The organism is Rhizobium sp. AC27/96 (assembly GCF_001692325.1).
Lineage (GTDB): Bacteria > Pseudomonadota > Alphaproteobacteria > Rhizobiales > Rhizobiaceae > Rhizobium.
Window position 1 is genome coordinate 460,236 of sequence record NZ_LXKN01000018.1, and the last position, 115,009, is coordinate 575,244.

The following is a 115,009-nucleotide window of genomic DNA, read 5'->3' on the forward strand; positions in this document are numbered from 1 at the left end:
CTTCCACCAGAACTTCTGGATGGGAGCGTCCTCGGTGGTGAGGGGCACGTTCTCATCCTGGCCCTGGAATCTGGCGACAGCCGGAAGCGCCCGCTCGTTGCCTTCGTCATCGATCTGAAAGACCGCAAACCCAAGGCATCCATCGAGATTCTTGTCGTACGTCCAAGCCACAAGTGCGATGTCGTTGTTGGAAAATGCGATTGCAGGCATGCGTCCCTCCTTTGACAACCTATAGAAGCACACGAAACAGATACATTGCGGATGACGGCATTTTTAAATTTCACCAGAGATGGTGAGATGTATTTGGATTGTTGAGAGTAAATGCCAAATAATTCAGCGATATGAAGGCATTGAAATTTTTCTTCAGGTTCCGGAAGCAATATCCTGGAATTCTATTCCACCCCTTGACAGTATATATTTACAATTTATTCTTGCATCTGTCATTCGGCTTTTATCGCAATTCCGTATTCGGTTCTCGATTTTTGTGAGAGCTCGTCAGACTGTAAATGCAGCTCCTGAACTTGGTGTCCTATGCCAAAACGACTGAGTGTCTTCTTGCTTGCTATCCTGATGTCGAGCTGCATCACGGTCGTTTCGGATATCTCCTCAGCCGCAATCACGGATGATTTCTCGGACAAGACTCCCGGGAAGCAGTGGTTCGTCTGCAAGCGCCCCGAAAACAGATTTTCCTTCGGCGACACGAGCGGCGGTCGTACGGCAATGACTTCGGTCGTAAGCCCCTTGCCGAGGATCGAGGCCCTTCACGAGAAGCACACCGGCTGCATCGATGAGGATACGAAGGACTACAAGGCGGACGGTGATGAACGCTCCGAATTGTGGGAAGCCAGCGACACCTGGATGAAGCTCGGCAGCGATGTCTGGTATCGCTTCGACATGTTCGTCGACAACAGCATCACGCCGACAACTGGCCGCTTTGTGATCGGGCAGTGGAAGGAAGAAGGATCCGCGCGGAACTCGCCCTTGTTGGCACAACGGTTCAACGGCCGGAATTTTTCAGTGACGGTCGAACAGGACAACTTGGCGTCGGGTCATAGCGAGGAAGACAATCTCTGCCGGGTGCTCATCGCGGATCAAGGCTCCCTCGCCTCGAAGCCGGCGGGCTGGCCCCATGGCGACAAGGACCCACCACCCCCCAAGAACATCGCAACACTGATGTCGCATGCTGTCACTGACGGGCCGGTAGTCGCCACCGACAAAGGGTGCGCGGTCGGAATTGTACCTGAGCAATACGGCCGCCTTCCAGATCCCTTCGGCAAGTGGACCACAATGGTCTACCACCTAAAACTCACGCCTGATGGCTCGGCACTCATCGAAATTTGGGCAGACGGCGTCCGCATTGGAAGGACGAGCGGCCGAATGGGTTTCAAGAAGAATGCCCCGCACATGCGCCAATATTTCAAATTCGGATCATATCGGGATCCCGCTCCATTCGACACCACGACAAAGCTGGCGAATTTCTACCGAGGCAGTAAACGAAGCGAAGTTGATCCCGACGGCAAGCTCACGCCCGACTAGCCGTCACAAAGCAGATACTCGTTCGATTGCTCCGTGGGATCTTTGACGTTCTTGACAGGCCTCCCAATCAGCTCATAGCGGCTCTTCGGACAAAGCAAGTGAATGCCTTACCGAACTAGCTCTATCTTATCCCCCGAGCTTGCTGGCAAACAGCTTCACGCGGAGGACGGCTGCTGACGATCAATGAGAAGACCTGCAAGCGAGGTTGCGTATCGCTTGTTTTCGGCCGCCATGCTTTGGTGCGTCACGGCCCTCGCCGAGCTCGACGAAGGTACATGAAGGTGGTCCTGCCTATCGCATCTTACCGTCAAACCGCGCCCATGAGACGAGCCGCGTCCGAGCCCGGCGGTGCTCCAAACATCCGCTTATAGTCACGGCTGAACTGGGACTGGCTGTCATATCCGACCATGACGCCGGCAATCCCGGCCGTAAGCCGCTCCGAAAGCAGGATGCGCCTCGCCTCCTGCAACCGCACCTGCGTGCGATACTGGAGCGGCGACATCAGTGTAATCGCCTTGAAATGGCGGTGGAACGACGTGACGCTCATGCCCGCAAGATCCGCCAGGTCCTCGATGCTCATCGGCTCCTTGTAATTGGCCTTGATCCAGCTCGTTGCCTTGCTGATTTGCCAAAGATGAGAGCCGGCGAAGGCGAACTGCGCAAGGACTTCGCCAAGTCCGCTTCGAGCGAGACGATAATGGATTTCCTGGGCAATCAACGGTCTGAGAAAATCGATTTCGTCTGGGTGATCGAGCAGGGACAGAAGCCTTGCAAACGGCTCGAGCAATGCGCTCTCCAGCGGTGCGGCGATGACACCCGCCAATGGGCTGGCTGACACCTGACGCGTCGGGAGGCACTGCAGGACCTCGGCCAGCAGCGCGCGATCGAGATCCATTGTGAGCGCCAGATGGGAGCGCCCGTCGTCGGCACTGAACACGCGTGAAGCGACCGGCAGATCGGCAGTGACGAGAAGAAAAGTCGACGGATCGGCGTAGAAGGGCTCCTCGCCGAGGCTGACCGTCTTGCCACCCCGCAGGATGATGCAAACACGCGGATTGTACAGCGCATGGATGGGATGAACGCTCGTGCTCATTTGATAGAGCGTCAGGCCGGGAACGACGGTCGGGTAGCGTGGCACATGGGCGTGGCGCTCGACGACGTCGCACATAGTGTCCAGAAGTTGTTTCATGATGCGCATCCTTTGAAACGAACCTGGCACGACGCCGAAGTCCTGAAAAGTCCCTCCCCACCAACCTTGGCAGGATCGTGCAAAATATTGGCACGATCGCCGTAGTTTAAAGGAGCCAAATGGACCAAATTCTGCGTGTACTGATCAACGGGTTGGCAGGTCAAGAGGTCCGCAGGTGGATGTCTGCATCACCTAACCTTGCATCGACGATCGGCAACATGTTTGAAATAAGAAAGGTATTGCACGATGTCCGAAAAGATTTGGTTCATCACCGGCTGCTCCACAGGACTCGGCCACGAATTGGCCAAGCAGGTCCTCGAGCGTGGCGACCGTGCTGTGCTAACCGCACGGCGGCCCGAAAGCCTTGACGAGCTTGCGAGCAAGCATCCAGGCAGGGCCATCACGCTTCCGCTCGATGTTACGAGCGGGACGGCAATCGAGAAGGCGGTCTCCGACGCCGAAGCTCACTTCGGGCGCATCGACGTGCTCGTCAACAATGCCGGCTATGGCTACTTCTCTGCCATTGAAGAGGGCGAGGATGCCGAAATCCGACGCCAGTTCGAGACAAACGTCTTCGGCCTATATGCGGTCACTAGGCGCGCGTTGGCGGGCATGCGGGCCAGGCGCGCCGGTCACATCATCAATGTGTCGTCTATCGGCGGCCTGATGGCCTTCCCGGCCACTGGCTACTACCATGCCAGCAAGTTTGCCGTTGAGGGCTTCTCGGAATCGCTGTCGCAAGAGGTCGGGCCTCTTGGGATCAAGGTGACCATCGTCGAGCCCGGCGGGTTCCGGACGGATTGGGCCGGCCGGTCAATGATCGAATCCAAGACGATTATCGACGATTATGCCGAAACCGCAGGCGCACGCCGAAAGGCCGCCCATGAATATTCCGGCAAGCAGCGTGGCGACCCCACCCGCGGCGTTGCCGCCATTATCAAGGCCGTCGATTCGGCCGAACCGCCTCTGCGGCTGCTGCTTGGCTCCGACGCCTACCGGCTTGCCGAGTCGCGCCTGGCAGCCCTTCAGAAGAACTTCGAGGCCTGGAAGGACGTCACCCTCAGCACCGACTTTCCCCAGGACTAGGCCAACACTGGGATTGCAAACCATCACGGAGCGACCGGCTTTCGAGGGAGCCGGCCACCCCTGTCACCCCTCGATTTCTACAGGCTCGCGCGGCGCCATTTTTGCTTCCGGAAAGATGCCAACGCTGCAGCCTTGGCCATTTTAGACAAACAATTCCGCTTATAGTCTATAAAAATAGTTTGTTATTTCTATCGCTCTTGCACCCTTCTTCTCTAGGTTCAGACCATAGAACTCAGGAAGCCGCCGGACAACATGATCCGGCCAAAGGGAGAAACATGAACCTCAAGACTCTGATCGCTGCGGCCATCGTCGGTCTCGCCAGCATTTCGACGGCAGCCTCTGCCGCCGACAAGAAAGTCGTCGTCGGCTATCAGACGGACGCGCTGCCATCCTCCGTCGGCATCGCCAACGGCGATTTCGCCAAGGCAACCGGATACGAGATCGATTTCCGCAAGTTCAACTCCGGCGCGGAGATCTTTGCAGCCATCGCCTCTGGCGACGTCCAGATCGGTTATGTCGGCTCAAGTCCGTTTGCGGCCGCCGCATCGCGAGGCCTCGAGGTCAAGGCCTTCTACCTGTCGTCGATCTCGGGCATCGATGAAGCGCTTGTGGTGCGCAACGGCTCGGGCATCAACACGCTTGCTGATCTCAAGGGCAAGAAGCTTGCGGCAGCACCGGTCTCCACCGACCATTACCAGCTACTCGCGCTCATCAAGTCTCTCGGCCTGACGGAAAAGGACGTGCAGGTCTTCGCCATCCCGCAGCCTGAAATCGTCGCCAGCTACAATCGCGGCGATATCGACGGCGGCTTCGTTTGGGATCCGGCGCTGACCGAACTCAAGAAGGGCGGCAAGGTGCTGGTGACTTCCAAGGATGTCGCCGACAAGGGCGCGCCGACCTTTTCCGCCTGGGTCGCGACCTCGAAATTCGCCGCAAGCGACCCGCAGTTCCTGAAGGCTTTCGCTTCGGTGATCAACAAGTACTACGCCTCCTTCGCAGCCGACAAGGCGGCATGGGGACCGGATAGCGACAACACCAAGGCCCTTGCCAAGCTTCTCGGCGGCACCGCGGATCAGCAGGCCGCAGCGCTCAAGAACCTCACCCTCCTGACACCCGACGTTCAGGCCTCGGCTGCCTGGCTCGGCGGTGGTGAGCAGTCCGGCGCCGCGAAGATCCTGAAGGACACCGCGACCTTCCTAAAGGATCAGGGCAAAGTCTCCGAAGTCCTGCCGAGCTATAGCGCCTTCGTCACGCCCGACGCGCTCGTCAGCGCCAGCAACTGATCCCCCAACACCGGGGCAGCCGCCGCTGCTCCGGTGTCGAATTTCCGAGAGACGTCATGCTTCAAGTCGACCATGCCAGTGTATTTTTTGCAGCGCGCGACGGCAGCACCGTTCACGCGCTCGATCGCGTTTCGTTCAACATTCCCGAGCGCGGTATCGTCGTGGCGCTGGGAGCATCGGGCTGCGGCAAGTCCACGCTTCTGAACGCGATCGCCGGCTTCCTGCCGCTTTCCGAGGGAACGATCACGCTCGATGGCCGACCTGTTTCCGGCCCCGGCGCTGACCGCGGTGTCGTCTTCCAGAAGGATTCATTGCTGCCGTGGAAATCCGTCGTCGACAACGTTGCCCTCGGTCTGCAGTTCGCTGGGCTGGGTCGCCGGGAACGGCGGGACCGCGCCCTCGAACTATTGCGGCTGGTGGGCCTGGCCGACTTTGCCGGTTCGATGACCTATGAACTGTCCGGCGGCATGCGCCAGCGCGTCGGCATTGCCCGCGCTCTTGCCACCGATCCCGACATACTGCTGATGGACGAGCCTTTCGGCGCGCTCGACAGCCTGACGCGCGAGCAGATGCAGGAGCTGCTGATCTCAGTCTGGGCGCGAACCAACAAACGCATTTTCTTCATAACCCACTCGATTGAGGAGGCGCTGTTTCTCGGCACCGAGGTGCTGGTCATGTCGCCGCGACCGGGCCGCGTCGTCGCCCGTTTCGAGCTTGATTTCGTGCATCGCTTTGCCGCCAGCGGCGATAGCAAGGCGATCGTCGCCTCTCCCGAATTCACCAATCTGCGGGAAGAAATCCGCACGATCCTCCATAAGGCTGATGATTTCAGGAGCGCGGCATGAGCGACATTACCCAGGCGCGCCCAATCGTCGTCTCCCGCGAGGCCGGACCGAAGCTCGTCGGCATGCCGAGCTTCGGCGTCAGCGGCAAGCCCACCGTTGCCATCAGCGTCGTCACCGCAATCCTCTGTCTTGCGCTGTGGTGGCTGGTCGCCAAGCTCGGTCTGGTATCCCACCTGTTCCTGCCACGGCCTGACGAAGTATTGACGCAGATCGGTGTGGTCTATCGCGATGGCTATGCCGGCGCGTCGCTGTCCGAACACATTCTGGCAAGCGTGCTTCGCATCATCACCGCTGCGACAATCGCGATTGTCATCGGCATTCCCGTCGGGTTGCTGATGGGCCTCAATCGCTGGGCAAAGGGAATTCTCGACACGCCGATCGAATTCTACTGGCCTTTGCCTCCCTTGTCCTACCTGCCATTGATGATCATCTGGCTCGGCATTGGCGAGACCTCGAAAATCACCCTCCTGGTGTTGGCCATGTTCGCGCCGATCTGCCTATCGGCCCAGGCCGGCGTCCGCTCGCTTCCGCTCGAGCGCGTTAACGCCGCCCGTTCGCTCGGAGCGAGCCGCTTGCAGCTCTTCTTCTCCATCGTGCTGCCCTCGGCCTTGCCGGAGATCCTGACCGGCGTCCGCATCGCCTTCGGCATCGGCTGGGGTACGCTGGTCGCTGCCGAACTCATCGCCTCGACACGCGGTATCGGCTTCATGATCATGTCGGCATCGCAGTTCCTCGCAACCGACGTCGTCTTCGTCGGCATTGGAATCATCGCGATCTGCGCCTTCGCCTTTACGGCGGCAATCCGCATTCTCGAGGCCGTTCTCGTGCCATGGAAGGGCAAGCTCTGAACTTGCGATAATCAACGTATCGATCACGCCCGCATTCGGCGGGAATTTCCCATCCAATGCAATACAGGCCCTAGGACATGAGCAGCAGCGAGTTTCTTTGGTATATTCCCAACGACGTCAAATCCGGTCACCGTGGTGATTCCGCCGTCGAAAACCACAACAGCCTGGAGACGCTGACCAGCCACGCCAAGGCCTTGGAGGATCACGGCTGGAAGGGAGCCCTGATCGGCACCGGCTGGGGCCGGCCCGATACATTAACCGTCGCGGCCGCTCTTACCGTCCGCACGACCAGCTTCGAACCACTGATCGCCATTCGTCCCGGCTATTGGCGCCCTGCCCATTTCGCCTCCGCCGCCGCCACTTTGGATCACCTGAGCGGCGGCCGCGTGCGCGTCAATATCGTATCCGGCAAGGACAATCTCTCCGCCTATGGCGACAGCGAGGGCGACCAGGCGCATCGCTACGCCCGCACCAAGGAATTCATGCGTCTTGTCCGCCGGCTTTGGACCGAGGAAAATGTGACCTATGAGGGCGAGCATTTCGGCGTTACCGAATCCACCGTGGCGCCACGGATCAGGCAGAACGGCGAACGCCGGCATCCGAAACTCTATTTCGGTGGCGCCTCGGAGGCAGCCGAGCGCGTTTCCGCCACTGAGGCGGATGTCCAGCTTTTCTGGGGCGAGCCGCTTGACGGCGTAAGGCAGCGGATCGAGCACCTGAAGTCATTGAGCAAGACGCTCGATCGCGATCTTCCGCCGCTGGAATTCGGATTGCGCATTACCACGCTGGTGCGCGATACCACCGAACAGGCATGGGCCGACGCCGAGGCGAAGGTCGCAGAAATGGCGAAGATCAAAGGCGCCGGCTGGAACGACCATCTGCAGTCCATCGCCGTCGGCCAGCGCCGGTTGCTGGATCTGAACGCACGCGGAGACGTGCTTGATGACAATCTCTACACCGCTCCCGGCAAATTCGGTGGCGGCGGTGCCGGTACGACCTGGCTGGTGGGCTCCGCCGAAGATGTCGCCCGCTCGCTCCGTAAATACCGGGATCTGGGCATCACGCATTTCGTCCTTTCGGATACTCCCTACCTCCCCGAGATCAAACGCCAAGGGGACCAACTCCTGCCCCTTCTGCGCGACTGATCGTTTAAGCCGACGATAGCTATACCCACAGAACAACGACACCTCGCGGCTTTCCAAGCCGGGCCTCGTCAATTATGACAGTTTCATGACAATGAATGCATGGAGCTTTGATGCTGGGCTGGTTTCGTAAACTCATGCCGCGCGAGGATCGTTTTTTCGATCTCTTCGCGCAGCACTCGCGCACGATCGTCAGCGCGGCTGAAGCATTGAATGAGCTGCTGGGCGGCAGGGACATCGATGCCAAATGCCGAGAGATCGTCGAACTTGAAAATCAGGCAGATGATATCACCCGCGACGTGCTGCTTGCGGTGCGGCGAAGCTTCATCACGCCATTCGACCGGGGCGATATCAAAGACCTGATCATGTCCATGGATGACGCCATCGACATGATGCATAAGACAGTGAAGACCATACGGCTCTTCGAGCAGAAGGGCTTCGATCCGGGCATGCAGCAGATGGGCGCCGTCATCGTCAAGGCGGCTCATCTGGTCGCCGAGGCAGTGCCGCTACTGGATCGCATTGGCGCCAATGTCACGAAGCTCGGCACTCTCACGGAAGAGATCGTCAAGGTGGAAGGCCAGGCAGACGCCTTGCACGAACAGGGTCTGAAGGACCTGTTTCGCAATTACGGTGCCTCCAATGCCATGGCCTATATCATCGGCAGCGAGATATATGGCGAGTTGGAGAAAGTCGTCGACCGCTTCGAGGACGTCGCCAACGAGATCAACGGCATCGTGCTCGAGAGCGTCTGATGGAGGCCTCGCTCGCCTTTCCGCTGCTGGTGGGGATCATCGCCACCGCCTTGTTTTTCGATTTTCTGAACGGCCTTCACGATGCGGCGAATTCCATCGCCACCATCGTATCGACCCGTGTCCTGAGGCCACAATATGCGGTGCTATGGGCCGCATTCTTCAACTTCATCGCCTTCCTGTTCTTCGGGCTGCATGTGGCGGAGACGCTTGGCACGGGCATCATCGATCCGAGTATCGTCGACCCCTCCGTCATCTTCGCAGCGCTCCTCGGAGCGATTGTCTGGAACATCGTCACTTGGATATTTGGCATACCCTCCAGCTCGTCGCATGCGCTGGTCGGCGGGCTGATTGGCGCTGGTCTCGCCAAGGTTGGCGTCAGCTCTATCGTCTGGCTCGGCGTCTTCAAGACCGCCGGCGCGATCGTCATGTCGCCATTGATCGGATTTGTGCTGGCGCTGTTTCTGGTCCTCATCGTGACATGGCTGTTCGTCCGCCAGACACCCTTCGCCGTCGATAGAACATTCCGCATATTGCAGTTCTTTTCGGCGTCGCTCTATTCGTTGGGGCATGGCGGCAACGACGCGCAGAAGACTATGGGTATTATCGCAATTCTCTTGTATTCACAGGGATATAGCGGCGGCTCCTTCCATGTTCCGTTATGGGTGGTGCTTTCCTGTCAGACAGCCATGGCCCTCGGCACGCTGTTTGGCGGCTGGCGCATTGTTCACACGATGGGCTCGAAAATCACCCGCCTCAATCCGATGCAGGGCTTTTGCGCCGAGACGGGCGGCGCGCTGACGCTGTTTGCGGCCACATGGCTCGGCATTCCGGTTTCCACCACGCATACGATCACCGGCGCCATCATCGGTGTCGGCGCGGCGCGGCGCGTATCGGCTGTGCGCTGGGGTCTCGCCGGCAATATCGTCATTGCCTGGGTCATCACCCTGCCGGCCGCCGCCATTATCTCGGCGCTCTCCTACTGGGGCATGCAGATTTTCAGGTAATCAGCGAGCATGGCTTTCTAAACATCTGTAATAAAATAAGAAAGATCGCGGCCAACATGGCCGCGATCTCCCGACTTTAAGCCTGCCGATTGTTCAGCGAGCGCATTGCCCGAGCGAGATCAAAACTCTTCCCATGAGGATGCGGCGGCAGCCGATGCGCCGGAGCCTCCAAAGGCACCGGCAATCCTCGCCCGCAACGAACGGGCGGGCGAAGCGGCAGGGCTTGATTGCTGCGTGGCAGCCGCCGGCCGGGCCTGGCTGCTTCGGCCAGCCTGCAGGGTGAATTGCCCGAGGAGGTCGTTCAAGGCCGATACCTCCTTGGCCAGACTATAGCTTGCAGCTGTGGACTCCTCGACCATAGCAGCATTCTGCTGGGTTCCCTGATCGATGGTGTTGACGGCCATGTTGATCTCCTGCAGTCCGGTCGCCTGTTCGCGGGCGGCTTCGACGATCGCGCGGACGTTGCCGTCGATTTCCTCGACCTCCTTGACGATCTGCTGGAGCGACTGCCCGGTTCTGGTGACGAGATCGACACCGCTGTTGACCTGCTGACCCGATGTCGAGATGAGCGCCTTGATCTCCTTGGCCGCCTTGGCGGAGCGCTGCGCCAGTTCCCGCACTTCCTGGGCGACCACGGCAAAGCCCTTGCCGGCCTCTCCCGCGCGCGCCGCCTCTACCCCTGCATTGAGCGCAAGGAGGTTCGTCTGGAAGGCAATATCGTCGATGACACCGATGATGTTGCTGATCTCGCTCGACGACTTTGAAATGGCCTCCATGGCGGCAACCGCCTCGCGCATGACCTCGCCGGATTTCTCGGCGCCGACGCGAGCGCGGCCGACCAGCGAACTCGCTTCTTCCGCGCGCCGGGTCGAATCCTTGACGGTCGTGGTAATCTCCTCAAGTGCTGCCGCAGTTTCCTCGACGGAGGCTGCCTGTTGCTCGGTGCGCTTGGAAAGATCATCGGCAGCAGAGCGGATCTGGTTGGAGCCGGCGGCGATCGCCTGACCGCCCTGACCAACGGCGCGCAACGTTTCCTCAAGCTTCTCCATCGATGCGTTGAATGTTGCCCTCAACTGATCGAGGTGAGCAACGAAGGGCTTCTCGATGCGATAGACCATATTGCCGTTCGAAAGCTCGGCCAGGCCGCCGGCCAAACCATCGACGGCAAATTGCGTATCCGCCGCATCCTTGGCCTTTTGTGCCTCACGCTCCAGCCGTTCCTTTTCCGAAAGGCTACGACCGGCAACGGCATCCTGCTCCAACCGGATGCGCTCGATCGCGTTGTCCCTGAAAATCGCAACGGCTGCGGCCATCTGGCCGACCTCATCCCGACGGCTGATCCCGGCGATCTCCTCGTCGGTATCCCCGTTGGCAAGTGACGCCATGCGGGCACGCAGCAGCTCGATGGGCGAAGCAATGCCGCGTGTCGATACAAGAACCGCGATCAGGATGGCACTGCCCAACAGAATACCCAGAGCAATAAGCGTGTTCCTGATGGTATCGGCAGCCTCTTCTTCCAGCAGATTGCTCTTTGCATCGATGTTCTTGTTGAAGGTATCCAGCCAGGCGCGGACGGCGAGAACCTCGTCATTGATCAGCGGATCCGCCTGCTTCAACAGCTTGAGGGAGCCCTCATTATCGTCCACCTGCCCCGCCTTGACGGCTTGATCGGTCACCGCGATGAGCTCATTCGCCTTCGCTGCCAGCTTGTCCACCGCATCCGCTTCGGCCGGCATCAACTCCCTGACAGCGGCAAAGCGCTCAAGAAGCACTTTCTTGTTCTCCTCATAATCCCTGGAGAACTTGGCCATTTCCTGGTCTTTCGAGCTGTAGGCCAGGATCTGGTAGGCATTGTAGCTCAGCGCCGTCACCCGTTGGCTGGCTCTCGACATCTCTACGGCCGCCGCCTCGTCTTTCGAAATGAAGTCGGAATAGGTGGTGACGCTGTGGCGATATTGGTTCGACACGAAAAGGACGCCTGCAATCCCGATCAGGCAAATCGGAATCATGATGGAAAGGACCTTCGTCCTGATTTTGGCGTTCTGGAGAAATGACATGATGTGACCTGCTCTTCGTAAAGAGCGGCAATCGCCTGCATGCGACAATATGTGCAGTACCGATGATTGCCAGCTTCGGGATGGGGAGCACTGCAGATAAGGAGCTTCCTGCTCACCACCAAAGGCGCTGCAACCCTCAAAAAACACAGCAGCCTGACAAAACTATTAACATGGAAAATATTACATAAATTTAATCAAGACTATAGCGCAATATATCTAGACCTGAGGGAAATGTAATTTCCAATTGCATCTGGAATCTGCTCTTTCAATCCAGAATTTTTATGGATATTCCAATAATATAAAATCTATACTTGAATATCTTGGGTGTAATCGCACAGATTTCATCCCGACAACACGCCATGCCCACCATTCGGCCAGATTTCTTCTACCCTTTCCTTGAAGAAACGAAACCGCCCCGCGTGGCCGAATCTCCATCTGTCGTATCTCGCCACCTCGCTGAATATTAGCACCAACTTCCAATAATGGCGCCTTGACATAAATTTAGCCAAGGCTATGTTTTAAATAACGAGCTGGAGAAAGCCCCCATGACAGACTCGATAGTCCGGCAGACATTGTCGGAACGCACAGATATGCAAATTCGCGAAGTACTGGCCGGCAGGCGCCGCGGCTTCGGATCTATCCTACTCTTCGCCGGCCCCGCGGTCGTCGCCTCCATTGCCTATATGGATCCCGGAAACTTCGCGACGAACATCCAGGCTGGCTCCGGCTATGGCTATTCCCTGCTATGGGTTGTGTTGGTGGCGAACCTCATTGCCATGCTCTTCCAGGCGCTCTCGGCAAAGCTCGGCATCGTCACCGGCCGCAATCTCGCCGAGCTCTGTCGTGATCAGTTTTCGGCGCCTGTTCGGCTTGCAATGTGGGTCGTCAGCGAAATCGCGGCGATGGCCACCGATCTGGCCGAATTCCTCGGCGGCGCAATTGGCCTCTCTCTGCTCTTCGGCATGCCGCTTCTCGCCGGAATGGTCGTCACGGCTGTTGTGACATATGGCGTCCTGCTGATGGAAAGACACGGCTTCCGGCCAATGGAGCTGATCATCGGCGGGCTGGTCGCAATCATCAGTCTTTGCTACGTCTTGGAAATGTTCATCGCCCCCGTCGCCTGGGGCCAGGCAGGCCTCGGGACGATCCTGCCATCGATCCCCGACTCCACCGCACTGACAATCTCAGTCGGCATCATCGGCGCGACTGTCATGCCCCACGCTCTTTACCTGCATTCCGGCCTGACCCAACACCGCGCACCGGGGCGCAACAACAATGAGCGGCGGAAACTGGTGCTCTTTTCCAATTGGGAGTGCGTCATCGCCCTCGCCGTCGCCGGCGCTGTGAACATGGCGATGGTGATCATGGCCGCGGCCGCCTTCCATGCCGGCCATCCCGACGTCGCCGAGATCGAAACCGCCTATCATACGCTTACCCCTCTCCTCGGCGGCGCGGCGGCCAGCATCTTCCTGATCTCGCTGATGGCCTCAGGCATCTCTTCATCTGCAGTCGGCACCATGGCCGGGCAGATGATCATGCAGGGCTTCGTCGGCTTTCGCATTCCGGTCTGGCTGCGCCGGCTGGTCACCATGCTCCCGGCTTTCGCGGTGGTTCTGATGGGTGTCAATACCACCGAAGCACTGGTCTACAGCCAGGTCGTGCTTTCTTTTGCGCTGCCGATTCCGATGATCGCGCTGGTCCTGTTCACTCGTAACCGCGCCATCATGGGCAATTTCGCCAATGGCCGGTTGACCGATATCACCGCGATCGTCGGCACGATCGTCATTCTGGGCCTGAATGCAATCCTGCTCCTGCAGACCTTCGGCATCCCGATACCCGGGCTCAGCAACGGTTGATCCGGATCAGGCGCTGGGCTTTCATAACGGAGTTGAATTATTTATAGTCGAGGCTAAACATCATCACACAACTCGTGATCTTATGAAGGTAAGCCGCCTTGACGAAACCACCTGCCGCCCCGGAAAGCCGTCTTGCTTCGACAGAAGTCGAGACGCATGTCGAGGCCTTTCAGAAAAGCCGCGATGATCGGCGCACGGAGCTGATGGAAGACTACGTGGAGCTGATCGCCGATCTGATAGAACATGCCGGAGAGGCCCGCCAGACCGATATCGCACAGCGGCTGGGAGTAACCCAGCCCACGGTCGCCAAGATGCTCAAGCGTCTGGCCGAAGAAAACCTGATCACCCAGCGCCCCTATCGCGGCGTCTTCCTGACCGAGGAAGGCCATCGCTTGGCCGTTGCGACACGCCGGCGCCATGAGGTCGTGGAAGCTGTCCTTTGCCGTCTTGGTGTCGATCCCGATACCGCGCGAAACGACGCGGAGGGCATCGAACACCATGTCAGTGAAAAGACGCTCGAAGCCTTCGAGCGCTTTCTGAGGACGTGATGACTGAGCGACAGAATTAAAGAGCCATTTTTGGCACAGTTTTGGCGAGAATGATTTGAAAATTAGCCGGCAATAACTGTCCGCCTTGACCAATCAACCGGTATCAACGCAAGCTTTACAAATCTTCGCTAAGCAGCATTTAGCGAACCGCTGGTCTTTGTCGCGAACAGACTGATTTTTATTACCGGCGCAGGGAATCATGATGAACGCCCAGGATCTGAGCACCACCGTATTCGACATCGCCCCAGTCGCCATGTGGCTGGAAGACTTCAGCGGCGTTAGGGAACAGTTCGAACTGTGGCGGAGCGAAGGGGTGACGGATCTGCGCTCCTTCCTGCTTGAGGATGAGCAGCGCGTTGCGGCATGCTCGCAAAAGATTCGGGTCCTCTCGGTCAATGCCAAGACTTTGGAACTGTTCGAGGCGCAATCCTTCGAGGCGCTGGTGGAAGGGCTTTCCAATGTCTTCCGTGGCGAAATGCTGCAAAGCCATGTGAATGAACTGGTCGCGCTCTGGGAGGGCAAGACCGAATTTTCCGGCACCGCGATCAACTATACGCTTGGCGGCCGCAGGCTGGACATCCAGCTTCGCGGCATCGTGCTGCCGGGCCATGAAACGTCCTGGAGCCAGTTGCTGCTGACCACGGAAGACGTGACGGCACGCGAGGAAGCAAGGCGACAGGAAGAGCGCCAGCGCCGCTATGCCGAAGGCATGTTCGAACATTCGCCCGTATCGCTATGGGTCGAGGATTTCAGCCGCATCAAGATCCTGCTCGATGAAATCCGCAACCGCGGCATCGTCGATTTCCAGGTGTTTCTCGACGTCCATCCCGAGTTCGTTCAGCAATGCATGAGCGAGATCAGCGTGCTCGACGTCAATCAGGCGACACTCGACCTGTTCTGTGCGCCCGATCGGCAAACCCTGCATCAGCGGATCGGTGAAATCTTTCGCGATGACATGGAAAAGCATTTTCGCGGGCAGCTGGTGGAATTGTGGAACGAGCGACTATTCCATCAACGCGAGGTGCTGAACTACGCCCTCGACGGCTCCGAGCGCCATGTCCTTCTGCAGTTTTCCGTCTTCCCCGGCTACGAGCACGATTGGTCGCTGGTTCAGGTGGCGCTGACCGACATTACCGCCCGCAAGAAGGCCGAGGCCTATCTCGAATATCTCGGCAAGCACGATGTGCTGACACGGCTCTATAACCGCGCCTTCTACATGGATGAACTCAACAGGCTGGGACGCAAATCGCTGCGGCCGGTCTCGGCCATTATTATCGATCTCAATGGCCTCAAGGCGGCCAATGACGAGAGCGGGCACGACGCCGGCGATTCCTTGCTGCGACGCATGGGAGAAGTGTTGAACAGTGTCGTCTCCCAGCCAAATCATGCAGCACGGATCGGCGGCGATGAATTTGCCGTTCTCATGCCGGGCGCCGATGAGATTGCGGCCGCAGCCATGGTTGAGACCATCAACGAGCTGCTGAAGATCAACAACCAGTTCTATTCCAGCTCCCCGCTCAGTACCGCCGTCGGCGTTGCGACAAGCCAGCCGGGAGAAACCATGGAAGCCATGGTCAAGCGCGCGGATCTGGGCATGTATGAACACAAGAAAGCCCATTATGCCGCGACCGCCGGCCTTGGCCCGCACCAGGCAAAGCACGGCGCCTGATAACGGTGCCGCATTTCCTTCCCTTCGGCTGACCAAACAGCGCATCCCGGAATACCCCGTGGCCAGGAACAAAAGCCGGGACTCAACATTTGGCTTTCTGGAAAAAGATGGAGTTTTAAATGGAAGATCAAACGACCAACGTCGTCGTCGCCACTCGAAGCGCTCTCGACCAGGCATCCGCACTCGCAGTCCAATATGGCTTCTCTATCCTCGGTGCAGTCATTCTACTGGTAGTCGGCTGGATTTTGGCCGGCGTCATCAGCCGCGCGGCCTATCGTGTCATCTCGCGCATCCGCGGCATTGACGAGACACTGGCAAGCTTCTTCCAGAATGTCCTGCATTATGGCCTGCTCGTCCTCGTGTTTATCACCGTTCTCGGACAGTTCGGTGTCCAGACGGCCTCCATCATCGCCACATTGGGCGCCGCCGGCCTCGCAGTAGGCCTGGCGCTGCAAGGGACGCTTCAGAATATTGCCGCAGGCATCATGCTGCTGGTGCTCAGGCCATTTCGGGTCGGCGAATATATAGAGACGACGAATGTCAAAGGCTTCATCCGGGACATTGGGCTCTTTGCAACGGAAATGAAGACCGAAGACGGTCTCTACCTCATGGCACCGAACTCCACACTCTGGAACACGCCCATCATCAACCACAGCCGCGAGCCCGATCGCCGGCAGGAACTGTCGATCGCCGTCGGCAATGATGTCGACATCAATGTCGCCCGCAAGACCATTCTCGACGTCGTGACGTCGGACCAGCGCGTGAAGAGCAAGCCCGCGCCTTTGGCCTATCTGGATGACCTGACGGCAGACCAGACTGTCGTGAAGATCCAATATTGGACGATTACCTCGGCCTGGACGGAAGCCCGGCACGAGATCATCTCGAAGCTGAAATCGAAGCTTGCCGAAGCCGATATTCCGATCAAATAGCAGGTGAGGCCGCAACCAGGGACGTTGGAACCTGCCGCCAGTCGGGAGCAGGCTGACGGCAGGTTTTTACGAGGTTTTAATGCCTCGTGCGCGATCCAACGATCCCGCTATCTTCCAAACTGAAGCGCGAGACATTTGTTCCGCACCCGAGCGAAATCAGCAGGCGCGATCGGGACCATCGTGCGAGTTACTACGCTACCATTTTACCCGGTAGTCGAGGCGCAGATTGCCGGCTGGCGTCAACGTCTGCGGATCGAAGAAGGAAGCAGAAAAATTCAGGTTCTGCGCAAGAGGCTGCTGAAACGAGAGCGTGCTGGAAAAGGCATTGCCGACATCTTTCAAATTGCCGCTTGCCGATATGGATGTTCCTGTCCAGGGAACCGCAAGTGTCACGTCCTGTGTCGCGATGATGGTATTCGCAGCGCTTCGCGCCCCCACATAATTGACATTCAATGATCTGGAGGTGCGCATATCGAGGTTGTCGGACACGATCCAGCTGCGCGAGCGGGCAAAACAAAGGCTTCCGGCACCGTTCAGCGTGTCCACGCGCAGTGCCACTTCGCGCCGCCAGCTGGTCGAGAAACGGCCCTGGCTGTCGACTGCCCTCCCCCAGATTGTCGCAAGACTGCTGCTGCGCAGGATCGTTCCATTCAAGGAACCTCCCAGGCCGAGATCCACGCCCGCACTCGTTTCCCAAGCCATCGGCAATCGAAAACCCAGCGTCGTCTTATATGTTCGCGGCGCAACCTTGACCGGCGACCAGATCATCAGATCACTGGCATTGGCGGCCTGCGGCAACAACATCACGCTTGCAAGAACGCCGAAAATGGCGCGCTGTGCAATGAAAGCCATCTATTAAACCCACTCATCTCTGCCCAAAACTTTGGGCGCACCAAGACAACGGCCGAACACGTGGCAAATGCCGCATTCAGGCCTCGGATTGATTTGTTCGGTTGAGCGCCCGAAATCGGAAGCGCTTCGGAGCCCAAAACAGGCATCCGCTAGAAGGATAAATCGCCACTACGAAAACGGGCGCCACCTTCGCCTAAAGACTCCCATCCACCGCCGGGCTTGTAAACCCCTTGAGACCAAGTTTTTTGCTGCGGTGCACATTTGCCGCATATGGTGGTGATAACGCCGGCCTTGCCGCCAGCCATCAAGACCGGCTGCGCAACATCACTCCACGCGAAGCCCGGCCTTCTTCAGAAGCGGGAGCACCCGATCGCAAAAATAGGGAAGTTCCTGGGTGTAATTGACGAATGACAAGGCGATGCCCGCATAGCCTTGCTCGGAAATGGCAATCATCTCGTCAGCGATGCGTTCCGGCGTTCCGATCAGCGGATAGCTGCCCGCTCCGCCCGCAAAGCGCTGGCGATAACGATCATAGGCATCGCGATCATGAGATTGCGAAAACTCCTTCTTGCCGGCCATGTGCTGGTCGACGGCGGCGTGGTCGGCCATGGTGACAGCGTAGCGGGTATAGTATTCCTCGGCCTCTGCCTGCGTTTCGCGGCAGACGACATGGCAGACCGTGTAGACGCCCACCTGCCGGCCCTTCTTTTCCGCACGTTCGCTGATGTCGATCACATGCTTTCCAGCGTCAGCAATCTCGGTGAAAGTGGTGAAGAGATAGTCGCAATGGCCGGCTGCGAAATCTCGGCCGGGGCCGCCGAATGCGGCATTCATGGTCACCGGGCGCGGCGTCTGCAGGCTTGCCGGCCGGCTGACGGCCTCTTTCAGGCTGTAGTAGGCTCCGGCATAATCCAGCGGCTCGTCGGAGGCGTAGAGCTTTTCAACGATCTCGAGCCATTCCGTCGCCTGGTCGTAGCCCTTCTCGACAAGTGGCACGCCGAACATGCCGAACTCCTTCGGGTTCCAGCCGCAGACGATGTTGAGCCCTGCCCGCCCCTGACTGATATGATCGACTGTCGCAAGCGACTTTGCCGCATAGAGCGGATGGACGAGCGGGACATGCACCGTCATGAACAGACCGATGCGATCCGTCGCAGCAGAAAGAGCCGCGGCCCAGGTGAAGGTCTCGAACGACCATTCTCGCACCCGGTTCTTGCCGCCGAAGCCACGCCAGCGGGCGATCGGCAGGAAGAATTCAAGACCGGCGCGATCGGCGATCTGTGCGGCGGTCAAATTGTCCTGCCAACCGGCCGTCCACCGCTCCGGCACATCGGTAATGGCAAGCCCGCCATCGGCATTGGTCGAGAACACGCCAAGCTTCAGCCGGTTCGGCCCCTTCAGCGGATGCATCTTCATGGCGCCTTCTCCTCCGACTCCATCCTGCAGCGTTCCGGCAACCGGCAACGATGCGACACGCAAATGTGTGACGCTCACGGAAAAGAATTTCAACCCTAAAATTTATTTGGCTGTTGTCGCTTGGGACGGCGGCGTTACCTGGCTCACAAGCCAATCCTGAAAGAGCATGGCGATCTCGTTGGTCTGCTTCTTTTCCGGCATGACGACATAGTAGCTGTTCTCGGTCGGCATCGGCAGTTCGAACAGAGGCAGCAGCGCGCCTGTCTGCAATTCCTCTTCGATGAGATAGGTGGGCAGCAGCGCGACGCCGAGCCCGGAGATGGCAGCGGCGATGATCATTGAGAACTGATCGAAGCGGGCGCCGGGATAGGCATGTTCCGTCGGCAATTTCTGCAGATCGAACCATTGCGCCCAGAGCTTCGGACGTGTTGTCAGGTGCAGCAGCGGAGCGAGCGATAGATCCTCCGGACCGCTGAGCTTCAATCGGCCGGCCAGTTGCCGACTGGCTACCGGCAGAACCGTCTCATTGCAGAGAAACGTGGCAACGGCGCCTGCCCAGGCCGGCAGGCCGTAATGAATGGCAAGGTCGAAATTATCCTCATCAAAACTGAAGGGCTTGGAGCGCGACTCCACCGTAACCGCGACGTCCCGATGCTCGTCAAGAAAATGGCCGAGCCGCGGCACGAGCCATCGCGTGCCGAAGGTCGGCAGGGTTGCCACCTTCAGCGACAGCTTCATCTGACCCGCGGCGACGGCGCCGATCATCAGGCGCTCCGAGCGCAGCAGCAGATCCTTGACCTCCGGCAAAAGCCGAAGCCCGGCTTCCGACAGGACGACACGTTGTCGCACGCGCTCAAAGAGCTTCAGCCCGGTCTGCTGCTCCAGCTCGCTGATCTGACGGCTGACGGCGCTCTGGGTCAGGTTCAGTTCTTCGGCCGCCCGCGAAAAGTTCTGATGCCGGGCGGCACATTCGAACGCCTGCAGATTGACGATGTCGGGGATGAGGCGTCTGCGCATGATCATTCCATTTCCGCATCAAGTTAGAATTTTCTCTCACAAGACTGGCGGTGGGACAAGAGATATCCTGCAATATAGGAATGATATAGCCTTTTCAGGAACCGACCGCCCATGAAGTCTGATCACGTCTCCACAAGCGATATTCGAAGCGCCTTTTCGGCCGCCATGTCCGCCATGTATCGCGAAGAAGTCCCCGCTTACGGCACGCTCATGGAGCTGGTGGGCCGCGTCAACGATGCAACGCTCGCCGCCCAGCCGAAATTGAAGGAACGCCTGCAGGCAACCGACTATCTCGATCGCATTTCCGAGGAGCGGCACGGCGCGATCCGGCTCGGGACGCCGGCGGAGCTGGCAATGATGGCGCGCGTGTTCGCCGTCATGGGCATGTATCCCGTCGGTTATTACGATCTTTCAACGGCAGGTGTGCCCGTGCATTCAACGGCATTCCGGCCCGTCGGAGACGCCCAGCTGAAGCGCAACCCGTTCCGTGTGTTCACCTCGCTGCTGCGCCTCGATCTGATTGCAGATCAAGACCTGCGCGCGGCATCGGCTGAAATTCTTTCGAAGCGCCGGATCTTCACCGAAGACGCCATTTCGCTCACAGAAAAAGCCGAACGCGACGGCGGCTTGAATATGGCCGACGCCAGCCGTTTCGTCGACGAAGTGCTTGAGACTTTCCGCTGGCACGACGAAGCCAACGTCGATGCCGCAATGTACCATCGCCTCCATGATGCCCATCGCCTGATTGCAGATGTCGTTTCGTTCAAGGGCCCGCACATCAACCATCTGACGCCGCGCACGCTGGATATCGACCAGGTGCAGGCGCTGATGCCCGATTATGACATTGCGCCGAAGGCCATCGTCGAAGGCCCGCCGACACGCGCCTGCCCGATCCTCTTGCGCCAGACCTCCTTCAAGGCGCTGGAAGAGCCCGTATCCTTCCGCAATGCAGACGGCGTCTGGGAAACCGGGTCGCATACCGCCCGCTTCGGCGAGATCGAGCAGCGAGGCATTGCGCTCACCCCTAAAGGCCGCGCCCTTTACGACCGCTTGCTAGACCAGTCCCGCAAGATCGTGCGGCCCGCCGCCGACGGCTCGAATGCGCGCGAGTATGAGGCCGCGCTCGCGCAGAGCTTCGCCGAATTCCCCGATGATTGGGCAATGATCCGCGCCGAAGAGCTTGGCTATTTCGCCTATTCTCTGACGGCCAAGGGCAAGGCTGCGACCGTAAGGGGCGATGGCTCCCTAGAAACCCTGATCGAAGCAGGTTTTATCCAGTTCGATCCGATCGTCTATGAAGACTTCCTGCCCGTCAGTGCCGCAGGCATCTTCCAATCCAACCTCGGCGACAGCGCCCAGCAGGAATTCATCGCCAGCCCGAACCAGAAGCGGTTCGAAGCCGACCTTGGAATGAAGGTCGTGAACGAATTCGACCATTATGCCGGCATCGAGCAGGCATCGATCGATGCGTGCCTGCGGGCACTATCCCAACAAGACGCGGCCGAGTGAGATCGCGCGACCATAGAGGTCGCGCCGCAGGCCCGGATCAGAGACAAGTGGAGTTATGAGATGAATATCGCAGCAAAGAATCTTTCCGTCGCGGCCGAAACCGCCGCAATCCTCGAAAAGCTCGGTGTCGACAAGGCGCTCTATACGCAGGGCGACATGCCCTCCTACTCGCCTGTAACCGGCGAGAAAATCGGCGATTTGAGGACCGTTTCGGCCGATGAAGCAGCCCGGCGGATCGAGAAGGCTCACGCCGCATTCCGCGCCTGGCGTCTGGTGCCGGCGCCCAAGCGTGGCGAGCTCGTCCGCCTGCTCGGCGAAGAGCTGCGCGCCGCCAAGGACGACCTTGGTCGCCTGGTCTCGATCGAAGCCGGCAAGATCCGCTCCGAAGGCCTCGGCGAAGTGCAGGAAATGATCGACATCTGCGACTTTGCAGTCGGCCTCTCCCGCCAGCTCTACGGCCTGACGATCGCCACCGAGCGCCCGGGCCATCGTATGATGGAAACTTGGCATCCGCTTGGCGTCGTCGGTATCATCTCGGCCTTCAACTTCCCGGTCGCGGTGTGGTCGTGGAACGCGGCGCTCGCGCTGATCTGCGGCAATCCGGTCATCTGGAAACCCTCGGAAAAGACGCCGCTGACGGCACTGGCCTCGCAAGCCATCCTCGACCGTGCGCTTGCCCGCTTCGGCGATGCGCCAGAAGGCTTGTCGCAGATCCTCATCGGTGACCGCGCCATCGGCGAAGTGCTCGTCGATCATCCCAAGGTGCCGCTCGTCTCGGCGACGGGCTCGACCCGCATGGGCCGCGATGTCGGGCCACGGCTCGCCAAGCGATTTGCCCGCGCCATTCTCGAACTCGGTGGTAACAATGCCGGTATTGTCTGCCCGTCTGCAGATCTCGACATGGCGCTGCGCGCCATCGCCTTCGGCGCCATGGGCACCGCCGGTCAGCGCTGCACCACGCTGCGCCGCCTCTTCGTACATACGAGCGTTTACGACCAGCTCATGCCGCGTCTGAAGAAAGCCTATCAGAGCGTCTCGGTCGGCGATCCCCTGCACTCCTCGGCTCTCGTCGGCCCGCTGATCGACAAGGCCGCGTTCGACGGCATGCAGAAGGCGATTTCAGCCGCGAAGTCGTATGGCGGCACGGTCACCGGTGGCGAGCGCATCGATGTCGGCCATGCCGATGGCTATTATGCCAAGCCGGCGCTTGTGGAGATGCCGAAGCAAGCCGGGCCCGTTTTCGAAGAAACCTTCGCGCCGATCCTCTATGTCATGCCTTATGACGACTTCGATGCCGTGATCGAAGAACACAATGCCGTCTCGGCCGGCCTTTCCTCGTCGATCTTCACGCGCGACATGCAGGAATCCGAGCGCTTCCTTGCCGCTGACGGCTCGGATTGTGGCATTGCCAACGTCAATATCGGCACATCGGGCGCCGAAATCGGCGGCGCATTCGGCGGCGAGAAGGAAACCGGCGGCGGTCGCGAATCCGGATCGGATGCCTGGAGAGCCTACATGCGTCGGGCGACCAACACCGTGAACTATTCCAAGGCCCTGCCGCTGGCTCAGGGCGTTTCCTTCGACATCGAGTAAGCCTCATGACGATCGCCACCACCATCGAGGAAGCGGGTTTTCGACCCGCTTCGCGCATCGCCTCCATCGGCGTATCGACAATCCTGCAGATCGGTGCGCGCGCCAATGCGATGAAGCGCGACGGCCTGCCCGTCATCATCCTCGGCGCGGGCGAACCGGATTTCGATACGCCTGACAACGTCAAGGAGGCCGCAAAAGCCGCCATCAATCGTGGCGAAACGAAATACACCGCGCTCGACGGCACACCGGAGCTGAAGAAGGCGATTGCCGGCAAGTTCCTGCGCGAGAATGGCGTCGACTATGCTCTCGACGAAATCACCGTGGCGACGGGCGCAAAGCAGATCCTGTTCAATGCCTTCATGGCATCCATCGATCCGGGCGATGAGGTGATCATCCCGACGCCCTATTGGACTTCCTATTCCGATATCGTCGAGATCAGCGGCGGCGTGCCGGTGCTGATCCCCTGCGATGCCGAGGCCGGTTTCCGCCTGAAGGCGGATCAGCTCGAAAAGGCGATCACGCCGAAGACGCGCTGGCTGCTCCTCAATTCGCCGTCCAATCCATCGGGTGCGGCCTATTCGGAAGCGGATTACCGCCCGCTCATAGACGTTCTGCTACGCCATCCGCATGTCTGGCTGATGGTCGACGACATGTATGAGCACATCGTCTATGACGACTTCCGTTTCACGACGCCTGTCGCCATCGAGCCCAGCCTCAAGAGCCGGACGCTGACCGTCAACGGCGTTTCCAAGGCCTATGCGATGACCGGCTGGCGCATCGGTTACGCCGGTGGCCCGAAGGCACTGATCAAGGCCATGGCCGTCATCCAGAGCCAGGCGACCTCCTGCCCGTCCTCCGTCAGCCAGGCAGCCGCCGTTGCCGCACTGAATGGCCCGCAAGATTTTCTCAAGGATCGCACCGCCAGCTTCCAGCGCCGGCGTGATCTCGTCGTCGGCAGGCTCAATACTATCGAAGGCCTGAATTGCCGTGTGCCCGAAGGCGCCTTCTACACATTCTCGAGCTGCGCTGGTGTGCTCGGCAAAACGACATCCTCGGGCAAGACCATCCTAACGGATGCGGATTTCTGCGCCTATCTGCTCGACGAAGCCCATGTCGCCGTCGTGCCAGGTTCGGCATTCGGGCTGTCGCCCTATTTCCGCATTTCCTATGCGACATCCGAGGCAGATCTTGTCGAAGCGCTTGATCGCATCGAACGGGCCTGCGCAGCGCTACAGTCATGACCCAAGGAGAGTGTGGCACCCTCACGGGCAGCCACTAACTCAACCATGGAACCGCTTTCGCGCGAGATAGCTATGGGGTGACCATTTCCTGTGCCGGATGCCTAAGGCTGGAGCACGATTTTTCCGTGCGCATGTCCGCTCAGGCTAAGATCCATCGCCTCCTTCCAGCTTGCCAGCGGTAGTGCCAGAGCAAGCGGGATTGAGAATTCGCCGACAGCCGCGAGCTTGGCAAACTCCCCGATCACGTCATATCGTTGCGGTGTGTTTTCTGAAAACGTGTGGCGAATGCCCATTTTATCCGCCGCCGAGAAATCGCTAATGGTCAGAATACGCCTGGGATCACCACCAGCAATTTCCAGCAGGTCAGGAAGCCCGCCGTTGGCGGGGGCCGTATCAAGTATCAAATCGGGCGAGCCCTGTGCAATATCGCGAACTCGCTGGATCATCCCCTCCCCATAGCGCGTCACCTTTGCACCGAAGCCGCGGAGACGCTCGCCGAATGTCTCTCCCGCAGTTGTGATGACCTTCGCGCCACGGATCAGGGCTATCTGTACCGCTGCAAAGCCGACCATCGTTCCGCCGCCATGCACCAGCACGGTGTGCCCCTTTTCGACCCGAAGGCTTTCAATGCTTCGGAATGCGGTTTCAACGACGAGCGTTAGTGACGCGGCATGGATCATGTCGAGCCCCTCCGGAACCGGAGCCCAGTGATTGAGCACGGCGAAATCCGATGCGCCGGCGCTCGCACAACCTGCGAAATCGGCAGAGCCAAGCACAGCATCGCCTATCCTGACACCTGTAACGCCCTCGCCGACTGAATCGACAACCCCGGCGACATCCAGGCCAATGCCGCGAGGCATTTTTCCGGGAAACAGGCCACGACACAGCGCCCAGTCTGCCGGGTTGAGGCCGCAGGCGTGTACCTTTACCAGGATGCGGTCCTGGCCCGGCTCGGGAATAGTCACCCTCTCCAGAACCAGAACATCCTCAGGTTCCCCATAGTCATGAAACCGGATGCTGCGCATGTCTGAGGGCTTGGTATCGGTCATATCTGTTCTCGCTTTCATTCTTCTCAAGCAAAGATGATCGCAGTTCCTTGGTTGCAAACTTGCACGGCGCTGCGTAGTATTGTCAGTGACTGACGATAAGCGTAAAGTCAGCCACTGACAATAGGGAAAGTTGATGCCGCGAAATCGTGAAGAGGTGCGTCGCCGTCTCATGGAAGCGGCTCTGGAACTATACCAGGAGCGCGGGTACGAGCAGACAACGGCTGCCGAAATTGCACAAAAGGCTGGCGTGACGGAGCGAACTTTTTTCCGGCACTTTCCGGACAAGCGGGAGATGTTCTTTCACGGGGAGACGGCGCTGGGCGAGATGCTAACCGCGGCGGTGCGTAACGCTCCGCGTGAACTCGGCCCCTGGGAAACCCTATTCAAAGCCTTTCGTTCGGCGGAAAAGCTCTTCATTGAAAACCGCCACATCTCCGAGCCGGGACGCCGGATTGTCGCTGCCAGCCCCGCTCTTCAGGAAAGACAGGCGGCGAAGGTCAATTCTCTGACGGAAGCGTTGGCTGCAGAATTACGCGAGCGCGGCGTGGCTGCCCGGCGCGCTTCACTGATTGCGAAAATCGGCATGGCAGTTCTTGCTCACGCCGTAGCCTCATGGCTCGATGGCGGCTCTCAAGAATTGGACGATCACCTGATCCAGGCCTTTGAGGATGTAAGTGATCTCTCTGCCTTCAACGTGACGAGGTTCGCTGAAACTGCCGAACCGCAACTACGGGCTGATAGCTGACGGCGCATTGGACCGCCGGAGTGATGTGTCAAAATGTGAAATCGCGGCTTTGAGCGATTCCACATTCGGATCAATGGCGGGCCTGTCAGCCCACCATAATTTTAGCAAGTAAAAGCTTATACTTATACGGCTTCTCTCATGCGAAGCTTCTCAAGGCTGTAGACCTGCCCGAAGCGATTGTTGAGGAAGTCGCCAAGGTCGATTTCTTCCTGGCAGACGAAGCCCTTGGTGGGAAGCTTGCCGTGGGAGAGCAGATCGAGAACTGTCGTGATGCCGGCAGCCGTGGTGATCTGGATGGCGCTCATCTTCTTGCCGGCAACGATGCCCGCATAGACCTTGTTGGCATAGGTTTCCTGCATGTAACGGCCTTCGCGCCAGCCGCAGACGGTGACGAAGACAACGACCACATCCTGCATTGTCGCAGGCAGGGCGTTTTCGAAGAGGTCCTTCAGCACATCGCGGCGGTTCTTGAGGTTCAGGTCGTTCAGGAGCGCCTTGATGATGGCCTGGTGACCGGGATAGCGGATGGTGCGGTAATTCATCGTGCGCACACGGCCGGCAAGCGTCTTGGCAAGCGTGCCGAGGCCGCCGGAGGTGTTGAACGCCTCATAGGTGACGCCATCGAGGGAGAATTCCTCGCGCTCTTCCATGGCTGGCACTGTCACGAGCTTGCCTTCGACGATCGCTTCGCACGGCTCGATATATTCGTTGATCAGGCCGTCCGTGCTCCAGGTCAGGTTATAGTTCAAGGCATTGGACGGATATTGCGGCAACGCGCCGACGCGCATGCGGACGCTGTCGAGGCTGTCGAAACGCTTGGCGAGATCGTTGGCGACAATCGAGATAAAGCCCGGCGCCAAGCCGCATTGCGGGATGAAAGAAGTTTTGGCCCCCTGGGCCAGTTCTTCGACCTTCTTCGTCGTGGCGACATCCTCGGTGAGGTCGAGATAGTGAACGCCCGCTTCGAGCGCGGCTTCGGCGACAAAGCCGGTGAGATGGAAAGGAGCGGCCGACAGAACAGCGAACTTTCCGGTGAGAACAGCGACGAGCCCGGCGCGGTCGGCGATATCGACGGCTGCCGTGGAAATAGCAGGGTGGCGATCGATCTTGGCAAGCTGCTCGGGGCTGCGGTCGGCGACGACAACCCTGTAATCGCCCGTATCAGCCAGAATCAGCGCGATCGCTCCGCCGATCTTGCCTGCACCGATGACCACTATCTCTTTCATATAAATCCCCTGCATTTCATTGATAAGATTTTTATAAGTGTAGGCAGGGATTGGACGATTCATAGCGACATAAAGCGCTTTTCGTCGTATAAAAATAAGCAAAATGACACTATATTTTTGCAAAATGCAGGAATGACGATGCAGGTAACGGAAAAAGATCGGGAATTGCTGGCATTGCTCGGCCAAAATGCCCGCATGCCGGTGGCGACACTCGCCAAAAGGCTGTCGCTATCGCGCACAACGGTGCAGGCCCGGCTCGAACGGCTTGAGAGAGAAGGCGTGATCGCCGGCTATGGGGTGCGGCTGTCGGAAACCTATCTCTCCGGCCTCATCCGCGCCCATGTTCTGATTACCATCGCGCCGAAAGCACTCTCGGCCGTGACGGCGTCGCTGGATGCGATCCATGAGGTAACGACGCTGCATTCCGTCAGCGGTTCCTTCGACCTGATCGCCATCGTAGCCGCACCGTCGATTTCCGAGCTGGATCAGTTGATCGACGAAATCGGCAAGATCGACGGTGTCGAACGCACGCTATCGTCCATCGTCCTTTCGACGCGGATCTCGCGCTGAACTCACGGCGCCCGGGGGCTTAGGATACAGGCTCTATATCCGGGCTGGCGGAAAGGACGGCCTCCTTCAAGGCGCGCGAATAGGGATGCTGCGGATTGTCGAGCACAGCACGCGCACCGCCTTCCTCGACGATCTCGCCCTTCTTCATGATGATGATGCGATCGCTGATGTAATAGGCGGTCGCCAGATCATGGGTGATGTAGATGATGGACAAGCCGAGGTCCCTCTTCAGCTGGCTGAAGAGATTGACGATGGCCATCCTCAGCGAGGCATCGACCATGGAGACGGGCTCGTCGGCGACCAGCAGCCTCGGTTGCGGGATCAGCGCGCGTGCAATGGCGGTGCGCTGCAGCTGACCGCCCGACAATTCATGCGGAAACCGGCCTTTCACTTCGGCAAGCGTCAGGCCGATATGGACAAGCGCCTTATCGGCCATGCGTTCGATATCGGCCTGGCTTGGCCTGACACCGTCAGGTGAAAAATTTCGCGCTGTTTCAAAAAGATAGCGATCGACCTTCTTGAGCGGATTGAACGCCTCGAACGGGTTTTGAAGGACTGGTTGCACCTCACGCATGAAGGCGCGCCGCTCAGCCTTCCCATGAACGGCAACGGGCCGGCCGCGAAAATTCAGGCTACCCGATGTCGGCGGCGTCTGGCCGAGGATCATCGCAGCAATGGTCGATTTGCCCGAACCGGATTCGCCGACGATGGAGAGGATTTCCGGCTCCTCCCCGAGCCTCAGGCTGACATCCCGGACAGCCGTGACATGTCGGCGGCTCAGCATACCGCCCTGGCGGTAGAGCTTGGTAACATGCGAAAGGGAAAGCAGGTCGCTCAAATCTGTGCTCCTGTCACGGCAAAACAGGCGACGCGACGATCCTGCTCGACCGTCACCATCGGCGGCGCTTCGCGGCTGCAGATATCCATGCGCTTCGGACAGCGCGGGTGAAACCGGCACCCTTCCGGCGGCATGGCGAGATTGGGCGGCCTGCCCTCAAGCGAAGGCCGGGTGGAGAGATCGCCTATGCGCGGCAGGCTCGCCACCAGATGCTGCGTATAGGGGTGCAACGGCATGTGAAAAAGCTTGCGCGTTGGCGCCTCCTCGACCAAACGCCCGGCATAGACGATGCCGATGCGATCGGAGACGGCGGCGTGCACGCCCATGTCATGGGTGACGAACAGAAAGGAGGAACCCATCTCGCGCTGGATCTCGCGGATCATCTGCAGGACATCGCGCTGAACGATGACATCGAGCGCGGTCGTCGGCTCATCGGCGATGATGAATTCCGGCGTCAGGATAGTGGCGAGCGCAATCGTCATGCGCTGCCGCATGCCGCCGGACAATTCATGCGGATAGGCGTCGAGGAGGCCGGCGTCGAGTTTCAGGCGCTGCAGATGGGCTGCAACCCGATCGAAGAAAGCCCCGCGATCGACCTTCATGTGGCGAAAGGCAAAATCCGTGAACGAGTGGCGAATGCGCCGGACAGGATTGAGCACGTTCATCGAGCCCTGCATGATATAGGAGAGATGCCGCCACCGAAGCGCCGCCCGCTGTTCCGGTGTCATGGCGTAGATATCCTGCGTGGCGCCGTTGAATTGAAATTTGACCGAGCCCGAAACCACCCGAAGCGGCGGCCGGATGGCGCCGGCAATGGTCTTGATCAATGTCGTCTTGCCGCTGCTCGATTCGCCGGCGACGCCGTAGATCTCGCCGCGACCGATCCTCAGACTGACATCGTCCACGGCGCGCACCTCGCGATCGACGCCATAAAGGAAGGCCCGGTAATATGCCTTGAGGTTGTTGACCTCGACCACAGCCTCCATTCCTAGCCCCCCATTCGGTTCAAACGACTGCGCGGATCATTGTATTCGTTCATGGACATCGACAGCAGGAAGAGCGCCATGAACAGCACGACGATGGCGGCGACCGGTGCGGCCACCCACCACCAGGTGCCGGCGATCAGCGCCGAATGCGCATTCGCCCAATAGATCATCATGCCCATGGTCGGCGTCTCGATATCGGTGAAGCCGAGCACCGAGAGCGTGATCTCCATGCCGATCGACCAGATCATGTTGTTCATGGTCGTCGCAAAGACGATCGGCAGGACATAGGGCAGATGCTCCTGGACGAGGATCTTGGACATGCTCATGCCGGAATAGACGCTCTGTGTGGTAAAGGGCCGCGTCTTCAGGCTGATCGCCACCGAGCGGATCAGACGCGCATCATAGGACCAGCCAAGCGAGGCCATGACGATGATGAGCACCGTCCAGGTCATCCCGTCCTTCAGCACGAAATAGAATAGGATCAGCAGCGGAAACTGCGGGATGACCATGATGCTGTCATTGATCGCCATCAGCACCCGATCGACGACGCCGCCGGCATAGCCCGCAACCAGTCCCACCACCAGCGAGATGATGCGTGAGAGGAAGGCGACACCGATACCGAAGTAGAGTGTATTTCGGAGCGCCGTCGTGAGCTGCCAGAAAACGTCCTGGCCACGAGAGGTCGTGCCCAGCCAATATTGCCCATCTGGCGGCATGTCCGGGGGCAGCAGATAGATATCCGATGGGCCATAGGGCGAGAAGTAGGACAGGACCACCAGCCCGACGATCACGGCGAGCAGCAGGAGACCGAAGAGGAATTCGGTATTCTGGCGGGCAAGGTCGCGAACGATCGTCAACATGGCCCTACTCCACCTTGATGCGCGGGTCGATCAGCGGACCCAATATGTCGATGATGAAAACGGCGGCGGCGACGCCGGCAATCGACAAAGCGCTGAGCCCGAGCACGAGACTGTAGTCGCCGGCATGCACGGCCGAGATCAGCAGATTGCCGATGCCCGGATACCCGAAGACGATTTCGGTGAAGACGGCGCCGAGCGACATGGCAAGGCCGGTGAACTGTGGCACCATGGCATTGCGGGCGATATAGGAGCGCAGGATCCTGCGCTTCGGCACGCCCCCGAGCTCGGCGAAGACGACATAGTCCTCGGTGATGATATTGGAGACGAGCGCGCGCATCCCGATGAGCCAACCGCCTGTCCCGACAAGGATCAGCGACAGCGCCGGCAGGATGGAGTGGCGGAGAATATCAAGTACCAGGGAAAAGGACAGCCGCAGATCGGTGTTCATCTCATAGCCGCCATTGATCGGCAGGATTGGCCAGAGATAGCCGAACAGGATGATGAGCACGAAGGCCAGGATGTAATAGGGGATCGGCTGCATGGCGATGAAGACGAGGCTGACGGCCTTCAGCACCATGCTCTTGCGGTAATAGCCTGCAAGCGCACCGATCATGTTGCCGAGCACGAATGTGATGATCACCGAGACGCTCATCAGGCCGATCGTCCAGGGCAGTGCCCTTGCGATGATAGCCGATACCGGCGTCGGAAATGCCGAGAGCGACGGCCCGAGATCGCCTGTCGCGAGACGCCCCCAGAAATGCAGATATTGCTGCCAGACCGAGCCTTCGAGCCCATAGAGCTCACGAAGAGACTGGCGCATCAATTCGACGGCGCGAGGGTCGGACTGTCCCATCTGCTGTATCGCGCCGATGCTTTCCTCGACGGGATCGATCGGCGTCATATGGGTGATGAAGAACGTCGCGGAAATGCCAAGGAAGACAACGAGCAGGAACTGACCAAATCGCTTCAATACGAACACTGGATAGGACGTCATGCTGCCGTCTTCCTTGCTGCTTGCGCTTTATCTGTCACTGAAAAGATTCGCCGGACGTGCCTAATGTCCGGCGAAAGGTGCCTGACGCGGCAGCTGCCGCATCAAGGTGGGAGATCTACGGCTGCGCCGGCTTCAGCTTGACCATCATCAATCGGGAATTCGCCCAATTGGGAACGGGGTCGGTGTAGGGGTCCGATATGGTCGGATAGCCCTTCCAGTAGGTCGTATCCATCGAGGTGAAGACATTATAGGACATCAGCGGGATGGTCGGCATTTCCCTGGCGACCAGCTTCAGATAGTCCTTGCCGAGCTCGATACCTTTCGGATCATCGGCACTCACGCGGCGAATATTCTCGATGATCTTGTCGAGTTCCGGATTGGACCAACGCTGCCAGTTGCGTGCCGCCTGGTTTTCACCCTTCTTGGCGACGAAATCCGAGTGCCAGCTGTCGAGGAAGAAGGACAGGTCTGGATCGCCACCCCAGGTCTCCACGCTCCAGGCGATGGCGCATTGGAAATCGCCGGTCGCCAGCCCCTGCCATACGGCTGAGGACGGAACGGCCTTGGCATCGATGCCGAAAGCTGCCCATTGTTGCGCGATCAGCGTGCCGGCGCGGGTGAAGACGGAACGTGTATCGCCCTCGACGGTCATGCGGATCTTGAAGGGCTGGCCATCCGGTGTCATCCATTTGCCGCCAACCTTCTTGAAGCCGGCCTTTTCCAGCAGTTCGGCAGCCGCCTGCGGATCGGGCTTCCACCAGCCATAGCCAAAGGCGGCGCTGATGGCGGCCGGATCGGTCGGGATCTGATCCTTGTATTTCGGCTGCTTACGCAGCATATCGGCAATCTGCTGGCCGATGGTCGGATCATAGGGCTTGATCTTGCGTTTGCCGGTGTCGACCTCGAAATTCTTCAGCCAATCCTGCATGGGCGCCTGATAATCCGTCATGGCAATCGCCGTTGGCGGGACGCCGAGCGCGGACAGCGTCGCAGCGCCGCGATAGCTCGCCATGTCCACGGCCCTTATGTCGATAAGCAAGGCGAGTGCCCAGCGCACATCGGCATTCTGGAACAGCGGATCCTGATTGTTGAAGATCACCGCCGGCAGGGTCGGATCGGGATGGGCGAAGGGGAAGCCGGGGAACCAGCTTTCAACAGTCTTCGACTTTTCCTTCAGCGTGAACATGCCCTCTGGCGTGTTGTCGTGAATGATATCGAGGTTGTGCTCCAGCTGGGCGATGGTGCGCTTATCCGGCGGGCCGGGATCGACATAGGTGACGTATTTCGGAGCGGGCTCACCGAAGCGGCCAAGCGAGGTGCGCTGCCAGTCGTCACGCTTTTCCCAGGTGTACCATTTGCCCTGCGGGTCAAAGGTCTTCAGCTTGTAAGCACCGAGCGAGACCGGATTGGCGAAATCATAGCGAACGGGATCGGCGACCTTTTCGAAGACATGCTTCGGCATGATCCAGGCGCCATTCCAGCGCACCGTGAAAATGGCATGGAAGCGCGAGTTCGGCTTCTTCAGCTTGAAGACGACTGTATAGGGGTCCGGAGCTTCGACGCTTGCGACCTGCACCGAGAAAGCAGCGCTCCAGTTCATGCCCGGATGGTCCATCTGCGTCTTGACGGTGTAGACGACATCGTCTGCGGTGAATTCGACGCCATCGCTCCAGTACAGGCCTTTGCGCAGCTTCACCGTCATCTGGGTGAAGTCGTCATTATATTGCGGCTTGTCGGCGGCGAGCGAATTGTCCCAGGCCGAGCCGCCCAACCCTTTCTCGGGGTCGATGTACCACAGCGTGTCCATGGTCAGCTGCTGCAGGCCGGTCGAAACGCCGCCGCCGCCATTGACCCAGACGTTGAACCAGCCGGGATTCTTGATCGTTCCCTCAGGATTTTCGACGATCAGCGTCTCCTTGCGGGGCAAGGCGGTATAATCTTGAGCCTGGGCTGCCGCGATGAGGCCGAACGTGGCCAGTGCGACGCCGAAAGCAAGCTTCTTCCACTGCTGCATGATCTCCTCCCATTGTTATCGATTGTGCGCTGCGCCTGAGCCGTGTCGGGCGGACCGCGATTTTTCCCCTTATGCTTTCCAGGCCAACCGGGACCGCCTCCTCGCGATCCCGTAGCCGCCGACCGTCATACCGACAGCCGGATCACCGTGTATGAGAGCGGCTTCAGCGTGGCGCGGAGCCGGCCATCTTCCACTTTCGCATCACCCGTGCTGGTCGGGACGACAGCATTCGGATGGGATGCCGTATTGGTCGCCTGCAGGTCCGGATGAACCATCTCGTGCTGCTCGACGACACGCGCGCCGGCAAAGCCTTCCAGCCGGGTGTCGAGATCGAGCGAACTGTCGGGATGGCGGTTGACGGCAAACAGCGTGACCATCTTGCCCACCTCGTCGTGAACCGCCGATACATCGAGATAGGGCACGTCATCGGCCTCGTCGCTGTCATAGGTCGGACCGTCGGTGACCAAACGCAGCGCGTAGCCACGGCCATATTTCGAGGCAAAATAAAGGGGATAGTAGATGGTCTGCCGCCAGGCCGGGCCGCCATCCTCCGTCATGATCGGCGCGATGACGTTGACGAGCTGCGCAATGCAGGCGATGCGCACACGGTCGGCGCGGCGAATGAAGGTATTGAGGATACCGCCGACCTGCAGCACATCCTCGAAATTATAGACATCCTCGAGCAGATGCGGCGCATCCGGCCATTCGTTCCGCGCCAGTATGTCCTTGTCCTGCTGGTTGGAATGATACCAGACGTTCCATTCGTCGAAGGAGATGCCGATCGTCTTCTTCGAGCGCTTCTTCGCCTTGATATAGTCGATGACGCCGCCGATGGTGACGATGTAGCGATCGAGCTTTTCCGCCTTGGCGAGATAGTTCAGCGTGTTCTTCTCGCGGTTGGCGAAATACATGTGCAGTGAGATGTGATCGGCGCTGTCGTAGCACTGCTCCAGAACCTGAGCCTCCCAATCGGGGTAGGTCTTCATATCGGAATTCGACGAGCCGCAGACGACCAGTTCCAGCGATTTGTCGAAACCGCGCATGGCCTTGGCCGTTTCATCGGCGAGACGGCCATATTCATAAGCGGACTTGTGGCCAACCTGCCATGGGCCATCCATCTCATTGCCGAGGCACCAAAGCTTCACATCATGAGGATCGGCCCAGCCGTGCTTGCGCCGCAGATCCGACCAGTAGGTGCCGCTGGGATGGTTGCAATATTCAAGGAAGTTTCGGGCCGCATCCAGCCCGCGTGAGCCGAGATTGACGGCCAGCATGGGCTTTGTATTGGCCTTCTTGCACCAATCGACGAATTCGTTGACGCCGATCTGGTTGCTTTCACGCGTCCGCCAGGCAAGATCGAGCCGAACCGGTCGCTCGGACCGGGGGCCGACACCATCTTCCCAATTGTAGGCCGAAACGAAATTGCCGCCCGGATAGCGGCAATAGGGCGAGTTGAGCTCGCGCACGAGCTCGATCACATCCTTGCGAAATCCATTCTCATCGGCGGTCGGATGACCCGGCTCGTAGATGCCGCCATAAATCGCCCGGCCCAGATGCTCCAGAAAAGAGCTGTAGAGCCGATCATCAATGTCGGCAATTCGGAAATCGCGATGGATCACCACGTTCGCCTTCACGGCTATCCTCCCATATATATCATATATCTCGTTCTTATACGTCGATCTTGATATACTTTTGGAAGGTCGTCAACGCGGCCGGAATGCGAAATAGTCCAAAAACAGCTGCAAAAGCAGTCTTAAATCGGCGAAATTGCACGCAAAAACAAGCGATTATAAAAAATATGACTTATCGGGAAATTCCACCAGCTATCGGCTATATATCACAATTCAGGATATAATTACGCCAGATCGATGCGCATCAGGATATCTCGGCCATAATTGCCGAAGCCACGGCCGAAGATGTTGACGCCGCCGGTGTGGCGAGCATCCTCGGCTATGCCGATTTTCAGACGAATCGAAGAATGCTGGCTGATGGCCAGGTCGTCTATGGTCACATCAGATACCGCGACGCCGTCGATGAAGGTACCTTTCTTCGAGATGCGCCAGGTCTTCAGCTTGCCGTATTGCGACCCCTCAAGCTTCCACCAGCCCGGCGTGAACGCCCCGCGCTTGTCGCCATAGTCCCCCGGCGAGGTCCACGTACCGACCGCAACGCCATTGACCCAGATTGTGATGTCTGACGGCCAGTCAGGATTGGTGCCGGGCACCTCCGACGACAGCTCCATCGAGAACTCAATGCCATTGACAGCCTTGTTCAAGATCTTGGCGTTGTTCGGAAATTTGTATTCCACATGCCCGCGACCGAACCACAACAGACCAGCCTGCATACGCTGCGGATCAAGGAAATAATCGGGGACGTCGAGAAGCCCGATCACGCCTTCCGTCGAACACAGGCCGCAGGGCGCATGGGTCTCGCAGCTTGTGTAAAGGCCGATCGGCATAGCGACCTCGATCACGTCCTCGACGCGCTTGAAGGCCGGCTCATCGAAACTCAGGAGAATCTCATCGTAAAGCGCCGTGCAGATCTTCTGGTAACCCTTGCGGGCCTTCGCTGCCTTGGTTTCGACAAGGCCAGCCTCTTCCAGGATCATAATGGCAGTGGCGACGGTCGATTGCGGCAGGTCCAGTTCCCGGGCGATTTCATTGACGTTCATGGCGCCCCTGGCGCAAAGCAGCTTCAACATGTCGATACGCGCCGGCGCCGAAAGCGCCCGTAAAACCGCCGTGTTTTCACCCGCATAAATTGTCAGAAAGCCGCGCTTCATCGAATCCTGAATGCCTCATCAATGAGTTTCATTTATATCAGGATTTTTGATTTCACAAGAGGTAGCCGGAGCAACTACCCGTTCGGCGCCCCGGCACGTGGCCGGGGCGCCCAATAGCTATCCATGCACGATCAAAGACGATCGCCTGGAACGGACAGGTGTAAACGCTAGTATTGGGCGAAATGCCTCATTTGCAGGTTTCAATTCGCTTCAATGCTGCCGTGATGCCAGAAAGCGAATAGGAGTAGCTTGTGGCCGTGCCTCGCTTCGACGTCGCCTGCAGTTCCAGCTGTGCCCCACCCTTCATGGCGTTGACCATAGAAGGCTCCTGCGTCTCGTCCGTAACCCAGCCATGCCGATACTTGGTGAACATTGGAAATGTCTTGTCACCGACCGACGCAACCATTGCCGCGCCATCTTTCAGATCATAACCCATTGCAGCTTCTGGAACCAATTTATTGCCCGGAGACGAGCGTGAGACGATAAAGAAATTACCGCCATGATCGACGCTGGAAGGTTTCTGCGCGATCGGTCGCGATACGACATAGCAACTAACGCTGTCGCCGGATTTAAGGGAATATGCGCCCCAATTATCGAACTGATCGATACGAACGGGCACGTCGGCATGCGCCATCCCGGCGCTGATTGCCACGAAGACCAGAGCGGGGGCGAAATTTCTTACAAACATAGTTTCCTGCCATTTCTTGTTTCAAGGACATTGAAAGCGAGAGATGTACTCACACACGCAACAGTTTCGGTGCGGTGCGTTATCTGATTGTTAACGTGTCGGTTAAAATTTGTTCATGTTACAGGTCTGGCGGGTATCTGGTTCCAGGGGAGACTAAAGGTGGCAAGCGCGTCTATTGTAGTATTGGACAATCCGTCGGACGCGGATCGCCGTGCGATTCTCACGCCCCTGGATGCCTTCAACAAAACCAAGGCCGGTGACGAAAACTACGAACCGATCGCGATCGTCCTTCGGGATGAGGCCGAAAAAATCGTCGGCGGGCTCTGGGCGCAGCTCTATTTCGACTGGGTCTTCATCGAGCTGCTCTTCATTCCTGAAAATCTGCGCGGCGAAAATCTCGGAGCAAGACTGCTTTCCCAGCTGGAAGAGATCGCAAAGGCAAAAAACTGTGTCGGCGTCTGGCTAGACACATTCAGCTTTCAGGCACCGGGTTTCTATGAGCGGCAGGGCTACGAACGCTTCGCAACCATGGATGACTATCCGAAAGGGATGGCACGTTTCTTCTTTCGCAAGGTCTTTTGAGCTTCCTTCGCCAAAGGTCCGACACAGGCTCCTGACCGATACCTAACCCGCCATGCTTGCGCCCAAAAATGGGCCTGACGCCACGCGCAATTTATATGGCTCCCGGGCGTCCAAAGTTTTAAAACAATAACGTGGCGTTTTTGGACTAAAGGATTAATTCGATGACGAAATTTCGCTTCGCCCTCGCGGCGTCGGCAGCATTCTTTTGCCTCGCAGGCGTTGCGAGCGCGGAAGACCTGACCTTCACCCTCAAGAACGGTACCAAGTCCGTTCTCACCAACTTCTACACCTCGCCGGTCGGCGTCAACAATTGGGAAGACGATGTCTTCGGCAAGCAGGTGCTGAACCCCGGCGAGAGCATGGACATCACCATCGGCGACGGGCGGACCGTCTGCAAATACGACATGAAATTTGAATTCGAGGAAGGCTCCAACCTCGATACGACGACCGACACTCAGAACCTCTGCGAGCTCGGCACCTACACGATCCACGAATAAGACGAGCCGGGAAGCGTCGACACCAACCAAGCCGATTGATGCAACTCGCGCGCGGTTGGGAACGAAACAATGAAAACCATGCCGGCCTTACCGGTTTCCGGCGCTTCCCGGTATGAAATAATATCAAGCTGATTGGAGAATGCGATGCGGCAAGTGCTTCTATTGATATTTGCGATATCGTTTGCCGCCGTCGCCCATGCCGATCCATTGGCAGATCTGGCGGTGGCGCAAAAGGCAGTGATCGAGGCCTGGAGCAAGGTGCCGTTCTCGCAGCAGAACGTCACCTTTGTCTCGGAGCCGTCGACCGGTTACGGGGTTTACAAGAAGCGGGACTCGAACGTTTTCAAACCCGGCGAACCGATCCTCACCTATGCCGAACCGATCGGCTACGGCTGGAAACCGCTTGCGGACAACCGCTACGAACTTCACCTCGTTGCCGACCTCGCCATTGTCGACGCCAGCGGGGATGTCGTGTGGAGCAAGAAGGGCTTCCTGGACAGCACCCTTCAAAGCTACAAGCAGAACATGGAGTTCAAGCTCGACATGACCCTGAACGTCGACGGTGCTCCGGCTGGCAAATACAAGCTGCGCTATACGCTTTATGACATGACCTCGGGAAAGACGAGCTCCTTCGATCAGGATTTCGAGATCGCTTCGGCCGGCTGATTGATCGGCCGTGCTCCTTGAGCGGCCGTTTCTAGACTGCCGAAACGCTACCAATCTCGCGCATCGGCCGAGGTTGAACAATGACCAACAATACAAAGACAGAATGGAAGCCCCATGAAAAAGATACTGCTCATCGCGGCCGCGCTCGCGGCCTTTCCAATGCTCGCAAATGCCAAGACGCTCGCCTTCCCGAGCGAAGCGCCGATTGCCAGCGTCACCATCCCCGACAACTGGAAGCCGCAGGAAACCGAGACCGGCATCGACGCCAATTCGCCTGATGCCGCCATCTACTTCGCGCTCGATGTCGCCAGCGGCGACAATGTCGAAAAGGTGATCGGCGATGCCGTCGATTTCCTCGACAAGAACGGTGTGAAGATCGACGCCAGCACCCGCAAGGACGACGACAGCAACGAAGTCAACGGCATGAAGATGTCGATCCTGAACTGGCAAGGCACCGATGCGGACGGCCCCGTCAACATCAATCTCGGCGTTCTCTCTCCGGCACCGAACAAGATCCTCGTGCTCACCTATTGGGGCTCCAAGGACGATCAGGCCAAGCACGAGAAGGAAGTGCTCGACATCATCGGCTCCATCAAGCCCGCGAAGTAATGATCTCTAAACGGCCACCGCGGCGCAGCGGCGGTCGATTGCAACGATCTTCCTGGGTTCGCCGTATCGGCGGACCCTTTTCTGTTTGATACCGGGGGCACTCCCGGCATTGGCAAGATACCTTCACACCGCTTGTATCGGCGGCCAAAATCATGTCATGACACAAAGCTGAGCGAACCAGAGCAGCGGAGCGGGACCATGAAGAAGATCGGATTCCTTTCATTCGGCCACTGGACGCCCTCGCCCCAATCGCAAACGCGATCCGCAGCTGACACGCTTCTTCAATCGATCGATCTCGCTGTCGCCGCCGAGCAGCTGGGCGCTGATGGCGCTTATTTTCGCGTGCATCACTTTGCCCGCCAGCTTGCCTCGCCGTTTCCGCTATTGGCCGCCGTCGGCGCCAGGACCAGCCGCATCGAAATCGGCACCGCCGTCATCGACATGCGTTACGAGAACCCGCTTTACATGGCGGAGGATGCCGGCTCGGCCGACCTGATCGCCGGCGGCCGGTTGCAGCTTGGCATCAGCCGCGGCTCGCCGGAACAGGTGATCGACGGGTGGCGCCATTTCGGCTATGCGCCGGCAGAGGGCGAAAGCGATGCAGATATGGGGCGCCGGCACGCCGAAGTCCTGCTCGACATCCTGCGCGGCGAAGGATTTGCCAAGCCCAATCCTCGCCCGATGTTTCCCAATCCCCCCGGCCTTCTGCGCCTGGAGCCGCATTCGGAAGGCCTGCGCGAGCGGATCTGGTGGGGCGCAAGCTCCAATGCGACCGCCAAGTGGGCCGCCAAGCTCGGCATGAACCTGCAGAGCTCGACGCTCAAGGACGACGAGACCGGCGAGCCGTTCCATGTCCAGCAGGCAGATCAGATCAGGATCTACCGCGAAGCATGGAAGGAAGCCGGCCACAAGCGCGAGCCACGGGTCTCGGTGAGCCGCAGCATCTTCGCGCTGGTCAACGATCTCGACCGCGCCTATTTCGGCAGCAGCGGCAAGGAGGCGGACCAGATCGGCTTCATCGACGAAAAGACGCGGGCCATCTTCGGCCGCAGCTACGCTGCGGAGCCCGACAAGCTGATCGAGGAACTGGCCAAGGATGAGGCGATTGCGGCGGCCGACACCCTGCTTCTGACGGTGCCCAACCAGCTCGGCGTCGAATACAACGCTCATGTGATCGAGGCGATCCTGACCCACGTCGCACCGGCTCTCGGCTGGCGCTGATCGCTCGGCCATTGATCCGGTTTGAGTGCAAAACGGAGTGGAGCTCGATGAAGCGCTTGGGTATCGTCTTGGCACTGCTGGCGGCAAGCGGGATCGCACAGGCGAAACCGATGATCTGGCAGGCCCCGGAAGGGCTTACACAAATCACGCTATGGCCCGGGGCAGTCCCGGACGCACCGCCTGTACGGGGACCGGAGGATGTCTCCGTCAGCACGGAGCTTATAGCGGGAAAAACCGTGACCAACGTCACCAATGTGACCAACCCAACGATCACGGTCTACCCACCCAAGGGAAAGAATACCGGAGCGGCGTTGGTCGTGGTTCCAGGAGGAGGGTTCCAGGTCCTTGCGATTGATCTTGAAGGCACCGAGGTCTGCGATTGGGCTACCTCCATCGGCATGACATGCGTGCTGTTGAAGTATAGGGTTCCGAGCGCACCATATGTCTGGCAGTGCGATTGCCGCCCCCATAATCTAAAGGTATCGCAGCCTTCGTTGCAGGATCTGCAGCGAACAATGGGGCTGGTGCGCGATCACGCGGATCAATGGCACGTCGACCCCCATAAGGTTGGCGTTCTGGGGTTCTCGGCTGGCGGTTTCCTTGTGGCGGAGATCAGCTCGCTATTCGAGCACCGTCTGTATCCCCAGGTAGACAAGGCTGATAACGAAAGCGCTCGGCCGGATTTCGCCATAGCCATCTATCCCGGGCATCTTGCGAACCGGGACGACACGTTCAACACTAACATTCCGGTATCCAGTCTTACATCGCCGACATTCCTGGTTCAGGCAGAAGACGATTATGAGGATGGCATCCATCAGTCGCTGGCTTACTACGCCGCGCTGTCGAAAGCGCATGTGCCGGCTGAAATGCACCTTTACGCAAATGGAGGCCATGCATTCGGGCTGCGGCGGAATGAGCTACCCATCACGGACTGGCCAGCGCAGGCCGCACTATGGTTGCACACGATCGGCATCATGCGGAACTGAGCGACGCCAATGCATCGTCCCCAATGTAAGATGGGCGCCACTCGGCCGTGGCCTTTCCTGAGCATGGAGTCGTTGATCGAGGTGACACGCCAGGGAGCTCTTGCAGTCAATGCCACCTGATCTTGCGCGGCACTCCTCACCCCGAAAATGGCCAGCAAATCTAATGAATTATTAACCATGGCCGTGCCCTAACCTCTTGTAATTTCTTTACTGGAGCAGACCATGGTGCATGCATCGAAAATGAACGAGCTGAACGATCGGCTCGACTTTGTCGGACTGGGGCAGGACGCCCGTCAGGCCCTTGCGGAGTTGCAGCCGATCATCGAGCTTGCCGTCAAAGATTCCCTTGACGTCTTCTATGAGAAGATCGCCAAGCACCCGGCAATGTCGAAATTTTTCTCGTCGCAGCAGCATGTAGCCCATGCCAAATCCAAGCAGCGGGAACACTGGAAGACGATCGCATTGGGCCAATATGGCCCCGATTATGTCGAAGCAGTCTCGGCTGTCGGCAGGACCCATGCACGCCTGGGGCTGGAGCCGCGCTGGTATATTGGCGGCTATGCCGTGATCCTCGAGGGCATCGTGCGCTCGGTCGTCGCACAGCAGCTGAAGGGCGTGCTGTTGCGCAAGCACGAACAGGCTCTCGCGCGCCGCCTGTCCGCCATCATCAAGGCAGCGCTCGTCGACATGGACTACGGCATTTCGGTCTACCTGCAGGTGCTGGCCGATGAGCGTGACAAGGCCGAAGCCGAGCGCGCAGCGGCGCAGCAGGAACAGGAGCGTGCCCTCAACGCACTCGGCCTCGCCTTGACCGGCCTGGCAAACGGCGATCTGACGGCAGAGATCACGGAAACCCTCTCGGCCGAATTCGAGGTCCTGAAGAGCAATTACAACGAATCTCTCGCCTCTCTTGGAACGGCAATGCGGCACATAGACGATTCCGTGACCCGCGTTCGCGACGAGGCCGGCTCGATTTCATCGGCTGCGGACAATATGGCGAGACGCACCGAGCAACAGGCTTCTGCGCTGGAGGAAAGTGCGGCGGCCATCGAGCAGATCACCACGATCTCCGAACAGACGGCCGAACGGACGCGCGAAGTCCAGGCAATCGTCAAGGAATCAGCCTCGGAGGCCGAGCGGTCCCGGGATGTCGTCCAGCAGGCCGTATCGGCCATGGACGATATAGAGACTTCGTCGCGCAAGATGACTGATATCATCTCCGTCATCGACGAGATTGCCTTCCAGACCAATCTGCTGGCACTAAACGCCGGTGTCGAGGCTGCACGGGCCGGCGAACAGGGCAAGGGCTTTGCCGTCGTCGCACAGGAGGTCCGCGAACTGGCACAGCGCTCTGCTGCTGCCGCAAAGCAAATCAAGGATCTGATCGACCGCTCCTCCAACGACGTTCGCCGCGGCGTGGAACTGGTCAACCGTACCGGCGAAGCGCTGGAGCTCATCGGTAACCAGGTGGCCTCCATCGACAAGAATGTCGGCGCTATTGCCCGCTCGACACAGGAGCAGGCCGTCGGCATCAGCGAAATCAACTCGGCGGTCCGCAACATGGATCAGATGACGCAGCAGAACGTGGCGCTGATGGAGGAAACGAATGCCTCGACCCGGCACCTCGCCGATATCAGCAACGAGCTTGCCGGTCTGGTCGGCCGTTTCAAGACGGTGCGCTCAGGCACGCGGACCGGTGCCGTGAGACTGAAGCTCGCAAGCTAGGCGTAGCGGCTCAGAGGATTCGCCAGCCCCAAGCAGTGCCCTGGGTTGGCAAGGATCTACGCCACCTATGATGGCAACTCGTCGATTTCGGCAATCAGCCATTGCCGGAACGCTTTCATCGATGCCGTTTCCCCACGCGATTTCAGGCGCGTGAGCCAATAGCTGCCGGTGACGGCCGTGATCTGGAACGGCTGGACGATCCGGCCCGCTTCGATCTCGTGCGAAAACATCGCAACAGGAACGAGCGCGACGCCGACGCCACGCGCGGCGGCCTCCACCAGCGTCAACGACGAATCGAACATCCAGCCGCGAAGATGGGGCGTCGGGAGGCCTGCCGCCCTGAACCAAAGAGACCATTCGTCGAGCCTGTAGGAGCGCAGCAGCTCAGCCTCCGCAAGATCGGCCGGCCCACGCAGATGCTCGGCGATCGCCGGCGTGCAAACCGCGGACAGAGGCGCGTCCATCAGATGGATCGCCTCGGTTCCATGCCAAGCGCCATCGCCGAAGCGCAGAAAGAAATCCAGGCCGTCCAACACCATGTCGGCGCGGTTGTTGTTGGTTTTCAGCCTGAGATCGACATGCGGATAGTGCGCTTTGAAGCCGCTCAATCGCGGCAATAGCCAGCCGATCGCGAAGGTGCCGACCACGCCGACTGTCAGTATCTCATCGAAATTGCCTTCCTCCAGCTGGCTCAAGGTGGCGCTCATACGGCGAAACGCGTCGGTCAGCACCGGGAGCAGAGCATGCCCCTCATCGGTAAGCGCCAGGCCTCGTGGGAGACGTTTGAACAGGGTCACTCCCAGCACGTCTTCCAGCGCCTTCACCTGATGGCTGACGGCCGTCTGCGTCACGCGAAGCTCCAGCCCTGCCCGCGTAAAACTGCAATGCCGCGCCGAGGCTTCGAAAACCCGCAGAGCGTTCAGCGGCAGTTGTGAAATGTCCATTGTGTCCTAAGCCCAAGTTTTTCTCATGACTAAGCCCAAAATTGATCGTTTGTCTAGGGCACGAAGCGGCGCCATAGTCTGCGTCGTGAGGTGATTGCAGGATCCCAATGACGTCCACGGGCTCCATCGCGCACGCCTCCACCCAATGAACATCGAAGTGGAAACAGGAATGACGATCCTATTGTCACGCCGGCAGACCCTTGCCGGCAGCTTGCTTGCGATTCCCGTTCTGGCAGGAGCAACGACGAATGGCCGCGCCGAGGAGAGCAGCAGTCAGCAAAAGCGGCTCGCCGCACTCGAGAGCAAATACCCCGGCCGCATCTGCGTGAGCATTCTCGACTTGGCAAGCGGCCGACGTGTCGATCATCGCGCCGGTGAGCGCATGCTCATATGCAGCACCTTTAAAACGTTGATAGCAGCCTTGGTGCTTACCCGCGTCGACAAAGGCGAAGAGAAGTTCGACCGGCGCATTGCCTATTCGAAGAGTGATCTTGTCGAAAGCTCTCCGGCAACCGGGGCTCAGCTCGAAACCGGCAGCATGACTATCGCGGAACTCTGTGCGGCAGCCATGACGCTCAGTGACAACACGGCGGCTAATCTTCTGCTCGCTAGCTTTGGCGGCCCCAAGGCTCTGACCGCCTTCTGCCGTAGCCTTGGCGATGATATCACCCGGCTCGATCGCACGGAGCCCACCCTGAATTATCACGATAAGCCGGACGACCAGCGCGACACCACGACAGCCGCCGCAATGCTGGAAAATCTCCGGCGGCTTCTGTTCAGCGATCTGCTGTCTGCGGCTTCGAGATCTCAACTTGCCGCCTGGCTGATGACCAACAAGACCGGCGACACCCGCTTGCGTGCCGGCGTTCCGAAGGGTTGGCTGGCGGGTGACAAGACCGGGACGAATGGCGACAAGGATGGCAATGCCAACGACATAGCCGTTCTATGGCCGACAAATCGCGCACCGATCATCGTAACTGCCTATTGCGAGATACCGGGGATCTCCGCCGACGCACGCAATTCGATCATCGCCGAGATCGGCCGCATTGCCGCCGAGATCTGAAACAGCAGCCGCGTAACGGCGAGCACAGTCATGGCCATCCCTCTTCAATCCCCGCTCCGGCCGCCACGTATGCCATACGGCCAGCACCGCCAAAAGGATATCATCTTGAACACGCATTTCATTTCACTGCGGAAGCTTGGCGCCGTCGCCAGCTGCCTCTTCTATGGTGTTGCCGCGCACGCTGCCGATGGCAGCGAGCAGGCGCAAATGGAGCAGGCCGTCAATGCAATTATTCAGCCGCTGATGGCGGAAAACGATGTCCCGGGACTGGCCGTTGGCATCACCGTCAAGGGCAAGCGCTATACCTTCAATTATGGGGTTGCCTCGAAAGAGAGCGGCCAGAAGGTCACGGACGACACGCTCTTCGAACTTGGCTCGATCAGCAAGACCTTCACGGCGGCACTTGGCTCCTATGCTGAGGTCAGCGGCAAGCTGTCCTTTGCCGACAAGGCAACCAAATATCTGCCGGCGCTTTCCGGCACGAGCTTCGACAAGATAAGCCTTCTCGATCTCGTCACCTATAGCGCAGGCGGCCTGCCCTTGCAGTTTCCCGACGATGTGACCGACAACGACAAGATGATTGCCTATTATCGTAACTGGCGCCCGTCCTATGCTCCCGGCACCTATCGGCTCTATTCCAATACGAGCATCGGCCTCTTTGGCTATCTGGCGGCCCAAGCTATGGACGAGCCATTCGATACGCTGATGCAGGACAAGATCATCAGAGGGCTCGGCCTCAACAATACCTTCGTCCGCGTCCCGCCCGGCGAGATGGGCAATTACGCCTATGGCTATTCGAAGCTGGGCAAGCCGATCCGGGTGAACCCTGGCGTTCTCGACACGCAGGCCTATGGCATAAAGACCACCGCACCCGACATGCTCAGCGTTCTCGAAGCCAATATGGACAGCTCCAAGCTCGACCCGACGCTGCAGCACGCAATCGCGGCGACCCATGTCGGCTTCTACACGGTCGGCGATACGACGCAGGGTCTGGGTTGGGAGATCTACGCCTACCCGACAACGCTTGCCCGACTGCTGGAAGGCAACTCGTCGGACATGGCTCTCGACCCGCATAAGATCACCCGCCTCTCGCCGCCGCAACAGCCACGCAAGGACAGCTGGCTCAACAAGACCGGCTCGACAAATGGCTTTGGTGCCTATGCGGCTTTCGTTCCGTCCAAGCAGATCGGCATCGTCCTGCTTGCGAACAAGAACTATCCGATCCCGGAACGCGTCAAGGCCGCATACAAGATCATGACGGCAATCGGAAACCTGCCTGAGCAGAACGACGCGCAATAGCGGTATCAGCTGCAGGGTTTGCTCTGCCTGGCAAAAGACCGGCTCTCGGAAAAAACGAGGGCCGGTCACTTTCAGTTTATGGGTTGATTGCTATCGATTGCCGGAAGACTGGCGCGGGGCAGCGTCTGCGTGGGAGGCTTCTGTCCCGTTGAAGAATTCCTGCAGGAGCCGGGTAATCCGCTCTGGGGATGTGCCCTTGGCATATTCTTCCTGCATCCGGCGTCTTACTAACATTTCCAAGACTGACATGTCTTTCACCTCACAAATCCGGCGCAAGGCAAATGTCGCTCTCATTGGCATGCGAGGCAAGTTACAGTTTTTTCATGGTTTTAGCGGGTGACAATCCAGACTCGAATGCCTATGTATCGCACCGAAGAAAGAACGCTGTCTCCAATCACGGCGTGATTTTCCCCTCAATTGCCGAATACCGGCACATCAAAAAATTGAAAGCGGCCAAACGGTCGGTTGTTTGCGTTTCGTTAACTTCCGTGCTTTAGCGCGCACACCCCGGCCTTTGGATGAGGTCGCATGCAAGGAATAAATAATGCCCGTAAAGAAAAGCTCCGCCTCCGATGTTTTCCAACGCAAGATCTCGGATTTTTGCGATCTGCGGCTCGCGCCGCTGCTGCAGCCCCGCAGCTTCGAAAACCTCAAGGGCTTCATGATCGGGCTCGTCGTCTTCCAGTCGCGTCCTCCATTGCGCGCCGGAAGAGTAGACTGGCAGGAAATCGCATCGCTCTGTGGCATGGACGCGGAAATGAGCCCAGAGTTCAAGCGAGCGGCGCAGCCAGGTTTTGACGCTATTCAGCGCTGGCTGAGAGCGACCAAAACCCCCACGACGCCTATCGCACCTGTTTCTCGCGCCGCGCCCAAAGCCCCGCTGCGGGTCGCTACCAAGCCACGTATCACCATTCAGCCACAACGCCGCGCAGCCGCCTCCTAAAAGCCCTGGCGGAGTCTTTTCACCTTCTGCCCATCCCGGCATCTACCTACCCTCCCTCGACAGATCATCAAAAGCTGTTCAGAATAATACCAGTAGCGAACAGGATGAAAATTATCCGTGGTCGCTCCGTGGAAGGGTAGGTTCTCCTTGGCGAATGAAATTATAGAGCTGGTCAGAAGCGAATTCGCCTCCGGCACGCAAGGGATGCCGCTCTACAAGCGGCTCAAGACAGCAATCGAAGCGGCCGTCCGCAACCATGCGTTCAAGTCCGGCTCGGTACTACCGGGTGAACGGTCTCTCGCCGAAGCTCTTTCGCTATCGAGGGTTACCGTTCGCAAGGCGCTTGCCATGCTGGAAGAGGAAGGCATGCTCAGCCGGCGGCAAGGCGCGCGCAGCGAAATCGGCTCCCGGGTCGAGAAGTCGCTTTCCACGCTGACCAGCTTTTCCGAAGACCTGCGCGCCCGCGGAATGGAGCCCGGATGCATATGGCTCTCCAAACAGTTAACTCGTCCCTCGCCAACTGAAATGATGGCGCTCGGCATTTCCGCAAACGCACAGGTCTTGCGCATGCGCAGGGTGCGAACCGCCGATGGCGCTCCGATTGCGGTCGAGCATGCGGCGGTGCCGGTGCGCTTTCTCCCCTCGCCTGCTTCGGTCGGCGATTCCCTGTACGACGCGCTTGCCCAGCGCGGCTTTCTACCCCGGCGTGCCATCCAGAGGATGCGGGCGCGTGCGGCCTCTCTCGAAGACGCTCAGCATCTGCGTTGCGAGCCGGGAGCCCCGATCCTGACGACGGAGCGACGCTGCTTTCTCGGTGACGGCGAGATCGTCGAATATTGCGAAACACGCTACAAGGGCGAAGTCTATGATTTCGTCTTCGAGCTTCAGAGATAATACCAGTTTAAAACCGGTTGCTTTCTGGTAAGTGTCGTCTATCGTGGCGCTCTGAAAGGGGTGCCGAATGCGCAAGGAATATCTCAATCTAAGCCTCATCGTCTCATGCCAGCCCGTGCCTGACGGGGCGATGGACGAGGCAATTTTCGTCACCGCCTTTGCGCAAGCGGCGCTGGCGGCCGGCGCGCGGGCACTGCGCATCGAATCGTCAGCCTATGTCGCCGCTGTTAGAGCTGCCGTCGACGCGCCGATCATCGGAATCATCAAACGCGATCTCGATGACAGCCCCGTGCGCATCACACCCTTCGTCGCCGATGTCGAGGCTTTGGCTGATGCCGGCGCCGACATCATCGCCTTCGATGCGACCGACCGACCTCGGCCCGAAACGATCGAGACGCTTCTCGCCGCCATCAAGGCGAGAGGCCTGTTATCGATGGCGGATTGCTCGTGCCTGGATGATGCGAAGCGAGCGCTGGCGGCAGGCGTCGATTTCGTCGGCACCACCATGTCCGGCTATGTCGGCGGCCCCGAGCCGGTGGAGCCGGACATCGCATTGATCACAGCCATCCGGCAGCTGACGCCCTATGTGATCGCCGAGGGCCGCATCCGCACGCCGGAACAGGCGGCCGAAGCGGCGCGTGCCGGCGCTTGCGCCGTCGTCGTCGGATCGGCGATCACGCGCACCGAGCACGTGACCTCATGGTTTCGCGAAGCGATTTCAGCCGCCTTTTCGGAGCAAGATGCAGCAACGCTCGCCATTGATATCGGCGGCACCAAGATGCTTGCAGCGTTGGTTCACGGATCACGAGTTTTGGCCGAGGCAACCATCGCAACCAGCCGGGAGGCGGGACCCGACGCCTGGCTGGCGGCAGTCGCCGAACAGGCAGAGCCTTGGAACGGTCAGTATGACCGCATCGGTATCGCAGCGACCGGCCTCATCCGCGACGGGCATTGGTCGGCGCTCAATCCCGCGACGCTTGCGATCCCGGATGGCTATACGCTAGTGGCGAAAGCCAGCGCGCTGTTCAAAAAACCGGCCTTCGCTGTCAATGATGCCCAGGCGGCGGCCTGGGGCGAGCACAGGTTCGGAGCGGGCGAAAATGAAGACACCGTCTTCCTGACCATCTCGACCGGCATCGGTGGTGGCGTGGTGGTGAATGGACGCCCGTTGCTTGGTCTTGCCGGCCATTTCGGCCTGGTTCGTAGCCCGACGCTCGGCCAATCTCCGTTGGAAGACATCGTTTCCGGCCGCTGGATGGCCGCCGAATCGGCGAGCGTCGGACATCCAGCCGAAGCCCCGGAAATATTCTGGCAAGCACGCAACGGCGCCGCCTGGGCGCAGGCCATCATCGCGCAATCGGCGTCGCGCGTCGCACTCCTTTGCCGCGACATTCAGATGATGCTTGCCCCCAAGCGCATCGTCATCGGCGGTGGCATAGGCCTGGCGCCCGGCTATCTCGATGCCGTCGAGGCCCAGTTGGCGGGACTTTCCGCGCATATCGCACCACATCTGGTCGCCGCCAGCCTTGGCCCCCATGCCGGCATCATCGGTGCCGCCGATCTTGCGAGGCGCGATCGGTAAACAAGCCCAATGCAAGTCAAAAACAACGATAAAGGAAAGGGAACAATAATGAAATTCAAATACTTATCGTCTGCAATGCTCGCCCTGATGCTGTCGGCAACGGCATTGCCGGGCCTCGCAAACGCCAAGGTGGTCGTGCTCGGCTGGCCGGGTGGTTCTGAGGAAACCGCCTTGCGCGCCACCACCGACCTCTACAACAAGACCGCGTCCGACGCCGACAAGATCGAGCTGCTGTTCTTCAATCGCGACGGCTTCTTCGACAAGCTGCAGGCCGATATGGCTGCCGGCTCGGACGCTTTCGACGTCAACCTCGTCGCGACCTATTCGATCGGCCGTTACGCTCCCTATATGGAGCCGATCGAGCTCAACGCCGAGGCAACAAAGGTGTTCGGCGATACGGTATTGAAGACCATGCAGTTCGACGGCAAACAATATGGCGTGCCGACGGACCTCTCCCTGCACTTCATGTACTACCGCAAGGATCTCGTCGACGCACTTATCGCCGACCCCGAAGCCAAGGCCAAATATGCCGAGATCTCAAAGAAGTATCTCGGCAAGGAGCTTGCTCCAAAGCAGCCTGACGAATGGACATGGGATGACTGGGCGGCAACGTCGCTCTATTTCAGCAAGCAGGTGAACCGCCAGAGCCCCGTGCGCTATGGCGCCGTGCTGCAGATGAAGAACCTGCTCTTCAACATGATGGTGTTCCAATCCCTTCCCCGCGCCTATGGCGGCGACTGGATGGACGCCAGCGGCAACATCATCGTCGATTCCGACGCCTACAAGACTGCTCTGACACTTTATAAAACGCTCTACGACGCCGGCGTCTCGCCGAAGGATTCACTCAGCTACGAATATGCCGAAACCAACGCGGCCTATAGCTCAGGACAGGCGGCGACCGCCTTGCAGTGGAATGCCGCTGCGGCCGAACTGACCGATGCCAAGAAATCGCCTGCCGTCGCTGATGTCACCGGTGTCGTCGCGCCGCCAGCCGGGCCAAATGGGCGCGCCGACCATATTCACGGTCTCGGCCTCGGCCTGAACAAGAACGCCAAGAACAAGGAGGGCGCCGTCAAGTTTCTGAAATGGCTGTCCTCCGAAGACGCGGCCCTTGCCTATGCCCGCGCGGGCGGCTCCCCGGCGCTGACACCCGACGTCGTTGCAAAAGTGGCCAAGGAGCGTCCCGATCTGGTCAAGCTCGGGGAATTTGCCAGCAAGTACGGCTATGTGATGACCGGCGCTACTTCCGCCAAGGCGCTTTCGGTCTATGAGCTGCAGGCCAAGGAATTCACAGGCTATTGGTCCGGCCAGCAGAGCCTCGATGACGCGCTTGCCCACACCAAGGCCGGCATGCAGGACCTCTTGAAGAAATAAGGACAGGACCGGATGCCCGCTTTAAGGCATCCGGCCGCTGCTGCTGACACCATGGCTCTCGTAAAACGCACCGAAGGCAGGCTCTACCTGGCACCCCTTGTCGGGTTTCTGCTGCTGTTCCTTGGCTTTCCAGCCCTTCTCAATCTTGTCTATTCGGTGTCGACGGTCTCGTTCGAAACATTGCGCAGTCCGCAGATCAGCGGCTTTGGCAATTACGTCACGGCCCTGACGGAAGCGGCGTTCTGGCAATCAGTGTGGTTCTCGCTGCGCTTCGGCATCATCACCGCCGTCAGCGAGTGTCTGCTCGGTCTCTTCCTGGCGATTTTCCTGAAACCATTGCTGTCGGCGCGGCCGGTGCTGATGGCGCCGCTCATGCTGCCGCTCATGGTCGCACCCGCCATGGTCGGCCTGATGTACCGGCTCGTGCTGCACGAGTTCGCCGGACCTGTCCCCTACTATCTCTACGAATGGTTCGGCGACAGCCCCGCATTCCTCGACTACACCAATGCCTTTCGCACACTCATTGTCATCGAAGTGCTGCAGTGGACACCATTCGCCTTCCTGCTTTTCTATGTCGCCTATATCGCCATCCCCGCGGATGTGCATGAGGCAGCCGCACTCGACGGCGCGACGGGCCTCCAGCGACTATGGCGCATCGATCTGCCGCTGATGCTTCCGACGCTGGTTGTCGCCTTCTTCATCCGCTTCATCGACGGGTTCCGCGTCTTCGACAATGTCTACGCGCTCACCGGCAGCGGAGCCGGCGGATCGACGACCTCGCTTTCGATCTACATCTATCAGGCCTTCTTCAAGGAGGGCGCGATCGGCAAGGCGGTGGCGGCCTCCGTCGTCCTGTTCGTCACCTCGCTACTGGTCCTTGCCGGCTTGAACTGGCTGAGTGCACGAAGGAAGAGATAGGATGCTGAAGTCGCTACGCTGGATCGTCTACTGCATCGTGGTCCTTGCCATGAATTTCCCGATCATCGTCACGCTCATCACCTCGTTCAAGACGACGCGCGAGATCTCCAATAATCCCGGCCTGTGGATCGAGCAGCCGACCTTCGACAATTACATCAAGGTCTTCACGGAGACCGAGCGCTTCAACATCTTCCTCTATCTTGCCAACAGCGCCGTGGTTGCGCTCATCGGCACGGCCCTTGCGATCCTGCTCTCCTTCCCGGCTGCCTATGTGATTGCCCGCGGCGAAATGGGGCAAAGGCTCCTGCTGCCGCTCGTCATCAATCTGCGCGCTGTCCCCCTCATCGTCTTCGCGATCCCGCTCTACATGATGTATCAATGGCTCGGACTGCTCGACACGCAGATCGGCCTCGGCCTGATCCTGACGATCGTCAACATTCCCCTTGCCCTCGTCATGCTGGTGAATGCGATATCGGACATACCGTTGGAGTTGGACGAAGCGGCCACCGTCGATGGTGCCAGCGTCTTCCAGATCATGATCAGGGTCATCCGCCCGGTGGTACGCCCGGCGCTCGTGACCACCTTCATCTTCGGCTTCATCACCGCCTGGAACGAATTCCTTTTCGGGCTGATGCTGACGACCAGCCGCGCCGTGCCCATGACCGTCGGCGCCTCATTCTTCTTTGCCGCCAGCGGTGGTGGCGTGCAATGGGGCATGGCATCGGCGGTCATGATCATCGGTGCCCTGCCGCCGGCGCTCCTCGGCCTCGTCATGTACCGGCAGCTCTCCGGCTCGATGACGGCAGGCGCGGTAAAGGGCTAGCCGCCTTCGCGCCGAAACCGCCGCGCCTCGATGCCCATCATCCCCTGGCGGTCATCTCCTTCGGAGAGCGCAGACGTGGCGACAGCCGGCTTGAGATACGGTCGCAGGCTGTCTGCAAGACACTCAACGTGGCCGCGTGACGGCTCTCCCGCGTGTGGCGATTGACATAAGCAATGATGATGGACGCAATCGCGTTGCCATCGGCACCGATGATCGGGCAGCAAATATCGGTGATGCCGACGAAGTCGCGGCTGTCGTGCAGCTCGTAGCCCCTTCCGCGGATGGCTGCCAGTTCCTTGTCGAGCGCCTTGCGGTCGATGGGCGTGGAAGATCGTCCCTGGCATTCATCGACAATCCGTTTTGCCGTGGCGGCTGACTGGAAGGCCAGGATGACCTGGCCAGAGGTCGAATCCGTCGCGAGGCGTCCGTAGCCAAGCTTCAGCGTGAAGGACATGTCCTCCCCGCCCGGAACGGCAGCGGTAACGACGGTCAATCCGTGATTGACGACGACAAGATGCGGCGACTGCTGGCATTCCATGGCGATGGTCGAAAGCTCAGGCATGGCGGCCGACATCAGATCCTGCGTGGTTGGGGTATGCAGGCCAAGCTTGAAGAGCCGGTCGGTCAGCGAGAAGGCGTCCGTTTCGGGATCCCGGTCTATATATCCGCGCTCCTGCAGCGCTACGAGCATGCGGAAGATCTCATTTTTCGAACGGCCCAGGCCATCCGCGATCGCCTTCATCGTCATGGACGTATCGGCTTCGGCAAGCAGCTCCAGGACTTCCAGGCCTTTGGTCAGGGCCGGTGCCGAATAGGAAAGCTTGCCGCTCTCATTGGAACCATTGCTCATCTCATCGAATCCTCCTTGGGAAGCCAACCATAGAAATTGCCGCTGCTCTTGTCATTCGTTTCATATTTGAACTTGACACTATATATAAAACCTCCATGATGCCTCCAATAGCAAGGACGAGTAGTTTCGATGAGCAATCTAAGCGTGGTGAAATCAGAGACGCCGGGACGAAAGCTGGAGACACCCCGTCGCAACAGCATTTTCACATCCATTGACCTTGACCGCCCGGGCAAGCAAATCGGCTATTTCTGTGTGCCGCAATCACCAAATGACGATGCCTGGGGCACGGTTCAGGTGCCGCTCGCCGTCGTCAAGAATGGTGACGGCCCTACGGTGCTGATCGAAGCCGGTAATCATGGCGACGAATATGAAGGACCGATTGCGCTTGGCGAACTTCTGCGCGCAATCGATCCGGCCGACGTGACCGGCCGCATCATCGCGATTCCGGCCATCAATGTCCGGGCCGTCGAAGCCGGCCAGCGGACATCTCCCGTCGACGGGCTCAATTTCAACCGCAGCTTTCCGGGCGACTTCAATGGCACGCTGACGAGCCAGACCGCCGCCTATGTGAACGACTACCTCTTCCCGATTGCGGATTACTTCCTCGACCTGCATTCAGGCGGCTCGTCGCTCATGATCCTCCCAAGCGCCATCATCGAGCCATCCCCGACGTCGGAAGGGCATCGCCGCAACATCAAGGCCACCCTAGCCTTCGGCGCGCCGACCGTTGTCATGGTCGACAATCTCGGCGAGATGCGCACATCCACGGCAGCAGCCAACCAGCAGGGCCTGATCGTCATCGGTAGCGAGATGGCCGGCGGCGGCCTGGTCAGCCAGGATGCGCTCGCCATCTGCCGCCGCGGCATCCGCAATGTCCTCAAGCATGCCGGCGTGCTGAAAGGCGCTCCGGACATGCCGGCGGAAGCGAACGCCCGCGTGCTTAAAGTGCCGGGCAGCCAAGGCTACATACTCTCCGACGACGATGGTGTCTTCGAACCGATCAGCGAGCTCGGCACTGAAGTAAAAGCCGGCGATGTGGCCGGCCGCATCCATTTTCTGCGTTCGCCCGCCCGGGAGCCGGTGATCCTGCATCACCCCATCGATGGTATCGTCTTCGCCAAGCGCCAGCCCGGCCGGGTCCGCCCCGGCAATTGCTGCTTCGTGCTGGCCAACGAATATCCGGAGGCGTTGAGTGATGACCTATGAAGACATCAGGGCCGCAGCCGCCCGCATTCAACCTTTCGTGCGCCGCACGCCGGTACTCAAACTCGAACATTGTGCCGGCTTCGATCTGCGCAACGATTTCCATCTGAAGCTTGAATGCCTGCAGGTCAGCGGCTCCTTCAAGATCCGCGGTGCGGCCAACAGGGTCAAGTCGCTGTCACCCGAACATATTGAGCGCGGCTTGGTCGCGGCTTCCGGCGGCAATCACGGCTTAGCCACGGCCTATATGGCGCGTCAGTGCGGTGTTTCGGCGACGATCTTTTTGCCGAGCAATGCCAGTCCTGTCAAAGAAGAGAAGTTACGCCGGCTGGGAGCCGATGTACGTTATGCCGGCAAAGTATGGGACGAAGCGCATGAAGCGGCCGTTATCTTTGCCGAGCAAGAGGGCGCATTCTACATGCATCCCTTCGCAGACGAGGCCATCGTTTCAGGACAGGGAACAGTTGCATTGGAGATGCTGGAACAGCTGCCGGAGGCCGATCTCTATATTATCGCCATCGGCGGCGGCGGGCTGATCGCGGGCATGTCCGAGGTCATCAAGACTGTCAATCCAAAGGCGCGCGTCATCGGGGTCGAACCCATCGGCTCGCCGACACTGCGCGCCTGCTTCGACGCCGGCCGCGTTGTGCGGCTTGCCGAGGTCACCACCAGGGTCGCGACGATGGCCTGCGGCCGCACCGATGAGGGTATCTATGAGATCGCGCGGCGCAATGTCGACGATATCGTTCTGATCGACGATGACGCCATGCAACGTGCTGCGGCATTGCTGTGGTTCGAGTATGGGATCGCCGCGGATATGAGCGGTGCCGCTTCGCTGGCCGCGCTCATGTCGGGTGCGATCCGCCCACCGCCGGGCAGCCGCATCGCCGGGCTTGTCTGCGGCTCCGGCATCGATGGCTTTAACGCGTAAAGGTTGAATAATTCTGGCATCTTTAGAAAACACTATATAAGAATAAGCGCAAAGCGCCAAACCCCGGCAGGTCGCGTCACTGGGAACAATGACTTACCGGACAGAATGTGAAGAAGAGGCGAGACAACGCCCGTCATGATCACGAAAAGCCTTCAAGGCAGAGGAGAACTGAAACATGCGCACACTTCTGAAAGCATCCGTCACCCTGCTGGCGCTGGCGCTGGCAACCCCTTCGATCGCAAAGGACAAGGTTCTTGGCCTGGCAGCGATCGATCTGCAAAACTCATTTTTCGTCCGCATGAAGGAAGCCGGCGACGTCGCCAGCAAGGATTATGGCGTCAAGACCACCTGGCAGAGCGCCGAAGGCAGCCTGGAAAAGCAGGTTGGCATCATCGAAAATTTCGTCAACCAGGGCGTTAGCGCCATCTTGATCGATCCGATCGACAAGAATGCGGTCGTGCCCGCCATCAAGAAGGCGCTGGCTGCCGGCATCCCGGTCATCACCATGGGCAACAAGGTCGAGGCCGACGGCAACTATTCGACGCTCTATCCGGACTATGACAACATGTCGATGGTTGCGCGCGCCGTCGGCACGTCGCTCGGCGGCGAGGGCGAGATCGCCTTGCTCGTCGGCTCTCGCGGCAACTTCGTGTCAGACACGCGCGAAAAGGGCTTCGTCGAGACGATGAAGAAGGACTTCCCCAAGATCAAGATCGTCGGCATCGAGCCGACCGGATGGGATGCCGCCAAGGCAACCAACGCCGCTCAGACATGGCTGACGACCTATCCTGATCTGAAGGCCATCGCCTGCATTTCCGACAGCCTTTGCCTTGCGGCCGATTCCGTCGCCAGTTCGATGAACGTCAACCTGATCTATGGCGGCTATGACGGCGATGCCGAAATGAAGGACCTCATCGAGAGCGGCAAGATGGTGATGGACGTCCTGACGGGTGCATATCGTGTCGGCTACTGGAATATTGCCGTGGCCGCGCGTCTTGCCAACGGCGAGAAAATGCCGAACGATCTCTTCATGCCGACCTATTTCGTGACCTCTGACGCGACGGCGGAAAAACTGAAAAAGGCCGGTCTCAGCTTCGAGCATATCAACACCGACAAGGAAGCGGTGGAAGCAAAGAACTATACCGAACAGCTCGGACCCAAGGTCCCGACCTCGGCGATGACAGTCGGCAAATAAGTCGACGCAGGGCTGCCGGTGCGCATTCGCCCCGGCTGCCCCCACTCCGTGAACATCCTGAATCCTCGCCCGTGCGGGCGATGCGTATCGTGTTCGAGAGGCGGCCAACCATGCTTCGAAACCAGATCTCTTCCCTGCTCCGCCGCAACGAGCCGGTTCTTGTCATCGTCCTTGCCATTGCCGTCGCCGTGTTCGGCTGGATTGATCCACGCTTTCTGACGACAGGCAATTTCGTCAGCATCGCGCAGCAGAGTGCCGTCATCGCGCTTATCGCCTTCGCCATGACCGCCGTTATCATTGCCCGCGGCATCGATATCTCTGTCGGCAGCACGCTGGCGTTTTCCGGTGTGGCCGCCGGCCTCGTCTATGCATCGACCGGTTCGGCTGCCGCAACGCTTCTAACGGCGATCCTCGCCGGCTCCGTCATCGGCCTGCTGAATGGGGTGCTGATCGGCTTTGCCGGCATCTCTCCCTTCATTGCGACACTTGCGACCATGGCCTTCGCACGCGGCCTTTCGCTCAGCCTTTCGGGCGCATCGAGCATCGCCATCGACAATCCGATCATCCTCTATGCAGGACGCGAAAGCGTCGGGCCAATTCCGGCGGCAATCGTCGTGGCCGCAATCTGCCTCCTTGCCTGGTGGTTCGTCTTTGCCCGCACCGTCTATGGCCGCTGGATCTATGCCGTCGGCGGCAATGCCGATGCGGCGCGGGCCTCCATGGTGCCGGTCACCCTGGTGCGCATCTCGGTCTATCTGATTGCCGGCGCCACTGCCGGGCTGGGCGCGATCCTGACGATCGGCCGTCTCGGCTCAGCGCAGCCGCTTGCCGGCACCGGCCTCGAATTCACCGCCATCACCGCAGCAATCGTCGGCGGCACCAAGCTTTCCGGTGGCCAAGGCTCCATCTGGGGCACGGCGATCGGGGCGTTGCTTCTCGGTGTGATCAATACCGGACTTTCATTCCTGCAGGTGCCGCAGATCGCCATCTATTACATCACTGCAGCCCTCATCCTCATTGCAGTTCTGGCCAGCCAGCCGGAGAGTATTACGACATTCATTGGTAGTGGTCGGCGCAAGAGCCAGACGATGAAGCCCACCATGCCTCAGAACGACGCGGCGAAGATGCCTGCGGGTCGCCGCATTGAGCTGCGCGGCCTCGGCAAGACATTCCCTGGCGTCAAGGCATTGGACGGCGTTTCATTCGCTATATCGTCAGGCGAGGTCGTAGCGCTCGCCGGCGAGAATGGTGCCGGTAAATCGACCCTGGTAAAGTGCATTTCCGGCGTCTACCGGCCCGATGAAGGCGAGATCGCCATTGACGGCCGCCTGGTCGATTTTCATGCCCCGAGCGATGCGCAGGGTATCAGCGTCATCCATCAGCATTTCAGCCTTTCACCCGATCTAACCGTCGCCGAAAACCTCTTCGTCGGCCGCGAGCCGCACAACCGCTTCGGCTTGCTCGACCGCCGCCGCATGCGCCGAGAGGCGGCAGCGATCATGCGGGAGCTGTCGCTCAATATCGACATCGATGCAGAATTGCGGACTCTCTCCGTCGGACGCCAGCAAATGGTGGAAATCGCCCGCGCCATTCTCTCCGACGCGTGGCTCTTCATCATGGACGAGCCGACGAGCGCCCTCTCCCATCGCGAGCGCGATCATCTCTACGAGCTGATTGCCAAGCTCAGGCAGCGTGGCGCCGGCATTCTCTACATCTCGCACAAGATGGAGGAGATATTCAGCCAATGTGACCGCGTGGTCGTGTTGCGTGACGGCAAATTCATCGGTGAGCGCGAGACGCGGCTGACGAGCGAGGCGGAGATCGTTTCCATGATGGTCGGTCGCGAGTTAGGCGACATCTTTCCCTACCTCAAGGCCGATATTCGCGAAAAGGCGATCGAGATATTCGACGCCTCGAACGGCAAGCTGCTGAAATCGGCCTCGCTCTGTGTCCATCGCGGCGAGATCGTCGCCATTGCCGGGCTCATGGGCAGCGGCCGCTCGGAAGTCCTGCGCCTCATCGCCGGCCTGGAAACTCTGCATGAAGGCTCCATCGAGATCTTCGGCAAAAACCAGTCGGGCAGCGACATCAAGGCCGCGAACCGCGCCGGCATCGTCTATATACCGGAAGACCGGCACCTTGAGGGCTTTGTCGGCACCATGTCGATCCGCGACAACCTCTCGCTCGCCTGGATACGCGGGAACAGCCGTTTCGGCCTGCTGTCACCGCGCCGGATCAGCCGTTTGGCGGGTGAGTTGATCGCCTCGCTCGGGGTGCGGCCGGCCCAGCTGGACAAGAGGACGATCGAGCTTTCCGGCGGCAACCAGCAGAAGGTCGTCATCGGCAAATGGCTGGCGACGAAACCGCAAATCATCCTGCTCGACGAGCCGACACGCGGCGTTGATGTCGGCGCCAAGTCCGAGCTGCACCACCTCATCGCCGAGTTGAAACGGCAGGGCGCCGCCATCCTGATGGTATCGAGCGAACTGCCTGAAGTGCTCGGCGTCGCCGATCGCATCATCGTCATGCGTGAGGGCCGCTCGGTCGGCGAACTTGGCCGCGGCGCCAGCGAACAGGATGTTATGGCGCTGGCCTTCAGCGAAAGCATCCGCCCTCCGAATATCAATCCGAGCGACGCCCTTGGCGCGCCGCAACATGTTGCGTGAGGAGCGTTCGATGAACAGACTGCGCATAGCCATCGTCGGTGCCGGCTTCATGGGGCTACTGCATGCCCGCGTGGTCGCCGACAGTGATCTTGCCGAAATATCCGCGATCGTCGACCCGAATGCCGAGCTTGGCAGACAGGCAGCAGCAGAGTTCGGTGTTTCGCATTTTGCGGATGCCGGGTCGGCTCTCGGTGCCGGCGCGGCCGATGCCTATATCGTCGCCGCACCCGACCGGCTGCACGAAGCCGTCACCTGCGAATTGCTGGAGGCTGGCAAGCCGGTCCTTCTCGAAAAGCCGATGGCTCATACGCTCGATGCGGCCAAGGCCATCGCCAGGGCCGCGAAAGGAAGCGGCGCGCGTCTGCTCGTCGCCCATATTCTTCGCTTCGATCCCCGCTATTGCGAGGCGGCTGCCGCCGTCCGCGAGGGCCGCATCGGCCAACCGATCCACGCCAGCAGCGGCCGCTTCACCAAGCGCGATGTCGGCCAGCGGATGAACGGCAAATCCAGCGTCTGCTTTTATCTGGGCATCCACGATATCGACATGCTGCAATGGATCAGCGGTGCCGATATCACCGCGGTCTATTCACGCTCGGTCTCCAAGCTCATGCCCTCGCTCGGCGTCGCCTCGGAGGATGCAATCTTTTCGACGGTCGAAATGTCGAACGGCATGAGCGGCCAGCTCTATTTCGGCTGGACGCTGCCGGATGCAACTCCGACAGGCATATGGGCGCGCACCGAAGTCGTCGGAACAGAAGGACTGATTGATCTCGATGTCCGCGACCACGGGCTGCGCCTGCTGTCGCGTGGGTCCTGGTCCATGCCCGATAGTCAGCACTGGCCGACGACAAACGGGCATATCACCGGCGATCTCTACGAGGAGGTCAGGCATTTCATTTGGGCTGTCCGATCCGAAAAGCCCTTCGTCATGCCGGTCGAGGATGCCTTGCGGGCCGTTGCCGTCAACGATGCCATCCTGCGCAGCGTCGAGACCGGCAGACGTGAAACGGTGGAAGATTGGGCGATTTGAGGCGAAACCAACGATGACGACGACAAACAACCTTCGACTGAGGCGCGTTCTCCACCTTTCGCCGGTAATCCTGCTGGGGTTGCTGCTGTTGGTCTTCAGTGCCGCAGATCCGCGCGTGATTTCGGCGCAGAGCCTGATCAATATCGTGTCGCAGGCGACCCCCATTGCGGTGCTCGCTATTGGAGCGCTGATCGTGCTCCTGACCGCCGGCATCGACCTCTCTGCCGGTATAGGCGTTGCCTTCTGCGCCGTGCTGATCGCGACCTTGATCGATGCAGGCCTCGGTCTGCCCGGTGCGCTCGCAATAGCACTCGTCACCATGCTCCTCGTCGGCCTTATAAATGGCCTCGTCATTGCGCTGCTGAGAATCCCGCCTTTCGTCACGACGCTTGCAACCATGGTGGCACTACAGGGCGCAACGCTCGGCGTTGCCTCCAAGGGTGTGCTGGTGCTGCGCGAGCCCACCTTGAAGTTCATCGGCGTCGAGCGCAGCTTCGGCATACCCAACGTCATCTTCGCAACGCTCATCATCGTCCTGATCGCTGCCGTGTTGATGCGCCGCAGCGCATTCGGGCTCAGGACCTATGCCCTCGGCTCGGACGCGGCGGCAGCACAACTTGCCGGCATCCCGGTCACCAGGCACATCATCCTCGTCTATTGCGCATCCGGCCTTTTCGTCTTTCTGACCGCCTTCGTCATGATCAGCCGTGTTCCCATCGTCACGCCGAATATTGGCGGGACCTCGCTGCTGCTCGATGCGATCGCCGCTGCCGTTCTTGGTGGCACCAGCATCTTTGGCGGGCGCGGCACTGTCTGGGGCGCCGTCGTCGGCGCGCTGATCGTCAGCCTCTTGACTACGGCATTGCGCATCTTCGGCACGGACCCGTCGAGTCTGGAGCTCTACAAGGGCGCCATCATCATCGCAGCACTTCTTGTCGATGCCGGCATGACCTATGCGAAGGCTCGGCTCGTGGGGGCCGCGCGATGAGTTCTTCCAACGACAAAACCAGCACCAAGGGCGCCACCGGTTTTGCCTTCATGACCTCGCCGGATGCAAAGATGCTCAGCGAAAGCGGGCCGAAGCGACCGGTCGCAATCCTGCCGGTCGGCGCAGTCGAACAGCATGGTCCGCATCTGCCTCTCGGCGTCGATATCTGGCTTGCCCATGCCGTGGCGCTCGCTGCGGCCGAAGGCGAAGAGACCATGCGCGTCTGCGAACCCCTGGCCTATGGCTCTTCGCATCATCACCGCGCCTTTGCGGGAACGATGAGCCTGAGCCCGGACACATTTATCGCTGTCCTGGTCGATCTCTGCACCTGCCTCTACGAGGACGGCTTTCTGCCTGTCATCCTCAACGGACACGGCGGCAACCGCGCCGCCATGCAGGTGGCGATAACCAAGCTTGGTCAACGCGGCATCACCTCCGCCGGCTTCAGCTATTTCGATCTGATTGCCGATGTGGCGGCCGAAGTCCTGCCCGACGCAGCCGGCGGCACGGGTCACGCCTGCGCGCTCGAAACATCCCTGATGATGCATGTCGTGCCGGCAAGCGTTCGCGAGTCTTTGATCCCGGAAGGCACGACTCCGCCCTCCTGGCCGGATCCGCATCTGTTCGCCGGCTCAGCCGTCACCGTCTGGCGGCCGTTCGAGACGATCCGCGACAATGGCGTCATCGGCACCCCTTCGCAGGCCTCGAGACAAGCCGGCGAAACCCTGTTTGTCGCCGCCGTCGCGCGCAGCCGCGCCACAATCCTCAAGATCCAGTCGGACTACGGTCAAAGGAGCTCACCATGACATTCCATTTCAAATCCTCGATCGACGGCCCCAACCTGCGCGGCATACCCGTTGTCAAGGAAACGGAAGCCGGCGCACGCATCGGTCTCAACCGCATCGGCTCGCAATGGGTCGCGGGCAGTGCCGGCACATTCCTTGCGGTCGATAGTCCGGCAACGGGCGAGAGGCTGGGATATCTGGCGCTATCGACCCGCGCCGATGTCGGGCGTGCGGTGGCTGCCGCGGAAGCCGCGCGCGAAACCATGCGCAGGATGGGCGTCTTTGCGCGCGCAGGCCTGTGCATGAAAATCGCCGACGAAATCGATCACCGCGCCGAGGAGCTTGCGCGGCTCCTGTGCCTGGAGCAGGGCAAGCCCTTTCATGCCGAGGCCAAGGGGGAAGTTGCGGCGGCGGCACTCGGCTTCCGCAACGCTGCCGAACAGATCAAATGGCTGGAGACGGCAGCCTTCCCCGTAGCCGATGCCAACAAGCGCGCCTTCAGCTTCTTGCAGCCGAAGGGCGTCTTCGCCATCATCACGCCGTGGAATTTCCCGGCGGCCCTTCCCTGCCTTTATTATCTCGGCCCCGCAGTCGCGACCGGCAATACCGTCGTCTGGGTGCCCGCACCGACAACATCGCTTATCGCAGTGGCGCTGATGGAATGCATGATCGAAGCCGGTCTGCCGGATGGAGTCATCAACCTCGTTCTCGGCGACGGCGCGGAAGTGGGCGACGAAGCGGTTATCCATCCGGGCACGCATGCGATCGGCTTTACCGGCAGTTCTGCAACGGGCGCGACGATCGCCCGTCGCGGTGCCGGCAAGCCGTTGTTGCTCGAAATGGGCGGAAATGGCCCGACCATCGTGCTCGCCGATGCCGATATCGACATGGCGGCCGCCGAGATCGGCGCCGGCTGCTTTGCCAATGCCGGACAGATCTGCACCTCAACCGAGCGGGTTCTCGTGCATCGATCCGTGCATGATCGCTTCGTGGACGGACTGATCAAGGCTGCCGGCAAGGTTCGCATGGGCGATCCCTTCGATCCATCGACGACGATGGGGCCGCTCAACAACGCCGCCTCGCTTGACAAGATGGTTAGCCACATGGCCGATGCCCATGCCCGCCAGGCCCGCGTCGTGACAGGAGGCAATATCGCTTCCGGGTTGCCCACCAATCTTTATTTCGAGCCGACCGTCGTGACCGGCCTGACGCCCGAAAGTCTCCTCAACGTCGAGGAATCCTTCGGCCCGGTCGCCCCGGTGCTAACATTCGACACGGATGAAGAAGCATTGGAGCTTGCGGCGTCCAGCCCTTACGGCCTGTCGGCCGCAGTCTTCACCAACACGATCAAGAGAGCCTTCTTCTTCACCGAAAGCCTCCGTGTTGGCATCGTAAACGTCAATGAGAAGAGCTGCTATTGGGAGCCGCATATTCCGGCAGGTGGTGCAGCGGGAACCCAGAGCGGCCTCGGCCGAACGGGTGGCCGTCACACGTTGATGGATATGTGCGATCTCAAGACGATGACGATCGATATCTCACGGTAAATCAGATGCGACCGGCCCATACCGGAACGAGATAAAAGACGGCCTTCGCTCATAAAGAAGCGAAGGCCAGGTGGGGAAAGCAGTCATAATCTGTCGTAGGGCATGCTTCGTTACGTCGCCTCCCTCCACATTCAGCGGGAGGCCCGACGCAGCCTGTCGGCCATTTTCTCGCCGATCATAATGGTTGTCAGATTCGTGTTGGCTTGACAGTCGAGCGGCATGATCGAGGCGTCGATGACGCGCAGACCTTCGAAACCATTGACGCGGCATTCCGGATCGACGACGCCGGCTCCTGCGCGCCCCATGCTGCAGCCGCCGATACCGTGCTGCGCATCGGAGGATTGCGTCAACAGGAAATCCTCGACCGCCACATCGCTGGCCGTATCGAGCCAGGAGAGAGGCTGATCGGAATCACCGAGCAATATGCTTTCGGTGACAGCCTGGATCGATGCCTGCGCCGCCATCTTGCCGAGATGGCGGTAGCCATCACGCATACGCGCCAGATCAAGTGGATGGGACAGCATGTTCTCGTCGACGACAGGCTGATCGAATGGATTGGCAGACCGCAGGCAGACAGAACCCCGGCTCTTGGCCTCCATGAGGATCAGATTGATCATCGCCTCGCCGAACTGCGCGCTATCCGACTCGACGCCGATACCGCCATGGTTCATCGACACGAAGAGAATATCGTCGCGTTCGGCTCCTGGCAGGCCCGAACTCATGCGAACGCAGCAGTTGGTATGCCGCGCATCGACGTCGGTCGCCTTGAATTCGCTCTTCAGCTTGAGCTCGATGCGGCAGTAAGGGTGATCGAAAAAATTCTCCCCAACCGGCAGGTCGGCGATAACCTCCACACCGCGCTTCCTCAACAAGGAGGCCGGACCGATACCGGAGCGCTGCAGGATGACCGGCGAGTGAATGGAGCCAGCCGAAAGAATGACGAGCGGCGCAAGAAATGTCTTCGCCTGACCATTGGTGATGGCACTTACACCGGTCGCCCTGCGGCCATCGAAAATCACCTTGTCCACCGTCGCCGATCCGACGATCGTCAGATTGGTACGGCCACGCGCCGGCTCCAGATAGGCATCATTGACCGAAACGCGCTTGCCGCCACGGCTATTGATGGGGTAGCAGCACACGCCTTCGGCTTCGGGATCGTTCAGATCGTCGTTCCAGACATGGCCAAGGGCCAGCGCACTCTCGCGCATCGCTTTGTCGACATTGCCCCATGTCTCGACCGGAGCGCGATAAATCGGAGTAGGCCCGTTGCGACCGTGATAATCCGCGACGATCGGATCGTCTTCGAGCCGGTTGAAGAAGGGAAGCACATCGCTACCGGACCATCCGCTGCAACCGATATCGGCCCAGCGATCGAAGGCATGAAGCATGCCGCGAATGGCGATCTGACCGTTGACCGCGGTCGAGCCGCCCATGCCCTTGCCGCGCCAATAGACACGGTACGGCTGCCTGCTCGTTCGCCGCGCCATCAGATCCGGATACATGTAAGCGTCCTGAAAGCGGCGCGGCAAAAGCAGATTGAACGGGTTCGGACTTTGCATTTCTGCGGGTTGCTCGCTGCTGCGATAATCCGGGCCGGCCTCCAGCAACAGCACCTTCTTGTTCGGATCTTCCGTCAATCGGGCGGCAAGCACTGCGCCTGCGGCTCCGGCACCAACAACGATGACGTCATAAGGCATGCGGTCATTCCCCGTTCTGTTCGTTGGATAATGGCTACGCGACGCTCTCCCTACAATCGATCACAGGAAGACCGACGAGATCAAGATGAACATATATCGGTTTATATGTAAATGTAATTTTGTATATGAAACTATATTGCCCAATGTTGCTCCATGTCAAAGCCGCGTCGCTATGGCAGAGACATCAAAGTTGGCTTGGAGATTGTCGATGGTTTGCAGTCACAGTTGGGACTTGCCGATGAACGGTTGATGCTATCGATCATCGGCAAACCTCTGTTTTTATGCCTACGATAGAATGACTTTGAACCCTTCCGGTTCCGAGGGTGCGACGAAATAGCGGGAGATCAGTTCGAATTCTGCATCGGAGGCGGCGAAGTCATGCGTGCCGGCCGCATTGCGTGCGCGAAGGCGGGCCTTGCAGATCTCGTCGGGCACGTCGAGGAAGTGGAGGCAATGATCAGCTCCCGCCGCTTCGAAAAGTGTTCTCATCCATGAACGCATGGCGGGCGTGTTTGCCGGAAAATCGAGCACGACCGACAGTCCCAAACGGAGCAGGTTCTGAACATGAGGCCCGATGGCATCGCGCAACCGGCGCGAGCAGCGGATATAGTCGCCAACATCCTTCATCTCTGGGCCAAACAGGCGACTGAGCCAGAAATCCTCGCTGATGACCACGGTGGATGGCATACGGCCCAACTCAGCCGTCAGGGTGGATTTTCCAGCCGCGATCTTTCCGCACAGCATATGCAGTGTCGCTCGGTGGGTGGCCTGGGGGACGTCGTTGAATTCTTGGTCTGACATTTCCGACTCCGGTAAAGCCCGCAAGACGGAAATGGAAAACCCGCCTCGAGGGCGGGTTTAATCACTGGACAAACTATCCGACCCACCATTCAGTGAATGGCGAGAATAATCTGCATGGCTGTGCTGCGAACCTTGTCCATTTCTCTCAGTATCATGGGTTCTCGCGTCGTCAAACCTCAAACCGACATCACCTGCATCAACCCCGCCAACTCCGTCAGGAGGCACCCCTCTCGCCTGTTTTCGGCAATTGCTCCTGCGCATCCGGGCGGCGGCGGCGCGGCATATCCCCGAAAAGACCGCCGGGACGCACCAACAGGATGATACAGAGCATGACGCCGATCGCCACGATCTGCAGGGATGCGGCCCGCGCCTGCTGTTCCGGCGAGACGAGCGCGCTCGTCAATGCGCCAGAGCCTGCCCATATCGCCCAGACCACGACGCTGCCGATAACCGCGCCCTTGTTGCTGCCCGAGCCGCCAACGATCAGCATGACCCAGACCTGGAAGGTCAGGATCGGAACGTAATTATCCGGCGCGATAAAGCCGATGAAATGGGCCTGCAGGGCGCCGGCAAGCCCCATGATGGCGCCGCCGACGGCGAAGGCCTGGACGCGATAGAAGCGGGCGCTCTTGCCGAGCGAAACGGCCGCCCGCTCATCCTCGCGCAGCGCCTTCAGCACGCGCCCCCAAGGGCTGCGCGACAGATGCTCAAGCGCCAGATAGACGATCAACAAGACCACGACCACGACGCCAAGATTGGCGAAGTTGAAAAGCAATGGCGTTTCAGCAAGGCTGGCGAAAGGACGCGGAATGAAGCCGATGCCGAAGGGGCCTCCAGTCAGGCCCTGCGCATTCAACGCCACGAGCTGGACGACAACCGCCACGCCGAAAGTGGTGATGGCGAGATAGTCCGATTTCAGCCGCAACGTCGCAATCCCGATGATGGCGGCTGCAAGACCGGCGACGATCATCGCACCGAGCCAGCCGACAGCAATCGGCAGATCGAACCCGCCGAAGCGGCCCGCGGTCTCCGGCGTCGTCAGAAGCGCCGACGTGTAGGCACCGATGGCGACGAAGCCGGCAAGGCCGACGTTGAAGAGACCAGTCAGACCCCACTGCAAATTCAGCCCGAGGGTGATGAAGGAAAAGATCAGCGCCGTCGTCAGGAAGAATGCGCCATAGCCGAGAATATCCATCATCGTTCCCTCACTCCGAAAAGGCCGATGGGCCGGATGAACAGCACCGCCATCAGGATGATGAAGGAGACGGCGGCGCGCCATTCGGCCCCGATGAGCTGAACTGCGCCAGCCTCGGCAAGACCGATGATCAGGCCTCCAAGAACAGCGCCCGGCACGCTTCCTATGCCGCCGAGGATGGTGGCTGCGAACATTGGCAGCAACATGTCGAAGCCCATCAGCGGGCGGATCTGCACGAGAATGCCGATCATGACGCCGGCAACGCAGGCCAAGCCCCCGCCGATCAGCCAGGTAACGCGAACCACCTTGGCGACATCGATGCCGACGACACGCGCAAGTGCCGGGTTCTGGCTGAGTGCCTGCATCGAGCGGCCAGTTTGGGTTTTTGTGATCAGCATATGCACGCCGAGAACGAGCAATGACGTGACGATCAGAAGCACGATCTGGTCGGGCGTGATGCGAATGCCGAAGCCGACGGGCATGGCGATCTGGATGGCGCGGCTGAAATAGGTCGGCCGCGAGGTGAAGAGGAATTCGAGCAGGCTGCGCAGGGCCATGGAAGCGCCGAAGCTCGCCATGACCACGATGATCGACTGCCCCTTGGAGCGAAGCCTGGAAAACAGGATCTTGTCCAGCGACAGGGCGAGCAGGCCGGTGAAACCCATGGCGACGATGACCGCCACGATTAACGGCCAACCGAAAGACAACGGCCCGATCGGCGCGACCTTGCCGAAGATGGCTCCGATGGCACTGACGACAGCCAGCGTCGCATAGGTGCCCCAGGCCATGAAATCGCCATGGGCGAAATTCGAGAAGCGCAGGATCGAATAGGTCAGCGTCACGCCGATGGCACCAAGGCCGATCATCGAGCCCGTTAGCAAGCCGTCGACGATGAATTGCAGGTTCATGCCGCACCTCCTGCTCTAGAGACGGTTGGGCGTTGGCCGAGATAGAGTTCGGCGACAACAGGGTCGTTCCACAATTCCGATGCGACCCCCTCATGCCTGTCCTTGCCCTCGACAAGGACATAGGCTCGGTCGCCGATCGAAAGGGCAGCTTTGGCATTCTGCTCGACCAGAAGAATGGTGACGCCCGACCTCCGGATGTCAGTCAGCATCTCGAAGACCATCGAGACGAATTTTGGCGAAAGACCAGCGGAGGGCTCATCCAGCACGAGAAGCTTCGGATGCACGATGAGCGCGCGCGCGACGGCCAGCATCTGCCGCTGCCCGCCCGAGAGATTTCCGGCTGCAATGCGGCGATGACGAGCCAGATCTGGAAAGGTCGCGTACATTTCCTCGATACGAGCGGGCACTTCCTTCGCCTTGAGGATGCCGCCGGCAACCTTCAGATTGTCATCCACCGACATAAGCGGGAAGACGTTTTCTGTTTGCGGCACGAAGGCCAGACCGAGCCGCACCATGGTGTGAGCAGGCGCACCCGTGATATCCTTGCCGGCTAGCTCCACCTTGCCGCTTTCGATCGGAACCAGGCCCGCAATTGCCTTGATAAAGCTCGACTTTCCGGCGCCGTTGGGGCCGAGGACGACGACAATCTCCTTTTCGGCGACCTTGATCGAGGCGCCGCGCACGATCGGCACGCCGGGCTCGTAACCGGCGACGAGATCGCGAACGATGAGGACGGTCTCGCTCATGCAGCGCCTCCCAGATAGGCTTCGATGACGCGCGGATCGCGGGCCACTTCATCCGGTGTACCCTCGCAAAGAAGCTGGCCGCTCGCCATGACGAGGACGCGATGGCACAGGCGCGTGACCATATCGATATTGTGCTCGATCAGAAGAAAAGTGACGCCGCGCTGGTTGATGTCGCGGATGCGGTCGATGATCGTCTCAAGAAGCGTCGCGTTGACGCCGGCTGCCGGCTCATCCAGCAGAATGAGCGCGGGATCGGCCATCATCACGCGGGCAAGCTCCAGAAGCTTGCGCTGGCCACCCGAGAGCACCCTCGCAGGCTCATGCGCCAGCCGCGTCAAATGGACGAGGTCAAGCAATTCCATGGCCTTCGCCTGGGCCGCCTTCTCTTGTGCGGCGACCTTCATGGGACGCAGGAAGTTGGACAATAGCCGCTCGCCGGACTGCCCCTGGGCAGCGAGCATGATATTGTCGAGAAGCGTCAGATTGGGGAAAGGACGTGGGATCTGAAACGTTCGGCCGAGGCCGCGGCCGATACGGCGATGAGCCGCCTCACCTGCAACAGACGCGCCGTTCAAAATGATATCGCCGCTGCTCGGCGCAACGCTGCCGGCGAGCAGATCGAACATCGTCGTCTTGCCTGCGCCATTGGGGCCGATGAGGCCCAGAATTTCGCCTTGCCGTATCTGGAATGAAACGTCGTTGACGGCGGTGACACCGCCGAAACGCCGCACCACATTCCTGGCGCTCAGAACAGGCCGGGCTTCCTCCCCTTGCCGTTCACTTGTCGTACTCATGAGATCCCTCTGGTCGGGAAACGGTCAATGCCGCACCCTGATTATTTGATTTGTGATCACACTTGCATTGATCACGCTAATCAGCTTTAATCTTCTCCGCAAGCCAAAAAGGGATTTCGAATGCAAAAGGCCGCCGCCGAAAAGAGCGATCCGATTGCCGCACAGCTTGCGCCCGTTGGCCGCGAGACCGTCCAGGATCGTGTCTATTCCGAGCTGCGCCGCGCTTTGATCGGCGGCTTGTTCGAACCCAGCCAGGTGTTGACGATCCGGGGGCTGGCCGATGCGCTGATGACCAGCACCATGCCGGTGCGCGAAGCTCTCGGACGACTGATCACCGAAAAGGCGCTCGAAGCTCTGCCCAACCGCTCCGTGCGCGTGCCGCCCATCACGCTGGAGCGCATGGACGACCTATTGCGCGCCCGCATCCTGATCGAGGGCGAGGCTATTGCGCTGGCGGCAACCCGCATGACCCCAAAGCAGATATCGACCATCGAGACCATGCTCAGCGAATGGGACGAGATGCGCGCGCTGAAGCAAAAGAAGGATGTCGACCGCGAGGTGACGCTCAACCAGGCCTTCCATTTCGAAATCTACCGCGCCTGCGGCTCGGCAGTGCTCATCCCTATGATCGAGAGCCTATGGCTGCAATCGGGACCCTGCATCCGCGTCGCCATCTACGCTTTTTCGGATGCCGGCGAAGTCGACACGGCCCATTACCACCGCACCATCGTCAAGGCACTTGCCAGACAGGACGCCAGGGAAGCTCGCGAAGCACTGGTCGCCGACATCAGCCGCCCCTTCGTGTTCCTGCGCAACAAACTGGAAGCCGATTCCAAGAAAGGCACATCCGTATGAGCCACCGCGCCATCAAGATTTCCGAACAGCGCTCCGGCCTTAGCGTGTTCGCACCGCTTCTCGACGCAAAGGCGCCCGATAATGCCGCCTTTCTCTGGAATTATCTGAGCGAGCCCCGCATCGTTGCCGGCATTCATGCGATGTGGACCGGCCCGGAAATTTCCTGCCCGATCCCTGCCGCACACCTGAAGGGCGCCTCCTATGCCGCTGCACTGCCGGCTGAAAACGCGACGCTGACGCCACAGCCCGGCGATATCGTGCTGAGCTATGTGCCGCCGCGCATGTGGGGCGGCAATCCCGATGCGATCTTCGACATCGGCCTGTTCTATGGGCCGGGTGCGCGGCTGCTCTTCCCGATTGGCTGGCTCGCCGGCAGCGTCGTCGCGCAGGTCCGGCCAGAGGAGCGCGAGCAGTTCGCTGCCGCCTGCGGCATCATCCGCCGTAACGGTGCCTGCGACGTGAGTTTCGAGCGTGCGGAGATCTGAGATGACAACGGAAGCCGACGACAGTTTCGAGCTCTTCGATCTCCGTGTCGAGGCCGTTATTCCGGAAGGCAAGCCGATCTATTGCGGCGCCAAGGCCGGTGACTATTTCGAACTCAAGGGCGAAATGCTCTCGCTGCCACCGGGCCAGGGCTTTTCGATCTATTCCATTTCCGCCGTGCTGCCCTTACTGGCGGCGAAACAGCGGCCGACCCACAAGAATGACTGGATGACTTCGGACGCGGAAATCGCCTGCCCCGACCCGAACTGCGCAAGCCGGCTGCGGATCGTCAGGACGGACAAGCGGCGGTTCAGCCATGCCGAAACAACGGCCGTGCCGTTGCCCGAAGGAGAATAAACACAGATGCATGCCCAGACCTTCGAACTGAGCCCCGGATACAGGATTTCGCGCGTCATCCGCGGCGGCTGGCAGCTGGCCGGAGGCCATGGCGCCGTCGATCGATCACAGGCCGTTACCGATCTGATCGCTGCCTTCGATGCCGGTATCCGCACCTATGACTGCGCCGATATCTATACCGGCGTCGAGGAGCTGATCGGCGAGGCGCGAGAGCGGCTTTTCAACGAGCGTGGCGCCGAAGCGGCAAAAGCCATGAAGGTGCACACCAAGCTTGTGCCGGATCTGGAGAAGCTTGCCACCATCGACCGTGACTATATCGGCGGCATCGTCGACAAGTCGCTGCGCAAGCTCAAAACCGAGCAGATCGATCTCGTCCAGTTCCACTGGTGGGACTATGCATTGCCCGGCTATCTCGACGCGCTTGGTTGGCTTGACGAGATGCGCCGGGAGGGGAAGGTACGCAACGTCGGCACGACGAACTTCGACACGCCGCATATCGCCGAAATCCTCAATGCCGGCATCCCCCTGGTCAGCCAGCAGCTGCAATATTCGGTTCTCGATCAGCGGCCCACCCATGGGCTCGCGCAACTCGCCGGGGAAAATAACGTCAAGTTCCTCTGCTACGGCTCTGTGGCCGGCGGCTTCCTCAGCGACAAATGGCTGGGACAGCCCGAGCCGGAGATGCCGCTCGAAAACCGGTCGCTGGTCAAATACAAGCTGATCATCGACGATTTCGGCGGTTGGGACCTGTTCCAGTCGCTGCTCGGCACGCTGAAGACAATCGGCGCGCGGCACGGTGTCGACATCGCCACCATCGCCAGCGCCTGGGTGCTGGAGCAGCCGCTCGTCGCCGCCGTCATCGTTGGTGCGCGTAATCAGGCGCACGCCCTCGCCAACGCGAAGATCATGGATATCGAACTATCCGACGAAGACCGCCGGCAGATCGCAGCGATCATCGACCGAGCCCGTGGGCCGGAAGGCGATGTCTATACACTGGAACGCGACCGCACCGGCCGGCACGGTTCGATCATGCACTACAACCTGAATGCGGGGAAGAAATGAGCCAGGGTTCAACACTATTCGAGAAGGCCAGCGCCGAAGTTCTTGATTTCCATCGCTTCTTCGAAGCCTGGTACGACGCTGCAACCGCCGACAGCACCGATTTCGGCCGCTGCGAACGCACCTTCGGCGGAGCCTTTCACATGATCCCGCCGACCGGCCGCATGTTCGACCGCGCCGAGACCATCGAGCTCATCCGTGCAAACCGGGCGACGTTTCAGGGCAACTTCACCATTGAGATCTCAGATATCCGCGCGAGCTACGAAACCGGGGACACCATCGTCCTGACCTATGTCGAGGCGCAGATGCGCGCCGGAAAATACAGCCGGCGTCAGGCAAGCGCGATCTTTACCGCAAGTTCATCGGCACCCAACGGCGTCGAATGGCAGCATCTGCATGAAACCTGGTTGCAGATGCCGGACAACTGACAGGTTCTCAAAAACCAAAATGAAAATCGTTGACCGAACAAGGGGAACAAAGATGAAAAAAACGATATTTCAGATCACCACGGCCCTGACTCTCCTGGCCGCTGCCGGTGCCGCCAATGCCGCCGATTGCAAGGTGACCGTCGGCCTGGTGATGGAACTGACCGGCCCGGCCGGCGAATACGGCCAGGCGGGTGCCAAGTCCGTCGAGATGGCCTTCCGCGACATCAATGCCGCCGGCGGTGTGCATGGCTGCGATCTGGCCACGGATACCCGCGACAGCCAGAGCCAGGGCAATGTCGCCGTCGATGCGGCGACACAGCTCGTGCAGGTCAAGAAGGTGCCGGCTATTATCGGCGGCATCATCTCCTCGGTTACGATCCCGATCCTGACCTCGGTGACCGCACCCGCCAAGATCGTACAGGTATCGCCTGCCGCCTCCTCGCCGACGCTGACGGCGCTCGGTCGCGACGGCAAGACCAACGGCATCTTCTTCCGCACCATCACCTCGGATTCCCTGCAGGGGATCGCGGCGGCGAAATATGCCATCGACAAGGGCTTCAAGAAGCTGGCGATCATCCACGTCAACAGCGACTTCGGTGTTAACATGGTCGCGGAATTCTCCAAGGCCTACAAGGCGCTCGGCGGTACGATCGTCTCGACCACGCCCTATAATGAGAAGCAGTCGAGCTATGCCTCGGAAGTCACGGCCGGCATGTCCGGCAATCCTGATGGACTCTATCTGGTCAGCACGCCGGTCGACGGCGCGACGATCGCCCGTACCTGGATCTCGCAGGGCGGCCCGCAGAAATTCCTGCTCAATGACGGCATGAACAGCCCGGACTTTATCGATTCCGTCGGCGCCGATTACCTGAAGGACGCCTACGGCACCTCCTCGGGCACCACTCCGACGCCATCGACCGACTATTTCAACAAGAACTACAAGGAGTTCTCGGGTATCGAGCCCTCCAATCCGGCCGCCGACCGGGCCTATGATGCCGGGGCCATCGTCGGGCTGGCGCTGGCGATCACCGGCGACGACACGTCCAAGCTGAAGGATGCGATGTTCAAGGTCGTCGACCCGAAGGGCACGCCGATCTATGCCGGCAAAGAGGAGTTCGCCAAGGCCCTCGGCCTCATCAAGGACGGCAAGCCAATCCACTACGAGGGCGTCATCGGCCCGGTCTCCTTCGATCAATATGGCGATATCACCGGCCCGTTCCGTCTCTGGAAGATTGCCGACGGCAAGGTCGCGACCGATGGCGAACTGTCGATGGAAGACGTCTCGTCGCTCAAGGACAAGATCAAGTAAGCTCAGCGACGTCACCCTACAAAACTGCGAGGTGCTTCAATCGGAGCGCCTTGCCTCTGAAAATCCCCGAGCGATCTCTTTCGATGGCGGACATATGGAGCCAGCTATCGGGCGTAGGTTTTGGAAGAATATCCGCAAATGTCCAGCCATATTGCTCGCCCCACCAATCCGACGCTTTGGACGCTGACGGCCGGCCCTGCCCCTGACCTCGCTCACGGTGCATCGTCGCGTTGTGACGTTGTGGTGATCGGCGGCGGCTTCACGGGGCTGACGGCCGCGCTCCATCTTCTCCGCGCCGGTCGCTCCGTCACCGTTCTCGAGGCCGGACGGCTAGGGGCTGGCGCAAGCGGTATGAATGCCGGCTTTGTAGTCCCGAATTTTGCCAAGGCAGATCCGGCGACGGTTCGCCAAAAGCTGCCCCGCGACAAGGCGGATGCGCTTCTATCGCTCGTCGGGACGGGGGCCGATCAGGTCTATGCAACGATCGCCGAGGAAGGGATCGCCTGCGATGCCGCGCAAACCGGCTGGCTGCAGCCGGCCTATGGCGAGGACATGGCGGGTGTTCTGCGGCAACGTGCCCGCGACTGGGCAGGGCTCGGCCGCCCCGTCGAATTCCTCGATGCGCACCAGATCCATGCCGAGACAGCAATGGAGATCTATTCCGGCGGGTTGATCGACCATTCCGGCGGAACCATCCATCCCCTGAATTATCTCTACGGCCTAGCGCAGGCCGTAACCCGGCGCGGCGGCACTATCTGCGAAGAGAGCCCGGTCGGGAAGGTCGTTCGGCGCGGCAATGGCTGGCTGGTCGTCTTCGCGGATAGAGAGATCGAGGCGGATCAGGTTATTCTCGCAACTAACGCCTTCACGGGCGGCATCGCATCGCGCATGGGGCGCACCGGTGTGCCGCTCCGGGTCTACCAGGTGGCAACCAGGCCGCTCGACGCAGAAACCGTTGTACGCATTGCGCCGCACCGGCGGCCGGTTGGCGACACCCGTTCCAATCTCTTCACCTACCGGCTGGATCGCGACAACAGGCTGATCAGCGGCGGCATGGCGATCAATCCGATAGGCGCCTTCGAGCGGGTGGGTCGGTCCGTCGTCGATCGCCTGGTGTCCGAACTCCGCCTTCCCCGCCATCCGGGCGTCGAAATCGTCTGGACCGGCGTAGCCGTGATGACGCCGGATTTCCTGCCGCATCTTTATCGTTTCGGTGACGGCTTTTTCGGCGGCATCGGCTGCAACGGCCGGGGTATCGCAATGACCGCGCAGCTTGGCCGCGTACTTGCCAGACTGGCGCTTGGCGAACCTGCCGCGTCCCTGCCGATCCCTCTCAAGACCGCGCGCGCCCTGCCTTTTCACGGTCTCACGCCGCTCGTCGCCTCGCTGGCGCTTGCGCATGCGCGTTTTGACGACTGGCGGACTAACCGGCTTTGACCGGCAGGCGCAGCCAATCCTCATGCGGGATATCTCTTCCAACGCAGATATTATCTATTCATTCTATAGATAAGGAAAACACGAACCGGGCGCTTCAACAAAAACGAAATGGCTTTCCTCGTAGCGCGCCTTTGAATGCTGCATCGTGGCGCCGAATGAAATCGGAGTCGGCCCATGAACGCGCAATTGCACCATCTCAACTCGACGCATCCGCAGGCCACGTTGCTGGAGACGGAGCAGCAGGCATTGGCTGTGGCACGCGAGCTTGCCGAGCATTTTGCATCAACGGCCTCCGACCGCGACAGCGAAAGGCAGCTTCCCTTCGCGGAGATGGATATTCTGGCGCAATCCGGGCTACTGGCGATCACGGTTCCCGAGGAATATGGCGGCCTGGATGTCTCGAATGCCACGCTGGCGGAAATCACCGCCATTCTGGCGCAGGCGGACGGCTCGATCGGCCAGATCCCGCAGAACCATTTCTATATACTGGAAGCTTTGCGCGTCGACGGCTCGGAAGATCAGAAGCGCTACTTTTTCGGCCGCGCCCTGGCCGGTGACCGTTTCGGCAATGCGCTATCGGAACGCGGCACGAAAACGGTCGGCCACTACAATACCCGCATCACCCGAGACGGCCCCGGCTACCGCATCAACGGCCGGAAATTCTATTCGACGGGCGTTCTCTTCGCCGATTGGGTCACCGTCTTCGCCCTTGATGAAAGCGACAAGCTGGTCATGGCCTTCGTTCCCAAAGGAACCGAAGGCATCGATATCATCGACGACTGGGATGGCTTCGGCCAGCGTACCACCGGCAGCGGCACCACGGTCCTCAACAATGTCTATGTGAATGCTGACCATGTCGTCCTTCACCACAAGGGGTTCGAGCGGTCGACGACGATCGGCTCGGTCGGCCAGATCATCCATGCCGGTGTCGACCTTGGCATAGCCCGAGCGGCCTTTGCCGAAACGCTGGATTTCGTGAAAACCAAGTCACGCCCCTGGATGGACAGCGGCGTGGAGCATGCATCGGACGACCCGCTGACGATCACCAAGATCGGACAGATCGCTATTCGACTGGAAGCAGCAACCGCGACCATCGAGCGCGCCGGCCGAAAGGTGGATGCGGCCCAGGTCGAAACAACAGAAAAGAGGGTGATTGAGGCAACGCTGGCGGTCGCTGCGGCCAAGGTGCTGACGACGGAGATCGCCATCGAAGCGACGAACACGCTGTTCGAACTGGCCGGGACGTCGTCGGTCAAGCTGGATCTCAACCTCGACCGCCACTGGCGCAATGCCCGCACTCACACGCTGCATGATCCCGTGCGCTGGAAATATCACGTCGTCGGCAATTATCATCTGAACGACGTCATCCCCCCGAAGAACGGCGCGCTCTGAGCGAGGCCTAAGCGTCCTCTCCATCGATGGGGATAACCAGTCACCGAGTGCCCAGAGACGGCGACTTGAGAGCGTAAGAGCGCCCGCAAGTCGCCGTCGTTCATTGCTGGCCTTAGTGGGCTTCGGCCGGGATCAGCGGAACCTCCGTGCCGTTGGCATCAAAGAGCCTGCCGTTCAGGAAATAGTCGCCGTCGTGGAGAACAGCGATATCCTGATACCGGATCAGACGCTCCGTTCCGGCAACGAATACCGACTGCTGATCCGAATTGCCCACCTTCAGGTGGTTGAACAGCAGGTTCAGCGTGATGGCCATCAAGGCTGCCGAGCTGATGCCGGAGTGGAAAATCGTGATGACCCAGGCCGGAAAATGCTCATAGAAGGTCGGCGATGCGATCGGGATCATTCCGAAGCCGATCGAGGTCGCGACGATGATGAGATTCATGTTGTTCTCATAATCGACCTTGGCGAGGGTTCTGATGCCGCTCGCGGCGACCGTTCCGAACAGGACGAGCCCCGCGCCGCCGAGGACGGAGCTGGGAACCGCCGCCACGATCCGGCCCACCACCGGCAGCAGCCCGAGAGCGACAAGAAAGAGCCCGCCAGTCGCCACCACATAGCGGCTCTTGATGCCGGTCACCGCCACAAGGCCGACATTCTGGGCAAAGGCGCTCTGCGTGAAGGAGCCGAAGACCGGCGCAAGGATGCTCGACAGCATATCTGCGCGCAGACCGTCGCCGAGCCGGCGCGCATCGACTTTGGTTCCGACGATTTCACTGACCGCGAGGATGTCCGCCGAGGTCTCGACGAGCGTCACCATGATGACGATGAACATCGAGATGATCGCGGCCGCGTCAAAGATCGGATAACCGAAGTGGAAGATTTTCGGCAAGGCTATGAAGGGCCCATTCGCTACCTGCGAAAAGTCAGTCAGGCCCGAGGCATAGGCTATGCCGGTGCCGATGATGATGGCCAGCAGGATCGAGAGCCGCGAGATGGACGCACTGCCGAGCTTGCTCAGCAGCAACACGATCACGAGCGTCACGGCGGCGAGCTGGATATTGGCCTGACTGCCGAAATCCGGGGCGCTCCTGTTGCCGCCCATTGCCCAGTTTGCAGCAACCGGCATCAGCGTGAGCCCAATCGTCGTAATGACGATGCCGGTAACAAGCGGCGGGAAGAAGCGCGTGATGCGCGAAAATACCGGCGTGATCGCCAGTCCTAGGAACGAAGCCGCGATAACGGCGCCGAGGACGGACTGGATACCCCCATGCCCGGTAATGGCGATCATCGTCGCGACACCGGAAAAGGATACGCCCTGCACGAGAGGCAGACGGCTGCCGAAGAATGGCACCCCTATCGTCTGCAGGATGGTTGCCAGGCCCCCGGCAAACAGCGAAGCCGTCACCAGCAGACCTATGTCCGATGCCGAAAGACCCGATGCCTGTCCGAGGATCAACGGAACGGCGACGATGCCGCCATACATTGTCAGAACATGCTGAAGCCCATAGGCCAGATTGGCGCCGAGGCTGAGCTTTTCATCCTCAGGGGATAGATGCGCGGTATTTTCCTCTGTGGTTGCTGCCAAGGTAAACTCCTCCATACCTTTGCGTTTCTCATTTCCTCCGAACGAGAAACGCAGGTTACGGTGCTCAACCCCGCATGACTTTATAGAAAAATGCGAAACACCTTATGGAAGCGCTGGCAACCGACCTGTCCTGCCGGGTTTCGATGCGCACCGGCAGGATGGATATGATGGCCGCGTCTGCGGCGCTGAGGACAGTTAGCTGTAGAGGCTAACCTCGGGGATCTTGTCGTTGAGAACGAACTCACCGACTTCCTTGGCCTTGTAGAAGACTGGATCATGCAGTGTGTGTGTCCGGACATTGCGCCAGAAGCGATCGAAGCGAAACTTCTCGGCCGTTGAACGCGCGCCGGTGAGCTCGAAAACGCGATTGGTCACGTCGAGTGCAACATGTGTGGCGTTCACCTTCGCCGCGTAGGCTTCGGCTGCTGCTTCGCCGCGTTCGCGTGCGGTCGCCTTAGAGCCCTTGGCAAGACCGGCCTGCACAATTGCCGCAGCACTGTCGGCAAGCGCCGCCGACGCCTTCAAGGCAGCCGTCAGCTCGCCGACGCGCTCGAGAATATAGGGATCATCCGCTGCCCGCTCGACACCGGAGGTGACCCAAGGCCGCGTGGTCGTGCGGACATAATCAACCGCTTCGCGCAACGCACCTTCAGCGGTTCCGAGATAGAAATTGACGAAAACCAGCTGGATGAGCGGCGTATTGAATGTCGCCAATACGGGTGCTGTGCCGCCACTCGTTCCGACCTTGTCCAGATCCTCCTCATAGACTGGAAAGTCATGGAACTCGACACTGCCGCTGTCAGACAGGCGCTGGCCGAAATTGTCCCAGTCGTCATTGGCCTTGTAGCCTGCCCGGCTAGTGGGGACGGCAAAGCCGACGATCTTGTCGTCAAGCGCGGCGTTGGCGTTGATGTAGTCGGAGACATGCGCGGCCGTGGAGAAGGATTTGCGGCCGTTCAGAACATAGCCGTTACCGCGGCGGGAGAGCACGAGGCCGGGATCACGCGGATTGACGGCCGCGCCCCAATAGAGGCTGTTGGCGACCGTCTTGCTGCCGAGCTCCTGCGCACGCGCTTCATCGAAACCCCAGTAGACATACTGGCTGTTGACATAGTGATAGCCGAGAAGCTGGCCGATGGAGCTTTCACCACGAGCGAGAATGCGCGTCAGCCGCAGCCCATCGACCCAATCGAGGCCGCCACCACCGATCTCGGGCGCATGCAATGCATTCAGCAATCCGGCATTCTTCAGCTTGACGATTTCGCCAAGCGGTGGCCGGCCCTCACGGTCGAGTTCGGCAGCGCGCTTGGAAAGATCGGCCGAAATTTCCTCGGCGCTGGCGAAAAGGTCCTCCCGCGTGGCATTCCGATGGCCCGCAAAGACGACGTTGGACTGGCTCATGATATCACTCCGGTTCTTTGGCATAGTCCGGCGGGCACATGAGCCCGCCGGTAATTCGAGGCGGGCAGCCTAGAAAAGCTTTTTCGGGATCCAGCTTGCGGTCACCGCATCGCTCGTGCTGAAGGCCGGCACCTTCTGGGCCAGTTCCTCGATCGTCTTCACTCCGGCTGCACGCAACGCTTCCTGCGTCAACAGTGTCGGCTTGACGCTGATCTGATGCGGAACGTCCTGCCCGGCGATCTGCAGGGCGGCGGCACGAATGGAGACGGCGCCGACGACGGCAGGATTGGTGGCGACGGTCGCAACCCACGGGCTGCCGGGCTCGACGATCTCCTGGATATCGGCAGTGGAGACATCGGCCGAATAGATCTTCAGCTTGCTTGCAATGCCGAGGTCAGTGGCGGCGAGCTTCACGCCGCGGGCAAATTCGTCATAGGGGGCGAAGACGACGCTGATATCGGGATTTGCCGCCAGCGCCGCCTTTGCCTGGTCGGCCGTCGAAGTTGCCGTCGTGTCGCTGACATTGCCGAAACGGGCCTTTTCGACAACACCGGCGTTTGCCTTCTTGAACGTGTCCCAGACCTCGTTGCGGCGGTCGAGCGGCGCAAAGCCGGCAACATAGACATAGCCTGCCTTGAAGCTGGTGCCGTTGTCCTTGACGACCTGCTTCAAAGCGAGATCGGCAAGCTCGTGGTCGCTCTGCTCGACCTGCGGGATCTTCGGATTGTTGAGATTGACGTCAAAGGCGACGACCTTGATGCCCTTGTCCAGCGCCTGCTGGACGACGTCACTCAGGGATTCCGGAAGGCCGTGATCGATGACGATGCCGGAAACGCCGAGGTTGATCGCCTGCAGGATTTGCTCACGCTGCTCGGCGGCATCCTGACGGCCTGGAAAGACGCGCAGGTCGATATCGAGCGCCTTGGCCTGCGCCTCGGCACCCGCCTGATAGGCCTGGAAGAAATCTCCAGCCGAAATATAGCTGATCAAAGCGACCTTCACGCCGCCCTTATCGAAAGGAGCAGGAGCGCCATTCACACCGCCGGCAATCGCGGCTTGCGTGAAGAGAAACGGAATGGCGGCGGCTGACAGGGCAAGCCGTAGAAGGGACTTCATAGTAGCGAACCTCGCGTTCAATCAATCTGGAACGTCGTCTGACGGAACCCCCGCGACGTGTGCAATTATTAGATATAATCCCTATGTTTTTAGTAGAGTAAATCATCCGATTTTGGCGGCCTTCGGAGATTCTTTGTTCGCTTGAGGAAGGCTTGGCGGCAAGGGCTTGCCTCCTGGGCGCGCCGCCATGTGCTCATAGCCTGCGGCTCATTTGTCGGAAATAACCGACCGCACCCCTAACTCTATTCGTCGGCTAGAAACACCGACCTGCGCTTTGGGCAGGCAACCCACGGAAATTCCCCTGTCCGCTCAGGTTTTGGAAAAACGTTCCTCCGTAAATGTTAAAATCTATCTATTTTGTATCCTATTGGAATTTATGGATTGCTGGAGAGGATGCTTTCATGACCAACGAACACACGACCGGCCTTGGACGCCGGGATATTCTGAAACTGACCGCCGCCGGAGCAGCGCTGGCAACCGCTGGCCTCATCTCAAGCAAGGCAGCGGCTGCCGACGACGCCCTGTCCCTGAAAGGCAAGCGCATCGCCATCAGCGCGACGGGCACCGACCACTATTTCGATCTACAGGCCTATAATGCCCAGATCGACGAAGTGAAGAAGCTGGGCGGCACGCCGATCGCCGTTGACGCCGGCCGGAACGACGGCAAGCTGGTGTCGCAGCTGCAGACGCTGATTGCGCAGCGGCCGGATGCGATCGTCCAGATCCTCGGCACCTTGAGCGTCATCGATCCCTGGCTGAAGAAGGCGCGGGATGCGGGCATTCCCGTTCTGACCGTCGATGTCGGTTCCACCAATTCGATCAACAACACCACATCCGACAACTGGGGCATCGGCAAGGATCTGGCGCTACAGCTCGTCTCCGATATTGGCGGCGAAGGCAATATCATCGCCTTCAACGGCTTTTATGGCGTGACGCCCTGCGCGATCCGCTATGACCAGCTTGTCAATGTCGTCAAGTATTTCCCGAAGGTGAAGATCATTCAGCCCGAGCTGCGGGATGTCATTCCCAACACCGTTCAGGATGCCTTCACCCAGATCACCGCGATCCTCAACAAGTACCCGGAAAAGGGCTCGATCAAGGCCATCTGGTCGGCCTGGGATATTCCACAGCTCGGCGCCACGCAGGCACTAGCCGCAGCTGGCCGCACCGAAATCCGCACCTATGGCGTCGACGGCAGCCCGGAAGTGCTGCAGCTGGTCGCCGATCCGAACTCTCCTGCAGGCGCCGACGCAGCCCAACAGCCGGCGGAAATCGGCCGCACCGCAATCCGCAACGTCGCCAAGCTGCTCGCAGGACAGACCCTGCCGCGCGAGACCTACGTACCTGCTCTCCTCGCCAACAAGAGCAACGTCGCCGACATCGTCAAGAAACTTGGCATCGGCTGACATGTGAACCGGCGATGCGGCGTTAGCCGCGTCGCCCCGCTTGATGCGAGGGCCTTTTCCAATGACAGTAACCACGCCTGCGGCCGACAGCCAGGACCACATCGTCCGCTTCGAACGTGTCGTGAAGCGTTTCGGCGGCGCGCAGGCGCTGGCCGGTGCATCGCTGACCGTGCGGCGCGGCACCGTGCACGGGCTTGTCGGGCAGAATGGTGCCGGCAAGTCGACGCTGATCAAGCTTCTTGCCGGCCTGCACAGGCCGGATGAGGGCCGCATCGAGGTCGAGGGCCGAGACTACGACCGGCTGACGCCGCATCTGTGCGAAGAACTCGGCATTCATTTCATTCATCAGGACCGGTTGCTGGTACCCACATTTACCGTGGGCGAGACGCTGTTCCTCGGCAGGGAGCTGCGCGTTGGCGGCACACCCTTCATCGATCGCAGCGCGATGCAGCGTCGCGCCAGCGAGATTCTTGCCAATTACTTCGGCGTCGATTTGCCGAAGAACGCCCTGATGAGCGAACTTTCCACGGCCGAGCAGCAGATCGTTCAGATCACCCGGGCGCTGCTGCACCAGCCGAAGCTTCTCGTCTTCGACGAGCCGACCGCCGCTTTGGTGCGGCAGGAGGCAGATATCCTCTTCCGCCTCATCCGCCGCCTGCGCAGCGAAGGTGTGACCATCATCTACATCTCGCACTATCTCAACGAAATTGAGGCCTTGTGCGACGATGTCACAGTGCTGCGCAACGGCACCGATGTCGCCTCGCTGCCCATGAGCGAGACGTCTGCCAACGGTATCGCGACCCTGATGGTTGAGCGCGATATCGGGGAGATGTTCCCAAAGCGGCAGGTGGAGCTCGGCGCTGAAATTCTAAAGGTTCGCAATCTCTCGGCAGCGAACCGCTTCCACGACATTAGCTTCACGCTGCGCCGTGGCGAGATCCTCGGCATCACCGGCTTGCTTGGCTCCGGAGCTAAGGACTTGGTGCGGACGCTGTTCGGATTGCAGGCAGCAACAAGCGGAGAGATCGATATCGAGACGCAGGCCCTGAAGCCGCGCAGCCCGGTGGAGGCCGTCAACCATCAGCTAGCGCTGGTGCCTGAGGATCGTCGCGGCCATGGCGTTGGCCTTGATCTCAGCGTACGCGAAAACATCACGCTATCGAGCCTTGCCCGCTACACCCGCTTTGGCTTTCTCAACCGCAAACGCGAGGCCAACGATACCGACGATCTGATCAAGCGCCTGCAGATCAAGACGTCCGGGCGCGAAGCCCTGGTTCGCACGCTCTCGGGCGGCAACCAGCAGAAGGTGGCCATCGCCAAATGGCTGAGCCGCAAGTCGGAAATCTATCTGCTCGATGAACCCACCGTCGGCGTCGATATCGGCTCCAAGGTCGAGATCTATAACCTGATCGGCGAGCTTGCCGCGCGAGGCGCCGGCGTGATCGTACTCTCGTCGGATCTGCCCGAGCTGGTGGGCATTACCGACAGGATCCTTGTGCTCTTTCGCGGCCGCCTGACGCGTGAGCTGATCTCCTCACAGACCACAACGGATGAAGTGCTGTCGGCATCGACCGGCGCCGTGGAAGGATTGCGCCATGTCGGCTGATGTCCAATTTGCCTCCCTCCCCGAGGCTCCGGCCGGGCGTTCGCTGCCATCGGGCAGCAAGCTAGCGGCCGCAACCCTGCGCTTCGGCTCTTTGCTTGCCTTCCTGTCGATCCTCGTGATTTTTGCCCTAACGGCACCCTACTTCCTGACGGTCGGCAATATCGGCAACGTGCTCGGCCAGTCGGCTATTTCGGGCGTTCTCGCCATCGGCCTGACAATCGTGCTCATCGCCGGCGGCTCCAACGTCGTCACCGGCGGCATCGACCTCTCGCTTGCGGCCAATATGGGCCTGAGCGCCGCCGTCTACGCGACACTGATCCAGCTGGGCTTCAATGATATTGCCGCCGGCGCGGGCGCACTTGCCACCGGACTGGCAATCGGGGCCGTCAACGCGCTGGCGATCGTGCTGGCGGGCATCGTGCCACTATTGGCAACGCTCGCCGTGATGAATGTCGTCGCCGGCCTGGAGCTGGTCCTGACCCAGAATACCGTTCTTCCCGCCGCGACCGACTTTCTGACAGTCCTTTCCGCGTCAGATGGCTTCGGCATACCGATCCTCGCCTATGTGCTTATCGGCTTCACCATCATCGTCACCGCCATCGTGCAATATACACCGCTTGGCCTCAGGCTCTACGCCGTCGGCGAATTTCCCGAAGCTGCGCGCACCGCCGGCTTGCCGCTGAAAAAGCTGGTTGCCGGCGCATTCGTCGCCAGCGGTCTCTGCGGTGGCGTCGCCGGCATTCTGTCGGTGTCCTATCTCAGCGGCAGCACCACCGGTTCCGGCGAGATGCTGCTTCCCGTCGTCGTAACCGCCCTGCTCGGCTCGGTCTTCTCGCGCCGGCTCGTGCCGACCATCGGTGGAACGCTGATTTCGACCCTGTTCGTCGGATTCCTCATCAACGGCTTCCAGCTTCTGAACCTGCCCAGCACGCTGGTCAGCGGCGTTCAAGGCCTGCTGATCCTGATCGTCGTTTCGGCGACAACCCTGCTGCGCAAACGGGAGATCTGACCATGTCCGCTACCGCTGCTTCAGGACGACCGCTTGCCGGTATTGCTCGATATGGCCTCATAGTCGCGCTGATCGCCGTCTTCTCGCTGTTTTCAGCATTGGCGCCGACATTCCTCAGCCCCGGCAACCTGCAGAGTATTCTCGTCAACAATTTCACGCTACTCGCCATCGTCTCCATCGCCATGACCTTTGCGGTTGCGGCTGGTGGTATCGATCTTTCTGTGGGAACGGCGGTTGACTTTGCGAGCTTTGCTTTCGTTTCCAGCATCCTAGCTGGGGTGCCTGTGCCTTTGGCTGCTCTGGCGGGCCTGGGCGCCGGAGCGCTGGTCGGGGCGTTCAACGCAGTGCTGATTTCCGGGATCGGCGTATCGCCATTCCTGGCAACGCTTGGAACGCTGTTCATCGGCCGCAGCATCCAGCAACTGCTGACCGATGGCGGCAATCCGGTCTATCTGCCTCCGTCAGGCGTGCCCAAAGCATTTCGTTTTATCGGACATGGAACGCTCGGCACTATTCCTGTGCCGCTTCTGATCGCAGGCGTCATCATCGCCGGTGCCGCATTGCTGTTTGCAAGGATGCGCTTCGGGCGCGTGGTTCTGGCGATCGGTATCCAGCCGCGGACAGTGCGCTATTCGGGCATTGGGCTCAGAGCCCATGTCGCTGCAACCTTCATTCTCGCCGGCGTCATCGCCGCCTTTGCCGGGCTGATCCTGACAGCGACGGTGACGGTCTATATCCCCTCCTCCGGCAACGGCTTCATGCTGAACGCCATCGGCGCCACCTTCATCGGCACAACCTTTTCGCCGCTCGGCCGGCCGAATGTCGCAGGCACGGTGCTCGGTGTGCTCTTGCTCAGCATCGTGGCGAACGGCCTGCTGCTGACGGGCCTGAACTTCTACTGGCAACAGGTCGGCACGGGATTGCTGATCTTCGCCGTGCTCACCTTCAGCTTCATCAATAAGAAAGCCGTCGGCGCCTGAGTGCGGCCGATCCACATCATGCAGGAATAACAATATGACCCGCGAAATCAGGCTCAATGCCTTCGACATGAACTGCGTCGGACACCAGTCGCCCGGCCTGTGGCGCCACCCGCGCGACAAGTCCTGGACCTACAAGGACATGGACTACTGGGTCCATCTGGCAAGGACGCTGGAGCGCGGCAAGTTCGACGGGCTGTTCATCGCCGACGTGCTCGGCGTCTACGATGTGCAGAACGGCAGTGTCGACGCGGCGTTGCGCCATTCCGCGCAGGTGCCGGTCAATGATCCGCTGCAACTTATCCCGACCATGGCCTATGAGACCGAGCATCTTGGCTTCGGCCTGACCGCCTCGCTCTCCTTCGAGCATCCCTACACCTTCGCGCGGCGCATCTCGACGCTCGACCATCTGACCAAGGGCCGCGTCGGCTGGAACATCGTCACGTCCTATCTGAACAGCGGCGCTTTGAATATCGGCCAGTCGGCGCAGACGCAGCATGATGACCGCTACGGCCTGGCGGAGGAATATCTCGAAGTCTGCTACAAGCTCTGGGAAGGCAGCTGGGAAGACGATGCCGTTATCCGCGATCGGGAAAAGGGCATTTTCACACGGCCGGAAAAGGTGCATCCGATCCGCCATTCCGGCAAGCATTTCACCGTTCCCGGCATCCATTTGAGCGAACCATCGCCGCAGCGGACACCGGTGCTTTATCAGGCAGGCGCCTCCAGTCGCGGCAAGGACTTCGCCGGCGCGCATGCGGAATGCATCTTCGTGGCGGCTCCCTCGAAGCCGGTACTGAAGCGCTATGTCGCCAATGTTCGCGAGGCAGCCGAGCGTGTCGGACGCAATCCGCGCGAAATTCTCGCCTTCAACCTCCAGACCGTGATCCTCGGCGAGACCGATGCCGAGGCGCAGCGCAAGTTCAACGAATACCGCCAATACGCCTCCTTCGAGGGCGCACAGACGCTGATATCAGGCTGGACCGGCATTGATTTCGGCCAGTTCTCGCCCGACGAGGTGCTTCGCCACCGCCATACCAACGCCGTGCAGTCCGCCGTCGAGACCTTCACCACGATCGATCCGAACAAGGAATGGACGGTGCGTGAAATGGCCGACTGGGTCGGCATCGGCGGCTTCGGCCCGGTCTTCGTCGGCTCGCCGCAAACGGTGGCCGATCTGATGCAGGAATGGATCGAGGACACCGATGTCGACGGCTTCAATCTGGCCTATGCCGTGACGCCCGAAAGCTTCGAGGATGCAGTCGATCTTCTGGTGCCCGAGCTGCAGAAGCGCGGCGTCTACAAGACAGACTATCGCTCGGGAACGCTGCGGGAAAAGCTCGGCGGCAGCGGACCGAGGCTTGTCGCGCCGCATCCGGCAACCGGCTATCGCAATCTTCGCGACGTCGTAGCGCAAGCATCTTAAATCCGGCCTGCAATATTCAGAGCCCAGAAAAGGGCTCTGAAAGCACATCCTCCAGATCGGCCCTCGCCTGCGGCGACAGATAGGGACGCAAGAGGCTCGCAACCTGGCTCAGCCCCCAGTGGACATGCTGTGGGCCGAGATCGTGAACGCCTTCCTGCAGGCCGAGATAGACGGCCCAATAGGTCGAGACGATCCACATATTGGTCAATAGCGGTTTGCGGTCATCAGCGGCGACGCTGATCAAGCCGGAACTTTCCATGCGCTGAAAGATGATATCGACCGAAAGACGCATGCCGGCACTGACAGCCAGGATCGGCTCTCGTAATGCCGGCGCCGTCGCCAACAGGCCCGGAATATCGCGAAACAGGAATCGATAGGTCCAGACCAGCGAGAACCATTTGCGCAGAAAGCCGGCATAGGCTTTCGAGTCTGCCCCCTGCACCGCATCCGCCTCGGTGACAACAGTCAGCGCATCGGCCTCGAAACGGCCAAAGAGGGCCAGCACCAGCGACTCCTTGGTGCGGAAATGATAATAGAGATTGCCCTGATTGATATGGACTGCCTTGGCGATCTCGGCCGTCGTTACCGATTCCGGGCCTTTCTGATTGAAGAGCGACAGCGTCGAAACAAGGATCCGCTCGCGGGTATCGGGCTTTGTTACCGAGCCCATTCTCTTGCCTTTGTTGTCCGACACGATTTTTCCTCTTGAATGCCTAAGGTAATCACCTTACCTCTTTTAAGGTAAATGCCTTAACGTCGATCTACAGGCATTCGCGACGCTGAACAAGGAGGCCTAAAGGATGAATGCAGGCGTAAACACGGCCGATCTATCGCCGGGCACATTTCCGCTGACCCCACGCTCGATGCCGCATGTGCTTCTTTCGCTGATCCGTAATCCCCTGGATGCGCTGCCGCCCGAGATTTTCAGGGAGCCTATCGTCTTCACACAAATGGGCGGGAAATTGCGGGTCTATCTCGCCGATCCCGAGCTGATCTATCAGGCGCTCGTCCGCAATTCCGATGCGCTCGGCAAGGGTGAGGATGTTCGCCGCCTGCTCGGCCCGGCGCTTGGCGACGGGATACTCACCTCGGACGGCGCACATTGGAAATGGCAGCGCCAATCCGTGGCCGGTGCCTTTCGCCACGAAAAGCTCCTGGAACTCCAGCCTTCCATGATCGCAGCGGCGGAGCGTCGACGCGACCTTTGGCTCACCCAGAAAGATGGCACCTTCGACCTCTGCCAGGAAATGATGCGCACCACCTTCGATATTATCGTGGAGACGATGATGTCGGGCGGCGATGGCATCGATGTCGACCGGGTCGAGCGCAACATCACGAACTATCTCAAACCGACCGGCTGGAAGTTTGCTCTGGGCTTGGTTGGCGCGCCGGACTGGATGCCACACCCAGGCAAGGAAAAGGCAAAGGCGGCCGTCATCTTCCTGCGCGCCACCCTCGCCAAGGTGATCGCCGAAAGACGGCGCAGCGGCATCGAACGTCACGACCTCGTTTCCATGCTTCTTGGTGCTGCGGATCCGGAAACGGGCCGCACGATGACCGACGAAGAAATCATCGACAATCTGATGACCTTTATCACCGCCGGACATGAGACGACGGCGCTTGGTCTCGCGTGGACACTCCATCTTCTGGCCCGTCATCCGGACTATCAGGCAAGGCTCGTCGACGAGATCGCCACGGTGACCGATGGGGGCCCGCTCCTTGCCGAGCATGTCGGCAAGCTCACCTATGCAAGACAGGTCTTTTCCGAGGCCATGCGGCTTTACCCGCCGGCGCCGATCATCTCTCGTGCGGCCGTGCGCGACTTCACCCTTGGCGCCTATACGATCCCGGCCGGCACGATCCTCTATGTGCCGATCTATGCCGTGCATCGTCACGCCGCCATCTGGGAGGAGCCGCTGATCTTCGACCCCGAGCGTTTCGAGCCCGAGACCGCCAGGAGCCGCCACCGCTTCGCTTTCATGCCGTTCGGCGCGGGACCGCGCGTCTGCATCGGCAATGGCTTTGCCATGATGGAAGCGGTTGCGATCCTCGCCGTCCTGCTGCAAAGATTCCGCGTGACCGGCTCAAGCGAACCCTCACCCAAGCCGATCATGAAGGTGACGCTGCGGCCGATGCACCCTCTGCCGATCCATCTCGTCGAACGATAGGCGGCGAAACACCCTATTTCGGACACAAGGCAAGTTGAGGTTCGCTCCACATGTCATGGAGATGAGCATGCGCCTGTTGCTATCCGCCGTCTTTTCGCTGCTTGCCGTCACCGCCACCCTTGCTGCGCCTTCCGATCAGGCGGCCATAAAGCTGGGCCGGGGCGTCAATGTTCTCGGCTACGATCCGCTGTGGACCGATGCCGGGAAGGCTCGTTTCAAACCTACCTACTACAAGATGCTGCATGACAGCGGCTTTCAGAACATCCGGGTCAATCTGCAGGCCTTCTCGCATATGGATGCATCCGGCCGCCTCGACGCGCAATGGCTCGCCACGCTTGATCACGTGGTGAAACAGGCGACCGGAGCGGGCCTGAAAGTCATCCTCGACGAGCACGACTATCGCGGTTGCGCAGAGGATGCCAAGAATTGCAGATCGAAGCTGATGGCCTTCTGGAACCAGATCGCACCGCGCTACAAGGACGAGCCGGATACAGTTCTCTTCGAGATCCTGAACGAGCCGAACAAGGCAATAACCCCGGATATCTGGAACGGGCTGCTGCGCGAAGCGCTGGCCGTCATCCGCAAGACCAACCCAAATCGCAGCGTGGTGATCGGGCCGGCAAATTCCAACAACTTCCATTCACTCGACAAGCTGTCGCTTCCGGAAGACGACCGCAACATCATCGTCACGGTCCATTACTACGACCCGTTCGCCTTCACGCATCAGGGGGCCACCTGGACCAATCCGAGCCGTGAAAAGCTGATCGGCGTGACATGGGGCACCCCTGCCGAGCACGCGCAGATCACCCGAGATTTTTCAACAATCGCCGCGTGGTCCCACAGCCATAACAGGCCGATGCTGCTCGGAGAATTCGGAGCCTACGACAAGGGTGATATCGCATCGCGAACGGCTTGGACCGCCAGCGTGGCGCAGGCAGCCGAGAGCAACCATTTTGCCTGGAGCTATTGGCAATTCGAAGGCAGCTTCGGCGCTTACGATGTCGCGAAAAACAAATGGGTCGAGCCGATCTACCAGGCGCTGATGTCAAGGCAGCAGAACTGAATTGGGGCGCAAGGCGCTGCCTTCGCATCGCGCCTTGCGCCCCAAGAGTTAGAGTCCGATCTCAGCCGCCCCAGCTGCGTTCGAGGACACGGATCCAGTTTTCATGGGCGATGTTTCTGATGGCCTGATCGTCAAAACCATGGGCGCGCAGGGCGTCGATCAGCTTCGGCAGGCCGGCAGCGTCGCCAAGCGCCTGCGGGATGGTCGTGCCGTCGAAATCGGAGCCGAGCGCCACATGCTCGATGCCAACCCGCTCGGCAATGTAGGCGATATGGCGAACGAGGAGTTCAATGGGCGTATCGGCATTTCTGGTGCCGTCGTCACGCAGGAACAGAACACCGAAATTGATGCCGACCAGACCGCCCGTGTCGCGGATGGCATCGAGCTGCTTGTCCGTCAGGTTGCGGCTGTGGGGCGAAATCGCGTGTGCGTTGGAATGCGAGGCAACCAGCGGCGCATTCGACAATTTCGCAATATCCCAGAAGCCCTGCTCGTTCATGTGCGAGAGGTCGATCATGATCCGCAACTCGTTGCAGGCGCGGACCAGATCCTTGCCCGCATCGCTAAGGCCGGGCCCGATATCCGGTGTCGAACGGAAACGGAAAGGCACGCCATAGGCAAAGACGTTCGGCCGGCTCCATACCGGACCGAGCGTGCGCAGGCCGGCTTGATGCAGGACATAGAGCGCATCGAGATCCGCCGCGATCGCCTCTGCCCCTTCGATATGGAACACCGCGGCAAATCGGCGGTCCGCAATGGAGCCTCGAATATCAGCAGCCGAACGGCAAACCTTCACGGCGCCATTGGACTGAGCTTCGATTGCCAGAAGAAGGCGAAACATCGCCAGGGTCTCGTTCAGCGCGTCCGGCTGCGAAGGCGTTGGAAAATCGTCGTTCTCGGTGCGGGGCTGATCCGGAGACGGGATGAACACCGCGCAGAGCCCGCCCGCAAGGCCGCCCTGCCGCGCACGCGGCAGATCGATATGTCCCGCGCTCTCGCCCTGCAAAAAGGCGTTCACGGAATTCGAGCTGCCGCGGCGCAGCCGCAGCAACACATCATTATGGCCATCGAAGACGGGGATTATCGAAGATTCGGTCATGTGCCATTCCAAAAACTGTTATCGATACCTGCCTAGGCAAGCTTACCTGCCTCGGCAAATGCAAACCGCGCATAGGGTCTGCGAAAAACGGAATTAGTCGCTCGCAAGACGCGCTGTTAGAGAAGCTAGCGAAAATACGATAGCGACAGAACCGTACCAAGTCCCGCCATGCTTGGCATAGAGCTGTTGTCAAAAGAGTGAAAGGGGATTTCGCGTGGTTTCCAGACGTCAGTTTCTCATCGGCAGCGGCACGCTGCCGTTCCTGTCCTATCTCGATCTTGCTCAGACGGCGTTCGCCGCGACGCCGAAAGACGTGCTTGTCGTTGCCCAGCAGCTCGACAACATGACAAGCCTCGATCCGCATGAAAGCTTCGAAGCCGTCGGCGGCGAAGTGATCAGCAACATGTATCAGAAGCTGGTCCATCCCAACACCGATGATCCCTCCAAGGTCGATCCGGTGCTGGCTGCATCCTGGCAGGCAGATGCGGACAGCAAGGTTTTCACTTTCAAGCTGGCCAAGGCAAGCTTCGCCAGCGGCGCGCCGGTGACGGCAGAAGATGTTGCCTTCTCGCTGCAGCGTGCGATCAAGATGAACAAGGGCGCAGCCTTCATCATCAATCAGTTCGGCTTCACCGCAGAAAATGTCGAAAGCCTGATCGTCGCCACCGACTCCGAAACGCTGACCCTGACGACCGAAAAGCCCACCGCGATCGCCTTCCTGCTCTATTGCCTCTCCGCCAACATCGCCGCGGTCGTCGAGAAGAAGACGGTGCTCGCCAATGAAGCAAATGGCGACATGGGCAATGCCTGGCTGCAGAAGAATAGCGCCGGCTCGGGCAGCTTCCAGCTTCAGGCATGGAAGGCGAGCGAGTCCGTGTCGCTGACCCTCAACCCACACGGCCCCTACAAGGGCAATCTGAAGCGCGTCATCCTGCGCCACGTCACCGATCCCGCCTCGCAGCTTTTAATGCTGAAGAAGGGTGATGCCGATATCGCCCGCGATCTGACCTCCGAGCAGCTCCGCACCATCCAGAACGATGTCGATTTCACCCTGGTCACCAAAAGCATCGCCTCGCTGGTGCTTATCTCCCTCAACCAGGGTGTGCCGAACCTGGCAAAGCCGCAGGTCTGGCAGGCCGTCAAATGGGCGCTCGACTACAAGGGCATGCAGGAAAACATCGTGCCCTTGACCCACAAGGTGCACCAGAGCTTCGAGCCGGAAGGCTTCCCGGCAGCGATCAGCGACACGCCGTTCCAGAAGGATGTGGCCAAGGCGAAGGCATTGATGGCCGAAGCCGGGCTTGCCGATGGCTTCGACGTGACGATGGATCACTATGCCGCCCAGCCCTATCCGGATCTTGCCCAGGCCATCCAGGCAAACCTTGCCGAGATCGGCATTCGCGTGAAGCTGCAGTCGGCCGAAAATCGGCAGGTGCTGACGAAGATGCGCGGCCGCCAGCACGAGATGGCGCTTTCGGCCTGGGGCACGGACTATTTCGATCCGAACTCCAACGGCGAAGTCTTCACCATCAACAAGGACAATTCCGACGACGCCAAGAGCAAGCCTTTCCTGTGGCGCTCGCGCTACAAGAACGACGACTTCGCCGCCAAGGCGGAGGCCGCCCGCGACGAGAAGGATCCGGCCAAGCGCATCGCCCTCTATGAGGAACTGCAGCGCGAGCATATGCAGAATAGCCCCTTCGCCTTCATGTTCCAGACGGTGAAGACGGCGGCATGCCGCAAGGCCGTATCCGGCTTCCAGCTCGGCGCCCTTTCGGAAGCCAATTCCTATCAGGAGACCAGCAAGGCTTGACCCGGCGGCTCAAATCCTTCTCCGCCATCCTGAGCAGCATCGTATTGACGCTGCTCGGGTTGACGGTCGTCACCTTCCTCATCGGCCGCGTCATGCCGGTCGATCCGGTCATTGCTGCCGTCGGAGACAATGCGCCGGAGGCGGTGGTCATCCGCGTGCGGGCCGAAATGGGCCTCGACCAGCCCCTTCCGGTGCAATTCCTGCATTATCTGAACCAGCTTCTGCATGGCGATCTCGGCGTGTCGGTGTTGACGAAGAACCCGGTGTCGCAGGATATCGCCCGCTTCTTTCCGGCGACTTTCGAACTGGCAACCGCGGCACTCATTCTTGCCGCCATCATCGGCATTCCGCTCGGCGTCTGGGCGGCGGTGCGGCAGGGAACCATCACGGATCAGGCGATCCGCGTCGTCTGCCTCGCCGGCCATTCCATTCCGGTTTTCATGCTGTCCCTCATCTCGCTACTGATCTTCTATTCGGCGCTCGGTATTGCGCCGGGGCCTGGGCGGCAGGACATTATCTATGACGGAATGATCACGCCGGTCACTGGACTACTGTCCGTCGACACGCTGCTTGCCGGTGATCTCGATGCCTTTTGGGATGCGCTTGCCCACATGGCGCAGCCGGTCTGCATCCTTGCTTATTTCAGCATGGCCTATATCGCCCGCATGACGCGCGCCTTCATGATCGACGCCCTCAAGGGCGAATTCGTGATTACCGCGCGCGCCAAGGGCCTGTCGCTCAGCAGGGTAATCTGGGGCCATGCCTTCCCGACTGTCGCCGTGCAGCTGGTGACGGTACTGTCACTCACCTATGCAGGCCTGCTGGAAGGCGCCGTCGTCACCGAAACAGTGTTTTCCTGGCCCGGCATCGGCCAGTATCTGACCGCCTCGCTGATGAACGGCGACATGAACCCGGTCATCGGCACCACACTCCTGATCGGCATCATCTATGTGGGGCTCAACCTCGTCGCCGATCTCCTTTATCGTCTGCTGGACCCGAGGGTGCGATGATGCTGGCAACCTTCCGCAACTGGGCGCTCGACGAGTCCCCCACCTCCCGGCGCCAGGCTGCCTGGGGCGATCGCTATCGCATCTGGCTGGGGCTGAAGGGTAACGCTCTCGGCATGATCGGCCTGTCGATCATCCTGCTGTTCATCCTGCTTGCGCTCTTCGCGCCATGGCTGGCCACGCACGATCCGGCCGCACAGGATCTGGCCAATCGGCTTGCCAGACCGAGCGCGGCTCATTGGCTCGGCACCGATGAGCTCGGGCGTGACATCTACTCGCGCCTGCTCTTTGGCGGCCGCGTCACGCTCGGCATGGTCATCGCCGTGGTCGTGCTCGTTGCGCCGATCGGCCTCGCCATCGGCTGTATCGCCGGCTATTTCGGCGGCGTGGTCGACACGGCACTGATGCGATTGACCGACATTTTCCTCGCCTTCCCCCGGCTAGTGCTGGCCCTTGCCTTCGTGGCGGCCCTGAAGCCCGGCGTCGAAAGCGCGGTGCTCGCGATCGCACTCACCGCCTGGCCGCCCTATGCCCGGCTGGCGCGCGCCGAAACCCTGACCGTGCGCGGTGCCGATTTCATCGCCGCCTATCGTCTCACAGGCGCCTCCTCCTGGCGCATCATCATGCGCCATATCGCGCCATTGTGCATGCCGAGCCTCATCGTCCGCGTCACGCTCGACATGAGCTCCATCATCATCACCGCCGCAAGCCTCGGCTTCCTCGGCATGGGCGCACAGCCGCCCTCGCCGGAATGGGGAGCAATGATCGCGACTGCAAAGCGCTTCATCTTCGAGCAATGGTGGGTTGCGACGATCCCCGGCATCGCCATCTTCCTCGTCTCGCTCGCCTTCAACTTCCTTGGCGATGCGCTGCGCGACGTGCTCGATCCGAAGGGGAACTGATCCATGCTGGTCGAGATCGACAATCTGCGCATCGGCTTCAAGACACGCACCGGCCTTGCCCCAGCCGTCAAGGGCGTGTCGCTGCGCCTCGGTTCCGAGAAGCTTGGCATCGTTGGCGAAAGCGGCTCCGGCAAGAGCCTGACAGCGCGTGCATTGATGAAACTCCTGCCGAGGCAAACCCGCATCGAGGCCGACAAACTTTCTTTCGACGGCATCGACATCGTGTCGGCCAGCGAAAAGCAGATGCGCACCATCCGCGGCAAACGGGCAGGCTTCATCCTGCAGGATCCGAAATATTCCTTGAACCCGGTGAAGACCATCGGCAATCAGGTCGCCGAGTCATGGCGCACGCACAAGGGCGGCAGTCGCCGGGAGGCGGTGGAAGCCGCCGCCAATCTGCTGGAGCAGGTCAAGATCCGCAATCCGAAGGCGGTCGCAGCTTCCTATCCGCATGAAGTCTCTGGCGGCATGGGCCAGCGCGTCATGATCGCCATGATGCTTGCTCCCGATCCGGAGCTGCTGATCGCCGACGAACCCACAAGCGCGCTGGATGCGACGGTGCAGGCGGAAATCCTGCGGCTGATCGAGGAGCTTGTCTCCGAACGCTCCATGGGATTGATGCTGATCAGCCACGACCTGCCGCTCGTCTCGCATTTCTGTGACCGGGTGGCCGTGATGTATTCCGGCCGCGTTGTCGAGGAGCTGAAGGCATCGGAACTGCTGTCCGCCGCCCATCCCTATACGCGCGGCCTGCTGAATTGCATTCCTTCGCTTACGCATCCCAAAGAGCGGCTGCCCATTCTCGAGCGTGACCCGGAGTGGCTGAAATGACGATAGAGATCGACAATCTACGTATCCGCTTCGGTGAGCGTGAAGTCGTCAAGGGCGTCTCCTTCAAGGTCGACGAAGGCGGCAGCTTCGGCATCGTTGGCGAAAGCGGCTCCGGTAAGTCGACAGTCTTGCGCGCCATGGCCGGCCTCAACACCAGCTGGATGGGACGCATCGCCTTTGGCGGCGAAGCCGCTCCGCAGCATCGGACGCCGGATTTCTTCCGCAAGGTGCAGATGGTTTTTCAGGACCCCTACGGTTCCCTGCATCCGCGCCAGACGATCGACCGCATTCTGAGCGAGCTGCCGCTGGTCCACCGCATGGGCGATGTCGACCAGCGCATCGCCAGGGCACTTTCGGATGTGGCGCTGCCGCAGAGTGCGCGCTTTCGCTATCCGCACCAGCTTTCCGGCGGCCAGCGCCAGCGCGTCGCCATCGCTCGCGCGCTGATCGCCGACCCCAGGATCCTGTTGCTCGATGAGCCGACAAGCGCGCTCGATGTCTCGGTTCAGGCCGAGATCCTCAACCTGCTCTCCGATCTCCGTGTCGAGCGGAAACTTACCTATGTGATGGTGAGCCATAATCTCGGCGTGATCGCCCATCTCTGTACCGAGGTCGGCGTCATGATCGACGGCCAGATGGTAGAGCAAGTAACGGCCGACGATCTGCGGCGCGGCAACGTCACCCACCCTCATACGCAGGAACTGCGCCGTCTGAGCATCGAGTTCGAGGAAGCCGAACCGGTCTAATCTGCTTTTGCGAGGCATGCATGTCTGAAACGGGAAACTGGAAGGCCGCGCAGGCGCGCGCAGCCCAATTCGCGCAAGATTGGCGAAACGATGAGCCGGGCGGCACAGTCATCGGCTTTGATGCTGATGGCATTCGCTTTGCCGAGGCCGGCGGTGTTGAAAGTCTCTCGACGCTCGCCCCCTTCACTACGGCCAGCGTCGTCCGCTATGCCTCAGTGACAAAACATGCCTTCTGCGCCATGGTGCTCGCCCATTCCGACAAGATCGGTCTCGATGACCCACTCGGGCTGCATCTGCCTGAGCTGCAGTCGCCGCTTCGCGACGTCACTATCGGCCGCGCCCTCGACATGAGCGGCGGTCTACCTGACACGCGCGAATGCCTGTCGCTGCTTGGTCTGTCCGTCTATACGGAGACCAAGGCAGGCCCCCTGCTCGATTTCCTGGCCCGCCAGACGCGACTGAATTATGAGGCCGGAACCGAGATCTCCTATTCCAACACGGGCTACCGGCTCGTGGAAGCAGCGCTTGAGCGCCGTGGCGTTTTCTTTCGCGACTATGTTCGCCAGCTGGGTGCCCAAGTGGGTGCCGTATTCGACGCTCCCGAAGTCTGGAACGATCCCGTCGTCGGCCTGATACCGGGATATTGGCGAGATGGAGAGCGCTGGCAGCTCTCGGCCGCCGGACTGCATATTTCCGCCTCCGGCAGCATGACCGGCAGTGGCGAAAGCCTCGCCAAGTGGCTGATTGGCCACCTCGGCGGCAATGGCTCCTTTTCGGGATTGCTGGAACAGCTCTCGGCACCACGGCATCTCGTCGATGGCAGACCGAGCGGATACAGCTTTGGCCTACGCCGCACCCTGCTGGGAGAGCGCTCCTTCATCGGCCACGGCGGCTCGCATCCCGGCTACAAGAGCTATTTCCTGCTCGATCCCGTTCAGAAAACCGGCTTCGTCGTGGTGTCAAACCGCGAAGACACCAACGGCTACAAGATCGCTCTCGAATCCATGGCAGCGTTGACGGGCGAGGCCCTGCCGCGCACCTCGACTGCCCTGCGTGACGGCACCTATGTGACGGAGAACGGACCGTGGTGGATCAAGGTTGCCGGCAGCACCGTGACCTATCTCGATGCCGACGAAACTTTATATGAGGATGAGGGATCTTGGGTTTCCTCGCGCTCGGCCTCCTCGCCAATGCGCCTGACCATGCAGGGTGAGGCAATCGTCGGAGAGGTAGGTCATGCCGCGCGGCGGTTCCTGCCTGTAGAGAAGCAGGCCGTGCCGCCTTCCCTCTCCGGCGTCTGGAGCTCTTCGGAAGGCGCCAGCTTCGAGATCGACAATGGCAGCGTCATCATGGGTGTCGGCCCGGTGCGTCATCGTATGCCGCTGCAGGCGCTCGGCTCCGGACGCTTCCTCTTCACCCTCAAGGACGGTCCCTGGACCAAGCGGGTCTGCCTCAATCTCCTCGGCGCGGATCGGCTGGAGCTGGTGCTTGCCCGGGCCAGAATGATCGAATATCGCCGCGCAAGCTGATTGCATTCCCGGCCCATTCGGGCCAAGGAGAACCCGGCTTTGATAGCCGGTTTCTTTCGGGAGCTTCGAGTGGAAGTCAAATGGCTTGAAGATTTTCTGGCGCTGGCGCGGACGCTGAACTTTTCCAAGGCCGCCGACGAACGCCATGTGACGCAATCGGCCTTCAGCCGCCGCATCCGGCAACTGGAGGGCTGGGTGGGTGCGAGCCTGATCGACCGGGCCACCTATCCGTCGCGGCTGACTGCCGCGGGCGAACGTTTCGTGCCGGTGGCCGAGCAGACCTTGCAGGCGCTCTACCAGGCACGGCGCAATCTTCAGCATGAGGACGGCACCGATGCGCGCACCGTGACCTTGACGGCGCTGCATACCCTCTCCTTCACCTTCTTTCCCGATTGGCTAAGCCGGCTCAACGCGCGCATCGGACCCATCGTCTCGCACATGCGGCCGGACTCCGGCACCATGGAAGAGAACCTGAATTCTCTCATCGATGGGGATTGCGATTTCCTGCTGACCTATCAACACCTGCACGTGCCCATGCTGCTCGATCCGCAATTCGAACATCACACGCTTGGTCGCGAAACGATCCTGCCGGTCAGCGCAGCGAATGCGGATGGCGCCCCGCTGCATCGTATCGAGCCCGGCTTTTGCCATGTCAGCTATCAGAAGACGTCCTTCTTCGGACAGCTGATGGTGGGGGTTATCGGCGAGCGACTGCCCACGGAAAACCGCGTGCATGTCGGCAGCATGTCTGTGGGGTTGAAGGGCATGGTCGCCGCCGGCTTCGGCCTTGCCTGGATCCCGGAAAGCCTTGTCAGCGCCGAGCTTGCCGATGGCCGGCTCGTGCATGCCGCCGATCCCGAATGGAATATAGACGTGGAAATCCGCCTCTATCGCTCGCGCGAAAATCGCCGTCCGATCGTCGGGCGCATCTGGTCGATGCTGGACTAATCCCGACGATCGGACGACCCTTGCGGCAGCTCAGATCGCGGTGCGCCGCGCGTTTTCCATGTAGAGGGTGCGCAGGCGCTTGAACATCGGTCCGGGCGTCCCGTTCCCGACGTCAACTCCGTCGATATTGGTGATGGAAACGATGAAATTCGAAGCGCTTGTCAGCCAGGCCTCGGCAGCCGCCTTCGCTTCTTCCACCGAGAATGGCCGCTCTTCCAGCACTAGGCCCGCTTCGTGTGCCAGATCAAGGATAGCACGCCTCGTGCATCCCGGCAGGGTCGCATGGCTATTGGCGCGCGTGACGATGCGGCCGTCGCGCGTCACGATGTAACCCGTCGACGACGCGCCTTCCGTCACCATGCCATCCTCGACCAGCCAGGCTTCATCGAAGCCCTCTGCCTTGGCGGCGCGCTTGGCCAGCACCTGCGGCAGCAGGCCGACACTCTTGATGTCGCGACGCGCCCAGCGCTGATCCGGCATGGACTTTACCTTGAGGCCTTTTTCCACGGCGGCAACATGTTCGAGCGTCTTTGCCTGCGTGAAGAGCACCAGAGTCGGCTGCAAATTGTCGGAATAGAAGAAATTCCGATCCTCGGCGCCGCGCGTGTACTGGAGATAGACCATCCCCTCGATAAGCTGGTTTTCTCTGACGAGGCGCTTCTCGATCGCCACGATCTCGTCGGTCGTGATGGGCAAGCGGCCGCCGATCTCGCCAACGCTACGCTCCAGCCGGGCCATGTGCAGCGCGCTGTCGATCAGTTTGCCGTCCAGCACTGCAGTGACCTCGTAAATGCCGTCGCCGAACAGGAAACCCCGGTCGAAGATGGACAGGCGTGCCTCGTTCTCGGGCAAAAAGGCACCATTGAGATAAACGGTGCGGATCGTCGGGGCAGACATGGAAACTCCGTAGTGTGCGAGCTGGGAAATGACGGTCAGCGATGAGCTGGATGGGGAAGATCTATGGCATCGACAGTCGAATTCTTGCCGGTCGCGGCGTTGAAGCCCTTCGTCGTGGTTGCCATGGCGAGAGAATTGAGGATTGCCTCTTCAGTGGCTTCGATCGCGGCTTCGAACAACGGCGAGACGGCATCGTTGCCCAATGTCGGGATCGCACTCACGCCCTTGCGCCGCTCGGGAGTACGCCGCACCGCCTCGGCCGTCGAAAAGGCGAGTGCATAGTCACCCGAACCATTGCTCAATGCCGCGCCGGTGCGGGCAAGACCGCCAAAGCAGCGGCGCGCTAGTCTTTCCAGATTACGCGGACAAAGCGGAGCATCGGTTGCCAGTACGATGACGATGGAGCCGTCCTTGTCGTGCTCGCTCAATCCCGCGTAGTCGCGCCCGGCGACGATAAGGCGACCGCCATAGTTGGATTGGACGAGAACGCCGAGCCGATAGGTCTCGCCACCGACCGGCACGAGGCGCGAGCTGGTTCCGATGCCACCCTTCAGGCCGAAGGCGACCGTCCCGGTTCCGGCGCCGACAGCCCCCTCCTCGATCGGGCCTGACGTCGCGGTATCGATCGCCAGGAGGATTTCATCGACGCTCGGGCGGGCCGCCTGGATATCGTTGAGGCGAGAATCGTTGGTCTCCCCAACTACCGCGTTGATCGACACCACCTTCTCATTGCCCGGCTGTGCAAGCGTATGATGCACAACGGCTTCGATGCCTCGCCCGACCGCCAGCGTATTGGTCAGCACGATCGGCGTCTCGATCTCGCCAAGCTCGACGATCTGCGTGGAGCCGGCGAACTTTCCGAAGCCGTTGAGGACGGCAAAGCCGGCAGGCACCTTGTCCTGGAAAAGATTGCCGCCATGCGGCAGGATCGCCGTTGCGCCCGTGCGCATGCGCTCACCTTCATGGCATGTGACATGCCCTACACGCAGGCCGTCGACATCGGTGATCGCGTTCAACGGGCCAGGCGCAAAATGGCCGGGTGCAAAACCAAGCTCGCGGATTCTATGGCGCTTCTGGTCCATTATTCATGCCTCAAAGTGATGAGGCGACATTACTCCGCCGCGTAGCCGGAAGGCATAACAAAAACGGAATAGTTTCAGACCGGCTTTGCAAAGGAGCGTGCCGCCCGCAGCCTAGGAGGCCATCGATCAGCGCCGACACGCGCTGCTATCTCCAGTCACAGGAAGCGATTGCCGCGCAACCATTGCTCCCACCAGCCCGGCCAATCGGCGGTTGGTGTGCCAGGCTTTCCCATGCCGAATCCATGGCCGCCACTGGGAAGCCGATGCAATTCCACGGGAATGCCGGCCTTGCGGCAGGCATCGGCCATGATCAAAGTATTTGCCGGATCGGAGATCGGATCGTCCTCGGCCTGCGCCAGAAAGACGGGCGGGCAACCGGAGCGGACATGCGTTTCGACGGACCATTCCGCGCTGGCTTCGGCATCCGGGTGACTGCCGATCAATGAGCGCCGGGTCGAGGTATGGTCGTAGGGCGGCTTCAGGGTGATGACCGGATAGATCAAAGAAGCCAGATTGGGACGTGCGGATTGACCGTCGATCGCATCGGTCGCCTCATAGGACGCAAAGGCCGAACGCGTTGCGGCAAGGCCAAGCAGATGGCCGCCGGCAGAGAACCCAAGCACGCCGACGCGCGATGCATCCAGACGACGGCGCGCGGCTTCGGCCCGTATGATGCGCATCGCACGTTGCGCGTCCTGAAGCGGTGCGAGGGGGCCATTCTCCCACCCTTCGCGCGGCAGGCGATAGGCCAGAACATAGGCGGTGATGCCCTTCGACGCCAACCAGCGAGCCGCCGGATAGGCTTCATTACCGAGCTCGATGCGCTTGTAGCCACCGCCGGCCGCAATCAACATGCTGGCGCCATTCGGCTTTTCTGGTTCGAAAACCTCCAGGCCTGGCGCAGCGATGTTGCTGACCGCCCCCTTGTCATTTCGCTGCAGAGGGCCGGTGGGGCCGCCGCCGCCCGGAGGCTGCGCAGGCCACAGCTCGATCATGGAATTCGATGATGCCGCCCGCACGGTCGTGGAGAGCGTGGCAAAAGTGGCGGCGATCAGGAAAGAGCGGCGATCCATCATCATGATTTTTAGGCCTTCACATCCGGTTCCAGGAGATACTGTGATTCACAGCTCTACATCGAGAGATTACCGACCTTCCAAGCATCACCATATGGCGGCAATGTGTTTGGCGCTGAGTGCGCCGGCTTCAGGGTAATCCCTATGGGAACAACAAGTTGAGAGGCGGCGAGGCTTGCCTTTTCAGAAATACGCTGCAAATGAATATTTTAGCGTGGTAAAAGTCCAGGAGTCGGACCTGCACCTCTCCCGGGAGGATGGTTTGGGGGTAATGTTGGGGACATATTCCATCGAAGCGGAGCATAGTCTACCGCCGGGATAGTGGGCGAATATTCGATGGCGATGCTCTTGCTCTGTCGTGGTGGTATCTGAGGAGACCGGATTGCCTGACTTTCGATGCGAGGAACGATCCGCTTCTGCGGCAACCGAAGCAAAAGATGAAGTACGGCACGAGGACCGCAAGCCCGTGCAGGGCGAACGACGCCGCTTTCCCCGGCCGACACGGCCAGCCAGCGATGAGCCGCCACCGCCACCGGCCTTGAAGCCATTACTGTTTTCGACCCGGGATTTCGACGCCGCCGAACAATTTGCCGCCTGGCGGAGCTACGTGGCGCCCATCGTCGACACTCGCCTGCCTGACAACACCTCACAGGAAGCCGGATTTATTGCCGATCACACGGCCTGGAATCTGGGCGGAATGCTGATTTTTCAGCACGCCGCCCCGCCCCATAGCTACATGCGCTCGCAGGCTAAGGTGAAATCGGACCTTATCGATCACTGGCACATTTCGGTGCTGCGCAGCGGCCGGACATGGACTGAGGTCGATGGTCTGGTTTCGGAAGGCGAGCCGGGCAAAATTCAGCTGAGATCCCTGGGACACCCATTTCGAGGGCGTGCCACCGAGGCGAAAGTCCTGTCGCTCATCCTGCCGCGCACCCTGCTGTTTGATGTTCCCGCCTCGGTCGAGATCAAGAACAACATCGTCCTCTCGGGAACCCTCACCAAGCTGCTTATCGAATATCTGAATATTATCGAGGCCAACCTTCCGCACTTTATCGCGGCAGATTTGCCGCATGTGGTCCAGACGGTCCGCGACATGGTCGTGGCTTGCGTTGCATCTTCGGCCGTCCAATCGGCAGGCACCGAGCAACACAGCATACTCGCCTTGACGGAACGGGTACGGCGGTTCGTCGAGAGCAATCTCTCCTCGGAAGACCTGACGGTGGAGCGCATATGCCGGGAACTCGGCATATCGCGCACCAGGCTCTACCAGGTGTTCGAACAGGAGGGCGGTGTTCATCACTATATTCAGCGGCGCCGTCTCCTGTCCGCGCATGCCTCCCTCAGTGATCCCTCCAATCGGGAGCAGATCATCGATATTGCCTTTGCGGTCGGGTTCTCCTCGGCCGCGCACTTCAGCCGGGCCTTCAGCAAGGAGTTCGGCTACAGCCCTCGCGAAGCGCGGAACCTTACCGTTTCGCCCTATCTCAGGCACGCGGCATCGCAGGCATCGGCCGGCAGCTCGCACCCGTTCGACGAGTGGCTGAGAACACTCGGCCATAGCCGTTAAAATCACCGAAACTCGATCTTTCGCCTCAATGCGTGCAAGATTGCGTTCTTGCATTCAAGGATTGCGCAGGCCGCGTCGCATTCCCTGCGAAAGCGCGGGAACACACTTCAGCAGTTGCGAAAATGGACGCTGCTGCAAGTTTCCGGATGCGTAGCTAACGACACCTGGCTCGTAACTTATTAAAAATGAAACGAATAATCGTTCGGACACCAAGTCTTGGGTGCATCACGAATGTACCCTGCGTGCACCAAGGCGAGCTTTAGGGAACACACCGATGGTATCTACCCGCCAGACAGTACGGATCAGCAAGCCACAGCACTCCACCGGCGATTCCTATCGCACGGTCGAGCGTGAAGAAGTTCTCGCGGTAGCGTTTCGCGATTTCGTACAGGTTGCACTCGCGGCTGGCTGGAATGAACCCGAAGTCGCCCTGAGCTTGGCCGATATTGCGGACGATTACGTCATGGCTCTCGCTGGTAGAGTTGCCGAAAAATAGTGTTGCGTGTCCGTCGGTGCTCCGCAGGGGTGAGCACGAACGGTCTGGGCAGTTCTTCAGCCATGCCGCCGGTGCCACCGCTCGATAGAAGGCGGTCCACTGGCGACATGGATTTTTTTGATGGATGGGCGGCAAACGCCATCCGTATGAGAGAATGAAGTCGAGAGAAATGATGAAGGTCAGGCAGCATCTCTGGTTCCGGCAGGACATGGAATCGGCGATTGAATTTTACACGTCGCTGATCCCCGGCTCGGCGACCGGTTGGGTGTCGAACATCCTCACCAGCGATCCGAACGGACCGGCTGGCAGCGCCAAGTTCGCAGGCTTCACACTCGGCAATCGCCCATATATGGGCTTCGAGGCCGGCCCGCTGGATTGTTCCGAACACAATTGCACCATCACCATCGAGTGCGAGACGCAGGTTGAGGCAGATTGCCTGCAAATTGCGTTGGCAGAAGATGGTTCCGAGGAACCGGGCGATCGGGTGCGCGATGCCTGGGGCGTGACCTGGCAGTTCATAGTCAGGCAGCAGGATGGTGGAAGCCATGTGCCAGTCGAATCCGACACTGCCGATCTTGCCGAGGCCGCCTGCTCCGTCGCGTGAGCGCAACGATGCAAAGCTAAAGCCGAGAGGCAGCAGCCGGCAGACCGTTCCAGCCAGTCAATAGACCTATCAATCCTAAGCAAGCGGAGGCCGACTGCGATCGACCTCCGCTTTCAGTTCAGCTCTGGCAATAGAGCATTTCCGCTTTTCTTCGAATCGCGAAGACGCTCTATCTTTTTGTTTATTCACGCATTCCGGACGGAAAACCGCTGCGCACTTTTCCTGGAAGTGCTCTAGCGCAGAGTTGGGCAGCCGCGCCGGTTGGCAAAAACCATGCGATCGGGGCCACCGTCATTCCAGCCGCGAACGACGATGCGCCGGCCGTCACTTTGAACCGAATCGATGCGCCGGAAGCCCTCAGCGCGCGCCGCACGCATGAGTTCGCCCCGGTCGCAACCGCCGCGATCCCGATCCCAACCGCGGTCGCGGTCCCTATCCCAGCCTCTCGGTGGCGGGCGATCCCAATCCCGACCCTGGTCGCGCTGCCAGCGTGGCGGTCTGTAATCGTCGTCACCACCATAATATTGCGCCATCGCGGCCGAGGTCATCAGCTGCATCGCGGCAACCCCAACCAGGGCGACGCGAGAGAATCGTACCAATCGTACCAATCGTTCCAACATTCCCTTACCCCCATTTTTGTCCATCGGACGGGGTAGCAATACGACGGTTCGCCTGAACTCCGCCTGAACGCGCGACGAAAATTCCGATTCACCTGCCGTCATATGGAAGCAGCCGCCAACAAGCCTGCTCCGCGGCGGAATGGGTTATTTCCTCGCCAAGACATTTAATCCACCGGCATCAGCTAAAGGGGAATGCGCGGAACGCATCTGTCACCTCGGCCCGTTCGGAGAGCCCGCAAAGACGCGGAAATTTTTCGGCGCTGAGGACATCCGGCAGCATTTCCCGGGTAAATCGAGCTGCCACCGCACTAGTGATATCAGCTTGCATCGGACGAGTGCCAAAGATCCACACATCGGTCTGCGGCATTTCCGCCTCGAGCATTCGATAGGCAGCAGTGACCTGCGCATGGACGCGATCGAGCCAAGGCTGATGCTGCCTCTCCGGCGGGCGGAGATTGTGCTCATAGACGATCTGTACCGACTTCTCACATGCAGCAAGCGCAAGCCCGATGATGCGCAACGAGCGGGTATGCCCTTCCGGATCGCTGGGCATGAGGCTGCGTCCCGGCGCAGCCAAACGCTCGGCATGCTGGAGGATCAGGCTCGAATCCATCAAGACGACGCCATCATCCGTAACAAGTGACGGCGCCTTTACGACCGGGTTCACGGCGGCAAAGGCCTCGAATGCGCTGAAGACGGAAAGGGGTTCGTGCACGAACTCCATCTCCAGCATCCTGAGTGAGATAGCCACGCGTCGGACGTAGGGTGAATCCAGCATTCCAATCAGTCTCATATCCGTCACCGCCATCTGTTTTGCCCAACCGTTTGGACCCGGCTTGGTCCGATGATGGATATTATCCGGGCATGGATCGCCCTTGCCAGTGGCCGAATTAGCCATTATCGAAAGGATCATGCCAAAACTTGCGAACCCGCTGATCGTCATCGTCGCCTATGACAGGCTCTGCACTTTCGAATTCGGATGTGCATTCGAAGTGTTTGGACTGTCCCGGCCGGAGATGGGACCCGGCTGGTACCGCTGCATGACGGCGGCAATCGAGCCGGGACCCATTCGAGGTGCAGGTGGCTTGCTTCTCGATCCCGATGGCGGGCTGGAACTGTTCGATCAAGCCGATACGATCGTCATTCCCGGCTGGCGTGGCCCTGATACCGACGTGCCGGGGTTATTTCTAGAAGCATTGAAGACCACACATGCAAAAGGTGTCCGGATCGTTTCCATCTGCGGTGGCGCCTTTGTGCTCGCCCGAGCCGGCCTGCTCGACGGCAGGCGGGCAACCACGCATTGGCACCACGCAGCCAGACTTGCCACCGCCTATCCCAAGATCAATGTCGAACCACATGCCCTTTATGTCGATGACGAAAACATTTTGACATCAGCAGGCAGCGCCGCCGGGCTTGATCTGTGCATCCATGTGGTCCGGAAGGATTTCGGGATGAAGGCGGCCAATAGCGTGGCCCGGCGGCTTGTGGTCGCCGCCCATCGGGAAGGCGGGCAAGCACAGTTCATCGAGCGACCGGTGGTGCAGCGCTCGGGAACCCGCCTATCTGCATTGCTGGACACGATCCGTGGCAGCCTTGCGGAACAATGGTCCATTCAACGCATGGCGGACGAAGCGCGTGTGAGTGTGCGTAGCCTTCATCGACATATCCGCGAAGCGACGGGCACCGCACCCGGAGAATGGCTCCAGAATGAACGTCTTGCCCGGGCGCGCGAGCTTCTGGAGGAAACGGCACTATCGGTTTCAGCCATTGCGGCTCATACCGGCCTGGGAACGGCCACGAATTTCCGCAATCATTTCCGCGCCAATATCGGGCTATCGCCGATCGCATATCGATCGCGTTTCCATGCCGGAAAGGGTGCGCCAGGGCCGCAATCCCCTATTGCCGCCACGGGTTAGAGAGGTCGCCCCCCGCTCCTCCAGCTCGCGACTGCCGAATGAAGCGATTTTGACAGAAGCATCGCTCCGGCCAGAAAATACAGCAGCAGGATAATGGCGGCCTCGAAGATCAGTGGCAGAAAAACGAAGCGCGTTCCTGGAGGCTCTTCGTCATCCGGAAACAGGTCGGACAAACTCAGGAACATGGCCAAAAAGGGTGAAAGCAGGATCACGCCAGAGGCGATCGCATGAAAGGCCAGCCGCCACCGGGGAAGTTGACCCGCCGCCCAAAAGGCAACGAGCGGTGCAATGATGTTGCATACCAGCCCAAGTACCACTGCTACATCTGTCGGCAGAACCGAATCGTCGTACATGAACCCCGATTCCTTATTGCGACCTAAATTAGTGCCACACTCCTGAAATGACAATCTTTTCGCGGGCAGTCGCTATCGACATGGGCTGGCAAAATCTTCCCCGACGCGACCGATCACCATTATTGCCACCACGCTTCGCGCCGGTACCATTTCAAATCGCGCTTGCGGCTCTTTCCGGCCGCTTTCCGATCGCCCTTGAGATGGTCCATATATCCGCCAAGAGCGTTGTTGACGAAGACATGTGTCTTCGTCAGGCAAGATCCAAGGCGCTTGAACTTGGCTTCCTTGTCACACTCCATATGCTGGAGCACCTTCCAGAAAACGAAGCTGTCATGGCTTTCTTTCAAATTCAGGAAATAGCCGGAGGAATAGGCGCCTTCAAAACGGTCCACGAAGGTCAGGAGCGCCGGATGGCGCAAATTATAGGCCACCCACCCGCACTCCGGATATATTTGACGGTTCAAATAGGCAGCAAGCTGGTTGCCGCGCGGCGCCAATCCATCGATGAAGCTTCGGGGGATCTGCCTGTGGGTAACCGTATCGGCGTCAAGCCATATCAATTGATCGACCGTGGTCCGGTACCGCCTGGCGGCGTCGGCCACCGCAAACACCTTGTTGGAAAAGCGAACAGCATCCCAGCGAAAATCACGCATCAGGCCGTTGCGCACAGGCCGAAAGCCATTGGCCTGCAAGTTCTCGCCATAGGCCGCGCGAAAATCGCGCAACAGCGGCAACTCCTCACTTTGGTTGAATACCAGCAGCCGGCGATCTTTCTCCTCAACATCGACATCCTCGGCATAAACAACCAAAGCGATGTCCTTCGGCCAATGTCGGAGAAATGTCTCGATGCATTTCTTGCCGTAATCGCGATAGCCCTTTTCATGAAAGGTCGTCACGACGACGTGGCTTAATTGTTCTCGCCGCCACGGATTTGTAAAAAGCATTCGACGATCGAACTCCGCAAGAGAATGGCCCTCCATGCTGATCTATTCGATTGTCCGGTTTCGATGGTGTCCGAATGTTTCCATGCGGTGGAGTTTGTGGGAAATCATGTTGCTGAACATGGGGTAGTGCAACTCTCACGCCATGAAACAGCCATCTGAATCACTGCACCGGAAAGTCGTCCGGTGCAGTGATTTACCTTGCCGGGAAGGCCTTACTTCGGCGTAACGTCGAAGCCGAACCACTTCGCCGACAGCTTGGCAATCGTGCCGTCGGCCTTGGCAGCCGCGATCGCATCGTTGAACATCGCCTTCAACTGTGTGTCGTCCTTGCGCAGGCCAACGGAGCTGCCACGACCGAGCAGGCCGCCCTGGAAGCGCGGACCTGCGACCGTCATGTCCTCGTTGCCCGGCTTTGCGGCTGCCGTCGAGAGATACGCCATCGACGCCATGATGATATCGACGCGGCCGGCCTTGAGGTCGAGGTCGTGCTGCTCGGTGGTCTTGTACTCGCGGATGTCGGCAACGCCCTTCAAGTACTTGTCGAGGAAGGTTGCCGCGATCGAAGCCGTCTGCACGCCGATCGTCTTGCCCTTGAGAAGCGGTTCGAGCTTCTTCACGGCTGCAGCCGCGCCGGGCTCATCCGTCGCCAGCGAAAAGACCTCGCCCTTCAGCGGCAGATCCACAAGTGGGGAATCCTTCAGCGTGGCAAAGGTCTGGCCGGTGGTGCCATAGGAATCACTGAAGGCAATGACCTCTTCGCGCTTGGCGGTTGCCGACATGCCCGAAATGATCGCATCGAACTTTCCGGCGTTGAGCGCCGGGATCATGCCGTCAAAGGGCTGGATGACCGTCGTGCATTCGACCTTCATGTGGTCGCAGAGATATTTGATCAGCTCGATTTCATAACCATCCAGAGTGCCGTCCGGCTTGGTGAAGTTCCATGGGCGGAAAGCGCCCTCGGTCGCGATCGTCACATGCGTCCACTTCTTCTCTTCCGCTCGCACGACCGTCGAGACGGTAAGCGTGGCGACCATCATCACGGCCGCCAGAATCCCGGTAAGATATTTCATCGTTAGGTTCCCTTTTTTTGATTGAGCTTGACTGTCATTGACTGATGAACTGGCGGAAGCGCTCTGAACGCGAGCCGGCAAAGACGTCCTGCGGCTTGCCGTCTTCCTCGACGACGCCCTTGTGCAGGAAGATGACCCGGCTGGAGACATCGCGTGCAAAGCCCATCTCATGCGTGACGACGAGCATGGTGCGCCCCTCCTCGGCCAGTGCGCGCATCACACGCAGGACTTCGCCAACCAGTTCCGGATCGAGCGCCGAAGTGGGCTCGTCGAAGAGCATCACCTTCGGGCGCATGGCAAGCGCGCGGGCAATGGCGGCGCGCTGCTGCTGGCCACCCGACAGATGCGCCGGATAGAAATTGCGCTTCTCGGCAATGCCGACCTTGGCTAGGAGTGCCTCGGCTTCCTCGATGCATTCAGCTCGCGAACGGCGCTGAACGTGGATCGGCGCCTCGATGACGTTTTCGAGGATGGTCTTGTGAGACCAGAGATTGAAGCTCTGGAACACCATGCCAAGCTGCGAACGAATACGGTCGACCTGCTTGCCGTCTGCCGGGCGATGCACGCCCCGGCCGTTGCTTTGCATGCGGATGGTTTCGCCGGCTACGGTGACCTCGCCGGAATCGGGCGTCTCCAGAAGGTTGATGCAGCGCAGGAATGTCGATTTGCCCGAGCCCGAGGAACCGAGAATGGAGACGACATCCCCTTCCAGAGCATCGAGCGAAATACCCTTCAGAACCTCGACAGGTCCGAAGCTCTTGTGCATGTCGCGCACGCGAAGTGCGATTGGCATGGCCGTCATTGCGGGTCTCCTGCGGCAATTGCCTCGGTAGTGGAGCCGATACTGGAGGGAGCAGGACGCAGGTGCGGGCTCAGCCTGTATTCGGCAAACTGGATGAGACGCGTCAGCACGAAGTTGATGAGAAGATAGATGGCGCCGGAGACGACGAAGACTTCGATCGCACGGTAAGTTTCCGAGATGATCTTGGCGGCGACGCCGGTCACTTCCATCAGCGTGATGATGGAGGCAAGCGAGGTCGCCTTGACCATGGAAATCATTTCATTGCCATAGCCCGGCAGGGCCTGGCGGATGGCAAGCGGCAGCACGATGCGGCGAAACAGCATGATGCGATGCATGCCGCAGGCACGGGCCGCCTCAACCTGCCCGTGCGGGACGGACAACAGGCCACCGCGAATGATCTCGCTGCCATAGGCGGCGGTGTTCAAGGTCAGAGCCAGGACAGCGCACCAATAGGGATCGCGCAGGAGCGGCCAGAAGATGCTGTGGCGGATGGCTGGAAACTGGCCAAGCCCGTAATAGATCAGGAAGATCTGAACCAGCAGCGGCGTGCCGCGGAAGACGAAGACATAGAGGCGCGCAAACCAATCGAGAACCAGGAAACCGGAGAGCCGCGCCAAGGCCAGCAGCAGCGCCAGAACCATGCCGAGGCAGATCGACGTCGCTGCAAGCTCGATCGTCAGGGGGAGTGCACCGATGAGGCTTACGAAGGTTTCTTCGAGGAAGGACAGATCCATCAGCGTCTCCTCGCGCCGCGCGACAAATGCCGATCGGCCCGTTGAAAGACGACGCTCGAAACGGTCGAGATCATCAGATAGATGACGCCGGCAATCAGGTAGAAATCGAATGGCAGTCCGGTCGAGCCGGCACCGACCTGGGCTTGGCGCAGCAGTTCGGCGACGCCGGTGATGGACACCAGCGCCGATTCCTTCAGAACAACCTGCCAGACATTGCCGAGACCGGGAAGCGCATGCCGCAACGTCAACGGCGCGATGATACGGCGCAGCCGCAACCCGCGCGGCATGCCGCAGGCGATGGCCGCTTCGATTTCACCCGGATGCACCGCCTTGAAGCCGCCTCGAAGCACCTCGGTAAACTGAGCACCTGAAGTGACGCCAACGGCCAGCGAGCCTGCAAGAAAGCCGGGAAAACCGAGAAAGCCATCCGCACCGAAAAACTTGCCGACCGCCGTGACGACAGCGCTCCCGCCGAAATAGAAGAGATAGATGACCAGAAGATCGGGAATACCGCGCAATACGGTCGTGTAGGCATCGGCAACCGTGCGCGCAAAGCGATTGCCGGCAATCTTCGCCCAGGCACCGAAAGTGCCGATGCAAGCACCGACGGCGTAGCCGGACATGGCGATAAGGATGGTCATCCACGCCCCGGCGAGAAGGATTTTACCCCAGCCGTCCGGACCGAAACCGGCAATTTCGAACAAGCCCGGCTGGTTCATGAAGTCGTTCCGGAGCAGCAGTTCTTACCGATCGCAGAGAGCGACGTCTGCGCCTGAGAATTGCTGGAGTTCCCGACCTCCTCAGGCATCGGCCTTCTCCGGAAGTGGCGGCTGGACATCGTCCGGGATCGGGTTGACGAAAGGCGTTCCTTCGAGCCGTGCCTTGTGGTCGGCCTTGGCCGCCTCGATAAGCTGCGGGTTGCGGATAAGCTCGACGGCAGTGCTCGCCATCACCTTCGCCGCATGCTCGGTCCCCTTGTGCGCCACCGGCAGCTTGCCTTGGGCAACGAGCTGCCAGGAATGCCCCGGCGTGCCGATCGCGTAGGTGGCGCCGCGCATCTGGACTGTTGGCACGACCCAGCTCACAGTGCCGACATCGGTGGAGCCGACCAACGTGCCATCACCGGCATTCAGCGGAAAAATCTCCTCGCAGAGCGCCTGACCCTTCTTCGGCTTCAGCGCAAAGCGACCATAGGAGGCTGCGATATCCTCGGCACTGAAAGTCTGCTGGAATTTGCGGGCGGTCTCCCGATCCGCATCATCGAACACCGGCGGTCCAAGCCGCTCCAGGTGCGAGAACATGCATTCTTCGAGCGGGGTGTTGCCGACCAGATTGGCGTCGCCGCTGATAATCTCGCTGCGGACGGTCGTCTCGGTCATCAGTGCAGCACCTTCCGCGACCTTCTTGACCCGGGCAACCAGCACCAGAAGTTCCGGCAGCGTCCGTGCGCGAACAAGATAGCGAACGGTCGCACGCGCCTGCACGACGTTTGGCGCCCCGCCGCCAGCATCGGTAATGGCGTAGTGAATACGTGCCGACGACGGCATGTGTTCACGCATGTAGTTGACGCCGACATTCATCAGCTCGACGGCATCGAGCGCGCTACGGCCAAGATGAGGCGTGGCGGAAGCATGCGACGCACGGCCGGAGAAGTGGAAGTTGAGTTCGTTGCAAGCAAGCGAGATCGGGTTGTTGACGCCGGCGAAAGGTGCCGGATGCCAGGAAATCGCGATGTCAACATCATCGAAAACGCCGGACCGTACCATGAAGCCCTTGGAGGAACCGCCCTCTTCGGCGGGGCAGCCATAATAGCGCACCCTGCCCTTCAGACCGTTTTCGGCGAGGAAATCCTTGACGGCGGCGGCGGCCAGCATCGATCCGGAGCCGAGCATGTTGTGGCCACAACCGTGACCATTGCCGCCGTCGATCAAGGGACGCTCCTCGGCAATACCGGCCTCCTGGCTCAGTCCCGGCAAGGCATCGAACTCACCGAGAATGGCGATGACCGGTCCACCCTCGCCTGCTTCGCCCATGACAGCCGTCGGCAGACCGGCGAGCCCACGCTCAACCCGAAAGCCTTCGCTCTCGAGCATGCGGGCATGCTCCTCGGCGGATTGGTATTCGAGATAATTCGTCTCGGGAATTTCCCAGATCCGATCACTGAGCTCAAAAAACGCTTCGCGTTTTCTCTCGACAATGTCCCATACCGCATCAGAATTCTGCATGGACTTGCATCCGCCTCATGTAATGGATATCAAATTGGTACCAATTTATGTGCCAATTAGAATAACTGCGCAAGAGATGTGCATG

The 115,009-nt window shown here is 60.0% G+C and carries 107 protein-coding genes (1 of these 107 running past the window's edge); 66 read left to right on the forward strand and 41 right to left on the reverse strand.

Annotation, left to right across the window (positions count from 1 at the left end; all coding sequences use genetic code 11):
• Positions 1–210, reverse strand: the 5' portion of a protein-coding gene (locus tag A6U86_RS36075) for a hypothetical protein (RefSeq protein WP_343287071.1). The gene continues 123 nt to the left of window position 1, outside the view; only the first 210 of its 333 coding nucleotides appear in the window; it begins with the start codon at positions 208–210; its stop codon lies beyond the left edge, outside the window.
• A 510-nt stretch (positions 211–720) separates the two neighbouring features.
• On the opposite strand from A6U86_RS36075, the gene A6U86_RS15760 reads away from it, so the two are divergent.
• On the forward strand, positions 721–1,536 hold the full coding sequence (locus A6U86_RS15760; RefSeq protein WP_244509947.1) for a heparin lyase I family protein: 816 nt from the start codon (positions 721–723) through the stop codon (positions 1,534–1,536).
• A 307-nt stretch (positions 1,537–1,843) separates the two neighbouring features.
• Here A6U86_RS15760 and A6U86_RS15765 read toward each other — a convergent pair whose 3' ends face one another.
• Positions 1,844–2,725: an AraC family transcriptional regulator gene (locus A6U86_RS15765; RefSeq protein WP_068393991.1), complete on the reverse strand. Its 882-nt coding sequence runs from the start codon at positions 2,723–2,725 to the stop codon at positions 1,844–1,846.
• Between the two features lie 246 nt (positions 2,726–2,971).
• Between A6U86_RS15765 and A6U86_RS15770 the strand changes: the two genes are divergently transcribed.
• From A6U86_RS15770 to A6U86_RS15800, 7 genes are all read left to right on the forward strand, one after another.
• Positions 2,972–3,811, forward strand: a complete 840-nt coding sequence (locus tag A6U86_RS15770; protein ID WP_068392849.1) for an oxidoreductase — start codon at positions 2,972–2,974, stop codon at positions 3,809–3,811.
• A 275-nt stretch (positions 3,812–4,086) separates the two neighbouring features.
• The gene (gene tauA, locus A6U86_RS15775) at positions 4,087–5,094 is read left to right on the forward strand and encodes a taurine ABC transporter substrate-binding protein (RefSeq protein WP_068392852.1); all 1,008 of its coding nucleotides are present in this window, start codon (positions 4,087–4,089) and stop codon (positions 5,092–5,094) included.
• Between the two features lie 56 nt (positions 5,095–5,150).
• Positions 5,151–5,939, forward strand: coding sequence for a taurine ABC transporter ATP-binding protein (locus A6U86_RS15780; RefSeq protein ID WP_068392854.1), 789 nt, complete (start codon positions 5,151–5,153; stop codon positions 5,937–5,939).
• Entirely contained in the window at positions 5,936–6,787 is an 852-nt protein-coding gene (locus A6U86_RS15785; protein ID WP_068392858.1) for an ABC transporter permease subunit, read from the forward strand. The genes A6U86_RS15780 and A6U86_RS15785 overlap by 4 nt, the downstream gene beginning before the upstream one ends.
• 77 nt (positions 6,788–6,864) lie before the next feature.
• A complete protein-coding gene (locus tag A6U86_RS15790; protein WP_068392862.1) occupies positions 6,865–7,932 on the forward strand; it encodes an LLM class flavin-dependent oxidoreductase in 1,068 nt (355 codons plus the stop codon).
• A 110-nt stretch (positions 7,933–8,042) separates the two neighbouring features.
• Complete coding sequence (locus A6U86_RS15795) at positions 8,043–8,684, forward strand: DUF47 family protein (RefSeq protein WP_068392864.1); 642 nt, start codon at positions 8,043–8,045, stop codon at positions 8,682–8,684.
• Positions 8,684–9,688 carry an inorganic phosphate transporter gene (locus tag A6U86_RS15800; RefSeq protein WP_068392867.1) on the forward strand — a complete coding sequence of 335 codons (1,005 nt, stop codon included), beginning with the start codon at positions 8,684–8,686 and terminating at the stop codon, positions 9,686–9,688. The genes A6U86_RS15795 and A6U86_RS15800 overlap by 1 nt, the downstream gene beginning before the upstream one ends.
• 119 nt (positions 9,689–9,807) lie before the next feature.
• Here A6U86_RS15800 and A6U86_RS15805 read toward each other — a convergent pair whose 3' ends face one another.
• Positions 9,808–11,745 carry a methyl-accepting chemotaxis protein gene (locus tag A6U86_RS15805; protein ID WP_068392870.1) on the reverse strand — a complete coding sequence of 646 codons (1,938 nt, stop codon included), beginning with the start codon at positions 11,743–11,745 and terminating at the stop codon, positions 9,808–9,810.
• Between the two features lie 545 nt (positions 11,746–12,290).
• Between A6U86_RS15805 and A6U86_RS15810 the strand changes: the two genes are divergently transcribed.
• The 4 genes from A6U86_RS15810 to A6U86_RS15825 all read left to right on the forward strand — a co-directional run bounded on the left by A6U86_RS15810 (position 12,291) and on the right by A6U86_RS15825 (position 16,747).
• On the forward strand, positions 12,291–13,601 hold the full coding sequence (locus A6U86_RS15810) for an Nramp family divalent metal transporter (protein WP_068392873.1): 1,311 nt from the start codon (positions 12,291–12,293) through the stop codon (positions 13,599–13,601).
• A 98-nt stretch (positions 13,602–13,699) separates the two neighbouring features.
• Positions 13,700–14,149, forward strand: a complete 450-nt coding sequence (gene mntR, locus A6U86_RS15815; protein WP_068392876.1) for a manganese-binding transcriptional regulator MntR — start codon at positions 13,700–13,702, stop codon at positions 14,147–14,149.
• Positions 14,150–14,351: 202 nt separating this feature from the next.
• Positions 14,352–15,818 (forward strand): sensor domain-containing diguanylate cyclase, encoded by a 1,467-nt coding sequence (locus A6U86_RS15820; protein ID WP_068393992.1) that lies wholly within the window; start codon positions 14,352–14,354, stop codon positions 15,816–15,818.
• Between the two features lie 119 nt (positions 15,819–15,937).
• The gene (locus A6U86_RS15825; RefSeq protein ID WP_068392878.1) at positions 15,938–16,747 is read left to right on the forward strand and encodes a mechanosensitive ion channel family protein; all 810 of its coding nucleotides are present in this window, start codon (positions 15,938–15,940) and stop codon (positions 16,745–16,747) included.
• Between the two features lie 195 nt (positions 16,748–16,942).
• Here the strand turns inward: A6U86_RS15825 and A6U86_RS15830 are convergent, their stop codons facing one another.
• The 3 genes from A6U86_RS15830 to A6U86_RS15840 all read right to left on the reverse strand — a co-directional run bounded on the left by A6U86_RS15830 (position 16,943) and on the right by A6U86_RS15840 (position 20,038).
• Positions 16,943–17,599: a hypothetical protein gene (locus A6U86_RS15830; protein WP_068392881.1), complete on the reverse strand. Its 657-nt coding sequence runs from the start codon at positions 17,597–17,599 to the stop codon at positions 16,943–16,945.
• Positions 17,600–17,923: 324 nt separating this feature from the next.
• Positions 17,924–19,015, reverse strand: a complete 1,092-nt coding sequence (locus A6U86_RS15835) for an LLM class flavin-dependent oxidoreductase (protein WP_068393993.1) — start codon at positions 19,013–19,015, stop codon at positions 17,924–17,926.
• A gap of 102 nt (positions 19,016–19,117) precedes the next feature.
• The gene (locus tag A6U86_RS15840) at positions 19,118–20,038 is read right to left on the reverse strand and encodes a LysR family transcriptional regulator (protein WP_068392884.1); all 921 of its coding nucleotides are present in this window, start codon (positions 20,036–20,038) and stop codon (positions 19,118–19,120) included.
• Positions 20,039–20,143: 105 nt separating this feature from the next.
• Here A6U86_RS15840 and A6U86_RS15845 point away from each other — a divergent pair, with 105 nt between their 5' ends.
• The 3 genes from A6U86_RS15845 to A6U86_RS15855 are packed head-to-tail and all read left to right on the forward strand — an operon-like array spanning position 20,144 to position 24,375.
• Positions 20,144–21,541 (forward strand): VOC family protein, encoded by a 1,398-nt coding sequence (locus tag A6U86_RS15845; RefSeq protein WP_068392887.1) that lies wholly within the window; start codon positions 20,144–20,146, stop codon positions 21,539–21,541.
• A gap of 60 nt (positions 21,542–21,601) precedes the next feature.
• A complete protein-coding gene (locus A6U86_RS15850) occupies positions 21,602–23,134 on the forward strand; it encodes an aldehyde dehydrogenase family protein (protein WP_068392889.1) in 1,533 nt (510 codons plus the stop codon).
• A gap of 5 nt (positions 23,135–23,139) precedes the next feature.
• Positions 23,140–24,375: a pyridoxal phosphate-dependent aminotransferase gene (locus A6U86_RS15855; RefSeq protein WP_068392892.1), complete on the forward strand. Its 1,236-nt coding sequence runs from the start codon at positions 23,140–23,142 to the stop codon at positions 24,373–24,375.
• A gap of 101 nt (positions 24,376–24,476) precedes the next feature.
• Here the strand turns inward: A6U86_RS15855 and A6U86_RS15860 are convergent, their stop codons facing one another.
• Positions 24,477–25,424: an NADP-dependent oxidoreductase gene (locus A6U86_RS15860; RefSeq protein ID WP_068393994.1), complete on the reverse strand. Its 948-nt coding sequence runs from the start codon at positions 25,422–25,424 to the stop codon at positions 24,477–24,479.
• Positions 25,425–25,557: 133 nt separating this feature from the next.
• On the opposite strand from A6U86_RS15860, the gene A6U86_RS15865 reads away from it, so the two are divergent.
• Positions 25,558–26,169 (forward strand): TetR/AcrR family transcriptional regulator, encoded by a 612-nt coding sequence (locus A6U86_RS15865; RefSeq protein WP_068392895.1) that lies wholly within the window; start codon positions 25,558–25,560, stop codon positions 26,167–26,169.
• A 122-nt stretch (positions 26,170–26,291) separates the two neighbouring features.
• On the opposite strand, the gene A6U86_RS15870 is transcribed toward A6U86_RS15865, so the two are convergent.
• Positions 26,292–27,395 carry a saccharopine dehydrogenase family protein gene (locus tag A6U86_RS15870; RefSeq protein ID WP_068393996.1) on the reverse strand — a complete coding sequence of 368 codons (1,104 nt, stop codon included), beginning with the start codon at positions 27,393–27,395 and terminating at the stop codon, positions 26,292–26,294.
• A 138-nt stretch (positions 27,396–27,533) separates the two neighbouring features.
• On the opposite strand from A6U86_RS15870, the gene A6U86_RS15875 reads away from it, so the two are divergent.
• Entirely contained in the window at positions 27,534–27,965 is a 432-nt protein-coding gene (locus tag A6U86_RS15875) for an Lrp/AsnC family transcriptional regulator (RefSeq protein ID WP_068393997.1), read from the forward strand.
• A gap of 19 nt (positions 27,966–27,984) precedes the next feature.
• On the opposite strand, the gene A6U86_RS15880 is transcribed toward A6U86_RS15875, so the two are convergent.
• The 8 genes from A6U86_RS15880 to A6U86_RS15915 all read right to left on the reverse strand — a co-directional run bounded on the left by A6U86_RS15880 (position 27,985) and on the right by A6U86_RS15915 (position 37,127).
• Positions 27,985–28,803: an ABC transporter ATP-binding protein gene (locus A6U86_RS15880; RefSeq protein WP_068392897.1), complete on the reverse strand. Its 819-nt coding sequence runs from the start codon at positions 28,801–28,803 to the stop codon at positions 27,985–27,987.
• Entirely contained in the window at positions 28,800–29,789 is a 990-nt protein-coding gene (locus A6U86_RS15885; protein ID WP_068392900.1) for an ABC transporter ATP-binding protein, read from the reverse strand. The genes A6U86_RS15880 and A6U86_RS15885 overlap by 4 nt, the downstream gene beginning before the upstream one ends.
• Before the next feature lie 2 nt (positions 29,790–29,791).
• Entirely contained in the window at positions 29,792–30,649 is an 858-nt protein-coding gene (locus tag A6U86_RS15890; protein WP_068392903.1) for an ABC transporter permease, read from the reverse strand.
• A gap of 4 nt (positions 30,650–30,653) precedes the next feature.
• The gene (locus A6U86_RS15895) at positions 30,654–31,643 is read right to left on the reverse strand and encodes an ABC transporter permease (protein ID WP_068392906.1); all 990 of its coding nucleotides are present in this window, start codon (positions 31,641–31,643) and stop codon (positions 30,654–30,656) included.
• A gap of 115 nt (positions 31,644–31,758) precedes the next feature.
• Positions 31,759–33,657, reverse strand: a complete 1,899-nt coding sequence (locus A6U86_RS15900) for an ABC transporter substrate-binding protein (RefSeq protein ID WP_068392910.1) — start codon at positions 33,655–33,657, stop codon at positions 31,759–31,761.
• 125 nt (positions 33,658–33,782) lie between these two features.
• Positions 33,783–35,291 (reverse strand): alpha-N-arabinofuranosidase, encoded by a 1,509-nt coding sequence (locus A6U86_RS15905; RefSeq protein ID WP_068392913.1) that lies wholly within the window; start codon positions 35,289–35,291, stop codon positions 33,783–33,785.
• Positions 35,292–35,512: 221 nt separating this feature from the next.
• Entirely contained in the window at positions 35,513–36,439 is a 927-nt protein-coding gene (locus A6U86_RS15910) for a transcriptional regulator (RefSeq protein WP_068392916.1), read from the reverse strand.
• 187 nt (positions 36,440–36,626) lie between these two features.
• A complete protein-coding gene (locus A6U86_RS15915; RefSeq protein ID WP_068392919.1) occupies positions 36,627–37,127 on the reverse strand; it encodes an invasion associated locus B family protein in 501 nt (166 codons plus the stop codon).
• Between the two features lie 159 nt (positions 37,128–37,286).
• On the opposite strand from A6U86_RS15915, the gene A6U86_RS15920 reads away from it, so the two are divergent.
• From A6U86_RS15920 to A6U86_RS15950, 7 genes are all read left to right on the forward strand, one after another.
• A complete protein-coding gene (locus tag A6U86_RS15920; protein WP_068392922.1) occupies positions 37,287–37,709 on the forward strand; it encodes a GNAT family N-acetyltransferase in 423 nt (140 codons plus the stop codon).
• A gap of 161 nt (positions 37,710–37,870) precedes the next feature.
• Positions 37,871–38,206, forward strand: a complete 336-nt coding sequence (locus A6U86_RS15925; protein WP_068392927.1) for a hypothetical protein — start codon at positions 37,871–37,873, stop codon at positions 38,204–38,206.
• A gap of 144 nt (positions 38,207–38,350) precedes the next feature.
• Positions 38,351–38,872, forward strand: coding sequence for a hypothetical protein (locus A6U86_RS15930; RefSeq protein ID WP_068392930.1), 522 nt, complete (start codon positions 38,351–38,353; stop codon positions 38,870–38,872).
• Positions 38,873–38,986: 114 nt separating this feature from the next.
• On the forward strand, positions 38,987–39,481 hold the full coding sequence (locus tag A6U86_RS15935) for a histidine kinase (protein WP_068392933.1): 495 nt from the start codon (positions 38,987–38,989) through the stop codon (positions 39,479–39,481).
• Between the two features lie 198 nt (positions 39,482–39,679).
• Positions 39,680–40,702, forward strand: coding sequence for an LLM class flavin-dependent oxidoreductase (locus tag A6U86_RS15940; protein ID WP_068392936.1), 1,023 nt, complete (start codon positions 39,680–39,682; stop codon positions 40,700–40,702).
• Positions 40,703–40,749: 47 nt separating this feature from the next.
• Complete coding sequence (locus tag A6U86_RS15945) at positions 40,750–41,688, forward strand: alpha/beta hydrolase (protein WP_068392939.1); 939 nt, start codon at positions 40,750–40,752, stop codon at positions 41,686–41,688.
• Positions 41,689–41,910: 222 nt separating this feature from the next.
• Positions 41,911–43,413, forward strand: a complete 1,503-nt coding sequence (locus A6U86_RS15950) for a globin-coupled sensor protein (RefSeq protein ID WP_068392941.1) — start codon at positions 41,911–41,913, stop codon at positions 43,411–43,413.
• A gap of 65 nt (positions 43,414–43,478) precedes the next feature.
• On the opposite strand, the gene A6U86_RS15955 is transcribed toward A6U86_RS15950, so the two are convergent.
• The gene (locus tag A6U86_RS15955; RefSeq protein ID WP_068392947.1) at positions 43,479–44,357 is read right to left on the reverse strand and encodes a LysR family transcriptional regulator; all 879 of its coding nucleotides are present in this window, start codon (positions 44,355–44,357) and stop codon (positions 43,479–43,481) included.
• 169 nt (positions 44,358–44,526) lie between these two features.
• On the opposite strand from A6U86_RS15955, the gene bla reads away from it, so the two are divergent.
• From bla to A6U86_RS15995, 8 genes are all read left to right on the forward strand, one after another.
• Positions 44,527–45,420: a class A beta-lactamase gene (gene bla, locus A6U86_RS15960; RefSeq protein WP_068393999.1), complete on the forward strand. Its 894-nt coding sequence runs from the start codon at positions 44,527–44,529 to the stop codon at positions 45,418–45,420.
• A 69-nt stretch (positions 45,421–45,489) separates the two neighbouring features.
• Positions 45,490–46,719: a class C beta-lactamase gene (gene ampC / locus A6U86_RS15965; protein WP_083196848.1), complete on the forward strand. Its 1,230-nt coding sequence runs from the start codon at positions 45,490–45,492 to the stop codon at positions 46,717–46,719.
• A gap of 544 nt (positions 46,720–47,263) precedes the next feature.
• Positions 47,264–47,662 carry a hypothetical protein gene (locus A6U86_RS15970; RefSeq protein ID WP_068392949.1) on the forward strand — a complete coding sequence of 133 codons (399 nt, stop codon included), beginning with the start codon at positions 47,264–47,266 and terminating at the stop codon, positions 47,660–47,662.
• 204 nt (positions 47,663–47,866) lie between these two features.
• Positions 47,867–48,556, forward strand: coding sequence for a GntR family transcriptional regulator (locus A6U86_RS15975; RefSeq protein ID WP_083196886.1), 690 nt, complete (start codon positions 47,867–47,869; stop codon positions 48,554–48,556).
• A gap of 67 nt (positions 48,557–48,623) precedes the next feature.
• Positions 48,624–50,138: a putative N-acetylmannosamine-6-phosphate 2-epimerase gene (locus tag A6U86_RS15980; protein WP_068392954.1), complete on the forward strand. Its 1,515-nt coding sequence runs from the start codon at positions 48,624–48,626 to the stop codon at positions 50,136–50,138.
• Positions 50,139–50,186: 48 nt separating this feature from the next.
• Positions 50,187–51,512, forward strand: a complete 1,326-nt coding sequence (locus A6U86_RS15985) for an ABC transporter substrate-binding protein (RefSeq protein WP_068394002.1) — start codon at positions 50,187–50,189, stop codon at positions 51,510–51,512.
• Between the two features lie 51 nt (positions 51,513–51,563).
• Entirely contained in the window at positions 51,564–52,430 is an 867-nt protein-coding gene (locus tag A6U86_RS15990) for a carbohydrate ABC transporter permease (RefSeq protein ID WP_068392956.1), read from the forward strand.
• Position 52,431: 1 nt separating this feature from the next.
• A complete protein-coding gene (locus A6U86_RS15995; RefSeq protein ID WP_068392959.1) occupies positions 52,432–53,253 on the forward strand; it encodes a carbohydrate ABC transporter permease in 822 nt (273 codons plus the stop codon).
• A gap of 37 nt (positions 53,254–53,290) precedes the next feature.
• Here the strand turns inward: A6U86_RS15995 and A6U86_RS16000 are convergent, their stop codons facing one another.
• A complete protein-coding gene (locus A6U86_RS16000) occupies positions 53,291–54,103 on the reverse strand; it encodes an IclR family transcriptional regulator (RefSeq protein WP_068392962.1) in 813 nt (270 codons plus the stop codon).
• Positions 54,104–54,232: 129 nt separating this feature from the next.
• Here A6U86_RS16000 and A6U86_RS16005 point away from each other — a divergent pair, with 129 nt between their 5' ends.
• From A6U86_RS16005 to A6U86_RS16040, 8 genes are all read left to right on the forward strand, one after another.
• Positions 54,233–55,309, forward strand: coding sequence for a succinylglutamate desuccinylase/aspartoacylase family protein (locus A6U86_RS16005; RefSeq protein ID WP_068392964.1), 1,077 nt, complete (start codon positions 54,233–54,235; stop codon positions 55,307–55,309).
• Entirely contained in the window at positions 55,299–56,237 is a 939-nt protein-coding gene (locus A6U86_RS16010; RefSeq protein ID WP_083196849.1) for a threonine/serine dehydratase, read from the forward strand. Before A6U86_RS16005 ends, A6U86_RS16010 begins: the two co-directional genes overlap by 11 nt.
• A 175-nt stretch (positions 56,238–56,412) precedes the next feature.
• Positions 56,413–57,432 (forward strand): sugar ABC transporter substrate-binding protein, encoded by a 1,020-nt coding sequence (locus tag A6U86_RS16015; protein ID WP_068392970.1) that lies wholly within the window; start codon positions 56,413–56,415, stop codon positions 57,430–57,432.
• A 110-nt stretch (positions 57,433–57,542) separates the two neighbouring features.
• A complete protein-coding gene (locus A6U86_RS34770) occupies positions 57,543–60,098 on the forward strand; it encodes an ATP-binding cassette domain-containing protein (RefSeq protein ID WP_083196887.1) in 2,556 nt (851 codons plus the stop codon).
• A gap of 10 nt (positions 60,099–60,108) precedes the next feature.
• Positions 60,109–61,128, forward strand: coding sequence for a Gfo/Idh/MocA family protein (locus A6U86_RS16025; RefSeq protein ID WP_141683712.1), 1,020 nt, complete (start codon positions 60,109–60,111; stop codon positions 61,126–61,128).
• Between the two features lie 13 nt (positions 61,129–61,141).
• Complete coding sequence (locus A6U86_RS16030; protein WP_068392976.1) at positions 61,142–62,116, forward strand: ABC transporter permease; 975 nt, start codon at positions 61,142–61,144, stop codon at positions 62,114–62,116.
• Positions 62,113–62,922 (forward strand): creatininase family protein, encoded by an 810-nt coding sequence (locus A6U86_RS16035; RefSeq protein ID WP_068392979.1) that lies wholly within the window; start codon positions 62,113–62,115, stop codon positions 62,920–62,922. The genes A6U86_RS16030 and A6U86_RS16035 overlap by 4 nt, the downstream gene beginning before the upstream one ends.
• Positions 62,919–64,445, forward strand: coding sequence for an aldehyde dehydrogenase (locus tag A6U86_RS16040; RefSeq protein WP_083196852.1), 1,527 nt, complete (start codon positions 62,919–62,921; stop codon positions 64,443–64,445). The genes A6U86_RS16035 and A6U86_RS16040 overlap by 4 nt, the downstream gene beginning before the upstream one ends.
• A gap of 131 nt (positions 64,446–64,576) precedes the next feature.
• On the opposite strand, the gene A6U86_RS16045 is transcribed toward A6U86_RS16040, so the two are convergent.
• From A6U86_RS16045 to A6U86_RS16070, 6 genes are all read right to left on the reverse strand, one after another.
• Positions 64,577–66,142 carry a GMC family oxidoreductase gene (locus tag A6U86_RS16045; RefSeq protein ID WP_068392981.1) on the reverse strand — a complete coding sequence of 522 codons (1,566 nt, stop codon included), beginning with the start codon at positions 66,140–66,142 and terminating at the stop codon, positions 64,577–64,579.
• A 285-nt stretch (positions 66,143–66,427) separates the two neighbouring features.
• Complete coding sequence (locus tag A6U86_RS16050) at positions 66,428–66,943, reverse strand: ATP-binding protein (RefSeq protein WP_083196853.1); 516 nt, start codon at positions 66,941–66,943, stop codon at positions 66,428–66,430.
• Positions 66,944–67,157: 214 nt separating this feature from the next.
• Positions 67,158–68,141 carry a branched-chain amino acid ABC transporter permease gene (locus A6U86_RS16055; RefSeq protein ID WP_068392983.1) on the reverse strand — a complete coding sequence of 328 codons (984 nt, stop codon included), beginning with the start codon at positions 68,139–68,141 and terminating at the stop codon, positions 67,158–67,160.
• Complete coding sequence (locus A6U86_RS16060) at positions 68,138–69,046, reverse strand: branched-chain amino acid ABC transporter permease (RefSeq protein ID WP_068392987.1); 909 nt, start codon at positions 69,044–69,046, stop codon at positions 68,138–68,140. The genes A6U86_RS16055 and A6U86_RS16060 overlap by 4 nt, the downstream gene beginning before the upstream one ends.
• A complete protein-coding gene (locus A6U86_RS16065) occupies positions 69,043–69,792 on the reverse strand; it encodes an ABC transporter ATP-binding protein (protein WP_068392990.1) in 750 nt (249 codons plus the stop codon). The genes A6U86_RS16060 and A6U86_RS16065 overlap by 4 nt, the downstream gene beginning before the upstream one ends.
• Positions 69,789–70,586 (reverse strand): ABC transporter ATP-binding protein, encoded by a 798-nt coding sequence (locus A6U86_RS16070; protein WP_068392993.1) that lies wholly within the window; start codon positions 70,584–70,586, stop codon positions 69,789–69,791. Before A6U86_RS16070 ends, A6U86_RS16065 begins: the two co-directional genes overlap by 4 nt.
• Positions 70,587–70,706: 120 nt before the next feature.
• Between A6U86_RS16070 and A6U86_RS16075 the strand changes: the two genes are divergently transcribed.
• The 8 genes from A6U86_RS16075 (at position 70,707) to A6U86_RS16110 (ending at position 77,906) form a co-directional block, all read left to right on the forward strand.
• Positions 70,707–71,441, forward strand: a complete 735-nt coding sequence (locus tag A6U86_RS16075; protein ID WP_068392996.1) for a GntR family transcriptional regulator — start codon at positions 70,707–70,709, stop codon at positions 71,439–71,441.
• Positions 71,438–71,926, forward strand: a complete 489-nt coding sequence (locus A6U86_RS16080) for a DUF3830 family protein (protein ID WP_068392999.1) — start codon at positions 71,438–71,440, stop codon at positions 71,924–71,926. The genes A6U86_RS16075 and A6U86_RS16080 overlap by 4 nt, the downstream gene beginning before the upstream one ends.
• 1 nt (position 71,927) lies before the next feature.
• Positions 71,928–72,281: a TIGR04076 family protein gene (locus A6U86_RS16085; protein WP_068393002.1), complete on the forward strand. Its 354-nt coding sequence runs from the start codon at positions 71,928–71,930 to the stop codon at positions 72,279–72,281.
• Between the two features lie 6 nt (positions 72,282–72,287).
• Entirely contained in the window at positions 72,288–73,343 is a 1,056-nt protein-coding gene (locus tag A6U86_RS16090) for an aldo/keto reductase (RefSeq protein ID WP_068393005.1), read from the forward strand.
• Positions 73,340–73,768 carry a hypothetical protein gene (locus A6U86_RS16095; RefSeq protein ID WP_068393008.1) on the forward strand — a complete coding sequence of 143 codons (429 nt, stop codon included), beginning with the start codon at positions 73,340–73,342 and terminating at the stop codon, positions 73,766–73,768. Before A6U86_RS16090 ends, A6U86_RS16095 begins: the two co-directional genes overlap by 4 nt.
• Positions 73,769–73,820: 52 nt before the next feature.
• Entirely contained in the window at positions 73,821–75,077 is a 1,257-nt protein-coding gene (locus A6U86_RS16100) for an ABC transporter substrate-binding protein (RefSeq protein WP_068393011.1), read from the forward strand.
• A gap of 138 nt (positions 75,078–75,215) precedes the next feature.
• Positions 75,216–76,514 carry an FAD-binding oxidoreductase gene (locus A6U86_RS16105; protein WP_068393014.1) on the forward strand — a complete coding sequence of 433 codons (1,299 nt, stop codon included), beginning with the start codon at positions 75,216–75,218 and terminating at the stop codon, positions 76,512–76,514.
• 174 nt (positions 76,515–76,688) lie between these two features.
• On the forward strand, positions 76,689–77,906 hold the full coding sequence (locus A6U86_RS16110; protein WP_068393017.1) for an SfnB family sulfur acquisition oxidoreductase: 1,218 nt from the start codon (positions 76,689–76,691) through the stop codon (positions 77,904–77,906).
• Between the two features lie 112 nt (positions 77,907–78,018).
• Here the strand turns inward: A6U86_RS16110 and A6U86_RS16115 are convergent, their stop codons facing one another.
• The 3 genes from A6U86_RS16115 to A6U86_RS16125 form a co-directional block, all read right to left on the reverse strand.
• Positions 78,019–79,506 (reverse strand): nucleobase:cation symporter-2 family protein, encoded by a 1,488-nt coding sequence (locus tag A6U86_RS16115; protein ID WP_141683713.1) that lies wholly within the window; start codon positions 79,504–79,506, stop codon positions 78,019–78,021.
• Positions 79,507–79,686: 180 nt separating this feature from the next.
• On the reverse strand, positions 79,687–80,892 hold the full coding sequence (locus tag A6U86_RS16120) for an acyl-CoA dehydrogenase family protein (protein ID WP_068393020.1): 1,206 nt from the start codon (positions 80,890–80,892) through the stop codon (positions 79,687–79,689).
• Between the two features lie 69 nt (positions 80,893–80,961).
• Complete coding sequence (locus A6U86_RS16125; RefSeq protein ID WP_068393023.1) at positions 80,962–82,008, reverse strand: substrate-binding domain-containing protein; 1,047 nt, start codon at positions 82,006–82,008, stop codon at positions 80,962–80,964.
• A gap of 401 nt (positions 82,009–82,409) precedes the next feature.
• Between A6U86_RS16125 and A6U86_RS16130 the strand changes: the two genes are divergently transcribed.
• The 5 genes from A6U86_RS16130 to A6U86_RS16150 all read left to right on the forward strand — a co-directional run bounded on the left by A6U86_RS16130 (position 82,410) and on the right by A6U86_RS16150 (position 88,432).
• A complete protein-coding gene (locus A6U86_RS16130; RefSeq protein WP_068393026.1) occupies positions 82,410–83,414 on the forward strand; it encodes a sugar ABC transporter substrate-binding protein in 1,005 nt (334 codons plus the stop codon).
• A gap of 61 nt (positions 83,415–83,475) precedes the next feature.
• A complete protein-coding gene (locus tag A6U86_RS16135; protein WP_068393028.1) occupies positions 83,476–85,020 on the forward strand; it encodes a sugar ABC transporter ATP-binding protein in 1,545 nt (514 codons plus the stop codon).
• Positions 85,010–86,029, forward strand: a complete 1,020-nt coding sequence (locus tag A6U86_RS16140; RefSeq protein ID WP_068393031.1) for an ABC transporter permease — start codon at positions 85,010–85,012, stop codon at positions 86,027–86,029. The genes A6U86_RS16135 and A6U86_RS16140 overlap by 11 nt, the downstream gene beginning before the upstream one ends.
• Positions 86,030–86,031: 2 nt before the next feature.
• Positions 86,032–87,009, forward strand: a complete 978-nt coding sequence (locus A6U86_RS16145) for an ABC transporter permease (protein WP_068393035.1) — start codon at positions 86,032–86,034, stop codon at positions 87,007–87,009.
• A 34-nt stretch (positions 87,010–87,043) separates the two neighbouring features.
• A complete protein-coding gene (locus A6U86_RS16150; RefSeq protein WP_068393039.1) occupies positions 87,044–88,432 on the forward strand; it encodes an LLM class flavin-dependent oxidoreductase in 1,389 nt (462 codons plus the stop codon).
• A gap of 16 nt (positions 88,433–88,448) precedes the next feature.
• On the opposite strand, the gene A6U86_RS16155 is transcribed toward A6U86_RS16150, so the two are convergent.
• Positions 88,449–89,126: a TetR/AcrR family transcriptional regulator gene (locus tag A6U86_RS16155; RefSeq protein ID WP_141683714.1), complete on the reverse strand. Its 678-nt coding sequence runs from the start codon at positions 89,124–89,126 to the stop codon at positions 88,449–88,451.
• A 106-nt stretch (positions 89,127–89,232) separates the two neighbouring features.
• Here A6U86_RS16155 and A6U86_RS16160 point away from each other — a divergent pair, with 106 nt between their 5' ends.
• Entirely contained in the window at positions 89,233–90,600 is a 1,368-nt protein-coding gene (locus A6U86_RS16160; protein WP_068393045.1) for a cytochrome P450, read from the forward strand.
• Positions 90,601–90,667: 67 nt separating this feature from the next.
• Positions 90,668–91,663, forward strand: coding sequence for a glycoside hydrolase family 5 protein (locus A6U86_RS16165; protein ID WP_083196888.1), 996 nt, complete (start codon positions 90,668–90,670; stop codon positions 91,661–91,663).
• Between the two features lie 61 nt (positions 91,664–91,724).
• On the opposite strand, the gene A6U86_RS16170 is transcribed toward A6U86_RS16165, so the two are convergent.
• Positions 91,725–92,762, reverse strand: coding sequence for a dipeptidase (locus A6U86_RS16170; RefSeq protein WP_068393048.1), 1,038 nt, complete (start codon positions 92,760–92,762; stop codon positions 91,725–91,727).
• Positions 92,763–92,976: 214 nt separating this feature from the next.
• Here A6U86_RS16170 and A6U86_RS16175 point away from each other — a divergent pair, with 214 nt between their 5' ends.
• The 7 genes from A6U86_RS16175 to A6U86_RS16205 all read left to right on the forward strand — a co-directional run bounded on the left by A6U86_RS16175 (position 92,977) and on the right by A6U86_RS16205 (position 100,538).
• On the forward strand, positions 92,977–94,575 hold the full coding sequence (locus tag A6U86_RS16175) for an ABC transporter substrate-binding protein (RefSeq protein ID WP_068393051.1): 1,599 nt from the start codon (positions 92,977–92,979) through the stop codon (positions 94,573–94,575).
• A complete protein-coding gene (locus tag A6U86_RS16180; protein WP_068393054.1) occupies positions 94,572–95,585 on the forward strand; it encodes an ABC transporter permease in 1,014 nt (337 codons plus the stop codon). Before A6U86_RS16175 ends, A6U86_RS16180 begins: the two co-directional genes overlap by 4 nt.
• Positions 95,582–96,484: an ABC transporter permease gene (locus A6U86_RS16185; RefSeq protein ID WP_068393056.1), complete on the forward strand. Its 903-nt coding sequence runs from the start codon at positions 95,582–95,584 to the stop codon at positions 96,482–96,484. The genes A6U86_RS16180 and A6U86_RS16185 overlap by 4 nt, the downstream gene beginning before the upstream one ends.
• 3 nt (positions 96,485–96,487) lie before the next feature.
• Positions 96,488–97,315: an ABC transporter ATP-binding protein gene (locus A6U86_RS16190; protein WP_068393059.1), complete on the forward strand. Its 828-nt coding sequence runs from the start codon at positions 96,488–96,490 to the stop codon at positions 97,313–97,315.
• Complete coding sequence (locus A6U86_RS16195) at positions 97,312–98,061, forward strand: ABC transporter ATP-binding protein (RefSeq protein WP_068393062.1); 750 nt, start codon at positions 97,312–97,314, stop codon at positions 98,059–98,061. The genes A6U86_RS16190 and A6U86_RS16195 overlap by 4 nt, the downstream gene beginning before the upstream one ends.
• 20 nt (positions 98,062–98,081) lie before the next feature.
• Positions 98,082–99,590 carry a serine hydrolase gene (locus A6U86_RS16200; RefSeq protein ID WP_068393065.1) on the forward strand — a complete coding sequence of 503 codons (1,509 nt, stop codon included), beginning with the start codon at positions 98,082–98,084 and terminating at the stop codon, positions 99,588–99,590.
• A gap of 69 nt (positions 99,591–99,659) precedes the next feature.
• A complete protein-coding gene (locus A6U86_RS16205; protein ID WP_068394012.1) occupies positions 99,660–100,538 on the forward strand; it encodes a LysR family transcriptional regulator in 879 nt (292 codons plus the stop codon).
• 30 nt (positions 100,539–100,568) lie between these two features.
• Here the strand turns inward: A6U86_RS16205 and A6U86_RS16210 are convergent, their stop codons facing one another.
• From A6U86_RS16210 to A6U86_RS16220, 3 genes are all read right to left on the reverse strand, one after another.
• Entirely contained in the window at positions 100,569–101,435 is an 867-nt protein-coding gene (locus A6U86_RS16210; RefSeq protein ID WP_068393068.1) for a D-amino-acid transaminase, read from the reverse strand.
• Positions 101,436–101,470: 35 nt separating this feature from the next.
• A complete protein-coding gene (locus A6U86_RS16215) occupies positions 101,471–102,517 on the reverse strand; it encodes a P1 family peptidase (RefSeq protein WP_068393071.1) in 1,047 nt (348 codons plus the stop codon).
• Positions 102,518–102,672: 155 nt separating this feature from the next.
• Positions 102,673–103,593, reverse strand: coding sequence for an alpha/beta hydrolase (locus tag A6U86_RS16220; protein ID WP_068394014.1), 921 nt, complete (start codon positions 103,591–103,593; stop codon positions 102,673–102,675).
• Positions 103,594–104,056: 463 nt separating this feature from the next.
• Between A6U86_RS16220 and A6U86_RS16225 the strand changes: the two genes are divergently transcribed.
• The 3 genes from A6U86_RS16225 to A6U86_RS16235 all read left to right on the forward strand — a co-directional run bounded on the left by A6U86_RS16225 (position 104,057) and on the right by A6U86_RS16235 (position 106,260).
• Complete coding sequence (locus tag A6U86_RS16225) at positions 104,057–105,160, forward strand: helix-turn-helix domain-containing protein (RefSeq protein WP_068394015.1); 1,104 nt, start codon at positions 104,057–104,059, stop codon at positions 105,158–105,160.
• A gap of 274 nt (positions 105,161–105,434) precedes the next feature.
• Entirely contained in the window at positions 105,435–105,656 is a 222-nt protein-coding gene (locus A6U86_RS16230; RefSeq protein WP_068393073.1) for a hypothetical protein, read from the forward strand.
• Between the two features lie 154 nt (positions 105,657–105,810).
• Positions 105,811–106,260, forward strand: coding sequence for a VOC family protein (locus A6U86_RS16235; RefSeq protein ID WP_244509949.1), 450 nt, complete (start codon positions 105,811–105,813; stop codon positions 106,258–106,260).
• Between the two features lie 233 nt (positions 106,261–106,493).
• Here A6U86_RS16235 and A6U86_RS16240 read toward each other — a convergent pair whose 3' ends face one another.
• Positions 106,494–106,859: a hypothetical protein gene (locus A6U86_RS16240; protein WP_234906387.1), complete on the reverse strand. Its 366-nt coding sequence runs from the start codon at positions 106,857–106,859 to the stop codon at positions 106,494–106,496.
• Between the two features lie 199 nt (positions 106,860–107,058).
• Positions 107,059–107,823 (reverse strand): glutathione S-transferase N-terminal domain-containing protein, encoded by a 765-nt coding sequence (locus tag A6U86_RS16245; protein ID WP_244509951.1) that lies wholly within the window; start codon positions 107,821–107,823, stop codon positions 107,059–107,061.
• On the opposite strand from A6U86_RS16245, the gene ftrA reads away from it, so the two are divergent.
• Complete coding sequence (ftrA, locus tag A6U86_RS16250; protein WP_068393084.1) at positions 107,792–108,796, forward strand: transcriptional regulator FtrA; 1,005 nt, start codon at positions 107,792–107,794, stop codon at positions 108,794–108,796. The two genes, A6U86_RS16245 and ftrA, sit on opposite strands and share 32 nt — an antisense overlap.
• Here the strand turns inward: ftrA and A6U86_RS16255 are convergent.
• The 7 genes from A6U86_RS16255 to A6U86_RS16285 form a co-directional block, all read right to left on the reverse strand.
• The gene (locus A6U86_RS16255; RefSeq protein ID WP_068393087.1) at positions 108,793–109,149 is read right to left on the reverse strand and encodes a hypothetical protein; all 357 of its coding nucleotides are present in this window, start codon (positions 109,147–109,149) and stop codon (positions 108,793–108,795) included. The genes ftrA and A6U86_RS16255 overlap by 4 nt on opposite strands.
• 119 nt (positions 109,150–109,268) lie before the next feature.
• Complete coding sequence (locus tag A6U86_RS16260; protein ID WP_068394017.1) at positions 109,269–110,093, reverse strand: hypothetical protein; 825 nt, start codon at positions 110,091–110,093, stop codon at positions 109,269–109,271.
• Positions 110,094–110,305: 212 nt separating this feature from the next.
• Entirely contained in the window at positions 110,306–111,163 is an 858-nt protein-coding gene (locus A6U86_RS16265) for a transporter substrate-binding domain-containing protein (protein WP_068393090.1), read from the reverse strand.
• A 34-nt stretch (positions 111,164–111,197) separates the two neighbouring features.
• Complete coding sequence (locus tag A6U86_RS16270; RefSeq protein ID WP_068393093.1) at positions 111,198–111,965, reverse strand: ABC transporter ATP-binding protein; 768 nt, start codon at positions 111,963–111,965, stop codon at positions 111,198–111,200.
• A complete protein-coding gene (locus A6U86_RS16275) occupies positions 111,962–112,699 on the reverse strand; it encodes an ABC transporter permease (protein ID WP_068393096.1) in 738 nt (245 codons plus the stop codon). The genes A6U86_RS16270 and A6U86_RS16275 overlap by 4 nt, the downstream gene beginning before the upstream one ends.
• Positions 112,699–113,418 (reverse strand): ABC transporter permease, encoded by a 720-nt coding sequence (locus A6U86_RS16280; protein WP_068393099.1) that lies wholly within the window; start codon positions 113,416–113,418, stop codon positions 112,699–112,701. Before A6U86_RS16280 ends, A6U86_RS16275 begins: the two co-directional genes overlap by 1 nt.
• Positions 113,419–113,499: 81 nt before the next feature.
• Positions 113,500–114,924 (reverse strand): M20 family metallopeptidase, encoded by a 1,425-nt coding sequence (locus tag A6U86_RS16285; RefSeq protein WP_068393102.1) that lies wholly within the window; start codon positions 114,922–114,924, stop codon positions 113,500–113,502.
• Positions 114,925–115,009 lie beyond the last annotated feature (85 nt).

Excerpts from the sequence above, each read along its gene's own strand:
- A6U86_RS15760 (WP_244509947.1), top strand. The coding sequence starts at position 721 with ATGACTTCGGTCGTAAGCCCCTTGCCGAGGATCGAGGCCCTTCACGAG.
- A6U86_RS15765 (WP_068393991.1), bottom strand. The coding sequence starts at position 2,725 with ATGAAACAACTTCTGGACACTATGTGCGACGTCGTCGAGCGCCACGCC.
- A6U86_RS15770 (WP_068392849.1), top strand. The coding sequence starts at position 2,972 with ATGTCCGAAAAGATTTGGTTCATCACCGGCTGCTCCACAGGACTCGGC.
- tauA (WP_068392852.1), top strand. The coding sequence starts at position 4,087 with ATGAACCTCAAGACTCTGATCGCTGCGGCCATCGTCGGTCTCGCCAGC.
- A6U86_RS15780 (WP_068392854.1), top strand. The coding sequence starts at position 5,151 with ATGCTTCAAGTCGACCATGCCAGTGTATTTTTTGCAGCGCGCGACGGC.
- A6U86_RS15785 (WP_068392858.1), top strand. The coding sequence starts at position 5,936 with ATGAGCGACATTACCCAGGCGCGCCCAATCGTCGTCTCCCGCGAGGCC.
- A6U86_RS15790 (WP_068392862.1), top strand. The coding sequence starts at position 6,865 with ATGAGCAGCAGCGAGTTTCTTTGGTATATTCCCAACGACGTCAAATCC.
- A6U86_RS15795 (WP_068392864.1), top strand. The coding sequence starts at position 8,043 with ATGCTGGGCTGGTTTCGTAAACTCATGCCGCGCGAGGATCGTTTTTTC.
- A6U86_RS15800 (WP_068392867.1), top strand. The coding sequence starts at position 8,684 with ATGGAGGCCTCGCTCGCCTTTCCGCTGCTGGTGGGGATCATCGCCACC.
- A6U86_RS15805 (WP_068392870.1), bottom strand. The coding sequence starts at position 11,745 with ATGTCATTTCTCCAGAACGCCAAAATCAGGACGAAGGTCCTTTCCATC.
- A6U86_RS15810 (WP_068392873.1), top strand. The coding sequence starts at position 12,291 with ATGACAGACTCGATAGTCCGGCAGACATTGTCGGAACGCACAGATATG.
- A6U86_RS15820 (WP_068393992.1), top strand. The coding sequence starts at position 14,352 with ATGAACGCCCAGGATCTGAGCACCACCGTATTCGACATCGCCCCAGTC.
- A6U86_RS15825 (WP_068392878.1), top strand. The coding sequence starts at position 15,938 with ATGGAAGATCAAACGACCAACGTCGTCGTCGCCACTCGAAGCGCTCTC.
- A6U86_RS15830 (WP_068392881.1), bottom strand. The coding sequence starts at position 17,599 with ATGGCTTTCATTGCACAGCGCGCCATTTTCGGCGTTCTTGCAAGCGTG.
- A6U86_RS15835 (WP_068393993.1), bottom strand. The coding sequence starts at position 19,015 with ATGAAGATGCATCCGCTGAAGGGGCCGAACCGGCTGAAGCTTGGCGTG.
- A6U86_RS15840 (WP_068392884.1), bottom strand. The coding sequence starts at position 20,038 with ATGATCATGCGCAGACGCCTCATCCCCGACATCGTCAATCTGCAGGCG.
- A6U86_RS15845 (WP_068392887.1), top strand. The coding sequence starts at position 20,144 with ATGAAGTCTGATCACGTCTCCACAAGCGATATTCGAAGCGCCTTTTCG.
- A6U86_RS15850 (WP_068392889.1), top strand. The coding sequence starts at position 21,602 with ATGAATATCGCAGCAAAGAATCTTTCCGTCGCGGCCGAAACCGCCGCA.
- A6U86_RS15855 (WP_068392892.1), top strand. The coding sequence starts at position 23,140 with ATGACGATCGCCACCACCATCGAGGAAGCGGGTTTTCGACCCGCTTCG.
- A6U86_RS15860 (WP_068393994.1), bottom strand. The coding sequence starts at position 25,424 with ATGACCGATACCAAGCCCTCAGACATGCGCAGCATCCGGTTTCATGAC.
- A6U86_RS15865 (WP_068392895.1), top strand. The coding sequence starts at position 25,558 with ATGCCGCGAAATCGTGAAGAGGTGCGTCGCCGTCTCATGGAAGCGGCT.
- A6U86_RS15870 (WP_068393996.1), bottom strand. The coding sequence starts at position 27,395 with ATGAAAGAGATAGTGGTCATCGGTGCAGGCAAGATCGGCGGAGCGATC.
- A6U86_RS15875 (WP_068393997.1), top strand. The coding sequence starts at position 27,534 with ATGCAGGTAACGGAAAAAGATCGGGAATTGCTGGCATTGCTCGGCCAA.
- A6U86_RS15885 (WP_068392900.1), bottom strand. The coding sequence starts at position 29,789 with ATGGAGGCTGTGGTCGAGGTCAACAACCTCAAGGCATATTACCGGGCC.
- A6U86_RS15890 (WP_068392903.1), bottom strand. The coding sequence starts at position 30,649 with ATGTTGACGATCGTTCGCGACCTTGCCCGCCAGAATACCGAATTCCTC.
- A6U86_RS15895 (WP_068392906.1), bottom strand. The coding sequence starts at position 31,643 with ATGACGTCCTATCCAGTGTTCGTATTGAAGCGATTTGGTCAGTTCCTG.
- A6U86_RS15900 (WP_068392910.1), bottom strand. The coding sequence starts at position 33,657 with ATGCAGCAGTGGAAGAAGCTTGCTTTCGGCGTCGCACTGGCCACGTTC.
- A6U86_RS15910 (WP_068392916.1), bottom strand. The coding sequence starts at position 36,439 with ATGAAGCGCGGCTTTCTGACAATTTATGCGGGTGAAAACACGGCGGTT.
- A6U86_RS15915 (WP_068392919.1), bottom strand. The coding sequence starts at position 37,127 with ATGTTTGTAAGAAATTTCGCCCCCGCTCTGGTCTTCGTGGCAATCAGC.
- A6U86_RS15925 (WP_068392927.1), top strand. The coding sequence starts at position 37,871 with ATGACGAAATTTCGCTTCGCCCTCGCGGCGTCGGCAGCATTCTTTTGC.
- A6U86_RS15930 (WP_068392930.1), top strand. The coding sequence starts at position 38,351 with ATGCGGCAAGTGCTTCTATTGATATTTGCGATATCGTTTGCCGCCGTC.
- A6U86_RS15935 (WP_068392933.1), top strand. The coding sequence starts at position 38,987 with ATGAAAAAGATACTGCTCATCGCGGCCGCGCTCGCGGCCTTTCCAATG.
- A6U86_RS15940 (WP_068392936.1), top strand. The coding sequence starts at position 39,680 with ATGAAGAAGATCGGATTCCTTTCATTCGGCCACTGGACGCCCTCGCCC.
- A6U86_RS15945 (WP_068392939.1), top strand. The coding sequence starts at position 40,750 with ATGAAGCGCTTGGGTATCGTCTTGGCACTGCTGGCGGCAAGCGGGATC.
- A6U86_RS15950 (WP_068392941.1), top strand. The coding sequence starts at position 41,911 with ATGGTGCATGCATCGAAAATGAACGAGCTGAACGATCGGCTCGACTTT.
- A6U86_RS15955 (WP_068392947.1), bottom strand. The coding sequence starts at position 44,357 with ATGGACATTTCACAACTGCCGCTGAACGCTCTGCGGGTTTTCGAAGCC.
- bla (WP_068393999.1), top strand. The coding sequence starts at position 44,527 with ATGACGATCCTATTGTCACGCCGGCAGACCCTTGCCGGCAGCTTGCTT.
- ampC (WP_083196848.1), top strand. The coding sequence starts at position 45,490 with ATGCCATACGGCCAGCACCGCCAAAAGGATATCATCTTGAACACGCAT.
- A6U86_RS15970 (WP_068392949.1), top strand. The coding sequence starts at position 47,264 with ATGCCCGTAAAGAAAAGCTCCGCCTCCGATGTTTTCCAACGCAAGATC.
- A6U86_RS15975 (WP_083196886.1), top strand. The coding sequence starts at position 47,867 with ATGCCGCTCTACAAGCGGCTCAAGACAGCAATCGAAGCGGCCGTCCGC.
- A6U86_RS15980 (WP_068392954.1), top strand. The coding sequence starts at position 48,624 with ATGCGCAAGGAATATCTCAATCTAAGCCTCATCGTCTCATGCCAGCCC.
- A6U86_RS15985 (WP_068394002.1), top strand. The coding sequence starts at position 50,187 with ATGAAATTCAAATACTTATCGTCTGCAATGCTCGCCCTGATGCTGTCG.
- A6U86_RS15990 (WP_068392956.1), top strand. The coding sequence starts at position 51,564 with ATGGCTCTCGTAAAACGCACCGAAGGCAGGCTCTACCTGGCACCCCTT.
- A6U86_RS15995 (WP_068392959.1), top strand. The coding sequence starts at position 52,432 with ATGCTGAAGTCGCTACGCTGGATCGTCTACTGCATCGTGGTCCTTGCC.
- A6U86_RS16000 (WP_068392962.1), bottom strand. The coding sequence starts at position 54,103 with ATGAGCAATGGTTCCAATGAGAGCGGCAAGCTTTCCTATTCGGCACCG.
- A6U86_RS16005 (WP_068392964.1), top strand. The coding sequence starts at position 54,233 with ATGAGCAATCTAAGCGTGGTGAAATCAGAGACGCCGGGACGAAAGCTG.
- A6U86_RS16010 (WP_083196849.1), top strand. The coding sequence starts at position 55,299 with ATGACCTATGAAGACATCAGGGCCGCAGCCGCCCGCATTCAACCTTTC.
- A6U86_RS16015 (WP_068392970.1), top strand. The coding sequence starts at position 56,413 with ATGCGCACACTTCTGAAAGCATCCGTCACCCTGCTGGCGCTGGCGCTG.
- A6U86_RS34770 (WP_083196887.1), top strand. The coding sequence starts at position 57,543 with ATGCTTCGAAACCAGATCTCTTCCCTGCTCCGCCGCAACGAGCCGGTT.
- A6U86_RS16025 (WP_141683712.1), top strand. The coding sequence starts at position 60,109 with ATGAACAGACTGCGCATAGCCATCGTCGGTGCCGGCTTCATGGGGCTA.
- A6U86_RS16030 (WP_068392976.1), top strand. The coding sequence starts at position 61,142 with ATGACGACGACAAACAACCTTCGACTGAGGCGCGTTCTCCACCTTTCG.
- A6U86_RS16035 (WP_068392979.1), top strand. The coding sequence starts at position 62,113 with ATGAGTTCTTCCAACGACAAAACCAGCACCAAGGGCGCCACCGGTTTT.
- A6U86_RS16040 (WP_083196852.1), top strand. The coding sequence starts at position 62,919 with ATGACATTCCATTTCAAATCCTCGATCGACGGCCCCAACCTGCGCGGC.
- A6U86_RS16045 (WP_068392981.1), bottom strand. The coding sequence starts at position 66,142 with ATGCCTTATGACGTCATCGTTGTTGGTGCCGGAGCCGCAGGCGCAGTG.
- A6U86_RS16050 (WP_083196853.1), bottom strand. The coding sequence starts at position 66,943 with ATGTCAGACCAAGAATTCAACGACGTCCCCCAGGCCACCCACCGAGCG.
- A6U86_RS16055 (WP_068392983.1), bottom strand. The coding sequence starts at position 68,141 with ATGATGGATATTCTCGGCTATGGCGCATTCTTCCTGACGACGGCGCTG.
- A6U86_RS16060 (WP_068392987.1), bottom strand. The coding sequence starts at position 69,046 with ATGAACCTGCAATTCATCGTCGACGGCTTGCTAACGGGCTCGATGATC.
- A6U86_RS16065 (WP_068392990.1), bottom strand. The coding sequence starts at position 69,792 with ATGAGCGAGACCGTCCTCATCGTTCGCGATCTCGTCGCCGGTTACGAG.
- A6U86_RS16070 (WP_068392993.1), bottom strand. The coding sequence starts at position 70,586 with ATGAGTACGACAAGTGAACGGCAAGGGGAGGAAGCCCGGCCTGTTCTG.
- A6U86_RS16075 (WP_068392996.1), top strand. The coding sequence starts at position 70,707 with ATGCAAAAGGCCGCCGCCGAAAAGAGCGATCCGATTGCCGCACAGCTT.
- A6U86_RS16080 (WP_068392999.1), top strand. The coding sequence starts at position 71,438 with ATGAGCCACCGCGCCATCAAGATTTCCGAACAGCGCTCCGGCCTTAGC.
- A6U86_RS16085 (WP_068393002.1), top strand. The coding sequence starts at position 71,928 with ATGACAACGGAAGCCGACGACAGTTTCGAGCTCTTCGATCTCCGTGTC.
- A6U86_RS16090 (WP_068393005.1), top strand. The coding sequence starts at position 72,288 with ATGCATGCCCAGACCTTCGAACTGAGCCCCGGATACAGGATTTCGCGC.
- A6U86_RS16095 (WP_068393008.1), top strand. The coding sequence starts at position 73,340 with ATGAGCCAGGGTTCAACACTATTCGAGAAGGCCAGCGCCGAAGTTCTT.
- A6U86_RS16100 (WP_068393011.1), top strand. The coding sequence starts at position 73,821 with ATGAAAAAAACGATATTTCAGATCACCACGGCCCTGACTCTCCTGGCC.
- A6U86_RS16105 (WP_068393014.1), top strand. The coding sequence starts at position 75,216 with ATGTCCAGCCATATTGCTCGCCCCACCAATCCGACGCTTTGGACGCTG.
- A6U86_RS16110 (WP_068393017.1), top strand. The coding sequence starts at position 76,689 with ATGAACGCGCAATTGCACCATCTCAACTCGACGCATCCGCAGGCCACG.
- A6U86_RS16115 (WP_141683713.1), bottom strand. The coding sequence starts at position 79,506 with ATGGAGGAGTTTACCTTGGCAGCAACCACAGAGGAAAATACCGCGCAT.
- A6U86_RS16120 (WP_068393020.1), bottom strand. The coding sequence starts at position 80,892 with ATGAGCCAGTCCAACGTCGTCTTTGCGGGCCATCGGAATGCCACGCGG.
- A6U86_RS16125 (WP_068393023.1), bottom strand. The coding sequence starts at position 82,008 with ATGAAGTCCCTTCTACGGCTTGCCCTGTCAGCCGCCGCCATTCCGTTT.
- A6U86_RS16130 (WP_068393026.1), top strand. The coding sequence starts at position 82,410 with ATGACCAACGAACACACGACCGGCCTTGGACGCCGGGATATTCTGAAA.
- A6U86_RS16135 (WP_068393028.1), top strand. The coding sequence starts at position 83,476 with ATGACAGTAACCACGCCTGCGGCCGACAGCCAGGACCACATCGTCCGC.
- A6U86_RS16140 (WP_068393031.1), top strand. The coding sequence starts at position 85,010 with ATGTCGGCTGATGTCCAATTTGCCTCCCTCCCCGAGGCTCCGGCCGGG.
- A6U86_RS16145 (WP_068393035.1), top strand. The coding sequence starts at position 86,032 with ATGTCCGCTACCGCTGCTTCAGGACGACCGCTTGCCGGTATTGCTCGA.
- A6U86_RS16150 (WP_068393039.1), top strand. The coding sequence starts at position 87,044 with ATGACCCGCGAAATCAGGCTCAATGCCTTCGACATGAACTGCGTCGGA.
- A6U86_RS16160 (WP_068393045.1), top strand. The coding sequence starts at position 89,233 with ATGAATGCAGGCGTAAACACGGCCGATCTATCGCCGGGCACATTTCCG.
- A6U86_RS16165 (WP_083196888.1), top strand. The coding sequence starts at position 90,668 with ATGCGCCTGTTGCTATCCGCCGTCTTTTCGCTGCTTGCCGTCACCGCC.
- A6U86_RS16170 (WP_068393048.1), bottom strand. The coding sequence starts at position 92,762 with ATGACCGAATCTTCGATAATCCCCGTCTTCGATGGCCATAATGATGTG.
- A6U86_RS16185 (WP_068393056.1), top strand. The coding sequence starts at position 95,582 with ATGATGCTGGCAACCTTCCGCAACTGGGCGCTCGACGAGTCCCCCACC.
- A6U86_RS16190 (WP_068393059.1), top strand. The coding sequence starts at position 96,488 with ATGCTGGTCGAGATCGACAATCTGCGCATCGGCTTCAAGACACGCACC.
- A6U86_RS16195 (WP_068393062.1), top strand. The coding sequence starts at position 97,312 with ATGACGATAGAGATCGACAATCTACGTATCCGCTTCGGTGAGCGTGAA.
- A6U86_RS16200 (WP_068393065.1), top strand. The coding sequence starts at position 98,082 with ATGTCTGAAACGGGAAACTGGAAGGCCGCGCAGGCGCGCGCAGCCCAA.
- A6U86_RS16210 (WP_068393068.1), bottom strand. The coding sequence starts at position 101,435 with ATGTCTGCCCCGACGATCCGCACCGTTTATCTCAATGGTGCCTTTTTG.
- A6U86_RS16215 (WP_068393071.1), bottom strand. The coding sequence starts at position 102,517 with ATGGACCAGAAGCGCCATAGAATCCGCGAGCTTGGTTTTGCACCCGGC.
- A6U86_RS16220 (WP_068394014.1), bottom strand. The coding sequence starts at position 103,593 with ATGATGGATCGCCGCTCTTTCCTGATCGCCGCCACTTTTGCCACGCTC.
- A6U86_RS16230 (WP_068393073.1), top strand. The coding sequence starts at position 105,435 with ATGGTATCTACCCGCCAGACAGTACGGATCAGCAAGCCACAGCACTCC.
- A6U86_RS16235 (WP_244509949.1), top strand. The coding sequence starts at position 105,811 with ATGAAGTCGAGAGAAATGATGAAGGTCAGGCAGCATCTCTGGTTCCGG.
- ftrA (WP_068393084.1), top strand. The coding sequence starts at position 107,792 with ATGCCAAAACTTGCGAACCCGCTGATCGTCATCGTCGCCTATGACAGG.
- A6U86_RS16245 (WP_244509951.1), bottom strand. The coding sequence starts at position 107,823 with ATGACGATCAGCGGGTTCGCAAGTTTTGGCATGATCCTTTCGATAATG.
- A6U86_RS16255 (WP_068393087.1), bottom strand. The coding sequence starts at position 109,149 with ATGTACGACGATTCGGTTCTGCCGACAGATGTAGCAGTGGTACTTGGG.
- A6U86_RS16260 (WP_068394017.1), bottom strand. The coding sequence starts at position 110,093 with ATGCTTTTTACAAATCCGTGGCGGCGAGAACAATTAAGCCACGTCGTC.
- A6U86_RS16265 (WP_068393090.1), bottom strand. The coding sequence starts at position 111,163 with ATGAAATATCTTACCGGGATTCTGGCGGCCGTGATGATGGTCGCCACG.
- A6U86_RS16270 (WP_068393093.1), bottom strand. The coding sequence starts at position 111,965 with ATGACGGCCATGCCAATCGCACTTCGCGTGCGCGACATGCACAAGAGC.
- A6U86_RS16275 (WP_068393096.1), bottom strand. The coding sequence starts at position 112,699 with ATGGATCTGTCCTTCCTCGAAGAAACCTTCGTAAGCCTCATCGGTGCA.
- A6U86_RS16280 (WP_068393099.1), bottom strand. The coding sequence starts at position 113,418 with ATGAACCAGCCGGGCTTGTTCGAAATTGCCGGTTTCGGTCCGGACGGC.
- A6U86_RS16285 (WP_068393102.1), bottom strand. The coding sequence starts at position 114,924 with ATGCAGAATTCTGATGCGGTATGGGACATTGTCGAGAGAAAACGCGAA.